This is a genomic window from Nostoc sp. (genome assembly GCF_036917315.1).
Classification (GTDB): Bacteria; Cyanobacteriota; Cyanobacteriia; order Cyanobacteriales; family Nostocaceae; genus Nostoc.
Map to the genome: position 1 here is coordinate 1 of NZ_JBALDR010000059.1, position 115,343 is coordinate 115,343.

Consider the following 115,343-nt stretch of genomic DNA (forward strand, 5'->3'; position numbering starts at 1 on the left):
AAATCATTCGCACTTTCACCGGACACCGCGACAACAAAGGACTTGACCCTTATTTTGAAATTGAAATGGACGAGCGCCGCGGCGCGATCGCAACTTTATGATCAGCAAGCTCCTATTCCTGCAAATCGAAATCTTCCTTGAGGCATTTGAGGCTGGGAAATATCACCATCCACTGTTTCTAGCTATGACTCTGGAGTGTTTAGCTAACCAGGCATGGGATGAAGTTGACCGACTCTACCCAAATTTGTGACAAAGTTTGTCGGGGCAGATAGGCTGGACTCGGTTAAATAACACCTAACCTCATTGGATAAAGCGATCGCACTTTCATCTCTGACCAAGCGCGATCGCTTTTCATTAGTCATTAGTCATTAGTCATTAGTCATTAGTCATTAGTCATTAGTCATTAGTCATTAGTCATTAGTTATTAGTTATTAGTTATTGGGTGCAGGGGAGCGGGGAGTGGTAATATTGCCGTGTTACACGGCAGTTGAGACTTATGGGACGAAATCGCACAACCTGGGAATCACGCAGCACTTGGAACGGCGGGAAAACCACATTAATCCGCGTGCCCATTGTGCTTAAGAGCGACATTTTAGCTTACGCTAGAGCCGTAGACTCTAAACTGATAAGCGATAAGTCTCGAATCATCCCCATGCTGAAAGGGGATTTTTTACAGGAATTCACCCTTGGGTTGATTGAGCGGTACATCGAATTCAAACGCCACAATTACCACCCTAACCAGAATTCTAGGAAGCTGGATACTAGCACCCGTGCATGGGATGAGCTACGGAAGTTTCAGAAGTTGGTGCAGGAGTCTCCCGAGCTGTTGCGGGACTAAAGCTCTTGCGGCATTTTTAACAAAACCACCTTTGGATTACTGTTTTGTCAACCAGCTTGTAGCTACCGTTTTTAAAAATTAGTACTTGCTGGTCACATATTGGGCATGGTGGACGATTCATTTTTCCAGCCTCGGATTAACTGTTTAATCTCAACTGGAAGCTTACCATCTGCTTTTCGTTAAAAATTTAAAATCGCAATTATTGGTTCTGGCTCATAGTCGTCCGGTGAGGTGCGATCGAGGTAGCACAGTCCGTCTTCTTCGTCGTAGTCTAAGGTTGGTTCTAGGGTTCGGTAAGGGCGGTAAGGGCAAGTTCTGCACCTCGGCTGATCGTTTTTTGGTGGATCACAGACATTGCCTTTCTTGTGTTTACATTTGGCCATTGTCTATCTGCCTCTCCATGATTTAATCAAACTCTCAATTTCCACCGGAGCTAATCCATCTGCGATCGCAATTTCCACATCTGCCTTTTTACGCTTGGCGATCGCACTATCCACACTACCCAGGTAAAGGCGGTTTTTCTTCCTGCCTACCATCCAGCAATAGCGGTAATACCAATATTTATTACCAGACCGCTCGACCCAGTACTTCTCTATCCAGTGGGTATCGTGTTGGGGCGCAAGTTTTTTGGTATCAGTTGCAACTTGCGCCCCAACAGTTTTATACGGATTGTCTGACTCTGAGATTTGCGCCCCAACACTATGACTGTCTTGGGGGGTGAGTTCATCCCAAGCCGGATCGTAAACAGGAGTCGGGAGTGAAGACTTAGTAAAAGCTTCTAAATCAAACAGCGTAGGTTGTTTCATAATCAAACTGGTTATTATGTCCGCTGCTTCCAAATGGAGGCAGTTTTTTTATTCGTCATCAAAGAAAGTTTCTAAATCAAATGCACAAACTGGATCGCCTGGTTTTGTCGCATGTGAAAGCTTCTTACATATTGCCCAGTGATTGCGGGTTGTCTCCCACCAACAACCACGTAAACAATCCCTAATAAAGCCTTCGGGGTTCTCTACCTTGTCGAAACCTCCGCGAATTTCAAATAAGATTAAAGCGATTTTTACTTGCCATGTTGGGCGTTCTAATACTTCGGTTACATTGTCGTCAAAATGTATACCAGACTCCGAGAGTATCTCTTGATTAATAGAAGAATTGGAATGCTGCTGCTGTATATTACCCGTCACAGCAGATTGCTCATTTGAAGGGTCTGAAGTGTAACTTAAATTATGGTTTTGTAAGTTTTTTTCTCGCTTCTTTCTCGGTGGCTTCAACCATTCGAGGGGTCGCACAAGTAACTTAAATATCTTCCAAGAGTACTGTTTAATGACTTGGATAACTCTGTGTTCTACAAGAGTATCGAATATCTGTTTGAGGTAATTGTGTGAGTATCCTTTACCTCTTGCTTTGGCTACTGTGGCGTTGAATTCTGATAAATCTGGCTCGACTTCTTCAGCTATTACACCCTGCCTCATTAGCCATTGCCAAAGTGATTTAGCAGCCGGGCAAATATGGTGTTGATAACAAAATGCTTCGTGTTCTTCCGTCCAAGGAAGTGCATTTTTTAATGAATTTTCTGGCATAATACTATTAGTTTGATATCAGAAAGCCACCACCGACCTTGTAAATCTGGGTGGCTTTTTGGTTTTTTTAAACAATCGGCGATCGCACCGCACTTTCATCAGGAACGTGATCGTAATTCAAAAGCACCAGGCAGTTGGATAAGCACAGGGCTTTTGAAATTTCAGGGATTAGACTTCGGTGTTTTCTATCCGATCTGGTGGGCCAAACTCATCGGGCAAGTCTTCGATCTTGTCTATGCTCAGTTCCTTGCAAAGCTTTTTAAACTGCATAACTGTCAACCTGGCTTCTGTCCTTCCCGATATCCAGCGCTGGTAGGTTGCCCTTGGGATACCACAGCGCATAGCTAATTCGTCTTGATTTAAATGCGTGCGTTCAAGTCTTAGAGTCTCCAAGGGGGAATCACTCTCCTGCTTCCTTTGTTTGCTTCTGTGCTTCATTCTATTTGGCTATAGCTCATTATGAGGCACTCACTTGACACATGCAAGTAGATGCCTCAATATGAGACTTAGGTGGACAACAAGGAACTAGCCACGCTCTAGTGGTTGGCATCTGGATTATGGCTAGATCCTTTTTAATCGTCTCATTGTGGGATGTCACCATGTCTGACGCTCCCCCACGCCTCACCGTTCGCGTGGCAAACATGGAGCAAGCACCCGCCCATTGCCTTAGTGCCCCGGCGCGGAAACACCCTAAAACTGACTAAAAACCCAAGATTAACGGAGGTAAACCCCAAACAAAAACGCTCAAACCCAGTGATAACAAGCCTTTTACAAAAATGACTGCGGCGCGATCGCAGTAGTTAAACACCTGTCAACACAGCTTTAAGTGCCACTTAAGACCTATTTAAGTGCAACTTAAGCGTGACTATGCAGGGATTTAAGACCCACCATCACCCTAGTATGCAAGGACTATGGAAACACTAGAAGCCGCTAGTAATGGCACTAAAGCAGCACCAAAGACCGACGATAAACCAAAAAAAGATAAACAAAAGCGACACTTGCCATCTTTACCAAGTGCCGCCTCTGCCGCAGACATGAACCCAGTAACTTTTTCTGGGTTATCAGACAAAACTGCTGTGGAATGGAGTTCTTTAAGAAATTACGAGATGTTTAGCCTCAGTGCTGATGGCTCCTTTCCCATGATGAAAGTCAGCCGCTCCAAAGCGGTGAGACTTGCCGACCGTCAAGTGATGATGGTCGGCTCTGGACGCTGCTATCGCGTCTCACTGTCTAACCACTGAACTGATACCAAACAAGCTCTAGTCACGACCTAGAACTTATTCCCATCTTGCTTAACCAAAACTTACCATGAACAACCAACCACTAACACCCAAAGAACAAAAAGTAGTTGACGAATTTGAAAAAGCCCGCCCTGGTCTGGGTGCGATCGCAGAAAAAAACATCCGCAATAACGACAAAACCGGCTGGGCTGAAATCATTGCCGATACTCCAGAATCCGAGTTAGTAGCCCGTGAGGGTTCATCATCTAATTCCTTCATGTACCGGAGGATCGGCGGATGAAAACACTCTCTGAATTAATAACTGAAGCCTCATTACTATTGACCCAAATCAGCGACCATCCAGACTACCGAGACCTGGTAGATGAGGGATACAGTGCAGACCTAAATATTGCCGATGCTTGTACAGCGGTGGTGTACCTTTCTTGGGTAGTCGATCCGTTGGCAACAGTTCGTGAAATTCCTGAAGTAGAGGTGAGCCATGAATCAAGAGCGTAGTCCGTGGTTAGATGCTGCGATCGCAATTAACGAAGCACTCAAGTTAGAGCCGCCAGAGGTACAAGAATCTATTCGCCGCATGGATCGCAAAACCTACCTCGAAACTTGGAAGGCAATTCGAGAAAGGGAGCAGGGGACAGAATCGGAGGATAACAAGTGAGCAGTAACTACAATTCCTGGGAAGACCTGGTAACAAAAATAACACAAGAAGTCAAACAAGAATCGCCAGAAGTACAGAAAGCTTTTCAACGCATCTTTGACAAATGCTCGTTGGAAGTTTTGCAGAAATTAGCAGCCGAGGCTAAGGAATGAACCAAGTTTTTATTCTCATTCTCACCACTTCAGCGCTGATAATCGGCATCATTGCACTGTGCAAACAGCAAAGCCAGCAACCTTTTTACTTGAAAATAGAGGTGCAGTATGGGAAATGATCTAATAGATATCAAAGTTGCGGCCCCTCCCAGAAGTGCCAATGCCCACACCTGGGTAGAGATGCACTTGCCCAATGCCAAAACGTTAATGCGTTATTGTGCCTGGGGTCTGGGTCGTGTAGTCTTTTCCCTTGGGCTTTTCAGCCTTTACGGTGTCACAGCTGCATTGAAGTTGGGTATTACCATCTGTCAAGCAACAGAAAACGCCGTCAAAAAACTGCTGAAAGTCTACGATGCCTTGCCCTACGCCGGGGTTCCCATGTCCCAAGTCATTGAAGCGTCAGCTGTTCCGGTCGATGAACCACTAGAAATCATCACCGATATCATCGCCGCGATTGAGGGCAAGCAAGTCATGGTAATTGGTGAGATGGGCACTGGTAAATCAACGCTAGCCCAATATCTCGCCTATACCGTGGGCGGTCGCGTTCGCGTTTACGAGTGCGAGGGCACACCTACCGACTGGCAAGGGCTTGAGGTGATTGGTAAAGGCGAAAATTGGGCCGCCATTGAACGCGGCATGGCTGAGGATCTGGAGGATTTAACTAACCAGTTGCAAACCAGAACCGAACGCGGTGATGGTGCTTTGGATGGTACAGAACGAGTCATGATCGCTGAAGAGTACCCCGAACTAGTTTCCAAGGTGTCCAGTTCGGGTGAATGGCTGGAACGCCACGCTAGAAGGGGACGCAAAGGACGACGGTTCACAGTTTTACTCTCGCAGTATGACCGTGTAGCCGCCTGGGGACTGGAGGGTAAGAGCGATTTAGCCGATGCTTTCTTCCGTATTCGCTTGGGTAAAAAGGCTCTAGCCCACGCCAAATCCTTGAAAAATGAGCAGCTTATTAACTGGTTAAAAGCTGACCAGAGTCACTGCTTGCTCGACGATCAGCCCTTAAAACTCCCGCCATACAGGGAGATGAAGTCTGTTATAGGTCGCAGTGGTTCAACCATAGTACAACCCTACTATGACAATGCGATTAACCCCAAAAAACTGCCTGAAAATGCCCTCAAACCCGCTCCAGAAGCGGATTTAGAGGAAAATTGTTCGGATAACGACCGCGTACTTTGGCGGTTAATTCAACGCCTGGGAGGTGAAAAAAGTGATAGTGCGATCGTGACCGAGGTCTTGGGCTTCACTGGCAGACGCTATGGGGAGGGAGCAGCGCTGTTGGAGCGGTTAAGGAAGCAGTTCGGGGGCTAATTCAAAAGCGATCGCGCTTTGTGGAAGGAGTGCGATCGCTAATGAAAATTCATCAACAAGCGTAAAAAATATCACACAATCATGAGCAAAAGCATAGATTTCATTACTTATCACGATTTAGATAGAGAACAAAAGCATGGTTTCTCTTCTAAAGATATTCCACCCAACGAACGAACTTTAATAGTTAAAGAGCAAGTTATTCCTGGTGCATTTGGCTATCCAGATATGTATATACGGCACATGAGACTGAGATATAAAAATCAGGACTACCCCATAATTTGTATGACTGATTATGAACTTGATGAAGTTAAAAGATTAGAAATTCTTGCGGGTGCTGTGAAGTTCTTAGGAGAGTCAGGAGTTTAATGGTTGGATTTGATGGTGATACTGAAGGGCTGAAAATTATCCTGGAACGAATTGCAAGTAATGATGATTTAGGAAAGTTAACCCATAAAGAGGTAAAAGTTTATGCAAGGTGTATGCTGGCAATTTTTGAAGCTCTGAATATAGCTACAAAGTTAAGATCAGAAATTAAACTTTTACTCTTTATGCTTTCTGCGACTGGCATTAATCATTACCATCGCTCTTTTATAGCTTCGAGGATATTGATTTTACTCGAACGCAACGCCGAATTCAAAAGTCAAGAAATTTCAAACGAGCATTTTTAAAATGACTAAAACTTCAAATTGATGAACATGAAACTAAATAAACATTCCATTCGACAAAGGCGGGAGTTCATAAAAGACATAATTCTTGATGCCAAGCCCAACTCAGGGACGACACTTGTTTATCACTATGAATACGAGGTAATTCTCCTGAATAAAGCTTTTACTAATAGTTTAAAGAAAAAAGCTGCGGCAAAAAACTTCACATTAGAATTCGCTGTGTACGCCGCCCGATGAGCCGGTTGACTCGCCGGCGAAACGCGATCGTGTCGATCGCGTCGCGGACTGGAGTCCAACCCAGACGTACAGCACATACACACAGCAGCTTAGGGCTTTTTTATGGAATCAAGCTGTAATGGCTTTCCGATATTCATAAGCTCGGCTGCTGTGAGTGCGCTGTTTTATCTCCCTATGTCGCCGCAGTTCGCGCTGCGGCATTGCCTTGAGAGTGAACTAGGCTCAAAGTGGCCTTCGGGTGATTCGCAGGCATGGCATCAGGGAACAAGACGAAACCACCCAGGGGAGAACTGAATGATTAGAATTTTGGGGCTTGATGTTAGCAAGTCCTCAGTTTCGGCTTGTCTGCTTACAAATAAGCCCGAAGATCCACGTCAATTTTATTATGAATGTTCGTTTTTTAAGTTGAGCGCTGATGCAAAGGGAATTCAAAATTTACTCGCGCTCAACGCGGACATTGCACTACTAGAACCAACTGGCAACAATTACAGCAAGCTTTGGGGCACTCACTTAGCCCGTGCTGGGGTAGAAGTTCGGTTGGTGGGACACAAGGAATTGCGAAATTATCGAGCAAATCACTTGGCACTCCCAGATAAAGATGATGATGCCGATGCCCTAGCGCTGGCTTGCTACTACTTCGACTACGAAAAAGACCCGCGGCGATTTGTGCAAATTCGCGATCGCACTATTGTCAGAATCCGCGAACTGGTGCTGAGACTCGCTCACTTAAATCGCGTTCAATCTCCGATCGTGAATCGCATTCGTCAGGATTTGGCGTGGCAGTTTCCAGAAGTTGCACTAGTAAAGTCCCGGCGGGGTGAATCTGGTGAACCCCCTTTATTGTGGGGTTGGCTTGCAGGAATTCGGAAAAGTACCCGCTACGACCGCCTTTACTCTCAATCCGTCGGATTGGGTATCACCGACACTGTTCGAGAACACGCAAAACGGATCTGTGACCTCCAGCGTGAGGAACACGTCATCGAGGCAGAATTACAAAACCTGCTTGCTGACTCTCGCTTTGAGAATTACCGTACAGTTTTTAAAAAGTTTGGCTTTGGCGATCGCCTAACTGCGATCGTTCTCTCCCAGATTTACCCGATTGAGGGATTTTTGGATGCAGATGGTAAACCAGAGGTGAGGATACGCCAGGGGCGAAACTCTAAAAAGCCTACCAAACGCCACCTTTCACTGAGAAGATTTCAAAAAGCCTTGGGCGCTGCTCCTTCGCTTGAAGCATCGGGCGATAGCCGTAAAGCCAAAGTAGTTGGCGGATCTGATTTATGTCGCAAGTCTCTCTGGCAGTGGGTATTCACTCGCATTGAGCCAAAGCGATCGCGCCTCAAAAATGATATTGGTAAAATCTTGGGTGAACAGTTAGACGCTGAAAAATTGGCAGGTCGTCCGGTGAAGCTAGTAAGAAATCGGATTGCAGCCAAAGGAGCAAGGTTACTGTTTAGAGAATTAGTTAAAAGCTTGAAGTGACAAAACTTAATGGAAGTTATTTTAATTCGTAGTGATGGTGAGCGCAAAACAATTAAAATCCCAGAACTACCAGACTACCCAGAAGTATTAATCAGTGCTGGCAGAGCTTTTAAAAAGCATCCCCGAACTGACGAATATAACGAGGTGTTTGTCTGGGTAATTCCTTTGGCTGAAAGCTGGGATTTTTTGAAGTGACAAAATGGAGATTATGCCTAATCAGTACTATTACAAATTAGAAGGACAAACCCCAGTTCCTGTTGAGTCCTTCATGGAGTGGTCTTTGTGGATAATGTCAGCTAGCACCACGGTTATGATCAATGAACTTAAAGACTCTATTGTTTCAACTAGGTTTGTGGGCATAGACTTAAACCCTGGCAGCAGCAACTCGCTTTTTCAACCGATGATATTTGAAACTTTGGTCATGGGTGGGGCAATGAATGGAAAAAGGAACTTTTACCCCACCTGGGATGAAGCAATACAGGGGCATCTGAAAATATGCACTCAAGTTTTTAAGCTTTCAAATGACTAGAGTGAATATCGAGGTGAGACTAATTCGTAATTTGTAATTTATGATATCCACAACAAGGCTTGATACAAAATGTTTCCAGCCCTTTACTCTCCCCATTTCCTATTTCAACTTGGAGGTTTAGCAAAAATCGTTAGTAAGACAGGCCCTAGTAAATAATGATGATTTAAACACAATAGCCCAGCAGAGGAGCCAAGAAGTTGACGTTGATTAGGGCTGTAGAGTCTAATTCCACGGGGAGAGACTGGCAATAATTGAGGTTCTGTCTCTTTTTGAGAAGTAATGTCAACCAAATAAAAGCGTCCACCAGGAGAAAGTACCCGTGCTATCTCACTAACTACCTGTTTAGGTTCCAAATAGTGCAAGAAGCTGATAGTACTGAAAACGGCATCAAATTGACCATCAGCAAAGGGAAGAGACTCAGCTTTGCCCTCAATATAAATTAAGCGTGGACGGTGGCAGTTGTTCTGTCTTGCTACCCGCAACATGTTAGCAGATAAATCCAATCCGGTAGCTCGCAAATCGGGAAACTGAGTAGCAAGGCGCTCAAGTAAGCGTCCAGTACCACAACCTATATCAAGTACATTTGCTGGCTCTGGTAAATCGACGTACTCCAGTAACCGTTGGTGAACAGCTCGATAAAACACTGAAGGAAAGAACCAATCGTAACTTGATGCCCATAGATCAAAAAGTAGCTTTTTGTTATTGAAAAAGTTATCAGTCATTAGTTTTCGCCGCTTTACGATATTTTCGCTTGCATAAATTATGTTAATGTGCTAAATAAAATCAGTAATTGCACTTAAAAATCTTTACTTATGTTAGCTTGATATTAAATTTATCAATAAATACGCAGACTAAATATAGCAATCCGATAGCGAAGCGGTAGCGAGTCAGACGCTCCTGCGTCGCTAACGCTGCGCTATCGAGCGTCTTTGATTTCTGAATCACTCATAGAGGTAAGGGACTCTTGACTGGGGACTGGGAAGAAGGAATAAAGGTGTACTGAGTTTTGTTCAAAAATCAAATATGAGTCCTATAGAAACATAAAGTACTGGCAGTAACCTGAAAAATTTTGCATCGTTAAGGGATTGAGCCGAAATGTTTGTCAAATAGTGCCAATTTGCTGAAAAGCTTGTCCTGTCTACATTTTTACCTTGAAAATCGAGCTTTCCTACTAGAGAAACGTTAGGGGGTTGGATTGTGGACGGGTTTTTCAATATGAACTGAAAAGTCAGAACAAATTATCGGTAACTGTAGTATTTAAATGTGTAGTTAACAGTACTCCTTCTATCTCTGTAGAGAACCAAATAAAAAGTAATAAGTGCATAAAACTACAAAACCGAACTGTATTTATTTATAGAGGTTCAAATACAAAAAACTTAATCTAGTTGGAAATTATCAAGGTGAAAAATTATGACAAGCTTTATGCAAGTTCACTTACACAAAGATCTACTACACCCAGTCCGCGAGTGGTTGGAAACAATAGAAATTCATAACTCCAAATTGGCTCATTTCCTATGCAAAGCTATTCCTGCTCAGTGTCCCTTTGAGCGAGACATCACGCTGTTTGGTCGAAAGCTATTTCATATTCCACCTATGTGTAAATTAAATCCTCTATACGAGGAAGTGGTTGGTTTGCGTTTTAGAGCGCTCTGTTATCTTGCCGATGAATGTGGTGAAGATATCACAGCTTATTGCTGATAGCCAGTTGGATTGTTCTTCGATCGAGCAGCGATCGGTAATTGCAGATTTACGGTTGTTACTTACTCAGGTTTATACTAAGCTAACGTACACCTAATTAGATGTTTGGCTATTAAGTAGCTGGCACTATTGTTGCTTCCCGTATCCTGCTGAAATTATTAAGATCATCATGACGCACATCTTACTGATTGAAGATGAGGTCAAACTGGCACGATTTATCGAATTGGAATTGAATTATGAAGGCTATCAAGTCAGTATTGCCTACGATGGATTAACTGCACTCACCGCAGCCAGGGAGTTGCATCTGGATTTAGTAATTTTAGACTGGATGTTGCCTGAGTTGTCGGGGTGGGAAATTTGCAGCCGCCTGCGGAGTATCGCTGAGAAAGTGCCGATAATCTTATTAACCGTCAAAGATGAAGTGAGCGATCGCATTGCAGGTTTAGACGCTGGTGCTGATGATTACCTCGTTAAACCCTTCAGCGTTGATGAATTATTAGCCAGAGTCGGCGCTCGCCTACGAAGAAGCAACCAAGCATACGCAGATGTTTTAGAATTTGAAGACCTGAGTTTAAATCGTCGCACGCGGGAAGTGTATCGAGATCGGCGGTTAATTGAGTTAACTGCTAAGGAATTTGATTTACTAGAATATTTGCTGGCCCATCCGCGACAGATAATTAGCTGCGATCGCATTTTAGAGGAAGTCTGGGGTTATGACTTCATGGGCGATACCAATATTATTGAACCCTACATTAACTACCTGCGCCTGAAACTTGAGGCCAATAACGAAAAAAGCCTCATTCAAACTGTGATCGGTGTTGGCTACACATTGCATGATTAAATTGGGTATTGGGGATTGGGGATTGGGGGGAGACAAGCAAAAGACTTTCCAATAATTCTTCCTTATTGCCTCAGTGCCTATTGCCCAAAAGCAAATTTTTCTAAAATATCAAATTTTGGCGTTTTTGGCAATCTCTACAAAAACTCATCCAACTCAGAGTTAATTATATTAGGATGCACAAAGCTGTAATCATCCAAAATCCAAAACTCAAAGTGGCATGACCTATCTAGAAACAGCAGCGCAGTTCTACCGCGAAGTTGCCCAAACCCCGCAAGTTGGACTTTGTTGTGTACAAAGTACGCCCCTGCAACTACCAGGATTGAAAATTCCTTTGCCAATGCAGGAAATGAATTATGGTTGTGGCACCACTGTTCACCCCACCGAACTAGGAAAGCAACCTACTGTGCTGTACGTCGGCGTTGGTGGCGGCTTAGAAGCGTTGCAATTCGCTTATTTTTCACGTTATGCAAGTGCTGTAATTGCCGTTGAACCGGTTGGCGCTATGCGGGAAGCAGCTGCACGTAATTTGGAAATTGCTGCTCAAGAAAACCCCTGGTTTAACACCAGCTTTGTCGAAATTCGCGAAGGTGATGCTTTTAACTTACCTGTTGCTGATGCTAGCGTTGATATCGTGGCACAGAATTGCCTTTTCAATATCTTTGAACCAGAAGATTTAACTCGTGCTTTAAAAGAAGCATATCGGGTGTTAAAACCAGGTGGACGCTTGCAGATGAGCGATCCAATTGCGACTCGTCCCATTCCAGCACATCTTCAAGAAGATGAGCGACTGAGAGCCATGTGTTTATCAGGCGCACTCACATATCAAGAGTATACTGAAAGGATTATAAATGCTGGTTTTGGTCAAGTTGAAATTCGTGCCCGTCGTCCTTATCGCCTACTAGATTCCCAGACTTATAATTTAGAGGAAAACCTACTTTTAGAAAGTCTGGATTCTGTGTCATTTAAAGTTGTAATTCCAGAGGATGGTGCTTGCATTTTCACTGGAAAAACGGCAATTTATGCTGGTTCTGAACCCTTCTTTGACGATTTGGCAGGTCATATACTTCAGCTAGGTATTCCAGCTGCGGTGTGTGATAAAACTGCTGCTAAACTTGCTGCTAGTAAGCCAGCAGAAATAATTGTTACCGATTCAACCTGGCACTATAGCGGTGGTGGCTGCTGTTAATTTCTTAACAAAGAATTCAGGACTCAGAATTCAGAATAATTCTGTACAACTGGGTAATAAATGCACAATTTGAAGATTTCACTAATTACATTTTTAATTCTGGATTCTGGATTCTGACTTCTTCTTTATAAACTCCAAAATGTTGTTAATTAGTCTATTTTTAGCTACGCTTTTTTTAGCATATTCAAATGGAGCAAATGATAATTTTAAAGGTGTAGCGACGCTGTTTGGTAGTCGAACTAGCAGTTATCAAACAGCAATTCTATGGGCAACTTTCACAACTTTTGCAGGTGCAATAACTGCGACTTTTTTAGCAGGATCATTAATTAAAAACTTCTCTGGAAAAGGACTATTACCTAATGCGATCGCTAATTCTCCAGAGTTTCATCTCGCAGTCGCGATCGCTACTGGATTGACTGTAATCATTGCTACCCTCATGGGGTTTCCCATTTCCACAACTCACAGTTTAACAGGTGCGCTGGTTGGTGCTGGATTAGTTGCGATCGGACTACAAGTTAATTTTGCAGCTTTGGGAACTTCCTTTGTTTTGCCTTTATTACTCAGTTCAATCGTTGCTATTCCCTTGGGAGCAGGAATTTACAGCTTATCTGGCTATATTAATTCAAAATTGCATCTACCAGTCAACCAAAAAATGATTGATGGTTGTCATTTTCTCAGCGCTGGAATTGTCAGTTTTGCTAGAGGATTAAATGATACTCCTAAGATTGTTTCACTCATCCTAATTATTGAATATTTCTCGATTCAGGGAGGAGCGATCGTGATAGCGATCGCAATGGCACTTGGCGGTTTACTCAACTCTCAGAAAGTTGCAATAACCATGAGTGAAAAGATTACCTCAATGAATCAGACTCAAGGCTTATCAGCAAATATAGTAACTGGAGTTCTGGTCATTGCAGCTACTCGGTTTGGGCTTCCAGTTTCTACCACTTACGTTTCAGTTGGTTCTATTTTTGGTGTAGGATTAATTAGCAAAAAATCTAAATCTAATACTCGTGTTTTTTATCAGATTCTACTATCGTGGATTTTAACTTTACCAACTGCTGCAATTATTAGTGCAATAACCTACAGATTATTGCAAGGTTAGAAAAAATAAATATATTTGTGTAATTTTTCAGGAGTAATAACTAATGCAAACTCAAACAAAAATTCTACTAGATACAGCAGTTACAGCTTTTAAGAACAAACTCAGTTCACCTTTGACAAAGAAAGGAATCACTGTTTTACAAATTAATCTAGGTAAGCGTTGTAATCTTGCTTGTACACACTGTCATGTCGAAGCCGGTCCAAAACGTACAGAAGAACTTTCTCCGGAAATTTGCGAACAATTGATTTCACTAATCCATAAATTTCCCGAAATTAAAATTGTGGATTTGACTGGTGGCGCACCCGAAATGAATTATGGATTTAAGCCACTGGTAGAAGCAGCAAAGGCAACTGGTAAACAAGTCATTGTCCGGTCTAATTTGGCGATTTATTTTGAAGATGGATTTGGTGATTTACCAGAATACTTTGCTAAACACCAAGTAAGAGTTGTAGCTTCCTTACCCTGTTACCTAGCAGATAATGTTGATAAAATGCGCGGTACTGGTGTTTTTGATAGTTCAGTCAAAGCTTTGCAGTGGCTTAACCAACTCGGCTATGGTAAAGACCAAAATTTAATCTTGGACTTGGTTTTTAATCCCCAGTTACCCACCGATGAAAACTTTTCTTTAGCTCCCGAACAGAGCAACCTAGAACGAGATTACAAAATGTTCTTACAAGAACATTTTAATATTGTATTTAACAACCTCTTCACCTTTACCAACTTACCAGTTGGTAGAACCAAAATGCATTTAGAACGGAGAAAACTGTACGCTAGCTATTTGCAGTTTTTAGAGTCGCATTTTAATCCCAGCACAGTTGAACATTTAATGTGTCGCGATGAACTTTCAATTGACTATTTGGGCAATGTATATGATTGTGACTTTAACCAAATGATGAATTTGCCTGCAAAAACTCGTAATGGTGAAACTTTGACAGTTGGTAAATTGTTAGAAGCTGGCAATTTAGACCCGATCGGTGAGGTACAAACTGCTGCTTATTGCTATGGTTGCACTGCTGGGTGTGGTTCTAGTTGTGGTGGCGCTTTGCTCTAAGAGCTAGAGCATTTACTTTTGTGGCCCGATATCTCTGAGGAAGAGTCAGCATTTGTACATTGCTTCGTAGTTCGATAATGCTGACTTGGGCTGTTGAACGCGCACAAACACTTAGTAAACGTTATCTACGTCTAGATTGCGATGATTTGCGTCCGCGCCTGAGAGCAGTATATGAAGGCTTTGGTTTCCGCGATCGCAGCCAGAGACAAATTGGTGCTTATTTTGTCTCTGGCTATGAATAAGCTGTTCCACATTTAACTTGCATATATTGGGCGGGCGAGACGCCCACCCCACAATAAATGTACAATTTCAGATTATGCAAACTAAATGTGGTTTAGCTTATCAATTACCTCCACAAGTTATCTAAATTGATATGTCTTTTATCGATGAAATTAATCCTGTCAATGCTTTGATTGTGGGAGCCAGCCAAGGTATTGGTTTGGGTTTTGTGAAAAATTTGCTACAAGATCGCAGAATAGTTAAAATTTATGCAACTTCTCGTCAACCCAAATCGGCCTTAGAGTTAATAGCTCTTGCAGACGAATATCCTGAGCGATTAATTTGTTTGGAGATGGATATTACTGACGAGTTACAGATTATTGAAGCTGTTCAAAAAATACATACTCAAGTTGACAAACTGCATTTGGTAGTCAACTGTGTAGGACTATTACATGAAGATACTTTGCAACCTGAAAAAAGCTTAAGACAGATCAATTCAGAAAATTTGCTACGCTACTTTCAGATAAATAGTATTGGTGCTGTCTTACTGGCTAAACATTTATTGCCTCTATTTCGTCATAAAGAACGCAGCGTGTTCGCCACTATTTCTGCTAAATTGGGCAGTATTAGCGATAATCAACTTGGTGGATGGTATGGCTATCGGGCTTCTAAAGCAGCACTCAATATGTTGATGCGAACTGCGGCAATTGAGTATAAAAGAAGTTGTCCGAAAGCATTAATAGTAACATTGCATCCTGGTACAACTGATACCCGCCTTTCTCGTCCTTTCCAGGGAAATGTACCTGCGGAAAAATTATTTTCAGTGGAACGTACTGTTACCCAATTATTGGCTGTCATCGAACAGCTTCAAGAAGGCGATAGTGGACACTTTTTCTCGTGGGATGGGAGCAGATTGCCTTGGTAACTGCGTTACGCTGGTGCTAATGAAACCTACGTTATTTGTAACCTCAGCCTATGAAGTTTTTTGTGCCAGCAGCCAAGGATGATATCAAAGCAGAGCAGGTTTATACTGCTCTTGCTCAGTCTCTTAAAGCACCAATAACCGAAAAGCGTATTTGGAAGTTACAGTGGCGCGATCGCGAAATTGATATGGAATGCGAGGTAGGGAAACCTTTACCATCCTCTTACCAAACAGGGAAAGAGCTAGTTCTGGCAATCTTTGAGTGTGAAAACCTTTATAAGATTTGTACTCTTACCCGTGGAGGAGTAAAAGGAGAACCTATTTTGGTTGAAAAAAACTCTCAATCCTCAGCAATATATTTTTCGGATAATACAAACAATTGACTCTACATTTGAAGGTGCGATCGCCTTTTTCTTAAAATTAAGGCTCCTATTTGATTTTTGAACAACTAAACTGCTTAGAAGCTTGTTATACAAAAACTTGCTTATCAGTAGAATTAGCAATATTCAAGTAGGATTCGTATAGGATAAAAGCATTAAACTAATTACCCTAAAAAATACATGAATGAAGATTTAAAAAAGAAGATAATTAAAGACTTAGAAAAATCTGGTTTTGGAGCAGAAATGCTTGTTATAAAGACATTTCATTCACTTGGATGGCAAGCAGAAGCAGTCCAAGGCTATTTTGACAAAGATGAAAATAAAAGTAGAGAAATTGATATTTATGCTTACTATTCAGCACATTTAGAAGTTAACAATAAGTTCTGTGTTTCAAATTTCTTCCATATATGTGCTGAAGTTAAAAAATCAGAACAGCCTTGGGTTGTTTTTCGTACTTATCCGGATCGGTATTTTCAATCTTGTGCTTGGAATAATCTAATTGATTGTATTAATCTTCCTACTGATGGATTCAACCTTGTTGAATATATTACAAAGCATTCTTTATTAGCTATTAAGGGCTGGGAAGGCTCAGGAATACACCAGGCCTTTAAAGATCCTAATACTCCTTCTCGCTGGTATCCAGCATTTATAACGGCATGTAAAGCTTGTGAAGACTATTATGAACGCAATAAATTGGATGGCAATAAAACGACTTCTAATATCTTAGAAGAACCAACTGAGTGGAATTTTTTTCAACCTCTTGTTATTTTAGATGGCATACTAGTTACGGCTGAACTAACTGATTCTGGAGAGATACATATTGAAGAAGTAGACTCCGCTCCTTTCCGATTTGAATACAAGACAAAAAACTATATAAGAGGAAATTACAGAGTTGATTTGGTTACAATATCAGGTCTTAAAAACTATATTAAAACCATTATGCATCGTCAAAATAATATAAACATTGGTATCAGAAATTATGCTCCCTATGCATTTAAAAAATAATCACGATGCAAGAAGATGCAAGAATTTTATCATCAAGAAATCGAGAGGCGATGTCTACGACGGGCTACGCTTACGCATTAGTTTATGATACAGTAATTAAGCCTCATGTACTGAAACCTAAGAACTAGGAAACTCTAACTCACCACTTCCCCTTCTTAACTGCGCTGTTTCAGGTGGTAGATGTCGCTCTAACCAATCTTCCAAATCAGCCATTACCTCTCGATAATTGAGGTCACGCTGAATTTCGTGATAAGCTTCTGGATACTCAATTCTCAGCTTATCTGTATACTTTACCCGTTGATAAAAGTTGTCGCTTCCCACAGGTAAAGCAACTCGGTCTGCACCACCGTGGAGAATCAATAATGGTAATTGCCAATCACCTGCGTGAGCATTAATCCAATCAACTGTTGCAAAGAATTCTGTAGCTAGACGGGCAGCAGCACGAGTATGTCGCATTGTATCCTGAGCGATCGCAGCTACAACCTGCGGATCTCGTGAAGCAGTACTGGTGTCAATGCCTGTATTCAGGGTGAAACGGGGCCACACCCGTGAGAGCATTTTTCCTAAAAGTACCCGAATCGGTGAAACCCCAACTTTCCCCAAGGTTGGCGCAAGAGCGATCGCACCCTGCAATAATGATGCTTGTTGGGGATAACGCAAAATGTAATCTAAGACAATCACCGCGCCTAAACTGTGACCCAAGAGAAAAACTGGACATCCAGGATTCTGAGTCTGAATTAACTGTAAAAAAGCTCCCAAGTCTTCACGAAACTCACTCCAAGCGTTGATATAGCCTTGCTGACCCGGTGAGCGTCCATGACCGCGCAAATCTAAGGCGTAGATAGCGTATTGCTTGGGTATCAAATGCTCAATTACATTACTGTAGCGATCGCTATGCGCTCCGAGTCCATGCACAATGGCTAATATTGCGCGGATTTTACCCTCTGGATGCCAGCTTTGGTAATACAGTTCAAGTCCTCCAACACCTGGAAATCTGCCTTCTTTACGAGAAGCTAGGCGATCGCTATGGTCAATCATCTGGTTAATTTTTTACGTATTTTCCCAACAAGCTACTAAAAAGTCAACATCTAATAGAGTAATTAGAGTTAATTGAGTTACCCTCATATAGTTAAAATATCCTGAAAATGATTCCACAACTTCTAACCGTGGGTTGGTTAATAATATGACCTCAAGAATTACGATTATTTTATGAATTCAAAGAGGGTGTTATCAAAAGTTATTCTAGGGAATCTGTTCGGCAAGACCTAGCTGATGGGGTAACTTCCAATTCAAAATCTAGCCATCAGCAGGAAGATAATACACAATTAGAAACTTTGCCACCCTTGAGTGCTGCCGCAATCAAGCGAGTAAAAGAGGGTGTAGCTGCGGCTAGCGATCGCGCTGTTCGCCAGATTATCGAAAAAACTCTCAATCGTCTCGAAGCCATTAGTCAAGGGCATTTTGAACCTAGAGCAAACTCAGGGCTGCGTCGCTTTGTAATGCGATCGCTCATCCATTCCTTTTTCAAAGTAAGGGTCGAACATCTCGAAAGGATACCTCAGAAACCTGCAATTCTAGCAGTTAACCATCTCCACCACATCGATCCTTTACTCCTCCTAGCTGAACTTCCCACCCAACCTTACTATTACATCCTGGGCGATGCTCGTACCCTCTATAACAAGTGGTGGAAGCGCTTCATCCTGGATTTTGCAGGAGGCGTGATTCCTTTGGAACGGGTGTGGAAAGAAGAAATTGCTGTCATAGAAGCGGCTAAAGCAAGAAGACAAGATTTAGTTGAGCTAGCCGCAGCAATTAAACAGACAGTAGCCACAGGGGAAGACATTCATACACTGCGACAAATAGACCGGATTATTCTGGCAATTTTGACTCGTGGGGATGGGATGATTCTCTTTCCTGAAGGAAGACTAGGAACTGCTGAAGCTCAATTGCATCTTCCCTTGAAGCGCGGGACTGTAATTTATGCCTTGCGGGCTGGTGTACCGATTATTCCAGTTGCGCTGATTGGAACTCACGATCTCTATTTGGGAAAAGAGCTAATAATTCGGCTAGGCGAACCGTTACACTTTCCCCAAAAAAGTAGACCAAAGCGCCAGGAAGTAGACATTGCTTTGGAAAAATTGCAAAATGCAATGCTGGCTTTGTTGCCAACCGATTACCCTGAACCAACCGGATTAAAGCTGTTACGTTATTTACTCAATCATATATTGTGGTAAGAAATTATTTTTCTAAAAAGTTTGTAACTTTGAAATTTGATGTTCCCTCCCAACAGTGGTTCAAAAATGCACTTACCTGGGCATCTGCTGAATCAGCCGATTCCCTAGATGCATTAAATTGCACTGCTGTCACAATATATTCAAAGATAATTACAAACTGCTTTTGGGGTGAAATTCTTTCGACTACAATTGTTTCACCTATCTTCGGGATTTGAGGCAGATTTACCACAAATGTCTCAATTTTCGGTTTATCTAATGGATTTTTGAAATTGAAGTATTTACAGTAAACAATAATTTTCACTTAGACAGCCACCAATAATAATTCAAAATTCAAAATTCAAAATTCAAAATTTAAGAGTATATGTAGAGTATGTTACGTTTTACTAACGCACCCTACGTTTATTCTAAAAATCTGAATTGGAAAATTGTGAATATTATAGTAAATTTTGAAAAAATATCTCTTAACTTATTTCCTTTGCCACAGCTGCCGCAACGACTGAAAAATCTTGACAAATCTCTCTTCTAGCCAGACCATAACATAATCAAGCCATTCCAAAAGTTGCTCTAAGGGGTGCTTTTCATAGCCAGTTAAAGTTGCTTTCGTTTCTATCCAGTCTGGCTGCGCCTCAACTTGACTGCTTTGGTGAAACTGCTGTTGCAAAATTTCTCCTTTACGACTCTCGCTTTTAGTTTGGGAAATACGGGTTTGAGTTTGTTTTACAAAGGCGACTTTTCCAGATGCTTTTTGACTTGAGACGAGATTACTACTTGGTTGTTTTCTTTGTACTAAACCAGATCCGAATTTAGGTTGTTTTACACTTAAATTCTTTTGTGGAAAATGCCTTATTGATAAACTTGGGGCTAAAGCAGGATTTTCCCCCCCAGAATGTGTAACTGGCTTTTCAGCAACGGTTTCGGTGTCACCAAATAAATCATTCCACGTTAGCCAAGGATCGTTTGTGAAATCCTGGTTCTCTCCCAGAGGGCTTTTGGATAAGGCTTTTCTAAAGCGTGACGAGAAGAGTTTACCTGGCAATCTCTCATTACTAATTGTTGTCTCAAGTGTTTTTCTATTACCAACACCAAAAAAGTAATTCAGCGCCGCCTCAATCAAAGCCTGAAAATTCTGTGAATGAGTTTCTAAACCATCAGCGTTAGGGGCAATTTCTCCTTTAGCAGCTAATTGCTCTTTGCCATAAAGAAATATGTTTAACTGAGTTTGGGCAACTTGGACAATTTCTTGGCTGCGTTCTTGCACTGGGACTAAAGCATTCGATTCCAACTTAGCAACGGCTATATCTAGAAATGCTAATAATCTATCTGTATTGAGTAAATCTTTTGGTATACCCTCAGCTAAAACTGGAATTTTAGCTGGATTTACGTCAGTGAGTTTTGCTAATAATCGGTCAATTTGTGGTAATAGCTGCGTTTCTTTTTTAGCTGTAATCAAACGCCAGGACTGCCAGTAATTAGCAACTTCGTTAATAATTCGGTCTTCTAATTTTGCCTGTTGTTCCGATGTTAAGATATCTAGAATTTCATTGTCGGCAGTAACAAGTACTAAATTTCGACTCATCAAATTTGTGGCAATTCCTCGCACTATTGGCAGACGCTGTTGAAGGGCATTGTCTAATTGTGAAGGGTTGAGACTGACAGCTTGATTAGCCGTAATATTTGATGATTGAGTAAGGTTAGAGTTATTTTCAACCAATTTCAGCCGAAAAACTCCCAATAAAGCCAAGGGATTAAAATGTGCAGATGCTTTCGTAGCAGTGGAGGCGGGTTCATCTGATGACAGGTAATTGACTGCCTCTAGTACATTTTGAATGGGACTATCAGCATTGGGTAGAGTTTCAGGCTGGAAATCGGTATCATTTGGTTGTAACTTTAATCTAGTTTGTGGTTCTTTAGTATGTAGCGTTTTCCCAGATGATTCAGATGACTGAAACAGTAGATACACTGGGTAAAGTAGTACCTCGACACCCCACTTAGTGGCGACTTGCAAATGCCGAAAGGTGTGTTCCCACTGTTGTGTCACCCGCCGAGATTGCTGGTGGACAAAGTTAAATAGTCTGCTTTGATAACGACCAGAGGAACCAGAAGACATAGTAGTAATTTTTTAGTTCAAGTCTTGTTAAGTTGTGAGACTCGCGCCAAACAATAAAAACGACCAACACCCCATCTTAGCGAATATATGACCCCGACTGTCTCTCAATCCCAGACCAAATTTATCTCACAAGCGATTGAGCAACTGCGCTCTTTTTGTCAAGTTAATCTTCAGTCTACGTGGCTGTATCAGGAATCTGACCTAGTTATTACTGATGTTGTAGCTGCTGATTTGTCTCATTGGCAACCTGTCCAGTTGAATGCTAAAGAACATATTGCTTGGACGGGTGGGAAAAAAGTGCTATGGCTAGTGCAAAGATTGGTGGTTCCCCAAGATTTACACGGTTATTCCTTAGCTGGGTTATCTTTGCGGCTGGCGCTGGTTTGGTGGGCGGATTCTGCTGAGATTTATGTAAATGGCGAGTTAGTGCTGGAGGGTGATTTATTTGATTGTTCGCCGAGAGTGCTTCTCAGTCAGGGGGTGACGCCAGGGGAAGAATTCACTGTGGCTTTGCGGTTAGTGAGTCCGGGACATTGTGATGGTGCTTTAGTGCGATCGCTCCTAGTTTATGAGTCTTATGTTGATAATAATCCCGATCCGGGTTTTGTGGCTGATGAGTTAGCTGTGGTGCAACTTTATTTGGAAAAATTTGCGCCGGAGAGGTTGGATGTTTTGGCGGCGATGGTGGGGGAGGTTACGAACCGCCAAGGCGCGAAGGACGCGAAGGAAGAAAAGGGAGAGTTAGTAAAGTCGTTTTTGTCTCTACGCCAAAATTTAATTCAATCCGACATCTTAGCCCCCTTTTTGAAGGGGGGTTGGGGGGATCAAAAATCTAAAATTTTCTTGTTGGGTCATGCTCACTTAGATTTAGCATGGTTATGGCCTGTGAGTGAAACTTGGAATGCGGCGCAAAATACTTTTGAGTCGGTTCTGAAGTTGCAAGCAGATTTTCCTGAGTTAATTTTCTGTCATTCAAGTCCCGCACTTTATGCTTGGATTGAAGAACATCGCCCGGATTTGTTTAGGGCAATTCAAGCACAGGTAGCCGCGGGACGTTGGGAAGTTGTCGGCGGAATGTGGGTGGAACCAGAACTCAACCTAATTGCTGGTGAATCAATAGTCCGTCAGTTATTGTATGGTCAGCGCTATATCCAGGAGAAATTTGGCAAGTTTTCAACTGTAGAATGGGTTCCAGATTCTTTTGGTTTCTGTGCAACTTTACCGCAGTTTTTCGCTAATGCCGGAATTGAGTATTTTGTGACGCAGAAGTTGCGGTGGAATGATACTACTAAATTTGATTATGGGGCTTTTTGGTGGCGATCGCCTGATGGCAGTGAAGTCTTTAGTTTGATGTCTGCACTCATCGGTGAAGCTATAGACCCAGTTAAAATGGCAACTTATGCTCTTGAGTGGCAAACTCAAACTGGTTTATCAGAATCCCTCTGGCTTCCCGGTGTCGGCGACCACGGCGGCGGCCCCACCCGTGATATGTTAGAAACCGCCCAACGCTGGCAAAAGTCTCCTTTCTTCCCAGACTTAGAATTTACGACGGCTGAAAAGTATTTACAGCAAATCAGTAAAGGAGGCAGGAGGCAGGAGACGGGAGGTAGTAGTGATGATTCTCTGTCATTCCCTACTTGGAATGATGAACTATACTTAGAATTTCATCGCGGTTGTTACACTACCCACGGAGATCAAAAACGTTGGAATCGTCGTTGTGAAAATTTATTATATCAAGCTGAACTATTTGCTACTTTGGCAACCGTAAGCTGTGGTTTGACATATCCGAAAGCAGAAATCGAAGCAGCTTGGAAGCAGGTGTTATTTCAACAGTTTCACGATATTTTACCTGGCTCTTCAATTACCCAAGTTTACACAGATGCGTTGCCCCAATGGCAGCAAGTGGAAGAAGTGGGAACGAAAATATTACAGGAATCACTTTTAGCGATCGCATCTCACATTACCCTATCAGAACCACCAAAACCCGATAGTCTGCCTATTTTTGTTTTCAATTCTCTCAATTGGCAACGTTCTGAGGTAATCTCTGTAGCCTTACCCACACCACCAACAACTACCCAGGAATGGCAGATTTACGATGTTTCTGGAAACCAGCTTGTCTCCCAATTATCTGAACCATCAACTATACTATTTCTCGCCACCGAAATTCCACCTGTCGGCTACCGCATATTTTGGCTTTCCCCTTCACTCTCCACTACAGACGAGATTAATCGCGTCTCTCCCTCATCTCCCGCACTCTTCCCAGACTGGATTTTAGAAAATGAATTCTTGCGAGTTCTTATAGATCCTGACACCGGAGATTTATCAAGTGTTTTTGACAAAACTTATCAGCGAGAAGTTTTGAGTGGGGCGGGGAATCAACTGCAAGCTTTTAAAGACAGTGGGCAATATTGGGATGCTTGGAATATAGACCCCAATTATGCTCAACATCCTTTACCTTCAACAAATCTTCAATCTATTCAATGGTTAGAACAAGGCCCGGTGCAAAGTCGTGTGCGCGTGGTGCGTCAGTTGGGTGAATCGGAATTTTGCCAAGACTATATTCTGCAAGCTGGTTCATCTCTGCTGAACATTGCTACAACTGTCAATTGGCAAGAAAATCATGTATTAGTGAAAGCTGCTTTTCCTCTAAATATTGAAGCCGACTTTGCTACTTATGAAATTCCCTGTGGCGCGATTCGCCGCCCAACTAAACCGCAAACCCCCGCAGAACAAGCAAAATGGGAAGTTCCTGCTTTGCGTTGGGCTGATTTAACAGCAGAAGACACACACACAGATACCGCAATCCCAAATCGTTATGGTGTAAGTTTGCTCAATGATTGTAAATACGGTTATGACAGCAAACCAAATCAACTCCGCCTAACACTGCTACGCAGTTCTAATTGGCCAGACTCAAAAGCTGACCGAGGTTTTCACGAGTTCAAATATACTTTGTATCCTCATACTGATAGCTGGGAATCAGCCCATACAGTACGGCGTGGCTATGAATTGAATATACCGTTGCAAGTGATATTCAATTGGTCGCTGGCTCAACCCTCTGCTACTGGCACTATTGAAGGAGTAAGTTTCCTAGATTTATCAGCTGAAAATTTAATTTTGATGGCCTTGAAGCCATCTGAAGACGATCCACAGCAGTTAATTCTGCGATGTTATGAATCTCACGGAAAAACAGCCGAGTTATCTTTGCAAAGTGATTTAGGGTTAAATCTCGAAAATACAGTAGATTTATTAGAGCGCTCTGACAGTACTGAATTTTCATCTCAGCAACAAATCTTGATGATACAACCTTGGAAAATCGCCAATTTCAAGGTGATACCAGCGATTAATCCCAGGCTGGAGTGAGCCACTATAGTTAATGGTTAGTGATTAATAGAACAACTACTAACCATTAGACATCTGGTGAAATTAAATATGTGCTATTCAAAACCCTTGTAGAGATTTAACAGCACTGCATCTCTACATTCTTTTTCACCAGATATCCTATTAACAATTGGCCTATTTGTATCACCATTCCTCAATAGACATCTTTAAAAACTAATTATCTGCCTTATCCGAAATCCTTAGTAGGCAAAATTCATGTAGCTGGAGGCTTCCCATAGCACTTTCTGGAAGCAAGCTACGCGCAGCCTTTCGGTTAAGAGAAGGGTATTATGCCTACGTAGTTTTCACTGCTATCTCTAATAGCGTCGGCGGATAATCTGGTATCGTCCGTAGGGCTGCCGTCGTTCTATAATCTGGCGTTCTCCAAAACGCTGCCGTCGTTGGATTCTCTCGTATCGTCCGTAAGGCTGCTGCCGTCGTTGGATTCTCTGGTATCGTCCGTAGGGCTGCCGTCGTCGGATTATCTGCCGTCGTCTGTTCTGGTATCTTCTTGACCACCGTTGAGCAATCAAAAGCTCTCCGGTTTTATTTCCAACCAGGTTGGCATCTGGCGCAACGCTCTGTTCATTCAGAACATTACTTACAGAAGAAATATCTTTCGCTTCAGCTAATGAGGGCGGAGACACAAAGGCAAATAGCAACACTGCTATTGAGGATAGTTTCCTGAAACCTTTCATGTTTTTGCTTCTCTAAACTTTCGGTAATAACTTTATTAAAACACTTTAAAGTCTGAAAATTAGCGATCGCGCATTTTTTTAAACTTAATTTAGTATGAAATTCAATATTGTAATTTCACCCTTTTGTATAATTGCAATTTTTATAAGTTTGTGTATATAAATAGTTAGTATTTAACAGGATGTATTTTTTTTACCACATAGATAAAGTATACAGTTATTAACTAAACAAGCTATATTTTTTATTGTTAGATGGGTTCAAAAGCCTTGCTGGTTAAGGAAAATATCCTCCCAAATTTTAATTTAGAAAAGCTTTAGATCGGACTTATCTCCATTCCACAAGATGTATCAAAACTGTATCAAATACAAACGATAACTGCTAAATATTCTTAGCGGAAGCTGTAAATAATAATCTCTCACTGGATTTGTAGCTTCAGGCAACTATCTTGTTAAGTGCTGCGTTTTCCTATCTTCATGCCTCACTTCTCTACAAGAGGCTGCACTTCTCTACGAGACGCTGCGCGTAGCTTGCTTCCCCGGAGGGGTACGACTACGCTCTGTTACCACTTGCTTTCTGCCTCCTGTCTGATTGTTGAGCGTAGTCGAAACACCGCCTTACACATCCTTTAAGGATATCTTCTGCTACCTCCACCCACTACACCAATTTTGTGGCGATAGGAGAGTTCAGCGCCGAACCAACCAGAAGCACTGGTTAGCGTACCGACAACAAGCGAGATTAACAGTCCCCAAGGTACGATTCGGGATTCAGCATCACCCAAGCGTAGGAGAAAGTTAACGAGTGATAAAACTAGTATAGAAACGTTAAGTATCAAATGCGTCCAACCGGCGGTGCGCTTGCGGACTCGTTCAATTTTCACAAAGTCGCTCAGACCGATCGCAGATGCAAGGATGCCTCCAGCTAATCCAAGTCCGATTAACCATAGCGAAGCCCTAGCCCAAAAGAAATCGCCAGTTAACCAATAACCAATGTCACTTCCCAAGGCAGCAGCTAAAAATGCTATGGGAAAGATCACGCTCAAGGGGTGTAGGGGATGTCCGGCGATCGCAACTGTACTGGGTACACCAGTATCACGATACTCACTATCGTTACTTTCAATAACTGGTGGAATATTTGGAAAAGGTGTTGAACCTGTTTGCGTTGTTTCTGTAGTTTCCATTATTAGTATCCTGAATTTATGAACGTTACATTTTTAAGCTGAAGGAATTTTTTCCACATAAGCTTCAGCCTGTAGGATTAGTTTGCCTACTTCTACTTTTAGTTGGTTGACTTGCAGACTCATGCCATCTAAATCAAAGTTACTTAGATTCAAAATTTCGCTAGTTTGATCTATCAAAGCTTTTGTCAACTCTGGCGATATTTCCTCACTTTCGCCATACTCGACATTTTCCAAAGCAACACTTTTTCCATTACTGCTAATTCTGGGGACTGCCGAAAAAGCAACTTGTTGATTTTCACCAGTTTCTACTAATTTTATGCTGGCATTTAGTGCTACTTTTTCATCACCCGGTAATTGAAAATCTACATTTTGAGGTTCAATAGTCCTCAGTTGTCCGTTAATATGTATTTTTTGACTTTGCAGTTGCGATCGCACATATTCGGAGTTGAAAGCACGATTGATATCAGCTTCGGTTAACACAACCTGTGCATTAGCTTCAGTCGGTTTAGTTAGTTCGATTTTACCAAAAGCCACACTTAGAGGATTAATGGCAACATTAGTCATTTGCATTTCCAATTCCTCCATACGGAGGTCTTTTTGCATAACTAAACCTTCACCTTCAATCGTGACTTCATCCACCTCTCCCTGAACCAGTTTCAGCGGGTCTGTCTTGATGTCTACATCTAAATTTTCTACTTCATCTAATTGACTAGATAATCCTATTTCTGCCGCTTTATTGAGCGCTTGCTCTCCCAATCCAGGATTGTCTGGCATTATCTAAATTAACTCCTAGTTTAAAGCACATCCTTGAGTAAATTTAATAAACTAACAGCAGAGTTTTATCTATCTGGCGATGGAATATAGATTTAAATGTTGTCTATCTAATTTCAAATTTCAAATTTCAATTTTCCCTTTGTACCCTTTTTATCCTTTATTACCTCTGCACTTGGAGCGATTTGTTATAAAATTGACACAAACCCAATATTTCGGTTGAGTTATTCTGACTGCTGGAACTTTTTTATACAATGCTCTCAGAACGTTTTACCGCAGCCCTTACCTACGCCACCCAACTACACGCTAACCAAGTTCGTAAAGGTTCTGGCGTCCCTTATGTTTCCCACTTATTAGGTGTCGCCAGTATTGCTTTAGAATACGGGGCAAATGAAGATGAAGCGATCGCAGCCCTCTTACACGATGCGATCGAAGATCAAGGTGGCGCTGCAACACGAGAAGAAATTCGTCGTCGCTTTGGTGACAATGTAACGGCAATTGTAGATGGTTGTACTGACGCTGATACAACTCCAAAACCCCCTTGGCGACAGCGCAAGGAGGCATACATTGCTCATATTGCTACTGCTTCTCCATCAGTTCTGCTGGTGTCATCAGCGGATAAACTTTACAATGCCCAGTCTATTCTCAAAGATTATCGCATTTTGGGCGAATCACTTTGGGAACGTTTTCATGGGCGTAAAGAAGGTACTCTTTGGTATTATCGGGCGCTTGTAGAGGCTTTTAAAAAGACTGAAACCACTGTAATAATTGACGAATTAGAACGGGTGATTTTACAAATTGAGGTGTTAGCATCTAAATAAAAATTATATTTACCCAAAAGTAGATAAAAGATTTATAAATACTAGAGAAATAGCTTTTTTACAGACACGCTATAGTTATGTCTCTCACGAATAAATTTTGGCTTTTAGATTCTCTCTCTAGATAAAAAATCTTTCTCTCGATAGATAGGTGTACTGACATTATTATGGCTGCTATGTTACCAATATGACGATAGTAAGACAAAACACCCTAAATCCAACTGTAAATCCTTCAGTAAGTCCTCCAGAAAACTTGGCAGAAAAGTATATGGAAGCAGAGCGTATGCGTGATGTTCTGCTTTTACTGCAAAACTTGATTAACAGTGAAGAAGCCACTGTCAAATTAATTCTGGATTGTCTTTATGATGTTGGTTCAGTCAATTTGATTAATCAAAAGCTTCGCCTGAAACCTTTAAACAGGGTGATGAAATTAATTGCCCGAATGTCTAAACCAGTTTTTAAAACCTTAGCTTTAAATTGGTTTAAAAAGAACTGTCCCCAACTGATTACTAATTGGCTACACACGCAAGTCTCTTTTGAAAATCCCCAAAAGACACCCGAACAAGTAGCTATTGAAGTTGTACAACTGGAACCATATTCCATACCACAGACAGAAAATCTGAGCCAAGAGATTAAAAATCTGCGCTCTCAGGTAAGATGGCTAGCTGGAATTTCAATAATTGCGATCGCTGTTTTAGTCGTAAAAGCCACTTGGTTAACCTGAAACCTATGAATGATGAATTATGAATATTATGTCTCTGCCAAAACCGCTCTTGGAGGATATAGAAATACACTTGCTCTTGGAGGGTGTGTATCAGTACTACGGTTATGACTTTCGCAATTATGCTCTTTCATCACTCAAGCGCCGTATTCAGGGCTTCATGCAATTAGAAGGTGTAGCAAATATTTCTGCATTGCAAGAGCGTTTACTCCACAATCGTCCCTATTTAGAAAGATTTTTGCTTGCTCTGACGGTGAATGTAACATCAATGTTTCGCGATCCCAGCTTTTATAACACCTTCAGAAATCAGGTTATTCCCTTCTTACAAACCTATCCATTTATTCGCATCTGGCACGCTGGATGTTCAACTGGTGAAGAAGTCTATTCAATGGCAATTTTATTGCAAGAAGAAGGACTTTATCACCGTTGCCGCATATATGCCACTGATACGAACGAGAAGGTATTACAAAATGCCAAAAGTGGGATTTTCTCGCTGAAAATGATGCAGGAATATACTCACCTTTATCTGAAAGCAGGCGGCAAAAAATCTTTCTCAGAATATTATACAGCAGCTTATGACAATGCCATTTTCCGCTCATCCTTAAGAGAAAATGTTGTTTTTGCCCAGCATAATTTAGCAACTGATAGTTCTTTTAATGAGTTTAATGTGATTCTTTGTCGTAATGTCCTCATATATTTTAATCAGGTACTTCAAAAACGCGTACACGAACTTTTTTATAATAGCCTTTGCACCTTTGGTATCTTAGGTTTAGGAAGACAAGAATCTATCCGGTTCACCTCTTATGAGCAGCACTATGAAGAGTTAATCAAGGGTGAGAAAATATATAGGAAAATAGCAGGTGGATGAAGAGAATTCTTTGAGTAGGGAATTGAATTATGAATTATCCTAAAATAAAGAATGCCCCATAAGCTAATGCCTAATTCTCCAAAAATTTATGAATAAAATTGCGCTCGTTGTCAAAAGACAGTCTGTCAAACATTTTTTATTGTGTTCAGAAGATAGATTTAGCGATCGCTTAAGGTAAATTACACATTAAAGTATTAAAGGAGATTGTCGATGCAACTTCTCGAATGTCCTCCTGTTGCAGTCATTGCTGGAGAAAATGCGGTTCATGTTTCTCAACTACCTTCTATATGGCAAGACATTGCTAGAGGAACCACGAGTGTCGGACTTTCCCAACCCCAAAGCTATGTTGAAATGGCGCAGTTGTTTTTGTATAAATTAGAACGTGGTGATGTTGACTTATTTAGCGATCGCCCCCAACTAGCTCACCTAATACCGTCATTTTCTCAGTTATTTGCACAACTGGCATGGGAAACCTTAGAGTTTTTTGGACAAGACTTTCTCAAACACAGCTATCCGAACTTTGCAGAAATTCTCCGTGATGTGGAGTCCAAAGGAATCGATTACGCTGATGAAATAAAAGTGGCTCGCATCGGCATAGATTTATTCAATGAATTTGGTTATGAACTACCTGCTAGCTTTTATCACGTGCATTTAGCCCCAATTTACCGCGATCATGTTTTTGAAGAACGTGCTTTGCGATTCGACCAGCGCGATATTGAGCATAAACGTGCTTGGGATGCCATACTCCATGCAGGTAAGGTATTTGCTATTCAAATGAAGGTGCAAAGTATTGCTTCTAAATATGGTTTTACTTATCAGCATGGCTGCGGTTGCAACTCTCATCTATCTTCCATTGATGTATCTCGTGGGGCGTTTGAATATGAATTGAGTCCCGACAAGCGTCAGCGATGGATTCGCAGTTTCATCTGGACTGCTTGGTATGAGTACGCCTTCTTTGCGATCGTACCTAATACGAGTTATTTGGTTTAACGACTCGCACCCGAATGGCACTAAGAAAAGGGAAAATCGTTGAGGCAACAAGGGTGCAGTGTTTCGACTACGCTCAACAACCGGAGCAAAGGAGCAGGGGGGAAAGAAGAAATTTTAGGCATTGCGTTCGGATATTTAGAAATTCCCCTCTGCATAAGAGCACCCCTGCCCCTCTGCCATCCTTACGCCGCTTACCCTTCAGCTTAACTTAGTGCCATTCGACTCGCACCCCACTTATGCAAAAGTTACTTTTGCAAGATGTCTATTTACTTGCTACCACAATCATTCGGCGGCTATCAAGCGCGAACGATTCACCATCATAACCATAGCCCTCTACTTCGCTGAAGCCTGTTTGCAGGAGCCAATCGCGGATTTCGGGAAAGGTAAAATTGCGAACAAAATATTGACCGCGCCGCACTTGTCCATCACGAATGATAATCCGCTCGGTATAGGTACGATTGGTAAGCGCATCGTAGCGCGTGCGTGCAAGCATATAATTCCCCTCACGCTCAGTAACTAACTCAGGCGTAAATTCTTGCAAGACGCGGCTAAAATTATAAATATCAATTAGTAATTTGCCACCTACTTTTAGAGCGCGATACGCTTCGGTTAAGACCGATCTATTTTCATCGTCATCGAAATAACCGAAGGCTGTGAAGCAGTTGATTATGTAGTTAAAGCGATCGCTAAAGGGTAGAGAACGCATATCGCCTTGAAGGTACTCTATCTTAATACCCTTGCTAGCCGCATCTTGTTTTGCTTTTTCTAAGAAGAAAGCTGTTGCATCAAGTCCAGTCACATCATAGCCACGAGCCGCTAGCTGATTAGCAATCCGTCCATGACCACAAGCTAAGTCTAAAATATTCATCCCTGATTGTAAATCTAGCAATCGGCAAATGAGGTCAACTTCGTGTTGAGTACGTTCTGGTGTCAACAACGTTTCATAAAAGTAAAGATAATCTTCCTCAAAGACGCTGTTACGATCAAATGTATTTACAAGCATTTTTAATCTGATTTATTAAGTTAATTTTCAATATGGATGGGATGATACTTTTGACTTGATTTATTGAAGTTGCAAGCATTATTTGTCAACCCATCTACAGAAGTATTTACGGACAACTATTTACTGCAACAAAGTGTCCATTGTTATAGAAGATTTTACTATATATTGCAGCAATTATGGTTGACTTGATTTTTGATTTTGGAAAACCAGTCATAGTCTTAGCTTAGGTATTTTTGGAGAAGTCTAAAGAATATGACGAAATTAACTGTTGTTCTTTGGTTACGTCAGCTAGTTTTTGGTTTAAGCTTAAGCTGTCTACTTTTACTTTCAGGTTGTATTACAGATAGTTCTACTGGTGGTAACACACTTACGGTTGCTACAGAACCTACATTTCCGCCTTTCGAGTTTCAATCTGTCAGTGGTGAGTTGCAAGGCTTTGACATCGATTTGATGAATGCGATCGCCCAATCAGCTGGCTTGAAAGTTAAGTATCAAAATATGCCTTTTGCTGGGATGATTCCAGCATTGCAAGCGCAAACTGTAGATGCCGCAGTTGCAGCAATGACGATTACTGCCGAACGGGCGAAGACAATTTCTTTCTCGCGTCCTTACTTCAAATCAGGGCTAGCGATCGTCACCCGCACAGATAATCAAAGCATTATCAATTTCGATAATCTTAAAAATAAAACCATTGGCGTGCAAATTGGGACAACTGGCGCACAGAAAGCTAAAAGTATTCCTGGATCTGAAATTCGCACTTTTAATGATTCACCTTTAACCCTTCAAGCATTAATCAATGGTAATGTCGATGCCGTTCTTAACGATCGGGTTGTAATCTTATATGGCATAAAGAGCGGCAACCTTAACGGACTCAAAGTGGTCAGCAGTCTGCTAACAGAAGAATTTTATGGCATTCCTACACCTAAAGGATCGCCCAACTTGCAAGCGATTAACCAAGGTCTAGAAACGGTACTGAAAAATGGTATTTACGCCAAAATCTACCAAAAATGGTTTGGTATCCAACCGCCACAACTACCAGAAAAATCACCCATCGAAAACCAGGCTACCGAAACAGGCGTATCCCAACTATTTACCTCACTAAGCATTATCTTTAAGTCCCTACCCACCTTGTTAAGTGGGGCTTTAGTTACACTTGAACTCACAGCAATCTCAATCTTGCTGGGTACGATCGGGGGTACACTGATTGGAATTCTTCGCCTTTTGCCTACTCCGCCTTTACCCTGGATTGCTAGGGCGTATGTAGACTTTTTCCGGGGAACGCCGTTGCTGGTGCAGATTTTTATGATTTACTTTGGGTTGCCTGCTTTAGCCCAAACTTTTGGTTTCACCTTCACTTTAAATCGTTTAGCAGCAGCGGTAATTGCATTGAGTCTCAATAGTGCTGCCTACATTGCTGAAGTTGTCCGGGCAGGCATTCAATCAATTGAGCCTGGGCAAGCAGAAGCCTCTCAATCACTGGGTTTAAGCTCGGTGCAAACGATGCGCTATGTAATCTTTCCTCAAGCCCTGCGGCAGATGTTGCCACCTCTGGGCAATGAGTTCATTAGCTTGCTCAAAGACACGAGCTTAGTCGCTATCATCGGGTTTGAAGAGTTGTTCCGCAAAGGACAGCTGATTGTAGCTGACAACTATCGTTCATTTGAGATTTACGCCACTGTCGCCTTAGTTTATTTATTCCTGACGCTGCTTTCTTCCCAAGCGTTTAGTCACTTTGAGCGATCGCTCAATCCCATTAAGAAAAATAGCAAGTGATCGGGAATCTTACAGCAGAATCCAGAATTCTGCTGTAAAACACACTTTATACCTGGGTAAGAGATTTAGCTGGTGTACCTTACCAAAGAATTGGGTCTAAAGCCCCGTGCTTCACGCAATGCTTTAAAGTAATGAGTAATGAGTAAGGAGTAATGAGTAAGGAGTAATGAGTAATGAGTAAGGAGTAATGAGTGGATGAAAAATGGGTATTTACTCATTACTTATTACTTATTACTCCTTACTCCTTCTTCCCCGCGCCTTTAGGTCGGTGAGGATGTCAACAACTTAAAATCTGCTGTATTTGTGGCTGCTCAGGGATCGAAAAATGAGGTAAGTTTTAAGAAATCGGTTCAAAAACCATTTGAGGACTTAACACTTCATCTTGTAATTGTCCAACACCTAAAAAGCGAGTCTCTTCTTGATAAACTCGCACTATCCCAGTAACATCAGAATTTAGAGAAACTCGCTGACCTTGACACCATTTTTGAGCAAATGTTGCTGGTAAAGTCACAGACGACAAATGTTGTAAGGCGGCATCAGGGGCAAGAGGTTGAAATGTCCCGCCTTGCAATTTAGTTTCTAAGTCGGTGAAAGTGAGACTATCTGTTAAATCGAAACCACTGCTTTGGGTACGGATCAAAGCCGCCAGAGTGCCACCAGTTTCTAAGATTGCACCTAAGTCACGAGCGATCGCTCTAATATATGTACCAGATCCACAGGCGATCGCCACATCCAATTCAGGAAAATCTCCTTCTCTCCAATCCAAAATTTCTATCTGAAAAATTTCCACTGTCCGCACTGGAACTTCCACCATTTTCCCTTGGCGGGCTAAGTCGTAGAGACGTTTCCCATCCACTTGAATTGCACTATAATTCGGTGGGATTTGCTCAATCTTGCCTTCAAATTGTGCCAGTGCAGTTTTCACTTCTGCCAAACTCAATCCAGCACAAGCTTGAGAACTAATAATTTCACCTTCTAAATCATCGGTTGTAGTCTGCACGCCCAGACGAATCGTAGCCTTATAAGCTTTGTTTTCTGGCAGATATTGCAATAATCTTGTGGCTTTACCAAGTGCGATCGGTAAAACGCCTGTTGCTGCTGGATCTAAGGTTCCCGCATGTCCTACACGTTTGAGGCGCAACAATTTTCGCACCCGCGCTACGCAGTCGTGGGAAGTCCAGTCAAATGGTTTGTTTAAGTTGAGAAAACCTTGAAATAACACAAAATCAATACTAACAGCTTCTAAACTCTATTAAATACTTATTTAATGCTCCCAGCATTAATATTTAGCAATCAAAGTTTATTTAAGCATTATTTTATCAGTATCAAGACATTCTCTAAGCACTTTACCGAATAATATCCAAAAAGTGCAGATAACATCGAGTATTTTCCGCAAATATCACGATGTCATTTATAACTTTCAAGATATAAAACTGTAATACTCAAGAAATATCCTAGAAAACTTCATAAAAGTTTTTATTGTCAATCCAAGATTTTACCTATAGCGCTTTTAGCCAAACAACTATCAATAGTTTTTACTAACATAAATAAAATGAAAAAATCAATCTTCACTACTACATTGTTTTTTTGCTCTATGTTGATTGTGAGTTGTAGCAACTCAGGCAATAGTGCTTCTCAACAGAATAAAGTTAATCCAGAAAATACTGCAACAGCTACGCAAGTGAATTCTGAATCTATTTCTGTAAATCAAGTAAAACTAGATAATAGCAAAAAAACTATTAAGTCAGCATCAACTGAAAAAACATCTCCTAAAAACAATCAATCCAAGGAAATTAAAAACGATAATCCAATTTCTGGTACTATCAAAGACATGCAAAACGGAGACTTAAAATGCTACGTTACTGTTGTCGATGAAAATGGCAAAGTATATGAAGGTGTCGGTGCAGTCTTTGAGGTTTGCGAACCAGAGAAATACGTCAACAAAAAAGTAAAAATGTCTTATTCTCTAGAGAACGTCAGTGATTGCCAAAGTTCTGAGCCTTGTGGGAAAACAATCAAAGAATGGTTGATTAGCAAGATAGAAATTCAAGAGCAATAATTACACTATGCTTTTTAAAATTATCTAAATCAAGTGGATGATGGGGATAGTTGACCAGTTGGACATATCTTCGGTAAGCTAACTGTAACTTTAGTTCCTTGCCCCACTTCACTCGACAAAGTAATATTGCCACTATGTAACTCGACACAAGCTTTAGCGATCGCTAGCCCTAAGCCTGTACCAGGAATTGTATCAACGTTACTTCCACGACTGAAGGATTGAAACAAATTTTCCCGATCTGCCATCGGGATACCAATTCCACAGTCTTTAATGTAAAAAATTTCTTCTGATTCTTTGCCAATCAGGTGGAATTCTACACTACCTCCATCTGGAGAGTACTTAATCGCATTGGATATTAAGTTAATAAAAATTTGCTGCAAAAGCCCGCGATCGCCCCAAAATCCATGATTATTACCAGTAATTTTAAAAATCAATTCGTGGCGATCGCCTACTGTTTCTCGCTCTTGTTCTAAAAGGTCAGAAAAAAATTGTAGTAAATCGACTGAGATTGGTTGAAACTTGGGTTTTTCCAGTTCCAATTGGTTAACCAGAAGCATATTATCCACGAGTTTGGACATATATCTGGCTTTCTGTTCAATGATTCCCAAAAACCTGTGTTGTTTGGACTCATCTAGTTGCTGGCTATGTTTTACCAAAGTTGATGCCGCAGCCAGAATTGAAGTTAGCGGCGTTCGATACTCATGGGAAACCGTTGTAATTATTTGGGATTTAAATACATTGAGTTGCTTTTCTTTGGCAAGAGCTGCTTGAGTTTGGGCTAACAATTCCGCTTGTTGAATAGCGATCGCTAATTGCACTGAAACTTCATTGAGCATTTCTGCATCATCAGTTTGCCAGTGTCGCTCCCCAGAATTATGGTGAGCAATCAATAAACCCCAAAGCTTGGGGGTTGGGTTCCCATTGTTGCTCAGATTAATCGGAACTACCAGATTTGCCTTAGTATTAAATTGCTCTTTTAAGCTGACACAATTACACAAGCCAAGCTCATATATATAAGGGATTGCGGATTGGGAATTGGGCACAAGAGGTAGAGGGGCACAAGGGGGGAGGGGCACAGGAGAAAAACCTACTGCAACTTCCTCCCTGCTCCTCTGCTCCTCTGCTCCCCGGTCACTGAGCGTAGCCGAAGTGCTGCTCCCCTGCTCCCCAATCCCAGCCCTGACGCGATCGCACAATACAGTGCGGTATGACTCAACTGATGAGGCGACTATTTTACCATCTGTATCTGGGGCAAACTGATAGACTATCACGCGATCGCACTTCAGAAGTTGCTGAACTTCGGCTACAGCCGTATTCAAAATTTGCTCTAGATTAAGAGACTGGCGAATTCGTAAAGCAGTTGTGGCAATTAGGCGTTGTCTCTCCTGAGTTTTGAGCAGTTGAGCTTGCAAGCACGACTGCTTAATGGCGTTGCGGACTGCTAGTTGCAGCACATCCTGTGTAAGATTGTGCTTGACTAAGTAATCCAAAGCACCCCGTTTCATTACCTGTACAGCTATTTCTTCATCACCGCGCCCTGTCAACATAATCACGGGGACAGAAGTCTTAAATATCTCCTGCTGGATGCGATCGAAAAGTTCTAACCCGCTCATATCAGGTAGGCAAAAATCCAGCAAAATGACATCGCAGCGTACTTTTTGGCACAAAGCAAGTCCTTCTTCTGCACAGTCTGCCTCCAAAATCTGGTAGGACTGGTGCGGATCTTTCAAAAGATATCGACGATAGATTTTCCGATCTGCCGCACAATCATCGATGATAAGTAGCGTCCATGTGTCCAACATAAGCTTATGAGGATCGGGGAGCCATCATACTAGATCCCTTTTATCCAGATTGTGTTTTCTTGCATAATTCTAAAAATAATATAAAATAAGTGTAAATAAAATTTAAATTCTTTAGTAATCCTAAAGAAACACTAAATAGTCAAAAACAGGAAAATCGGCAAAAGGAATCTAACGAGACAACATAGACACAGTGACTCAAAGAGGATAATGTCTGTGTGTCCTTTGAGCCGTCTCCTTTATTATCGTTTTTCCCCTACTGTTAGATCGACAAAAAATAAATAAATTAATCCAACACAGGCGGCGTATTGGCTTCAAGCCAGTAGTCTACAAATGCCTGGATCGTCTTTTTTAGTTCCTGAGCATCCATCGGTTTTACCAGATATCCATTTGCGCCCTTTTGGTAGCACAATTCAATATCCTTGGGGTTAGATGATGTGGTAAAAACAACGATGGGAATTCCCTTGAAACTCTTGTCTTGCTTGAGCCGATCTAAAATGTCACGCCCATCAATACCTGGCAAATTGAGATCGAGCAAGATTACAGAGGGTCGTAATGCTACTTTTGAGTTAGGTAGGTCTTCGCCTTTAGCGTAGGCATCGTTCCCCAGTTGATAGAGAAACTCTAAAACCTCATCCCCATTAGTACAACGGTGTATAGGATTCTGGACTGACATACGTCGCATCAGACGTTGCAGCATCCGAAAATCTTCATTGCTGTCCTCAACAACGAGCAGCGGTTCATGAAGTTTTTTTGTCATTCGCGATCTTAAAAGAGCTTAACAAAAATATATATTTAGTCATTATCTTAAACTATTCCAGCGTAAAATAAAAAATTGAGCCAACGCCTACAGTAGATTTCACCCAAATTTTACCGTTATGAAGCTCAACAATCTTCTTAACAATAGCTAGTCCAGCACCGGCTCCTCCACCGTATTTTTCCTGGGAATGGAGCCGCTTAAATAATCTAAAGATAATTTCTAGGTGATGCTGTGGAATTCCAATACCGTTATCTCGGATATAAAATATTGGGCATTGGGCATTGGGTACAAGAGGCAGAGGGGCGGAGGGGCAGAGGGGCAGAGGGGAAACTACTGTAACTTCTCCCCTGCTCCTTTGCTCCCCTACTCCCCTGCTCCCCTGCTCCCCTGCTCCCCTGCTCCCCTGCCCCTCTGCCTCTCCTTGAGAAAAGTAGCCAATCTCAACCCATTGCTCCGCCTTATCGTTATATTTGAACGCATTACCAAGCAGATTGCTGAAGACTTCATTAACCAGCACTCGATCGCACAAAACTGTTGGTAAAGGCCGAGGAATGCGAATATCCACAAGCCCAGAGTCTTGGCGACTAGCACGAAAAACATCAATTACTTGGTTGAGCAATTCGTTGAGGTCAGTTGCTTGCAGGCGCAGTTGGGCTTGTCCTAACTGCGAGAGCCGCAAGAGAGCATTAATCAGAGTTTCCATGCGTACAGACAAGGCCACTACTGTTTGCAAGCACTCAATGCCGTCATCATCTAATACTTGGGCATAGTCTTCTAACAGCACTGTCGAGAAGTTATAAATGCCCCGCAAAGGTTCCTTGAGGTCATGGGAAGCGGCGTAGGCAAAGGATGCTAGTTCTTGGTTGCTGCGCTCTAACTCCAGGTTGATTTTAGCTAATTCATCCGCTTTCGAGAGTACAATACCAACGATCGCATTATTCAAAGCGATCGCACTGTCAAGTTCGCAAGGTTTCCAAGGTAGAGAAGTTAATCTAACCGTTTCTTGCCATTGTTCAAAGGATTTTCGGGGAGACAGGGTATAGCTACCGTCTGCCTGTGCTTGCATGGATTCCTGTGGATTTCCTGCCCAGTGTACCGTTTGGATAACTTCCGGGCGAAACCAAAGGATGTAATAGCGCCGGACTTTAGAAATCCGCAGTAGCAACAAGCCACTAGCAGTATCTTTAAATATCAGCGCCTCTTGGTAAACCTTCGGCAGAGAATCAGTAGAAAACAGGTTGTCACTAACTTGGGTATCTGCCCATTCAATGAGTGCCCGAACTTCATCAATATTCGGTGTTGCTCCCACAAGGGTAATTTCATTATCCAGACAAACCGCCGCTCCTGAAGCACTAACAAGATCGAGCAAGCGGATTTCCGGTTTGATTAGGGCATCGATAAAATTGTCTGCTTGGGAAATAGATTCTAGAAACTCAGACTGTAGCGATTTGAGTTTTACTTTATAATCCCATTCCGAGTGACTAATTTTGTGCGCTAATTCTGAAGATGCAATTTGTCCCAAAAATTCGCACATCTTACGGACTTCGTAAGAAATATACTTTGGTGTTTGATGGTGACAGGATATTAATCCCCAAAGCTTCTGCTCTTGAATAATTGAAATCACCAAAAGAGCCTTCACTCCCATATTTTGATGATATTCAGTACAACACCAATCAAAACTCCGTAGCAGACAATAGCTTAAGTCAAGATCCTGATGTGTTGTCGGATTTTCCGTTGGAACTAGTTTGACAGGTTCGGCAGTCAAATCGGGAAGAAATCGGAGAAAGCAGCGCGTGTATAACTCCCTAGCTTGCGCTGGAATATCTGTAGCGGGATAGTGGAGTCCTAAATAAGGTGATAAATCTTCCCGTTTAACTTCTGCAACAACAGAACCCGCTTGTGACTCGTCAAATTGATAGACCATCACCCGATCGAAACCGATGATTTTTTGGACTTCTTCAGCCACTAAATGCAAAAATTCTCCCAGATTCGATGTCCTTTGCATTTTAGCGATCGCTTCAGTCGCAAAACTATGAAAGTTTAAGAAACTCACCTCAAATTCCGAGTCAGTTGGTTCTAGCTCCAGAATTACAGCTTCTTCTGTACGATGAGCAATAGCATCAAAGTATATTTCCCCATACAAAGTATTTATTAACACTTTAAACGCATTAGCGCTGCCAACCTTTTTTACTAAGCACTGCTTGACAATTTCCACTGGCTGAGGTTCAAGTAAATAGCTCAAAGGTTGACCGAGCAAATCTTCTGGAGTTTTGCACAAATACACTTGGGTATTGTTGCTAACTTGTAGTATCTCTAGCTGAGTACTGAGTGCTATGAGAATACCATGAGGTTGAATGGAGCCAGGTATGTGAATAGGTTTGCGATCGTGGTTAGTCAGGGCAGTAGCTTGGGCTGTAGTATATTCCGGCTGGCTCATAACTGAACTTATGTAAAGCTAGTTTTTAAAATAGCGTAATTAAATGTCATATTTCTTTAAAGTATATGTCCTGAAGTATGAATGCGATCGTATATATCTGTGCTGGTTACGGTTTTTACACTAACTCAGGTAAGTGCAAATAATTAGAGGATGGTCTAATAACATGGCAAGGCTTCCGTAGCAAAAATTGAACTTCTGATTTTATAAAGACGCAAATAAATTTTACAGACGTAATTAATTACGTCTGTACAAATCAAATAAAAATCATTACATGCAGCAATGCAACACCAATATCCAACATCCAAAATCCGAAGCTGACTATGGTGTTGGGAACTTTTTTTTTACGAGTTTGGCTCCTTTAATATCCAGCAATTGTACCAATTCGGTTGTATTCAATGACTTGACGAGACTCAAACCAAGAGACTTACTAGAAATACTTTGAGTGTAAGCAGCGTTCAGATATGGTGTGTATTGCGGCTTGTCTGCAATGTATGTTTGGAAGAAAGATAAACTCAAAACATTCATGTAACGACGCGCTTGAGAAGCATCACCAATCATATCGGCAGGTAATGCTACTTGTTGATTTGCAGGGTTTGCATTGCCAATAGTAGAAAAATGGGTGCCACCAACAAGCATGACGAGATACTTTTGAGAATTCGCTAACCAGGAGAAAGGTAAAATTTGCTCGGATAAAGCTGGTGCAACTGTATCATCACTGCTGCTGACAATCATCACTGGAGTTTTAATTTGACTTAAACCAGCTTTGCCGAAAATCGAACTAGTAATGGGATTAACTGCGATCGCAGCTTTTACTCTCTCATCCCGCAGGTTATAATCTTTGCCAGACTTGCTAATGCTCAATTCTAAAGCGCGACACTGGAGCAGTAAAGACATATTCCAGGTATTTTGGAGTGCTGCTGGTTGACAGTCTTGTTTTAGCTGCTCGAAGTTAATTTTAGCGCCTGCCAGGGCTAAGGCTGTGTAGCCTCCCAAAGATTGACCAAATACTCCGACTTGTTGCAGATTTAGGCGACCTTTAAACCGTGAATCAGATTGATTATCTTTTTGCAATTGATTCAGTATATATGTTACATCCAAAGGTCGGTCTTGAAATTCGCTTGGTTCTGCTACTTCAATGGCGCGTCCATTTAGCAGAGAACGCAATTGTTTCGCATCACTACCAGGGTGATTGGGAACAACGACGGCAAATCCGTAAGAAGCTAGATGAGTGGCTAAATATTGAAAGTTACTGCTGTCTAAACCCAAGCCGTGAGAAATGACAATTATCGGTGCAGTCTTCTGGACATTGGGAATGTAAACATCAGTCAATAAAAGCCGATTGCGGGTTGAGTCGAAAAACTTCAGGATGTATTTTTGCGACTTAAATTTTCCCGGAACCTTTAAATCGGGCAATTGCGAGAAATTTGGTTGAGAAATGCTCTCAGCTTCTATTTTAGACTTTTCGGAAACAGCTGCGATCGCCTGATGGGTTTGGTTAACAAGTTTCTCCAATTCCGTAGCTATTTCCAAAGTCTCGGCGACATCAAGGCGAATGCTGCTGGTGGGATATTTACGCAACACATTCAAAAGTGTCAAACCTCCCGATTCCCCAGAAGCTGAAATTAGCGCCGAACGCAAAGCACCAAATCCTGGTTCTGGTTGAGAAGATTTATTTATAATCACTTGCGCCAATCGATGCAGTAAAAATTCTCCTTGCGGTGTGTAGAGAAGTTGCGAAACTACTACTGGACTAACTTTCACACGATTAAGCAAAATCCGCCGCAATTCTTGAAGCTGTTCTAAAGGCAGATATCGCTGATAGGCTGCTAAGTCTTCGTTAATTACACCTGTTTTGGCGTAGTTCTCTAAAGTTGTGACTGAAATTGAAAGCTCCAAAGCTGAATAAGATGCATAAATCCGCTCTGCTGCCAAAACAGAATTACTAATTCCAAATGTTGGCAGCACCATTGAAAGAACCAGCAATAAAGAATTTTTTCTGAGGGTGCTGGCCCAATTACCAAACAAACTATTCATCGCTCAACTATTTCGGTGGTCTGGTTTTATCGGGTGTTGGCTTTGGTAGTTATTCGGGCGCCCTGCTTAGTTTCTTTAAAGTTATTAGCCTCAATTTTATCAAAACAGAATTTAGGAGTCAGGAGTTATAATTCACGATGAATTATGTATGACTTGCGAATGTAGCTGGCTGAAAATAATGGGTATAAATGGGTTTAAAATTTCCACTCAATCTTAGATTTAGCAGTCAAATAAAGTAGTGATTCCCAATGCCCTAGTAATTTATTCTGACTCCTAAATTCTGATTTTTGAATTCTTTTGCAAGGATATTTCGGCTATAAAGTCAACAATCAAATCCTACAAAGTCACGCAGATGGGTAAAGTATCCGACTGACTTCAGTAGTTTGCCTTCACTATTAAATCATAACAAATAAAAAATAGTCTGCCTCAGTATTTATGTTGTAGCTTTGAATATTGCACAAATTCACTAGCTGAAAAATCCAGTAAAAATCCGGAAAAATATGGCGATTAATCAGCTTTTACCAAGTGCGATCGCCACTGAACCTGTAACTACTAAAGTCGCTCCAAATATTGCTATGAGGGTGAAGTGTTCTGGTGGTGTCCAAGCAGGTGCAATAACTGATACAACTGCGACTGCTATTAATGTCACAATGGGAGCTAAAGCTATTACTGCACTTACTCGTGATGCTTCCCAATGTTGTAATGATTCAGAAAAAGCACCGTAAGCGATTAAGGTATTCAAGGCACAAAAAATCAACATTCCTAAATGAAAAGTATCAAGTATAAAAAGTGATTTAATTTTGGCTAGAGGAGTGAATAATAAAGCACAGCCTCCATAAATGACCAACATGATGCTGGTGGAAGATAAAGATTGTAATAACTGCTTTTGTGCCAAAGCATAAATAGCCCAAGCTGTTGCTCCTAGCGCAATTAAAACACTGCCTAGTATATATGTGCCATGTGCTGTAATTAAATTCGTTAGTTGTTCGCGAAAAAATAAAACATAACCACAAATCATCACACTAACGCCAATCCATTGGGACAGGCGATAACGTTCTTTAAAAATTACTAACCCTCCAAAACCTAATAAAAGGCTAGATAATTGAATGAGAACTTCAGCGTTAGCAGGTGATGTTAATGCTAAACCTTGGATAAATGAAAAGTAATTAATCCCTAAAAATATTGTCGCGATCGCTAATAATTTTCCAGAAGCAGAACGCAGTTGTTCTAATTTTGGTAATTTGCCGCGTATCCCTAAATACACAGCAAGCAATATAAATGATACTAAAAAACGAAACCAAATTATGGTATAGACATCAAGTACTTGTAGAGTTACTGCAAGAGCAATAGGTAAAATTCCCCACAAAAACACTGTCAATAGCGATAACGCTAGCCCTAAGCGCCACCGACCAGAACTTTGATGTAGTAACATTAAAATATCCAAAAAGTAAAACTGATAAGTAAGTTATATCTAATTAAATATTTAAACATTTTATCAAACTCTTATCGAAAAAATATATTAATAGTTTAGCTAATGCAAATTCAATATAAAATAATCAATTTATCCAACTCAATTTATAATTCGCAGCCCGAAAAGGGTGTTTTTTTGTGTTCATGTAAAATTCGTAATTTGCGTGTTCATTTTACATGAATATTAATTTTCAAACTTCCTCGGAAATGTATACTTTATCTCGGTGTTACTTTATAATACAACTATGGGGATTATACCCATAATCAGCTTAGTAATCTTTACGACTGCCTTATCTAGTTACTTACTGCTGACCTCAAGAGGTCGATTTTTGCTCAAATCTTTGGTGACAAAAATAAAGCGGCAAGAGTGGAGATTCAGATATGGCAAGTCTAACTACTTGAGATCGAGATTTTCAAGGACTATAACAATTGCTGCCATTATTCTGGTAGCAGTAATAGCTGGAAATACTGTATCAGCAGGGGTTACAGGCCCATCCCCAATTTCGCTCAAGAGTGTATCGGTTCCAGAACCTGACAATCTTGGAGACTTCGTAAAAGACAAAACGGCTGCAATCAAATTAGGAAAGACTCTTTTTTGGGATATGCAGGTTGGGAGCGATGGAAAGACCTCCTGTGCTAGTTGTCATTTCCATGCTGGAGCTGACAATAGATCCAAAAATCAGATTGCTCCTGGGCTTTTGCGGGTCAATGCCGATGGTACAGAGAATCCAGATTCAGTTTTCAATGTCGGCGGACTACCAAACTATCAGCTCAAACCAGGAGATTTTCCCTTCCACAAGCTGTCAAACCCAAACGATCCTACGACTGTTGTATCTGACCGTAACGATGTCAGTTCTTCTCAGGGGATTTTCAATACGAAGTTTGTGGATGTCACACCTGGGAATGCAGAAGACAAAGTTACAACCGAGCCAGATCCGGTGTTTAACGTAGGAGGTATAAATGTGCGGCGCGTTGAGCCGCGTAACACGCCAACTGTGATAAATGCCGCATTCAACTTCCGCAACTTTTGGGATGGCAGGGCACAAGACATCTTTAATGGGGTGAATCCCTTCGGTTTAAGAGATCCTAACGCCGCTGTCGTCAAGGCTATAAACCCAATTAGGGTAGAATTTGTGAAAGTCAGCCTCAAGAACTCGTCTTTGGCATCTCAAGCTGTCGGGCCGCCACTCAGTTCCTTTGAGTCATCCGCAGATGGTCGCACTTTTCAAGAAATTGGTGATAAGTTCGGGGGTAATAAGTTCGGGCGAATTGACATAACACCTCTCAGCGTTGGTAAGGGTAAAAAGCTCCCCCGAAAACTTGCGAAAAAGTTATTACCTCTAAGACCGCTAGGTAAACAGATTGTGCATCCACAAGACAGCGTTTTAGGTAAAGATAGTAGATCGCCTAAACCTGGACTTAAAGATAGAACATACGAGCAGATGATTCAAGAGGCTTTCAAGCCGGAGTGGTGGAATTCTAATCGACTTATCCAAGTTGACTCTGAGGGTAAACGGACTATTGTCAAAAGGCCCGATCGCTCTTTGACGACTAATGAGTACACATTGCTAGAGTACAACTTCTCGCTATTCTTTGGGCTGGCAGTTCAGTTGTACGAATCTACACTCATTTCCTATGATACGCCCTACGATCGCTACTTGGAAGGAAACACCAGCGCCCTAACCGCGCAGCAGCAACGAGGGAAAGGACTGTTTGAAGGCAAAGGACTGTGTATTGGTTGCCACACTGGAGTAGAATTAACAGCGGCTTCAGTCATCAACGTGGCTAAAGAGGGACGAATCAAACGTGCGCCGTTCCCTCCAAACTCCCCTGAAGACACTGGTTTCTTCAATATCGGTGTTAGACCGCCCACAGACGACCCCGGTTTGGGTGGTTATGACGGTTTGCAAAGTAACGGTCAACGTAATCCGCTTTCAGAAGCACGATTGGCTCAGTTGGGTAAATTTAAGGATCTCTTGGGCGAAAACCCCCCAACCCTTACTCCACCGTTGAATTCCAGTGAACCTGTGTTTGCAAACGGAGCTTTCAAAGCACCTGGACTTCGCAATGTAGAACTAACTGCTCCCTACTTTCACAATGGAGGTCAGGGAACTCTAGAGCAAGTGATTGATTTTTACAATCGTGGTGGTGATTATGGGGTACTTCCGCCGCTAAATCTTTCACCAGTAGAAAAACAGGAATTGGTTGCCTTTTTAAAAGGACTGACTGATGACCGAGTTCGGTTTGATAAAGCGCCCTTTGACCATCCACAATTGTTTATCCCTAATGGACATGTGGGTAACACTAATTACGTTGTCAATGACGGCACTGGTAAAGCTACAGATGACACAGTGGAAATTCCTGCTGTTGGTAGGAGTGGTAATAGTGGTACACCAAATTTCCTGAGTTAATCTCATTTCACGACGAAATACCTGAATACAGATAGATATGTAGGGGCGTACAGAGGTACGTCCCTATTTTTGCGATTTGGTGCAATTGCGAAGTTCGTAGTGAGGGCTTTAGCCCTCAAGCCAAGGACTAAAGTCCTTACTACGAACTTATTTACCTTACTCAGTGCTGAGTAGTGAGTGCCTTGGCTTAGAGTGAATTACTCAGCACTCAGCACTTTTCAAAGTTGATGTGGTGGACTAGTATCGCTTGACTAACGAGTGGGTAGGCGTAGCCCGCCGGAGGCATCGTCAACTATCGGTTGTATATTACTAACTTTGGTATTGTCTAGGTAATTATAGACTCTTCTGGAAACTTCACGGACAAAATCCCCAGCTTTAGGATCGTAGTTTGGTCTTTGCACCAAAACACCTGCTAAATAGCTTTTGCCGTTGGGCATTTGAATAATACCGGCATCACCGATGATAAATCTCAATGTACCAGTTTTGTGGGCAATGGTCGCTCCTTGGCCGATACCGGCTGGTAGTAAACTATTGGTTTTGACATGGCGCATAATGCCTAAAACTCGATCGCGGCTACTTGGGGATAACAAACGATTATTAGAAACTAACGCCGCCAATCTGACTAAATCTTTGGAACTAGTTGTATTTGTGCCGCCAATGTCTGGAAGTAGATTCCGAAGTGCTGTATTTTGCAATCCCCAGCTACGAAAACGTTGACTAACTTTTGTAGCACCACCCAAGCGATCGAGAACTAAATTTGTGGCGGTATTATCGCTGATTGTCATCATCAAGGTAGCAGTTTCCAGGACACTAAATTTAGTGCCGATGGGTTTGTATTGCATAATTCCAGATTCGCCAACCTTTAAATCGCGCCGCATCACTAATTTATCGGTGAGTTTAATTCTACCTGCGTCTATTTCTTGGAAAAGAGCCACTAATAAGGGAAATTTGATTGTACTGGCAGCAGCAAATCTTTTTTCGCCATTAATATCTATATAGTTTCCTGTATCTAAATCTAAGAAAAATATTCCTGGATTTAATGATTTATAACTTGCTAACAAAGTGCGAATTTGAGAAGTAATACCAGCCATCTCTTGTCCAAGATTCACAACTCCGGCAAATGTCGATGCATCTGTGGATCGGATGGCAATATCTTCTCGATTTTCTCCAACAATGGGATTACTTTGGCGGTTAAATGAATTGAATTTGAAACTCCAATGAGAACGAGAATCTCCTTTAACTGATATATTTTGGGAAGTTACATCATAACCAGGAGCTAACTCGACGACAAAACGAGTGGTTTGAGGGTCTGGTTTGCCGAGGCGAATTTCTTTCACCGCCTTACCAAAACTTCGTTTGACAGTATCGGAATTAAAATTAGTTCCGGGTAAGTCAATCACCAATCGATTAGGATTATCTAATAAAAAGGCTTTTGGTTCTATTCCCGAAGTGGTAGTTAAGTCTAATTGGTTTTGGCTAGAATCATAGTACCAAGACTGTAATTGTGAGGCTTTAGCTTGTCCTGCAACTAGAACCAAACTGCTTAAACCAATCGCCAGTAGATGTGATTTCATGTTGTGAATGTGGGTGTGCAAGTTAGGAGAAACTAATCAGGTTTACTTAGATTGTTTTCTGATGACTGTGCTGAACTTCCGGAGAAAAAGTCATAAATCCCGTTGAGTTATTTCGTGAGATGATGTTTGGGATTAGATAAGCACGATAAATCATCATTACTTATTAAAAGTAAATCGCTGACAGTTTGATTTGTGGTGTGAGTTGACAACAACAGAAATTGTTAATCTAGCGGAAGGACGAGCGAAGGATTAATTATGTTTCCAACTTATGTTTATAGAGAGAGAAAATAAAATTTATTCACTAAAACCCTAATACATATAGATTTCGCGTCGGGGCACGGCATTGCCTATAGGTGTCAACTTAACGTGAAAGCCAGCTTAGAACCAGCTTTTAGATATTGTCTCGTTCCCAGTTGGAGGCTGGGAATGTCCTCCTAGAGGCTCCGCCTCCTTTGCCTACGGTGTACACACAAGTCTCTTGACCTGCACCTTTAATGCATCGACCTACATCTTTAATGCATCGACCTGCACCTTTAATGCATTGACTTGTATCTTTAATGCATCGACTTGCACCTTTAATGCATTGACCTGTATCTTTAATGCATCGACCTGCATCTTTAATGCATCGACCTGCACCTTTAATGCATTAAGGCATCATGTAAAAATAACTTGAACAATTTACCGAATAGTTAGATCATCAGAATGTAACCAAATTAAAGGCTTAGGTATTGGGGCTACGGTGTACACACAAGTCTGAAATAGCTGATTAACCAAGGTTTTACCCCACCCTAACCCTCCCCTTAGAAAGCAGGGCTGTTTCATTCCCTAAAAGACTCTGATTTACAAGCGTTTCAAGCAAAAAAGTCAGGTGACTAAAAAATCTGATTGGGCAATAAAATCGCGATCGCACTTAAATTTACTCGTTGAGGTGGTAGCTTTTCTTTTCCCCAATCAAGCAAATTTCTGACTCATACTCTTGACAAAATCTTTAAGAGATCGAATGAAACAGCCCTGCCCTTAGAAAGGGGAGGGAACTAGATTTATTGTTTCCCCCCTTGACAAGGGGGGATTAAGGGGGGTAATTCGACTTGTGTATACACCGTAGCCAACAAGCGAGAGAGATAGACTTGAACTTTAGTTCAACTCGCATAGAGGTTCGTTGACATCTCACATTAAAAAAAATCAGCCACCCAAGGAGAACTACCCGCAAATATTTGCGTTGCTGCTGAAATAGCTGTTTCTGTTCCATGCAGTTTTCCAGCTATTTGCAAATGGTAGGGAGAGAACAAACTTGTATATAGTGGTGCTAGTTCTCGGATATCTAACTGCAACTCACCTTTTCCACCTTTTGTAACTTCACCGCGTCCATTGGCAACAGAAAGAATGAATTTACCATTGTTTGCATCTAACAAATTATCTTGAATTTCTAAGTGCAGTTCAGTTTCAATTCCCGATGGATAACCCCGCATCTCCAGCGCCTTGACTACATCTACTACCCGCAGCATCCAACGCATCGTATTCTTAAGCTTGGCAGTTTGCTCTGGTAGCAGCAATGTCAAAGAATCAATTGCAGAACTCCTCCATCGCACGCGTTCAATTTGGGAGCGATGACTGGCAAGAAAAGACCAAAATGTTTGTGCAGCCGCAACTGTGAGAATTACCCAATCCTTAATTCGCAGGATTGCGCCATCCTCTGTTGAATGTTGACTAAAGAGGATGTAGCCTTCGGGTTTCTCTTTTGTACCGATAAAATATGCGTAAAATGTTTCCTTCTTATCTGGTTGGATTAAGCGCTCCCAGATTGCGGGATGTCGGTCTAAATATCCATGCGTTAGTCTTGCCTGCTGCTGATATAGTTGATGAAAGACTTGATGATTGATATTCACTATTGGTTGCAAAGGTAGGGGTTGCTCTCGCACTTGAATACTTTTAGTAGCAATTTCCCAATTACACCAGCTACCCCCTTGCTCATACCCGACTTTTCGATACAAACTTTGCACAGCGGGATAAAGAGCAGAGAGCGGTATACCTCTAGCATAAAGTTCTTTGAGCGTCTGCTGCATGAGAGCGATCGCACCTCCCGAACCGCGATACTCTGGAGCAATACCCACTACGGCAATTCCTGTCATTGGTACACGCACACCACCCCACCACTGGCCCATATCCAGAGTTGCCAATCCACCAATTAATTGCTCTGACTGACGAATAATGCGAAAATTTTCTACACCAATCAGGTTGATGTAAGCTTCCTCGCCACCAAGTGTGCTGATAAAACACTGCTCAAAGATACTCCCAAGCTGCTGAATATCCTGTGGATCGGCAAGAGTGCTGTATTCAAATTGAGCCGTCATCTCTCATACCATTAGTAGGACAAAAACACAATCACACTACAGCAGATGTTGCCCTAATACTTGAGCAATTTCATCGCTATAAAGCCCCGGAATAGCCTCAATTATACTACTGCACGTTTGGTTTTAAATGTTGGAACACCTATACCGTTTCTTTGCGAAGCTGCATATATTTATCTCCCGCTACGCCTTCCCTCCAAAGCATCTTCATGGAGAATTGATATTACACTTGTAAAAATTTTTAATGAGTTACTTCAGGAGTGTTTATTCTATTTTTAGGGCAGTTGCTCTTAACAAACCACTTACAAAAAATATGTTAACAAGTTGGATTTACCTTATATTAGCAATCCTTTTTGAAGTTTCAGGCACAACTTGCATGAAATTATCAGAGGGATTTACTAAAATAGTTCCTTCAGTATTAATATTTGTCTTCTATGGACTTTGTTTTACTTTTTTGACCTTTGCTCTCAAGAAACTTGAAGTAAGTGTCGCCTATGCTGTCTGGGCTGGATTAGGAACTATTCTAGTAGCTCTTATTGGGATTATTTGGTTTCGGGAATCTGCCACATTCATCAAACTTGTGTCGATCTCCTTAATCATCATTGGGGTAATTGGGATCAATGCAAGTCAATGAAGGAGGCAGGGGGGCAGGGGGGCAGGAGGCAGGGGAGCTGGGGAGCAGAGGAGCAGAGGAACTGGGGAACTGGGGAACTGGGGGGCAGGGGAGAGGGTTTGCAGATTTTATACAGGTTAGTATTGGCTGCTTTAGCTAAACATTACTTAGGTAGCGGTGAACGAATTGAATGGCGATCGAACCTTCTCCGACACCAGATGCCACCCGCTTAATTGAGCCGTAGCGGACATCTCCGGCTGCGAAGATTCCGGGAATGTTGGTTTCTAATAAGAAAGGAGAGCGTTCTAATGACCAACCACGAAGAGATTTGCCGTTATGTATCAAGTCTGGCCCGGTGATGATAAACCCCTGAGCATCGCGTTGAATAACGCCATCGAGCCAATCCGTTTTGGGGCTAGCACCGATGAAAATAAATAGCGATCGCGCTGACACGGTTTCGGTTTGTCCAGTGTTGGCATGGGCGATCGCAATTGCTTCTAAATGTTCTTCTCCCTTTACTTCCACGACGCTGCAACCCGTGCAAACTTTGATATTTTCAGTCGCGGCAATTTGGTCAATCAAATATTGAGACATACTTGATGCTAGTGACTCACCCCGCACTAACATAATCACTTTGCTGGCATACTTAGAAAAGTGCATTGCTGCCTGTCCAGCAGAGTTTGCCCCGCCAACCAAGTAAACCTCTTCGTTGGTGCAGGCGATCGCCTCAGTCATGGCAGCACCATAATAAATTCCTGCTCCTGTGAGCTTCTCGGCTCCTGGAACCTTTAGCCAACGGTAGGAAACGCCGGTTGCAACTAAAAGTGCATGGCAACTAATCTCGCTACCATCTGCTAATTGCAGAACCCGATAAGGATCTTCCAGCCGAACCCCAGTTACTACTTGAGGAGTGAGAATTTCTACCCCAAATCTCCGCGCCTGAGTGACTCCCCGCCTTGCCAAATCGCTGCCACTCAAGCCAACAGGAAACCCCAAATAGTTCTCAATCCGCGAACTCGTACCAGCTTGTCCTCCTGGCGCTTCACGCTCAATTAAGACAGTACTCAATCCCTCAGAAGCACCATAGACTGCGGCTGCCAGTCCGGCAGGCCCAGCACCCACGATCGCTAAGTCATAAAATGGACGCTCTGCCTGAGTTTGCAGTCCAATTTTGGCGGCAATCTCTAAATTAGATGGTTGAATTAATCGGGAACCATCAGGAAACAGCACCAAGGGTAATTGTTGTCTACAATCAGCTTGGGCGTATTCCACCAATTTTTCTGCATCCGGCTCCAGTTCAACATCTAACCATTTAAATGGAACCTGGTTACGTGCTAGGAAGTCTTTCACCTGATGTGAAAAAGGCGACCAGCGATTACCAATGACTCGAATGCCTTCAAAGCGTGGGCGGAATCCAGCTAGCCAGTCATCTAGCAAATCATTTAAAACCGGATATAATCTCTCTTCTGGTGGATTCCAAGGCTTGAGTAAGTAATAATCAAGTTTGGCACTATTAATCGATTTAATCGCAGCATCCGTATCTGCATAAGCCGTCAACAAGGCACGTTTGGCATCGGGAAAGATGCTTTTTGCTCGTTCCAAGAACTCTACGCCTCCCATTTGGGGCATACGTTGATCCACTAGAAATAGAGCAACTGATTCATTCCGCAATTTTAGTTGCTGCACCACATCCAGAGCCGCGATCCCGGAATCTGCCCGGACAATGCGGAAGCGATCGCCATACTGATGCCGCAAGTCTCGTGACACCGCTTGCAATACTTCTGGATCGTCATCGACGGTTAAAATTGCTGGTTTCGCCATAACTACTGTTACTTAACAATTGCAGTGTCTAGCCGTTATCTTCAAAAATTTGTCGTTAAAATATCTACTGTTTAACCAGTTGCTTTAAACGAAAGTATGCCTCTTCTGGTGTCAGCGGTTCCGATTGAGTTTCATTGGGTATATAAAATACCCAGGTATCAGGAAAGTAATGCACTACAAAGCTGGGAATCAAACCCAAGCTTACTGCTTGTTTGCCGAGTTTTTCAGCTTGTTCTTCTAAACTCAGTTGGTCGTGAAATGTGTGTTCAACCATACTTTTGCATCTCCCTGTACTTTATTTGACCCTGGAAAAAGGTTCAAAACCAGTATTGCACGAATCACCTTTAGGTGATTTATCATGTTCCAGAATCAGCTTGAGAATATTTTGGTAGTAGACCTAGAATAATTTCAAATATGCTTTCGTAGAGAATCATAAAACTATTTGGGTCATTCAGGGTAATTGAAATTGGATTGAATCAGGCAACAGGGCATTTTTTACGAAATTATAAGTAAGTATGCGATCGCTCCAGCTTATGCTTATATGGGTATAGTGGCGGACAAAGTACAAGGGAGCCATAAAGGAATGATGATTGCGTCACCGATAGCGAACGCGAGTGCGTCTTGTAGAGAAGCGTTAGCGAGTCATCGGTGACGCTAGCTCCCAAAGGAGTTAAAACCCGGATTTCTCTACGCATAGTGTAGGCTTCAGGGGAAGAGGAGTGTGGGGAGTGTGGGGAGTATGGGGGGTAAGACTTCTTCTCCATCCTCCCACACCTCCCACACCTCCCACACCCTTTGGATTTCTCTCTTGTGAGAAATCCAGGAAAAGGACGGATGATTTATGCTGTCTCTCTGATTTGCCTCTAACTGTTACCTTTTGGCACAAGTAACAGCAATGCAAGTCTCGCATCGCACCAACTTTAGAAAGAAAAGCTCAATTTCCACAAAATCGCAATGCTTATTTAAACCCCAATGGGAACAAATCTCTCTAACAGGCTAATTGTTGGCTGTAATGACTGGGCTTCAACAAATAGCGCAGTTTGCTCCCCAAAAGCAGTCCAATTTTGGTGATTGGATAAAGGCTCAGAAGCAACAATAACTTGGTTTGGCTGCTTGAGTTGATCGCAAGACCAATAAAGAGTAGGTGCTTGTGTGCGATAAGCATAGCGAATTGCTGCAACTGCTTGACCATCACTGACAATTACATTGGCACTAAAGCTGGTGTCGTGTTCTGATGCCAACTTAGTCAATTTTTGAAGTGTGGCATTTAATGCTGACAACAGAGTGCTGTCTGGAGACGACTGCCATATTTCCACTAGTAGGGCGAAGATGTGTTCAGAGTCAGTCGTGCCTTTAATCAGGCGGTAAGTGGAATCAGAGAGGCTCTCACGTATTGGTCTACAAAGAGTTTGTTGAAAGTTTGATATCTCGCCATTATGCACAAACAAAAGTTTCCCACTACGAAATGGCTGACAATTGCTAATGTCAAGCGATTCACCTGTTCCAGCTAATCGAACATAGCCTACAGTACAACTGGATTGTACATACTTGCTCAACTCTTCCAAATTTGGCTCGTTCCACAGCGGGATAGTATTTCGGTAAATAAAGGGTTTACCTACTTCGTCGTACCAGCCTACACCTACTCCGTCTCCACAAACTACTCCTGATTTTAATTCCAAAGGACTGTAACTTTGTTTGTAGAGCGAATGCTCTTGTTTATACAGCAACTCATCTAAGAGGATGGCGTTACCAAGATAGCCAATTAATCTACACATAAAAAAACGATGTTGCTGAAAGAGTAAGAAAAATCAGTCACAAGTCCCGATAGAAATCGAAGCTTTTAACTGGGCAATTATTGCAAATCATTACTAATTTAACAACTATTGTTTATCTTGTGTATGTTTGATCTGTGACTTTAGTCATGGTTTTGTTGTCTTGCTAAAAATATAGAACAGAAGCTAAAGTAATATTTATTCTTTACCTTTGTTTGAGCTTGATTTGTGAATTATCCGTTCGCATTCAAAGGATTTTAGAGAACTATGCCAATTCAAAAACACATTAATCTTAATCAAGGATGTTTCCTTAATTCCGCCAATAAACAGATAGTTGTCAATTTAGCTAGTGAAGATATTTTAAATTTAATCGCGCAAGAATTAAAAACTCGTTACTCTCCAGAAACTCAAAAAGACCTACTTGAGGAGAGTTCAAAATTATTACCTACTTTTGTATTTCAAGAATTATTACAACGCCAACAGCAGGTAGTAGATATTAACCCAGATAGTTTAATTGTCGTTAGCTGTCAGATAGCAGAGGCAGAAGTCGATGATTTGGGATTTGATTTAAATGTCGAAGTATATTTTGTAGTTGGAGATACAAAAGGTCAAAACCATTTTCGGGCTAATCAAATAGTCCTTTGGTCGAATATATGGGGTGATGAAGAACAGCCTTTTGATTTAGAAGATGAACTAGGCGAACAATTCTGGACAAGTTATCAAATTCAGTTGCTTTTTGACGAAAAAGAGCAACAAACAATTGAGCTGGAACTATCACAAATAGATGATTATGCCGCGAGGTTAGAATTTTCTCCATCACTAAAAAGCTTTTCACCATCCATAGTTCCCTTTACGGATAATGACTGCTAAAAATTATTATCTGCACATACGGTGAATGTAAATTAATCATTTATATTCACTGAGGATTTTATTTTTTAGAAATTCTCTTTTAAAAAGATAAAGTCTTCAATCCCTCCTACATCCTCATTGTGGTTCGATAATTGAACCCATAAACAAAATGTTTCCCGTCTGATTATCCCGAATAGCACAGAAGAAGGGACGATCGGCAATCATTCGGAATGGTTCTGGTTCTTCTCTCGAAGATGTTGCTACTATTCCCACTGAAGTCGCCGCAGCCGCTTCGGTGCCTTCTTCGTTCACTTCGACAAAAGTTTTATGCTTAACTTCGCTAATGGCAAAATTTTTACCCATGCCAGAAAAATTGGCTTTGTTGCTGAAAGCCTCCCCCATACCTAAAGTTTTTAAAGCATCATTGAGTGTAATCTCGTAATCTGTTTTGAAGCGGGGTAGGCGAATAAACCCTTTTTGATTGTTGAACTGAGTCATCCATTTTTCCCAGTTCTCAACATTCAAGTTTTGATAGAATGCTTTGAGGTTAGAGTTTTGTTTGGGTAGGAAGATATAAAAACTGACCTTACCATCTTTACCATAAGGTAAACTAACTGCCTGAAAATTTTCGCTTTCATAGTATCTATAATCACCCTGCTGTGACATCATTGGGTGTTGTTTCCGCCTGCCAGATGTGATGTAAAAAGGATATGGAGCAGTTTCTTTCTTGTCAAACTCATTACTCCAATTACCTTTAAAATATATGGCATTAATCAGAAATAATACCTGATCTGGTTCAATTTTTTCAACTATTTTAGTTATTTTGCCGTTAGTATTTTCTTTTACCCAGTTATTGATAATATTAGATGCGGCGGCATCTTGAAAGTTTAAATTGCTGACTTTGGCCTGATAGAAGTCCTGGGTTCTTTTGAGAAAGTCGGGTGCAAAGCTAACATTTTGATTTGCCCAAAGTGAGTTAGCAATTTTCAATTGCACTTTCGTATCCGAATTGTCTAAAAGCTGTTTTAATACCGCCGCATAAGAAGAGTTGATTTCTGGTAGATTCATCCCCTGTAATTCTAGGGTTTTTGCCATTGCTTGTTGAGTCGAACCGCTAGCACCGTTGTAAGTCATAGCAAGAGCGATCGCAACACTCGAAGGTGAGATAAAAATATTCTTCTCACCCCGATCGTTTTTCAGAACTTCTGAAAATAGTTTGAAGCCAAACTTATTGCTAGACTCAACTATTTTTGTATCAGTGTTGGCTGTTTTTTTTTGCAATGGAGTTTCTGGCTGAGGTAAACTAGATTGGGCAAGGGCACTTTTATTACTATCGACTTGAGAACACCCTAATACACTGAATAAAACGACACTTGCAGCTGCCAGAGCATAACGTCTGCCTAGACTAACACCGTAACGTCTTTGCAGGAAATTTTCTTTTGCATCACTCAATTTATGGCGATTCATTCTGCTACCTCACTTGCCAAAGATTCCCGACTTGTGCTCAGATTTGACGCAGATACTGTGTCAATGATTAACTATTGCATTTACTCCAATAGAAAAATGGGACTGTTACAGTTTTCGTAACAGCAAATTAGTAGCTCAGAGTAATTAAACACAACTTGTGGAGTTGCTAACTCCTTATTGAGACGGCTATACAGACGAATTATAAAAAATTTTGATTTCTAAGAATTTTTATCTTTACGTATAAACGTATTGTAAGCTACGTAATCATAAAATAACCACTTCTGTGAGGTTTTTATAGATCGAATAAGGTTTCTCAGTGGCAGGAAATCTCGTTCCCATACGGAGCATGAGAACGAGAAAAATACTCTAATTTTACACAGATATTTGTGCTAACTTATTTCAATTAATAGGTACACTCCACCAAGCTAAACTGTAGGGTTGAGTCGCTTCATTGAGCTTTTGACGAAACTGGACGCGGATTTTGTAATTGCCGGTAGCAGTAACGGGGCAGAAAATATGTTCTACACTATCAATTTGGCTGATTGAAGAGCAAACAGCACCAGCTTCAGAATTTTGAGCATCAGCTTTTACTAAGTATAGGTCGAGATTATTTAAGCCGCGATCGCGAAAATTTTCGCCTACGTCATATTGCTGGTTTTTATTTTTATCGTTGAGTTCTACCAATCGATCCCAACTCAGGGTGACAGCAACAAAACTTCCCTGCTTTAACGGTTTTGCTAATATATAGTCAACAGATGCTCCAACATCAACTGTGCGATAATCCCAACCAATAGCCGGCACCGCAGCGGATGCTTGCCATTGACCAGCACTAAATTGCTGATAAGCGCGAAATACATTTAAATGACCCGCTCCCATTTGAGCATCTAAAGGAATCTTTGGATCTTTATAAGCATCAGAATCTAGCCAGTTTTGATTTTGTTTATCAATTAGCGTCCGAGTCATTCCCAACTTTAAGCCATCGCCGCTATCTAGAAGTTTGTCTGCTGAATTCAGCAATACAGCTTTCATCACTTGATGACGCCGAGAATCAATGCTCCAGTGGGGTTGTTTTGTCCGCATCTGTCGGTCTGCAAGTTCCTGCAACAGAGCAACGGTAGCCGTAACTTGAGGCGCGGCAAAACTAGTACCTGTAACCTTGTTCAATTTGCCATCAGGATTGAGCAAAGGAATATTATTACCAGGAGCAACTAAACTGATAGCGCGACGCCCATCAAGGTCAAATTCCCTTCCAGCTAGTCTTTGATTCACCCCTTGGTTAACACCTGCCAGATTAGCCACGTCTACTTTGTTAAAAACTCCCCCTCGGCGGGATGAAAAAGCCACGTTTATTCCGTTAAAATTATCTGTAGGAATAGGAATACCACCTTTGCCCTGGTTGCCAGCGATCGCATACAAAACATCATGAGCGCGACTAGACCAGTCAACACATAAAGTTAGTAAAGCATTACCGTCTAAAGTAGCTTCCGGTCGAGGATCGCGGCTCAGAGGTTCCCCAAAGCTAAAGTTAATCGCACGGACATCGCCACCATTTTGGAGCGCTATGTGCTGTGCCGATAAGCACTCCTCTGGCTGACCCATGTTTTTAGTGGAACCCACTGCTGATGAATACAATCGCGCTCCCGGCGCAACTCCTGGCAAAGCTTTGTCTTGACTCACCATCACACCAGCGACATTGTAGGCGTGGGGGTCAACACCATTATTAGACTTAGCTGGGCCATTGCGTAAGAAAACCGCTGCTAAAGATATGGCACGATTTTTAGACACCGCCTTATCCCACCCAAACATTCCCGGCCGACCAATTTCCACTTGACCAATAGCAATCTTACGACCGATTAAATTATAAGGAGCTTGGTGTAGCTTCAAAGCATCAATACCGTTAGTTCCCAAAGCAGATTCTAAAACTGAAGCAATTACCGGCGCACTCAGACAAGAAGCAGTTAATCCCCAAAATATCCAGGTTAGTTTTTTAGTCATTTGTTATTTGTCATTAGTCATTAGTCATTAGTGATTGGTCAAGAGTTAGGAGCTAGGAGCTAGGAATTCGGAGTTATTATTCTCCCTCTGCTCTTTACTCCTGCAAAAAAACCGGGATCAAAATTATGAGTCTTGTTCAATGTTTTGTTACAATGCGTACAGACGAGGACGCTTAAAAATCCACTAGCCATGACCCAAAACCTATCTCAAAAGCCCATTGTAATTTCTCCATCTATCCTATCAGCCGATTTTAGTCGCCTGGGTGACGAAATTCGTGCCGTAGATGCAGCTGGAGCGGATTGGATTCATGTTGATGTCATGGACGGTCGTTTTGTACCTAATATTACGATAGGTCCTCTGATTGTGGAGGCGATTCGTCCGATTACAACCAAGCCTCTGGATGTCCATTTGATGATTGTGGAGCCAGAAAAGTATGTAGAGGGATTTGCTAAGGCGGGTGCTGATATTATCTCCGTACACTGCGAGCATAACGCTTCCCCACACCTACACCGCACCTTGGGGCAAATAAAAGAGCTTGGTAAGAAAGCTGGTGTTGTACTTAATCCTGGTACCCCTCTAGAGCTAATTGAATATGTTCTAGATTTGTGCGATTTAGTACTAATTATGAGCGTCAACCCTGGTTTTGGTGGTCAAAGCTTTATCCCTGGTGTATTACCCAAAATCCGCAAGCTGCGCCAAATGTGTGATGAACGCGGTCTTGACCCCTGGATTGAAGTGGATGGGGGACTGAAGGCAAATAATACTTGGCAAGTTTTGGAAGCGGGAGCCAATGCGATCGTCGCCGGTTCAGCTGTGTTTAACGCAAAAGATTATGCTGAGGCTATTACAGCAATTCGCAATAGCAAGAGTCCTACTCCAGAATTAGCCAAGGTCTAATTCATTTTTGAATTAATCAATCATTAAACATGGAAGTGAAAAAGAATGTAGAGACGTAGCCGTGCTACGTCTCTACAAGGATTCTAGATTAATTTCACCCGATGTTTAGTATTTACAAAAAATAAGGTGGGCAAATTGCCTACCTTATTTATTTTTATATATAGATAAAAAACTGGAAGCTATTCAAGTTTTGAACCTTCCAGTAGTTGCTACATAAATTGAAAGTTTAGAAACCAAAGATAATCCAGGTTGGGAGGACTAGGATTACAATAGTCGAAAGAGAAGCGTATGAGCTACTAGTTCTACCAGCCAAGGACAACAATTTCACCGTAACTTTTCTATTTCCGTTCCTAGAATTGATGTTAAGCGTTTGCTTTATTAACTAAAGCAACATCAACCACAGGATAGAAAGTTTTATTAGCATTACTCGCACTGTCTGCAGTCAGTGAAAGCTGTGTAAAATTTGGATTGGGGGAATCCACCTCGCCAAATTCTCTTTGCTCAGACTTCCTCAGAAAAAGAACCACCAGTAGTAACAGTTGGATTATTGGTCTTGGTCTAGGAGTTATTTACTCCATGAAATACTGACTACTTTGGTAATCAGTTTGATTTATTTCATAGTTAGAACTAATCGTTGATTTTATTTTTTAAATTAACTTGCTTGCCAAATCACCTCTATTTTGGTTTAGGTTGTAGTTGTTATTAGTTTACCAATATCATTAGTATATATTTGCCATTTTGGCAGATTTTTGCAAAATATTATCAAATTCATGACTGCTATAGAAAACCTGTCATGCTATAAATTTCCAATTAGCATAACAGGCTTTCAGATAATCAATCAACTTTAGACCAGAATCTATTGATTCCAAATACTTTTTAATTGAATCCACAGGATTTCAAGGAAATGTCTTGAACATTTTCTGGTTTTAATGGCGATTTGCTTGATTGATGTTCGTTAATTTGCTGTGTCAATCTCTGGTCTAAACTACCAGCACGGATTTCTGCTTTTTGCTTTCTAACTACTTCTAGATAAGCTACGTCTTTAATTTTGCTGAAGCAGCTTGATGAAACATTATTATCAGACTGGGAATTATGAGTGTGTTTCAGCATTTTTAGATTTTCACTTTGCTGTTGTTTTGTCCTATCGGCTTGAGAGTTCTCTTTGAGCAATCGATTGTAGGTGCGATATGGAATGTAATGCAGAGGATTATAACCACCAAATCGCAGCATTAAAACACATGCCCAGGAATACTTTCCAGCAAGAATTGCTTCAACTACTTTGTCAAATTGTTGAGCTTTCACTGTCTTATCTAAGTTACTACTAATACCAGCAAGGTCTTGATTCATCATAGTGTTTAGTTATTTTGGGTGAAGTAAACTATTTTCTTCTCTGCGATTGTTGATGTTTCAATTGAGGTGTACAAACTGCACTAGCCTTTTTGCAAATCTTGAATTGCTTGTGGCAAATTATCAGCAGTGGAGCGGTGTTTGATGTTTACAAGGGATAAAAATCCATAAGTAAATAAATTTTCTTGGTTCACACGCTTATATTTCTTACTACTGTTGGATTAGGCAATTTCCGGGAAGTTTGCATATTTTTTTAGACTAAGAGAGAAAATATATTTGTCTTTGAGCGTCAACAACACCATTCCTATTTATACTATTTTTTGTCGTTGCTGTCATCTACTAATCTAGTGTATTTATAGGTCAAATTTACTGAATATATTCCTATACTTACTTGTGTATTGTGCAGCTTTTAGTTTTGTCCTCTTTTGCTAATTCTTGAGGGGGTCTTACCCCTCACCCGATATCATTTTAAAACCTTTATTATTGTCGAGTAACTAAAAAACAATACCATTAAATAGAATGTAAAACAACTTGTAAAAATATTAGCCGATAGCGAATAAAACCTTTCATAGCAATAAGATTGAGCTTATTTTCCAATAAGTTCGGTTAGACAATGATACTTATTAGACTTGTCTTTATTGGTTTGCAAAGACTACAGCTTTAGCGTATCTAAATATAATCGCTGTCAACTATTTCATAACGAGTAGTCAGTCATTATAAAATAGACCAGTTGTCAAAGAAAATTACTGGTTAGGGATAATATAAATAGATAGTTATAACAAGCATTAATTGAGTCAACAAAAAGATCCGCAAATGGATAAATTGACTCAACAAGTGTCGCAGTCTAAGTCTGTACAATATTAGAGAATTTAAGAATAGATATAAAGCTAATTAACACAGAATATTCTTAAGTTGATTTAGCAAAAAGTTCTATATGATATGAATATTTAACAGATTTATAGAATTGAGATTACAAATGTAGTGGCAATTGAGCTAAATGGTGGTATCAATATGCGATCGCCTTTATCTCTCCAGACAACTAGGCAATGAATTATTTGACAATGAGCTATCCAAGGGTTATAATATGAGTCCAACTTACTAGACGCGGAAGAAACTGATAGCGCTTCACTTCCTGAAGTTTGGACTGCTTCTACTAAAGGCTGGTGAAATGCACCTGTAAAATTTACTGGCGTTAAGTTACGCAAATTGTAAGGGTTTAAGCGTATGCAGCAGTGTTGGCTAAATCACTGCCAAACACGCAGCGCCACAATTTGATTAACTTTGCTGTTGAGTAAAGGAATAGGCACGTCATAACCTAGTTTTTGATTGTGAACGTAGTCTGGGAAGCATTAGCAATATTTATAGCTAAAGCTAGTAATATTTGCATTTTTTGAAACAGTAGTCTTAAATTCTCAATGCTTCAACTCTTACCATTACTGAAATTTTCCTTCGCTTCCGGAAATACTCGGAAAATAAAATCGCAAACCTAAAGTCTGCTTTCTCAAATGAAGACAGGTTAAATTTGCTAGGGACGCACATCTGTCATAGGTGTCAACTTAAGGTAGAAGTTATTTAAGAGTAAAGGTTCTAAGGGTTGCTTGCCCTCATCCCCTAACCCCTTCTCCCATATTGGGAGAAGGGGAACTGGAGAATTCGCTTCCTTCTGCTAGTTTTGAGAGAGGCGCTGGGGGTAAAACTTATACATTCAGAAGATTTCAGCTTAAGTTGACACCCATGACAGCTACATGTGTTGCATCAAAACGAGAACCGCTTTGATAGTCAATCAATTAATAACTAAGTAAATCCCCCAAATTGCCATTGGCCGCAGGTAAGTGCTAGCACGGAAAGTACCAGTTGCGGTGATAGCTTCTGGCGTGCGAAATTGCAGACCATTTTCATAAATTTGCTGCACCACAGCTTGCGTCAACCTCAAGGCTTCATCTTTCATTCCCATCTGCACGAGAAAAGCCGCCAGCCCAAAGTTTATCCCCGTCCAAACTTCTAAGGGATGAGTAGCTTTGGGATTTTCTGGTGAACCATCACGACGAACACCATTAGCAGCACCAAACTCACCATTACAGAATTTCAAAAAGCAAGCGTCATAAACTGTTTTTAGGGCAGATAGGGCGCGATCGCTCGGTACAATATCAGGTAAGTCCAGCAGATGGGCGTAGAATTGTCCGCATAATTGATCTGCCATTACCACATCGGAACCACTTTTACTATCCAGTCGGTAATATTCCCCATTCCAAAGTTTTTCTTGGTAAATAGGAAGAGATTGTTGTAACCAAGTTTCATAAGTGGATTTTTGAACCGCCAAGACGCCAATATCGCCAAGGTTGTGAGTTAATAAAATATCGCTGATTGCGATCGCAGCTTCTAACGCCGCTAACCACAACCCCCCACAATAGGCGCTGACACCTTGTAATCGCCAATCATCAAAGGTTTGATCGGGTGCGCCAGAATTTTCAGGAATCCCATCGCCGTCGAGGTCAAAAGTTTTCAGGTAGTCGAGGGTTTGAACGATCGCATTCCAGCAATCTGCCAGGAATTCCACATCGTCAGCACCCGTGAGCAAAAAATCACGGTATACTTGCAAAACAAAATCACTACCTAAATCTTTCCATAAATTACAGTCTTGATAGCTGGTGTAGTTGGTTTTCTCCCAAACGTGTTCGTTCGGTGCGCCTAAATCGTGGGGTGTTGCACCTGCAACTTTGCGAACTGCAATCGGGCTTTCGGCCTTAATTGTCATGTAATAGCCAATTATTCGTGGTGTATCGTCACCTTTAGGAATCGCCCGTGCAAATGCCCGAATCACCGATTTTTCTAGTTCTGGAAACAGCATCAGCAGGGCAAAAGAGCCATACAACCGCACATCTAGACTTTCATACCAACGGTAATCTAGGCACTCCAGCACCGCAAACTGACCGATGGGGTCAAGTTCTGATGCTGCACTCCAGAGAGTACCGCCGCTAGTGAGGTCATAAAGCTCATTAAATAGAGCCATTTTAAACCAGTTGGGTAAATCTTCCCGGTCGAGAATGGGTTTTTGCCAACTTTGAATTTGCGATCGCCAGGTTTGGTATTCTTGTAACGCAGTCGATGCGATCGCCCAAGCGTTGTTTCCATTTTTACCAAAAAAGTCTGTATATCTGCGGTAATAATTAACCCCAGCCGCAAATTCTGTGATGGGCAAATCCCAAGCGACGACAAAGGGAATTTCGAGAGTTTCGCCTGGTTGGAGAGTGAAACGGATTGCGATCGCAGCCCCGATTTGTGTATTCTCTGTTGCTGGAGTAGTATCAACATAATTGGGCAAAGAGCCATCTTGGGCAAAGCTTTGCCATACCTCATCACCCGTACCTTCAGGATTCCAGCGGCTATGATGAAATACTTCCACTTGGGGATGTTTCAGCGTCGCAATACACCAAGTTCCGTCACCTTCTTGCAAAGGTTCATTACTACCAACCCGACCTAAAACACAGCCAAACTGTTGTGTATTTTCAACTATCTGGTTGTAGTTTCCTTGACTTTCGCCCCAGCGCGGTTGGTATTCGTAAACCGGACTACCATCATCGCGTACCTGCACTTCGGGAGATTTGAGAGCATTTGTAAACCAGCCCACTACATTTTGCCAAGTCAGCATAATGCTGAGAGTAATCGGTGCATCTGTGGGATTATGAGCATTCCAGACGAATATTGCCACAGGGTAGCTAGTTTCTTGGTAATTACCTGCCCAGATTGGGGAAAATTGCTCACAAGTCAACTGTGCTTGAAATATATTTTTATATACAAACCAGCTACGTGGATATAGCGCGTGATAATCGCCCGTTCCCTCTGTGTCGGGAGATGTCGGATACCATTGCCACGCTTTGAGAGTGCCATCATCGGGCGCTTGGGTAGATAAAGCGTAGGCTTGGGAAGATGTGCTATTGGATTCAAACACACTGAACTGACAAGCCGGAATGTTTTTGAAGGTATGTTCACCACCGTCGATGTGCCACAGGTTAAAGTCTCCCCGTGAAGAACGGCCGATGCAACCTGCACCAAAGCCGCCTAAAGGCATACCATGCCAAGGGCCATCATCAATATTACTTGCATAGCGGACTGTATAAGGTTTATCCCAACCTAAGCCGATGGACCGGCTCCAAGTGCAAGAGGGAATTTTTAGAGAGAGTTGATTTGTCATCGCCTAATGTTACAGCGTGCAGTTACGTCAATGAAGACTAGCGCGATGTGAGATTTTTCTCAAGGTAGTAGCACGGTAATGCCCGTTGGTGTCAATTTAAGCTGAAATTTTCTAACTGGTCGTAGCCCACCCTTAGAGGATGTTTGAAAAGTCCTGTTGTTGGTAGCAAAAAGTTTTAGATCCCCCTAAATCCCCCTTAAAAAGGGGGACTTTAAGAAGTTTTCCCCCCTTTTTAAGGGGGGCTAGGGGGGATCAAGATGTGCTGAAAATCACAGCTAACCACTTTTCAAACAACCTCTTAGACATTGCTCACGTAATTACTACTGAACTACAAAGTATAGAGCTTATCCCAGTCACTAAGACTTTAATATTGTGCTTCTACTGCGTGTTACTCAACTGCTACTTGAACTTTAAATCTAGAGTTTTTAACTCTAGTGGGTAAATAACTCGTTAATTTGGGTATTTTAAAGCACAGAGGTAATTTTCTCAATAGTTTTAACAAAACAAGATGATACAATACGCCCTTGTGGTTGAAATTGCTCAGAATGACAACAGTTTCGGCAGCCTGACTAAACCTATTGATGATGCAGAAGCTTTGGCCAGCACAGAAAAATTTTTGCTGGTGGTAGATGAATTTGAGAAAGTATTTACAGTTTGTATAGATAAGGAAGAACGGCAGAGATTTATTGAACTACTAACTGGGGTAGTAGAAATTCATGATTCGCGGTTAGCAGTTGTAATTACTATGCGAGGTGATTTTCTTCAATCCTGTTTAGATAATCCTTCTCTGACTCACCTGATTCAAACCCCAGTAGTTGTTATACCGCCTTTAACTGGAGTTGATTTCAAGGAGACGATCGCCAAACCTGCCCAGCTTCAGGTTCATAGTGTTGAAGAAGCAGGAGCATTAAAAATTCTCCAAAATCTTCAACAAGAACCAGGGAGTTTGCCATTGTTAGAGTTTGCCTTAACTAAACTCTGGGAGAAACGCGAGCAAAAGAAACATCAACTCACCCAAGAAGAGTATGAGAACTTGGGAGGATTAACTGCGGTGTTAAATCTCCATGCAGAAAATGTTTATCACTACCAAGATTATGAGAAAGAATATCCAACTCAAGAACGCAGTCAGCAAGAAAAAGAATGGATGAAGCAGATTTTTCTGCGGTTAGTGCGAATAGGAGAGGGAGAAAAGGATACCCGACAGCGCCAAGCAAAAGCCACATTATTAAATGTTGCAGGTGATGATGCCAATCAACGGCAACAACTTAGTGAGTTGCTAGATGGTGAAGCAGGATTGCTTAAGGGACGCTTATTAGTTTCTGAGAAAGATGAAAAAGGAGAAGTCTGGATTAATTTAGCCCATGAAGCTTTAATTGAAAGTTGGCAGCAGTTTGCCCAGTGGCGACAACAAGACCGAGACTTGCGACCGTTAAACGAAACATTAGAAAATACGCGACGGGAATGGTTGAACGAAAGGCCGGATGACAAATATTTAATCCAAAAGGGATTGCTGGCCCAAGTGAGGGATAGCTGGCAACAATTGCAGCCCGATTTGCAATCACCCCAACAAGATGAAGATTTTTACCAGCGCAGCGATGCCGATGACAAAGACCGGATTGCCGAGATGGAAAGGGCGCTTACTGAATCCCAGTTGCGAGAAAAAGCGGCTAGAGTAGACGATTTATTGCCCTTACAACCCCTAGATAGTCTAGTTTTGGCAATTCAAGCTATGGGGGAGAATCAAGAAAAACTACCCCAGCAGATTCTTGCATCAGTTCAAAACAGTTTAAATCGGGTGGTGAATAAAGCAAGAGTCTCGATTCCCTTCTGCGGTCATGAGGGGAATGTCTCTTCTGTCGCTATTAGCGCTGATGGGCAGACGATTGTTAGTAGTGGTACTGACGGCACTGTACGGTTGTGGAATTACCAAGGTCTTCCCTTAGCTGAACCTTTGCGCGATCGTGAGGGTAATGTCTCTTCTGTCGCCATCAGTGCTGATGGGCAAACGATTGTCAGTTGCGGTGCTGATGGTACGGTGCGGTTGTGGAATTACCAAGGTCTTTCCTTAGCTGAACCTTTGCGCGGTCATCAGGGTAATGTTAATTCTGTCGCCATCAGTGCTGATGGGCAGATGATTGTCAGTGGCGGTGCTGATGGCACAGTGAGGTTGTGGAATTACCAAGGTCTTTCCTTAGCTGAACCTTTGCGCGGTCATCGGGGTAATGTATCTTCTGTCACCATCAGCGCTGATGGTCAGACAATTGTCAGTGGTGGTGCTGATGGCACGGTGCGGTTGTGGAACCGCCAAGGTCTTCCCTTAGCTAAACCATTGCGTGGACATAAAAATGATGTCTCTTCTGTCGCCATCAGTGCTGATGGGCAGACGATTGTCAGTGGTGGTGCTGACGGTATGGTGCGGTTGTGGAATTCCCAAGGTCTTCTCTTGGCTGAACCTTTGTATGGTCATGAGAGTAATGTGAGGTCTGTCGCCATCAGCGCCAATGGACAGAATATTGTCAGTGGCGGTGCTGATGGTACGGTGCGGCTGTGGAATCGCCAAGGTCTTTCCTTGGCTGAACCTTTGCGCGGTCATCAGGGTAATGTCAATTCTGTCGCCATCAGTGCCGATGGGCAGACGATTGTCAGTGGCAGTGATGGCGGCACTGTGCGGTTATGGAATCGCCAAGGTCTTCCCTTAACTGAACCTTTGCGCGGTCACGAAGGCAATGTTAGGTCTGTTGCTATCAGTACCAATGGACAGACGATTGTTAGTGGTAGTACTGACGGAACAGTACGGTTTTGGAACCACCAAGGTCTTCCTTCCGCAAAACCTTTGCGCGGTCATAAGGGTTGGGTCTATTCTGTTGCTATCAGTACCAATGGTCAGACGATTGTCAGTGGCGGTACTGACGGTATGGTGCGGTTGTGGAACCACCAAGGTTTTCCTTCCACAAAACCTTTGCGCGGTCATAAGGGTTGGGTCTATTCTGTCGCCATTAGCGCCGATGGGCAGACGATTGTCAGTGGTGGTAGTGACGGCACGGTGCGTTTGTGGAATCTGCAAGGTCTTCCTTTAGCTGAACCTTTGCGCGGTCATCAGGGTTATGTCAATTCTGTCGCCATCAGTGCCGATGGGCAGACGATTGTTAGTGGCGGTGATGACGGTACTGTGCGGTTGTGGAATCGTCAAGGTCTTGCCTTAGCTGAACCTTTGCGCGGTCATCAGGGTTTTGTCAATTCTGTTGCCATTAGCGCCGATGGGCAGACGATTGTTAGTGGCGGTGGTGATGGCACTGTGCGTTTGTGGAATTACCAAGGTCTTGCTTTAGCTGAACCTTTGCGCGGTCATAAAGGTTGGGTCTATTCTGTCGCCATTAGCACCGATAGGCAGACGATTGTTAGCGGCGGTGATGACGGCACTGTGCGGTTGTGGAACCTGCAAGGTCTTCCCTTGGCTGAACCTTTACGCGGTCATCAGGGTTGGGTTTATTCTGTCGCCATTAGCACCGATGGGCAGACGATTGTTAGTGGCGGTGAAGATGGTACTGTACGGTTGTGGCGCGGTGACTGGCGTGCATGGTTGCAAGTTTGTTGTGACAGGTTACGTTACCATCCCGTCTTCACCAATCCGCAAACAGAGGAAGCAAAAGCCGCCTGCGAAACCTGCCAAAAATATGTTTGGAGTAAAGTAAGCGGTTAAAAACAAGGCATTGCTGTGCCTCTAAGAAGGTTTGTACTCGACTTAATTGCAAACGGCTACAAAGGCAGTAAGTAAAGAAAGGGGAACACAAAAAAGAGACTTATTATCTTCTCCATTTAGGCTCAGAACTCCAGTTTTCTCCTTTAGAACTTGGAAGTTCATGCTCAAAACTCGGAACTTTATGTTCACAACTGCAACAGCCGAGATCCAAGGGTAAATTATGGTGAGTGAAAAGTTTAGGCGTAACCCGCACTTTGACAAAGCTCACCTTTTGACCTTGGAATTTTTATTGGTGTTATTTAAATTTAACTGGTATATGTGGGCACTCTAAAATTAAGCAACATACTGGAGACTAATTTCTATGTCCACAACCTCAATTAGTGCAACACTAGCGCAATCAGATAGAGATGCTGTGTTGCAAGCGATCGCTACAATTAAAGAGAAACTACCATTTTTGATTGATTTAAGTAACGAGGAGCGGAAAGCTTTACCCAAGATGGGAGATAAAAGCCGCGCCTTTGTCAGTAAAGCATTGGAGGTAGCGACACAGAACCCAGAGTTTTTGCCGCGATCGTTTGACCTCGATGAGATGCGGAAAGACGTACAATTATTTGAAGCTTTGTATCCGGTACTGCTGTCTTTGTCGCAATTACAAGAGTTGCTAGATGATACATCTACAGCAGTGGGTAGTGAAGCTTATGCAGCCGCGTTGCAGGTGTATAACTATGCCAAAGCTAGCGGACAAGGCGCTGGTTTAGATGGAGTAGTTGAGGAAATGGGGCAAAGGTTCGCCCGTAAATCTCGCAAATCCAAGCCTCAAGCCGCAGCGTTGTAGAAAATAGCTCGACAATTGCACTTCTTAGGTGCAATGTTGAAGCTCAGAACTCGGATGTTGGAGTAAATTGCTCGGCGTTCCGAGTTCTGAACTCGAAGCTTCAACCTCAGAACATGGAAGTTCGAGATAAGAACACGAAACTTGAAGCTATGAACAGCAACGTCCGAGATCCAAAGGCGATCGCTTACCCTTTGAACTCGAAACTTCGTGCTTTGAACAGCAACGTCCGAGATCCAAGAGTGAATCATAGTGAGTTTAGGGCGTAGAGTTATGGTTTTTTCTGCGCCAAGTTATACTTAACCTCAATCTCAAAGTTACTCTCAGCCGAACCCTCAGTTAAAAAGGGAATCCCAGTTTTACCACCCAGCTTGATGCCAAATTTAACTGTTACCTCTTCAGCGTCAGGTAAATTCTTGAATGCCCCAACCGCTAACTTGGCATAATCACGAACTTTGTTTTGAAATTCTTTCATATTAACCGTAGGTAAACCATCACGGTATCCTGGTTCCTCTTCTTCTGGAACCTCCTCGGCTGTGTTTGATTCCACATATATTTCGTACTCTCGATCATCTTCTTTGACAATCAGGCGTTGCACTTGTGACATTAGTAGCCTCAGTTAATGTTTGAGTTGTTACTCTTGTAATATTATGTAAAAACTGATGCCTGATTAGATGCTATGCCTCGATATGCCCTGGTGATTGGCATTGCTAAGTATGACAATTTGACAAACTTACCAAAAGCTGTCAACGATGCAGAAAAAATAGCACACCTTCTGCGTGAACGTGGTCGGTTTGATGTTCAGCCGTTACCGGGTAAGCTAATCGAGAGTGAAAATCGCTGGCAAGTCACACTGGATAAAAAGTTAACTGGTAAAGAACTCGGTCAAACACTGAGAACGTTTCTACTGGAGAAGGACAAAGGTAGTGAGGCACTGATTTATTTTGCTGGACATGGCTTTGAAGCACTCAGCCTCACAGGTGAATCGAAAGGCTTTTTGGCAACTTCGGATTGTAATAAGGTAGATGGACAGAATGCGATCGCCTTTGATGATCTCTACACTTTAATTGCTAAATCTCAACTCAGCAGCTTAGTAGTACTGCTGGATTGCTGCTATGCGGGGTCTTTTCTAGAGAAGAGTTTTATCAAGTCTGGTTTCTCCGTTTTCAACAGCAAACAAAACTACTGCCTAATTACTGCCTGTCGTGACTTTGAAAGAGCGCGTGAAGATGCAGAAGGCGGGATTTTCACCAAAGCAATTCTCAAAGGACTTGCTGAGAATAAAGCTGATGAAGCTACCGGGGAAATTAATGTCAATGACTTGATCGGCTTCATTTCACGAGAACTCAAGCAGAGTGGACAAGAACCTATTTACATGGGCGGTGGTAGGTCAATTCCCTTGGTTTCGTATCCACCCAAGAAATTAGTAGTTATTACACAAGTACTTGACGAATGTCCCTATCGGGGCTTAGAAGCTTTTGACAAGCAACACGCAAAATTCTTTTTTGGTCGTCAAAAAGTAGTTAACCATATTCAACAGAAACTCGACTTGGCTAAATTTGTCCCCATCATTGGCGCTTCCGGGAGTGGCAAATCTTCAGTAGTGCGGGCGGGTTTGATTCCACAATTAGATGATAGTGAGTGGCAAGTCTTAGAACCAATTAAACCCGGATTTGAACCTTTAATTAAGTTGCGTGGAGCTTTTCAACAATTTTTTCCAGGGGCTAGAAGAGAGAAGCAACTGAAAGATTTAATTGACAATGAGCAGAATAATTTATCTGCAATTCTCGAAAATTTCCCTAGTTCAGTAAAACTTTTATTGGTAGTGGATCAGTTTGAGGAAGTATTTACTGGCGGTGCTAGTCAGCAAGAAAAGCAGAGATTTATTGACTTACTGACTCAGGTAGTAGAGATTACCGATTCGCGGTTAGCAGTTGTGATTACCATGCGAGCGGATTTTCTCGAACCCTGTTTGCAATATCCCTCCCTGACTCAGCTAATTCAAACCCAGGCTGTTTATATGCCACCTTTAACCGGAGTTGATTTAAAGGAGACGATCGCCGAACCAGCCAAACTTCAAGGTCATAGTGTTGAAGAACGGCTAGTACTGAAGATTTTTGAAGATGTGAAACAAGAACCAGGGTTTTTGCCTCTGTTGGAGTTTGCTTTAACCAAACTCTGGGACAAACGCGATCGCAACAAACATCAACTTACCCTAGAAGAATATGAAAAGTTGGGAGAATTAACAGGGGCGTTGAATCTCCATGCAGAAAATGTTTATCTTTACCAAAATTATGAGGAGGAATCCCCAACCCAAGAACGCACTCAGCAGGAAAAAGAATGGATTGAGCGAATTTTTCTGCGCTTAGTGCGAACGGGAGAGGCGGAAAAAGACACCCGACAGCGCCAACCAAAAGCCACACTATTAAATATTGCAGGTGATGACGCCAATCAGCAGCAACAACTTAGTGAGTTACTAGATGGGGAAGCGGGATTAGTTAAGGGACGCTTGTTAGTTACAGGGAAAGATGAAAAAGGAGAAGCCTGGATTGATTTAGCCCATGAAGCTTTAATTGAAGGTTGGCAGCAGTTTGCTTGGTGGCGACAACAAGACCGAGATTTGCGGCGGTTGAGCGATCAGTTAGAAGATACGCGGCGAGAATGGGTGAACAAAAGGCAGGATGACAAATATTTAATGCAAGGGGGACTGCTGGCGGAAGTGAGGGATACCTGGCAACAATTGCAGCCTCATTTACAATCACCCCAAGAAGATGAGGATTTTTACCAGCGCAGCGATGCCGATGAAAAAGACCGCATTGCCAAACTGGAAAGGGCACTCACTGAATCACAATTGCGACAGAAAGCTACGAGGGTAGAGAATTTATTGACAGTCCAACCCCTAGAAAGTCTAGTTTTGGCAATTCAAGCTATGGGTGAGAATCTGGAGAAACTACCCCAGCAGATTCTCGGACCAGTTCAGAACAGTTTGATTCGGGTGATGAATAAAGTAATAGTCTTCATTCCTTTCCGTATTCATGAGTATTATGTCAATTCTGTTGCCGTTAGCGGCGATGGGCAGACGATTGTCAGTGGCGGTCGTGACGGTACCGTGCGGTTGTGGAACCGTCAAGGTCTTCCCTTAGCTGAACCATTGCGTGGCCATGAGGGTGTTGTCCATTCTGTCGCTATCAGCGGCGATGGGCAGACGATTGTCAGTGGCGGTGATGGCATGTTGTGGTTATGGTTCAGCCAAGGAAAGACCTTGGCTGAACCATTGCGTGGTCATGAGGGTGTTGTCAATTCTGTCGCCATCAGCGCCGATGGGCAGACGATTGTCAGTGGCGGTGATGACGGCACAGTGCGGTTGTGGAACCGTCAAGGTCTTCCCTTAACTGAACCATTCCATGATTTTTTTAAGAATGATATCACTTCTGTTGCCGTTAGCGGCGATGGGCAGACGATTGTCAGTGGCTGTCGTAACGGCATGATGCGGTTGTGGAACTGCCAAGGTCTTCCCTTAACTGAATCATTCGGTGGTCATAAGGGTTGGGTCTGTTCTGTTGCCATCAGCGGCGATGGGCAGACGATTGTCAGTGGCGGTGAATACGGCATCGTGCGATTGTGGAACCGCCAAGGTCTTCCCTTGGCTAAACCATTCCGTGGTCATGAGGATTATGTCAATTCTGTTGCCGTTAGCGGCGATGGGGAGACGATTGTCAGTGGCGGTCGTGACGGCATGATGCGGTTGTGGAACCGCCAAGGTCTTCGCTTAACAGAACCATTCCGTGGTCATGAGTATTATGTCAATTCTGTTGCCGTTAGCGGCGATGGGCAGACAGTTGTCAGTGGTGGTCGTGACGGCACGGTGCGGTTGTGGAACTTCCAAGGTCTTCGCTTAACTGAACCATTCCGTGGTCATGAGGATTATGTCAATTCTGTGACCATTAGCCAAGATGGGCAGACAATTGTCAGTGGTGGTCGTGACGGTACGGTGCGATTGTGGAACCGCCAAGGTCTTCCCTTAGCTGAACCATTCCGTGGTCATGAGGATTATGTCAATTCTGTTGCCGTTAGCGGCGATGGGCAGACAATTGTCAGTGGTGGTCGTGACGGCACGGTGCGGTTGTGGAACTTCCAAGGTCTTCCCTTAACTGAACCATTCCGTGGTCATAAAGATTATGTTAATTCTGTGACCATTAGCCAAGATGGGCAGACGATTGTCAGTGGCGGTTTTGACTGTACGGTGCAGTTGTGGAACCTCCAAGGTCTTCCCTTAGCTGAACCATTCCGTGGTCATGAGGGTGCTGTCTGGTCTGTCGCCATTAGCCAAGATGGGCAGACCATTGTCAGTGGCAGTACTGACGGCACGGTGCGGTTGTGGAATTTCCAAGGTCTTCTCTTAGCTGAACCATTCCGTGGTCATGAGGGTACTGTCTCTTCTGTTGCCATTAGCCAAGATGGGCAGACGATTGTCAGTAGCGGTACTGACGGCACGGTGCGGTTGTGGAACTTCCAAGGTCTTCCCTTAGCTGAACCATTCCGTGGTCATGAGGGTACTGTCTCTTCTGTCGCCATTAGCCAAGATGGGCAGACCATTGTCAGTGGTGGTACTGACGGCATGGTGCGGTTGTGGAATTTCCAAGGTCTTTTCTTAGCTGAACCATTCCGTGGTCATGGGGGTGCTGTCTGGTCTGTCGCCATTAGCCAAGATGGGCAGACCATTGTCAGTGGTGGTGGTGACGGCACTGTGCGGTTGTGGCGGGGTGGTTGGCGTGCATGGTTGCAAGTCTGTTGCAACAGGTTGCGTTACCATCCCATCTTCACCAATCCGCAAACTGAGGAAGCAAAAGCCGCTTGCGAAGTTTGCCGTAAATATGTTTGGAGTAAAGTAAGCGGGTAAAAACACGGCATTGCCGTGCCTCTAAGAAAGTCTGTACTCGATTCAATTGCAAACGGCTATCAAAGCAGTAAGTGTCGGTTTGCGCTGGTAGGAACTTGCTGCTTACCTGCACCTACGAATACACGAACACGCCCTCGCCTTCCTGGATTTGCAATATATTTATGCATTGGTAGGGGGGGTAAAGATGACTGAACGGCAGAGATGTTAGAGAGTATGCAAACTCATGGAGAAAACGTCTCATATCATGTCTGGCTAATTAGTTATAATGCTTTTTTAGGCAGTATTCAGGATTTTTATTCATACTTGTTATTTCTAACGGTACAAGACAAATAACTAGAAATGGTGCAATTTAAAAGTAGTGTAAATATGGTCAATTATGGACGCTGCCAAACGCCTTGCAACTCTAAATCGCATCCGCAAACTCAGCCGTCTGATGGATACATCAATACGTATCCCTTTGACAGGTTTTCGCATTGGAATAGACCCAATCATTGGTCTAGTTCCAGGTGCTGGTGATTTAATCAGTACAGCGTTTTCAGCTTACATTATATTTTTAGCGACTCGGTTTGGTATCCCGCGTCAAGACTTAGCCAAAATGATTTTTAATGTAGGTTTGGAAACAGTCGTTGGTACTGTGCCTTTAGTGGGTGATTTGTTTGATGCTTTCTATAAGTCCAACATTCGGAATTTGGCAATTTTGGAGCAACATTTGACAGTAGTTGAACCAGAACTAAAAAAAGTGTCTGATGAACTTTACTCTCAAAAATTCCGCCAAATTTAAGCAGGAAAAGAGCGTAGTTTACGGTTGCAGGCATTACCATTGCACATTTACTATGTATTTTCTAGTACATTACTAGCCAGTTGTGGTGAAGCGATGACCGAGCGCTGTGGGTGGTCTGTTGAGTTCTTCTACAGCGTTGGGTCAACAACTGGCGATTTGCGTCTGTTCTGTTGATATCTCATTTAAACGGCAATTCAAAAACAAGTTATGCCAAATTGCCAGAATCTTTGAGCGTGATATCGTCACTTAAACTTTTTCTTAAAGGAGAAGTGGAAAGAATTGATGGGCGAACCTATCGGTTAAATTCAGCCTTGGTGTAATTGAAAATATTGTAGAGTATAGAATTGTCCTAAGTATTGCCCTACGCAACTCCCCCTATGACTACCGCACCCTTAAGCTGGGAAGAACTAGAAACCCTCACGGACTATCAAATAGATACCGTTAATGGTCTCACCAATGCTAGAGCCAGGTTGCGCTTGTTTGGTCAGCCGGAATCTGATGTGCGGGTAACGCTGTACCGCGATAACCACGCTTGGTGTCCTTACTGTCAAAAAGTTTGGTTATGGCTAGAGGAAAAACAGATCCCCTACCGCATCGAAAAAGTGACAATGTTCTGCTATGGGGAGAAAGAAAGTTGGTACAAACGTAAGGTACCATCAGGAATGCTCCCCGCGATCGCGCTAGATGGACGGATTATTAAGGAAAGCGATGACATTTTGATCGCTTTGGAAAAGGTATTTGCTCCATTGAACCAAGGGATGGAAGACCGCACGGTGCTGACTCTACGTCAATTAGAACGACTTTTATTTAGAGCTTGGTGCGCTTGGCTATGCTCTAGAACCGATTCCTCTCAACAAGAACAACGCAACCGAGAACAATTTATCGGAGTGGTGGCTAGGGTAGAGGAAGCTCTGAGTAGCACCCCAAGCCCTTACTTTCTAGATAGCTTCGGCATCGTCGATGTCATTTTTACGCCATATCTCGAACGGATGAATGCGAGCCTTTACTACTACAAGGGCTACTCACTGCGGGAGGAAAACCCTCGCTTGAGTGCATGGTTTGCGGCAATGGAAAGCCGACCGACCTACTGCGGTACGCAGAGCGACTTTCACACCCACGCACATGATTTGCCGCCCCAAATGGGGGGCTGTTGGGAAAACGGCGAAACCCAGATGTTTCTCAATAAAGCGCGGGTGGATAACGGCCCCTGGTTCGGGCTACCAGATGTTACTTATCCAGAACCGGAAAACTCCCGGATGGAAGCTCTTAAACGAACAATCGATCACCGGATCAATATTATCCGAGTCAACCCCTTAGATGATAAATTGTTCGATCGAGCGCTACGTTGTGCTTTAACACACATGATGACAGGAGAAGACTGTGTACCTCCATCGGGATCTGATGTCGCTCTCCGATATTTGCGCGATCGCATTAATGTACCACGAGATATGTCTATCTACGCAGCCAAGCGATTGAGGGAATCCCTGGAGAAAACCGCAGCCCTTGCAGGTGATGGGCAGCCAGTCCCCATTCCCACTAAGCATCGACGAGATCAAGACCCGTCTAACTTTGCCATCAAGTAGGATTTCAGATATTTATGCCTAAGCAAATGGCGGCAACCATGTAGCGAAATCTAGTCTAATAACTCAGTATAATTACGAGCAGCTTCAAGAGAACAAGCCCAAACTGTATTTTAGAAATAGCAAGTGCTACTGTTGAACACACAGCCTTTTTTACATCTAGGCTAAGTCCTCGCTTGCGGCTACCAATAACTGTGATTTGATAGCGAGAAAATATTCTATTTGCTAATATTTAAAAATGCCACAGTGCTTGACCAATTAACCGATTGGTTGAGTAAGTAACGAATAAACAAATTTTTAATAGTCTGTATTTCCTCAGTTGTCAAATTTGCAGCCAGACGATCGGCAAAACTTGGTCGATTAAGATTAGAAGTAAATAAACGCTTGATAAAATTATCAGAGATGTGCATCGGTGTCAAATACTGTTCAAGAACCACTTGTACGTAGTGTCCATTTGAAGCAAAAGCCTGACGCAAATCGTCAGCGTCCCAGTTAAGCATGGGGTCAGAGGCATCTGTATAAATAGCTTCTTCTGCTAAAACTAATCGCTCATACAATTGGGCATCGAGATTTTGGCTGGGCAGTAAGCGGTAAAATCTTTGGGTATGACGAGGTACTGTCTCAGCTAAAATAAGCTTGACTGAGTGCGGGATCAATTGACCTAAAACTTGAGCAGCAAGTCCCTTATCTGATTCCGAGGCTAGTATATTGCGCCCGATAATAGAGTCAAACTGTACATTTGGGGCAAGAGATGCCAGCATAGCAGGTATCTGTGCAGCAGATGCAGTAAAAACTATTGGTCGCATTGTTTCAGGAAGTGCCGCAGCTTGTTCAATTAAAGCATTGGCATCAGAGCGATCGCGAACACAGGCATAAACCCCACCTTCAGGAACTTGCCGGATTGCTTCCCAAGTAAGTAAACCAGTAGCGGCATTTAAATCCAATACTAAATGATGACGTTGTAATTGAGCGAAAGTGAAAATGCGATCGCGCACAGATGCTAATTGTGTACTTACCTGAGAAAGTGTACGTTGCAACCAACGCTCATCTGCTCGGTCAAAAGTTCCAAAAGTCATGACTTCCACTGGTGCAACACCAATACCTTCTACTATTGCAGCAAGTTGAGCTTCTCGACGACGCGCCACTTGTGTTGCGATTTGGTGTTCATAACCTTGGGTTGATGGTTGGTAAAACAATTGACCTTGCAAGCTCTTGGGTAAATATTGCTGTTCTACCCAATGATCTCGATAAGCGTGAGGATAGAGATAACCCGCTCCATGCCCAAAACCTTTTTTATCCCGATTGGCATCTTTAAGATGAGTGGGAACTTCTGCAACATTTTCAATTTCTACTGCGGCTAAAGCATCAAAAAAACCCATAAGGCTGTTGGACTTGGGTGCAGTCGCTAAATAAAGTACTGCCTGCGCCAAATGATAACGTCCTTCCGGCATCCCCACGCGATCGAATGCTTCAGCACAGGCATTTGTAACGACAACTGCTTGTGGGTCAGCTAATCCGACATCTTCGCTGGCCAGAATTAACATCCGACGGAAAATGAAACGCGGGTCTTCACCTGCATAAACCATTTTAGCCAACCAGTAGAGTGCTGCATCTGGGTCAGAACCTCGTAAGCTCTTGATAAAAGCACTAATGGTATCAAAATGGGCATCCCCTTCTTTGTCGTATAAAACAGCACGCTGCTGAATTGATTCTTCTGCCACTGCTAGGGGAATATGAATAACACCTGTAGCATCAGGTGGTGTAGTCTCTACAGCTAGTTGCAAAGCATTCAATAATGAACGAGCATCACCGTTAGCAACATTAACTAAATGATCTAAAGCATCTGCGTCAATTTGTACTGTTAAGTTGCCATAACCGCGTTCAGAATCAGCTAGTGTTTGCTCAACAATTTTATATAAATCTTTATCAGTTAATTGCTGAAGTTGAAAAATCCGCGAACGGCTGACAAGTGCTTTATTGACTTCAAAAAAAGGATTTTCGGTGGTAGCACCAATGAGAATGATTGTACCATTCTCTACCCAAGGCAATAGAGCATCTTGCTGAGACTTATTAAAGCGATGAACTTCATCGACAAAAAGAATAGTTCGTTGATTATGGAACTTGCGCTGTTGTTGGGCTATTTCAATTGCCGCTCGAATTTCTTTAACTCCCGAAAGTACGGCATTGATAGCGATGAAGTGAGCGCGGGTGCTGTTGGCAATAACCCGCGCTAAAGTAGTCTTGCCAGTCCCTGGTGGCCCAGAAAAGATTAATGAAGACAGTTGATCCAAGCTAATAGCACGCCGCAGTAGCCTTCCTTGTCCGATAATATGATCTTGACCAACAAATTCATCAAGTGTTCTTGGACGCATCCGAGCCGCTAGGGGTGCTTCTTCTTCAGTTATTTTTGCAAGATGCTGGTCAAATAAATCCATTATTTAATTACTGCCAACTCTAATTTTTAAGAAAAATAAATTACTATCTGATTAATTCTGACAACATTTGCTCTAGAATCTCTTCGTCTAAGGAGTGCAGCATTGGTGGGCACCAAGAAATTCTTTGATCGCCCAAATCAAATCAATTGTCTTTTCTGAGAAATTCCTCATCGTAATGTCGCATACTCTATTGGCTGTCTCTTCTATCCACTGGGGTGTTATTCTTCAGGTTTTTGAGTATACATTCTATGCGTATCTGAGAGTTGCAAGGATTTTTCATCTAAAATCCCAAATTGGTATGATTTATTTTTCGGAAATCCCTGAGTATAATTCTGATACCAGAATTCAAAAGTCACAACTTTCGTCGTCAGGGTCTTAGACCCCTGTAATATCATGTCCGCCAAATTACCCATAATAAAAGAACCCCACCCCCAACCCCTCCCCGCCTGCGGGGAGGGGTTGGGGGTGGGGTTCTTCGGGTTTAATAAGTAATCAAGCGGACATAATATAATTTATCCACCAGTCGGACTCCAATACAAGCAAGAGAATTCTGGCGAAGGTCGCTGGAGTGCGATCGCAGCAATTAATGAATCGGTGTTAAGTGCATGACAACAAACTTTTATCAACCATGCGCTATCAGTTTGGCGGGCATCATAAAAAAGCTAATTCCTAAAGAGGTTAGTCATGGGAACTCCTGATTCAGACGCACTGGTATTTTTTGGGGCAACAGGTGACTTGGCCTACAAGAAAATCTTCCCCAGCCTTCAGGCAATGGTACGACGGGGCAATCTTAATGTCCCAGTGATTGGGGTTGCCGGACGACCTTGGACGACGGAGCAACTTAGAGAAAGGGCACGTGATAGCCTAGAACATCATGGTGGTATAGATCGAGACGCATTTGAGAAACTTTCTGGTCTACTCCAGTACGTTGCTGGTGACTACAACAAACCAGAAACTTACGAAAAATTACGTCAAGCCCTTGGTGATGCCACTCATCCCTTGTACTATTTGGCAATTCCACCGAGCTTGTTTGCACAAGTAGTATCAGGATTGGGCGAATCAGGGTGTGCTAAAAATGCGCGGGTGGTAATTGAAAAACCATTTGGACGGGATTTGAAATCAGCACGCGAGTTAAATCAAATTCTGGCATCAGTTTTTCCCGAATCAGCCATCTATCGCATCGACCATTACCTGGGCAAAGAACCACTGCTGAATTTACTCTATTTTCGGTTTGCCAACTCTTTTCTCGAACCCATCTGGAATCGCAACTATGTTGAAAGCATCCAGATTGTGATGGCAGAGGACTTTGGCATTCAAGGAAGGGGGCGTTTCTATGAGGAGACTGGTGCAATTCGAGATGTGGTGGAAAACCACATGCTGCAAGTATTGGCTTCAGTGTGCATGGATGCTCCCGCTAGTACTGCTACCGATTCCATTCGGGATGAAAAAGAGCGTATTCTCAAAGCTATACCTTCAGTACAACCCAATGAGATTATTCGCGGTCAATTTTCTGATTACCGCAACGAAGAAGGTGTTTCGCCTGACTCTCAAGTAGAAACATTTGTTGCCGTGCGGTTATTTATTAATACGTGGCGGTGGTCAGGAGTTCCCATCTACATCAGGGCTGGGAAGAAATTGCCTGTTAAAAGTACTGAGGTAATGGTCAAATTCAAGTGTCCACCTTTAGATGTGTTCCAGGAAGGAGGAAAAGAAAACGCTAATTATGTTCGTTTTTTACTAGATCCAGAGGTAATTGTGGGATTGGGCGCTCGCACTAAAATCCCTGGAGAAGATATGATCGGCTCTGCGGTTGAACTTCTGGCCTTTTATGGAGGTGGCGACGAGATGGAACCCTATGAACGTCTGTTAGCTGATGCTATGCGGGGCGATCCCACCTTGTTTGTACGGGAAGATACTGTAGAAGAGGAATGGCGGATTGTCCAGTCAATTCTCGATAACGTCACACCTGTTTATGAATATGAACCAAATACATGGGGGCCACCTGAGTCAGATCGACTGCTCTTACCAAAGGATCAGTGGTACAATCCCTTATCTAAAGAGTAGTATAGATTACTCTAAATCTGGGTAATATCAAGGGATTTGGCGAGATGCGACAATTTTAGTCATTTAAGAAGTATTTTTCGCGTACTTAGCAGGAGATGCCGTTTATTTATAAATCCTGTATTCAACCTCATCCAGAAGATCGCCACTCTTGTTAATCTGTTGAAACTCCCGAAAGACTTTACCCCCAAGACTTTCCGCAATTTTCCGGCTGGGGATATTTCTTTGATCAACAGGGTAGGAAAGATAATTGTATTCCACCTTTTTATCCACCCAGCCTTTTAGTGCATCAATTGCCTCTCTACCAAAACCATGACCATGAGCGGATTTCTTGAGCCAAATTCCTAACTCCGGTGTCTGAGTATCAATAGCGCCAACCTCGCAAATTCCTAAAAACTCTAAACCATCCTTCTTGAGAATTACTAACACTAGGTCAGTGTGATTTTCTCGTTGTAGAATCATCTCTCTAATTATCTTTTCGGTTTCACTGAGACTCTGGGCTGGTTTCGGATATATAAAGGTGGTAATTTCGCTTGTAAATTCTCGAAATACATCTTCTGTATGTTCCAACGAAATCGTTTGCAAAATCAGTCTTTTAGACTCTAAACTTACTTTTTCTAAATTCTCCATAAAACTGGCGCTGGCAACTACACAATCACTGATATAGAAACCAACCAAGGATACATACAACCCGGTCTATATCTACAATCTTGAGAGGACATCATCGATACGGGCACTGGCGATGATGCAATCTCTAGCTTTGTCAACAACGTACACACTGACATGAATTCATATAATAAAGAAAATCCCAAAAGTTCACAAGATTCCTATTACGTGGATCGGGACTTTTATCATGAATTAATTAAAAGACTTCCAGAGTGGGAAAATGAAGGAAAAGCAGTTAATCAATCAATTGAGTTAGAGTGCAAAGCATTACTGTTTCTGGAAGCACGGTTACTGGATGATGGGAAATTTGATGATTGGTTGGGGTTATTTACTAACAAATGCCTTTATTGGATTCCTACTATTCCAGGTGGTGGAGACCCTAGAAAAGAAGTATCCATCGCTTTCGATGACCACAGACGCTTAGAAGATAAGGTTTTTTGGTTGCAGTGTGGTTTTGCTTATGCTCAAACACCGCGATCGCGTACTAGCCGAATAATTAGTAATATTGAAATATTTTCGTGTGCAAAGGAAGAAGAAGTCAAAATTCGCTCCAACTTTCTCATTCACGAATTTCGTCAAGGACGGACGCAAACCTTTGCTGGTTGGTACTTACACAGGTTGCACCAGCAGTATGGCAAATGGAAAATAGCTCTCAAGCAGGTGAATTTAATTGATGCGGATCGAGGTCATGAAAACTTGAGTTTCTTACTTTGATTAGAGCGATTGTTAAGAATTGCGATGACGTACTTGCCCCTCGTAGGCGATCGCTAACTTGTGAGAAATCCGGGGTAGGGGCGCAAGACCTTGTGCCCTGACTACAGGTGTGGTTCAAATACATGAAAACTGCTGTAACAAAAAAATGTCTAATTTAGAGACGTATTAGCTTAAAGTTAGCAATATCATACAGGCCTATTTGTCAAATTTCTTTTGAGAAAAGCTAACCATGCTACATGGAAACAGCGAATTCAAACAAGACTATGACTGGGATTATCTAATTCAGCCAGAACGAGTCCACCGTTGTGTTTATACGGATGCGAGAATTTTCCAGGAGGAAATGATTCGGATTTTTGGCGGAACCTGGGTTTACCTTGCTCATGAAAGCGAAATACCCAACCCCAACGATTTTAAGACATCTAATCTGGGGCATCGTCCAATTATTATCCTGCGCGATCGCCAAGATAAAATTCGCGCTTTGTTCAATCGCTGTACCCATAGAGGAGCGACAGTTTGCCGTGAAACTCGTGGTTGTGCGAAAACTTTTACCTGTCCTTATCATGGCTGGACTTATAGCAACACAGGAAAACTCACAGGAGTTCCTTGGGCAAATGGTTACGCTGCTGACTTTCATCGCCCAGAATTTAACCTGGGACAAATTCCTTGGGTAGAAAGCTATCGTGGTTTCATCTTTGGGACTTTGAATTCTGAAGCACCAGATTTAATCACCTATCTCGGACGAGCCAAAGATTTATTGGATCAGTGGATTGACCGTTTTCCCAACGCTCAAATCACCGTACAAAGTAGCGCACACAAAATGATTTATCAAGGTAACTGGAAGTTTACCTATGATAATGCTGCTGATGGTTATCATGTCCCCTTTTCGCACCGTTCTCTGCTGGCTGTGGCCAATCGCTTAGAAACCGAAAAAGACATGCAATATTTTGCCCACAATCCTGATGAAGGGCCGATGTATGTGCAGTACCTTGGTCATGGGCACATGTTCATCGATCAGCGCCCCAGTTACGAAAAACGAGCTGGTGCTTTCTGGCAACAACAACGACCCCAGCCAGGACGAGAAGCTTATGAAGCAAAGATCCGAGAAAAGTGGGGCGATCGGGCAGATTATTGGTTAGATTTGTCCATTGGTTCGCAGATGAATTTAACTATTTTTCCCAATCTGGTAGTTTTTGGCAATCAAATCGAAGTGATTGAACCCCTAGCTGTCGATCGCACTCAACTGACAATATATGCTACCACCATCGCTGAAGTACCAGATGAAGTGAATGTTTTGCGGATGAGGACTCAGGAAGATTTTCCCAGTTTTGGCATTCCTGACGATACGATCAACTTTGCTGAATGTCAGCGGGGGTTAAGTATTCCAGAAATCGAGTGGGTGGCAATGAATCGCGGGTTTGGCATTAGCGATCGCCATCATGTTGATGTTGATGGTGTCATCACCGGGCCTGTGACAGATGAGTTAGCAATTCGCGGTTATCACCAAGAATGGAAACGTCTCATGAAGGCTGATTTCAAACTCACCGCACAAGCAGTTGAACATGATTAGGCAATCCAATGAAAAGACCTGGATTTATTGAGCGTCATCACCTGTGGACAGAAATCCAAAAAGAAACATCTAAAAAGATCGAGGCTGTTGTCAAAGAACGGGATTTATTGTTGATTCGTACCGCTTGGTCAGACCAGCATGGGATTGTTCGCAGCAAATCGCTCTTACCCCAGACATTTTTCAGCGCTTTAGAAAACGGTATGCAAATCAGCACAGGGACATTCCTGTTTGATACTGGTGGTGCAATAGTATTTAACCCGTTTGTGCCTGGCGGTAGTTTAGATATGCCTTTGATGACAGGTGCGCCAAATCTTGTGGCTGTTCCTGACCCTGATACCTTCAAAATTCTGCCTTGGGCAAAACGTACTGGCTTTATCCTCTGTGACGAGTACTTTCAAAATGGTCAGGCAATGCCCTTTTCCAGTCGCGGTATTTTGCGCCAATCATTGGTAGAGTTACATCAAAGAGGGTTGGAGCATATTGTCGGTTTAGAAGTTGAGTGGTATCTGGCAAAGTTGGAAGATCCGATGTTAGCGATCGCTAATGTTGGTACTTCTGGAAAACCTGGTGAACCTGCCAAAGTTAGCGCTGTAGAGCATAGTTTCCAATATCTTTTAGAATCCCATAATCCAGAAATTCACGACTTACTGCGCGTTTTAGCAGAAAACTTAGTTGAAATGGGATTGCCTTTAAGGAGTGTAGAAAACGAAGGAGGTGTCGGTCAATTTGAATTTACCTTTGACCCGATTCCGGCATTACAAGCTGCGGATACAATGATGATATTCCGAATGGCGACTAAGCAAATCTGCCGTCAACAAGGTTACATAGCATCATTTATGTGTCGTCCAGGATTGCAAGGTTCTTCTTCCAATGGCTGGCATTTGCACCAATCCCTTGTAGACCGAACCACAGGCGAGAACGCTTTCATGTCTGCAAACTCCAAAACCCTAATGTCAGATTTAGGTAAACATTTCGTTGGTGGTCTTCTGAAACACGCCAATCCTGCTTCTGTGTTCACAACGCCGACAATTAACGGCTACAAAAGATTTAGGCCTTATTCTCTAGCTCCCGATCGTGCTGGATGGGGATTGGAGAATCGAGGGGCAATGATTAGATTACAAGGCGGTTTTGATGATCCCACCACCCATATTGAGAACCGAGTTGGAGAACCAGCAGCCAATCCTTATCTGTATATGGCATCGCAATTGATTTCTGGGCTAGATGGTGTAGATCGTAAACTTGACCCTGGCTCCCCAACAGAGTCACCTTACGCTACAGAAAGTCCCACTTTACCCAAAAGTTTGTCAGAGGCGATTTCATATTTGAGCCAAAGCGAACTTTTTTCTCAAAAAATGGGGCAGCAGTTCATCAACTTCATCATTAAGATGAAACAGAGTGAAATTAATCGCTTTTTGCAGTCCGTCGCGGATCGGCTGCCAGAAGACTATTTAAAGCAGGTGACTAGCTGGGAGCAAAGAGAATATTTTGAATTATTTTGAAGTGAATAATTCTTGGAAATGTCGCGCTTTTAAAGATCGCCCCGTACATACTTGCTTAAAAAAAATTATTATATTTTAACTTTATATAAGCATAATTGTACAAAAGTAAATATTTATAAAAGATAAATTAATACTTGTTTTGGTAAGTCAATACCTTCACCAATTTCCGAGGGTGAGTTGATGTATAAACTCTTATTTTGGCAAAGATATTGGTAAGTATTATGTCATATCATATAGGTACAGTATAAATTTAGATTCACTTGTTATAGGAGGAAGGTTGTGTTTGAAAACAAACCAGAAAAGTTGAATTCACAAGCAGTACCATTCTTTGCTCGATTCTTGGAAGGGCAAAGCCTTGAAGACCTTTCTGAGGAAGAATCAAAAGCGATTATCGGTGGATGCAATAATACCATAAACCCGAATAATGATGAAATTGTCCAAACTCAGAAGTATCCATCCGATCAAGAAGATGGCACTACAGTAACCCAGAATCCTGATAATGTCGAGTGGGCTGTTACTCTGAAGTTTCCTTCAGATGCTGATGACAGTTCGCCGTCTTCACCTTCATAGCTGCATACTTTTGACTACACCAGAGATGCGGTTTTAAAACTATTGTCAGTATAAAAATACAGTTAGCTTTGCCAACTTCATCTAGGGGTTGGCTTCTCATTAAAATTAAGTTCACTTTTTTAATATTTTGCTTTCTCAAGAGTTGACAATAGTGAAAATGCCAAAACTAATAAAAATATTTTATGCACCTCGCTCGTGATGTAGTTTTATTAATTACCCATAGTGGTGATTACTTTACAATAGATAGAGTTGCAGAAGCAGTATCAAAACTAGGCGCACAGCCATTTCGTCTTGATACTGATAAGTTTCCGAGCGCACTCCAACTCCAGGTTAATTTAAGTAACTCTGGTAGCAATCATACACTGCAATATAGCGATCGCTCCCTCAACACCGAGCAAGTGCAAGCAGTATGGATGCGGCGTATTTGGCAACCAGAGCAATTACCCGATCGACTAATCCGTTGTTTAGATGCCTTTATGGCTAAGTTTGGACTGATTTTTGGAGCATTTGATTTGATTAAAACCCCATCAGGAGAATATGTTTTTTTAGAAATTAATCCTACAGGAGAGTGGGGAATGCTGGAGAAAGATTTGGACTATCCAATTGCTCTAGCGATCGCATCTGCACTACTTTCAAAAAACCCGAAGTAAAATACTCTTACTTAAAAATTCCCAACCAACTGATAACCCCTATATTTATCTGTAGCGTACTTCATTCCCATATTTGTAAATGACTGTTCTAATCATTACTTACAGCCAAGATAACGAAAGTATTCCTCTAGTTATTCAGGCAATTGAAGCCCAAGGAAAGAAAGCATTTCGTTTTGACACAGACCGATTTCCCACAGAAATGCAGTTAGATATTTACTATGGTAGTACTAAGCGAGTGATTTTAAGTGTCGATGACCAGACATTAGATTTAAATGAAGTGTCAGCAGTTTGGTATCGGCGCATTGCAATTGGCTCAAAAATTCCTAACTCGATGGACAGGCAACTTAGACAAGCCTCACTGAAAGAATCTCGCGTCAGCATTGAGGGAATGATTGCTAGTATCAGGGGGTTTCATCTTGACCCTCTGCCAAATATTCGCCGAGCCGAAAATAAGCAACTGCAATTACAAATAGCAAGAGAGATCGGTCTAGATACGCCTCGCACTTTGACTACAAATAATCCAATAGCAGTAAAGCAATTTGCCCAAGAATGTCAGCAGGGAATGATTACCAAAATGCTCTCTTCCTTCGCTATTTATGATGAACGAGGGCGAGAAAAAGTTGTGTTTACAAATCCAATTTCATCCGAGGATCTAGACAACCTTGATGGCTTACGTTTCTGCCCAATGACATTTCAAGAGAAGATTCCCAAGGCATTGGAATTGCGGACAATTATTGTAGGTAAGCGTGTGCTAACGGCTGCGGTTGATTCTCAAGCTTTGGATAAGGCACGTTACGACTGGCGCAAACAGGGAATCGCCTTAGTCAACGCTTGGGAGTCATACACTTTGCCCGAAGATGTCGAAGAGAAATTGCTCAAACTCATGGCAGAATTTGGTTTAAACTATGGGGCGCTTGATATTATTTTGACTCCTGATGGTCGTCATGTATTCCTTGAAGTTAACCCAGTTGGCGAGTTCTTCTGGCTGGAACGCTGTCCTGGCTTACCGGTTTCCCAGGTGATCGCTAAGATTTTAAGTAATTCAGCTAATTGATTACGACTTCTCTTTAGCTGGCGTTGCAATACCGCGTTTAACTAGACCCGCTTCAAGTTCCTGAATGAATTTTAAGTCTTCCTCCGATAGAAGCTGGCTTTCGCTAGAAGAAAGATTTTTTTCCAGAAAAGCAAATGCTTGCCGGAATTGACGCGGATTTGCTTTAATTAGCGATTCAAAGTGACAGGGAATAATCTGCTGAAAATCCCAACTTGCAACTGTATCAGCCCATTTGAGGACTTGGCTTGGTGCTTGAGGAAGAATCAGGATTTGCAAAATCGGTGCGACAAATGGTCGCCCCTGACCTCGTAGAGCGTCGAATGCCTGCTTCCAGTTTTCTTGCCAGCGAAAAGGAAATAAACCAAAGTACGTTTTTAGCGATCGCTGTGGTGCTTTGAGAGCATCACGAAACATCTGTCCGATTGAAGCAACTTCTAAGGCACTTGGACGGAAGTAAAGCGCAAACAGTGAAATGCGTTGCCATCCCTTGCGGCGGTTGTCTTCATTGTCCTCGATCGTCTCCCAGGCATTGTCTCTGGCATGAAACAGTAAGGGATAAGGATCTAATTGGAGGATTTCTGGTGGGTCAGATGGAACAGAAAGGATAGAATCAGTTACAAGCAGAGTGCGCGATCGCTTGTGAAACACTGCAACTTCTGCAAAAGATCCTCGTCCCAAGTCGATGTCCAATATTGCATAGTCAAACTCCAGAGCGAAGGGAGCAAGGCTTGAGTCCTCTGGGAGTTCTTGAGTTCGTTTTTGGGGAAAGCCTAGCCAACTAAGCGGCAGATTGAACGGAAAACTCCACTGATGCGGGGCAACAAAGACTTGTGCTTGAGGAAAGCGACGAGCAAAGGGGCCAACGAAGACTTTATGCTCCAGACCAGAACTGGTTGGCAGTAAGATGTACTTAACTTCACCGTGCTTTGCTACCAACTCATTAACCAAGCGGACACACTCAGTTGTTGGAGCAACGGGTGCATATACCAGAAGTCCTCCGGCAGAGAGCTTGACGATAGTCATGCGAATCGGCACGATGGTGTAGAGAATGCCGTGAAGCTGATCGAATGTCCAGATAGTGTCCTGAACTATTTCCTGACGAAGTGTCCGCCGCCTGCCGTAGGGGTAGAGTGGGACAGCAGCCCAGAATGGCCATGACCAATCCTTTGGGTTGTTCAAAGGAGACATCCCTCGATCTCGTAGTTCAACTCTCGACTGAGATCCTTGTGAGTTCATCGTCGTTCCATTGTCCTGGCGCGCGCCAGTTATGAGAGTGCTGTAGTGGCTACTAAGATTGATATAGCACGCTTGTTGAGCATTTTGAAGTATTTCGTGACCGTTAGGCTAAATTATCGTTCAAATCACAGATACCCAATTAGACAATTAGGGGCTTCAATGTAATTTTTCAATGTTGTTAAAGGGTGACATGAGTTGTCCCAACACTGACGACGGCAATTGTTCGCTCTCTTGCAGCCCAAACCGCCAGTCGCAACGGTTTCCATACGGCTTCTCAAAGGTTCCAAATAGGATATCCCAAAATGGAAAAAAATCTGCCAGATTGGCATTATATCGACAGTGAACCGTGTGATGCCACCCATGAAAATTGGGGGTAACGATTAGGTAAGCAAACCACGGAAACTTCTCATTTAGACGCGGAAAGTTCAAATTTGAGTGAGCAAGGTAGATATCAAAGATTAAACTACACCCTAGGGTTAATACATAAGCCTCTTTTGTGATGCCGATAAGATATGCAATCCCTAAATAGCAAATGGTATTTCCTATCCTATGGTTAGGGTGCGCTCTTTGAGAGGAAATAACATTGAATTTGGAGATTCCGTGATGGATCTTGTGAAAACGCCAAAGAAATATAAAAGAATGGTCTAATCGATGAAACCAATATCTTTGGAAGTCTATCAATACTAAAAATACTACCACTTGAAGCCAAAGCGGAACCCCTATAGTGACAAGTCCCCAGTTTCCTGTTCCTAACGGAAAATCTCTGAGTAAATGCCCGAACGCGAGTGCTACAACAACTATTGTTGAGAGGTCAGCACAAGCATTAATGCCCAATGTTTCTAATATTTCTTTTGTAGACCAATTGTACCAACTCTGAGACCACGGTGCTTCTATCAATAAAATGAGAAGCATTATGCACGGCATCAGCCAGTTATACAAAATTACTGTTCTTCCAAAGAACAATGCAATTCCTACTATCGCCAAACACAAATAAACTCGCTTCCACTTTGGGGCAACCCAGCCCGCAAATAAGGCTAAACCAAGTAATGCACAGTCCAAGAAAATATTAGTTATAGTTTCGATAGATAAGCTGAACATTAATATTTACTCTTATTTTTGTGGTTGCACGATGAATTTGCCTTAGCTGCTTTCGTGAAATTTTATGAAGCTTGAGTCTTTTGAGCAGGAACAATATCTTCTGTCGCTAGTTTCAAGGTTCTAGGGATCTGAATTCCCTGCACTGCAACTCTAGTCACCATGAATAAAGACATCGCCAACCACAATAGATGGACACTCTGTAACTTCCAAGCCAGGGCTGCTGTCGGAATAAACCCTAACCCAGTTGCAATAAAAGCCGCATTTCGGAGTATTAATGCTTCTGCCAAACCAAAGAAATAAGCCTCAATTGAGACGACGAAGGCATACAGCGCCAGTACGCTCATTAGCCAGGGAATGTAGCGATCGCTCTGGGTGGTTATTTCCGTATGATTTGTGAGTAGCCCAAATACCGTCTGAGGAAACAGGATGCAGACAAGGGACATGGTAATTGCAAACATCAGAGTCACGCCTACAGAAACGCCAAGTAGTGGCACTATCCGCCTCTGCTCGTTTGTGCCATGAAAGTTGCCTGTCAAAGTTTCTGTTGCATAAGACAAGCCATTGAGTATTTGAATTCCTAGCGTCATCAACTCAAGCAGCAAGACATTTTCCGCAAAGGCGATTCTTCCCATCCCAGCAAACATATTGGTAAAAGCCCAAAAGGTAAACCCAACTGCCAGTGTCCGCACAAAAAGCTCCCGACTCAAGGCAAAAGTCTCATTCCAGGCAGATTTGTCCCAAAGCTGAGGCGCGACGGCACGGATCTCTTGCCACTGGATTTCACTCTTGGCCCAAATTAGTCCAAACACCATCATGAGAAATTGGCTCAAAGCTTGTGCCAAGCCTGCTCCCACACTGTCCCAACCCGCTCGCAAAATCATCTGGTAACTTAAGACGATGTTAAGGACGTTACCAAAAGCCGACAAGACCAACACTTTCTGGCTCTGTTCGCGCCCCATCAACCAGCCGAACAGCACCATATTCACCAGAACCGCAGGTACACCCCAAATCCGCATGTTGAAGTAGTCCACTCCAGCCGCTTTCACCTCTGGAGCATTGTTCAAGACAATAAACCCCAACTCTCGCAGTGGGTATTGTAGGAGCAAAACAGCAAATCCCAAGCTGAGGGCAATTAAAACATTCCGTAAGCCTAGCAGTAGTACTTCCTCGCGATCGTTCCTTCCAGTCGCCTGGGCAGTTGTGCCAGTCACAGAGAGACGCAAAAAATTGAATGTTCGATAGAAGTAATTAAACAGAACTGTCCCCAGTGCAACGCCAGCTAAATGACGAATGTCTTGCAAGTGTCCTAAAAAGGAAACACTAACCATTCCAGACAACGGCACCATTAAATTCGAGAGCATATTCGCGATCGCTAATCTGAAATAGCGAGGAATCCATCGGTCTTGCAAGTCCTTATTATCTAACATTTGGAATTAGTTAGCTGATGCGATTGGATATTTAGCTAATTCGTAATTTGTTATTTTCGGTGAAACACCACACTAAATTGTAAAATTGGTGATTTTGAATTAGTTGTAAATAAATCTCTTACTACTTTGATCGCGAATTACGTTAGCGAGGTAGGAACGTTATTACAACTTACGAATTATTTTAACCCCTGTCAAACTCGTTCTTCTATTTGCGTATAATCATAATACCCAAAGATTGCTTCCGGGTGACGATAATGTTTAAACTCTATCAAGTTATAGAAAGGATCTTCTAAAAAAAAGGTGTCATGCTCTATAAAAGAATCAGCAAAACGGAGTTCAGGTTTTTGTCTAAAAGTGAGCTTTTGTTGCTCTGCCCTTGAAAGTACTTCTTCCCAATCACTTTTTAAGCTAAAGACAATTCCGCAATGTCTGGGGTATATAGGTTGAGGTACAAGGGTTTCTTTAGTCAAGAAAGCAACAAATTGATGTCCGTGGAGATTAAGAATTAAAAGTTGACGGTTTTCTCGACCAGGAATACAACCCAAACCATCGACATAGTATGTTTTTGCCAGAGCAAGGTCTGTCACAGGAAAGGTAAGATGAAATAAAGTTTTGTTCATTGCTAAAGACTACTTTCAAAAATTTCAGGTAAAGTAATTAATCGCTTGTTTTAAACTCCTAATAGTATGCTGAAGTAGCCAACAAGATTAGAGGTGTAAATGCATTACTGATATTAATACCGCAGGCAATAATTATGCTAAACAAGTAACTATTTTCTGATTATCTTATACAGAGTGCATATTAATTAGTATTTTTCCATCTTTTCTGGAACGCGAAGACTCGAAAACATTTAAGATGTCTCTCAAGGGGAAAGATGAAGTTATAAGTTTTTCAATTCCACAAAGTTTTCCTTTGTGAATCATGGTGATTACGTTATTAAATATGCCATACCCAGAATGTCCGCGAGAACCTACTATTGTATGTGCCCCACTTACAAGACTATTCAAATCTATAAATGCTTCTGACTCTGCCCTACCTAAATAAATAATTTTTCCTCTTTTGGCAATATTTATTTCCATCATTGGGATGGTATATTTAGCTGCTCCTGCGGCTTCAACTTGGATATCGGCTCCCCAACCTCCTGTAATTTCTTGAACCATTTCCGAAAAATCATTTTTGGAGGCTATATTGTAAGCGTAATCAGCTCCCATTGATTTAGCAATATTGAGTCTTTCTTCAATAGAATCAACTGCTATTACTATTGCTGCACCTGCTGCTTTAAGTAACATCACAGCACCTAGTCCAATTGCTCCTACACCATAGACTATGGCAAATGCACCAGGTAAGAAACCATTTCCCGATATAAAGATACCGTTATAAGCACAACCGATAGGTTCTATTAAAGTACCTATTTTACAAACCTCTTCAAAGGAATATCTTTCTTGTAAGTGATTAAGTTTCCAACAATATTTTGCTTTAAGAGTTATATATTCAGCGAAGCCACCATCTACTGTTAATCCCAACAGTTCTACATTTTCACACTGATTCGGCATTCCTGTGCGGCAAGGAGTACAGTGTCCACACCATAAAATGCTTTCTGTAGTTATAATATCACCCTGGCAAAATCCTTTAACTTCTTGACCAACTTCGACTATTTCACCTGAAAGCTCATGTCCTAAAACAATGGGTAACTTGGTAGGGCCAGAAAATAGAATATACCCTTCTTTATCTGTCTCATAAACGTGAATATCTGACCCACAGACACCGCAATATTTAACCCTTACTAGAAGCTCATCATGCCTAAGAACAGGGAAGCTTTTATCAACAATCTTAAATTGTGGATCTTTCCAAGCAAGGCTCCCTATAACACCTGAATTTTTGTTAAGGTTTTGCTTCTTGGGTGTCCATGTAGCTTCAGCTAGTAACGCTTTCATTAAATAATTTCCAATTACTTGTAATGAATGATTTTTCACAGAGGGATTTCTCACCCCACTCCCGCGATGCCTGCAAGCGGATTGTCTTAGTAAAACACTCGAGCAGAATACTATGGCAGTAGTTTGTGAAGTGGCAAGATATATGTGTTGATTGTGACAAATTGCTATGTGAAATTCCTGAAGTATGATTTGAATATGCATATACTCTAAGTTTTTCAATGAAAATACAAGGACAGTTAAGACAGTTAAGACAGTTAAACAAAAAGTTATTAAATCTTTACAAGAAACTGTTGATCGATCGCCGTTTCAACTACTGGCATATTGCAATACTCGTTCTCACTCCCAATGCCAAGCCATCTTTTGGTTATGGGATTCATTTTTGTTTGGGCGCTATGCTTGCTCGTAAGGAAATGCAGATCGCATATCAGCGTTTGCTGCTACGGTTGAAGGATATTCGCTTGGCACAAGAAGGATACCAATATTTACCGAACTTACTCATGAACCACCAGTTCGGTAATAAATACTACTAAAATTTCGATAGGAGGTAAAAACAATGCTACGAACCATTGAAGGAATTTATAAAAACGGCAAAATCGAACTAGCTGAACAACCACAAGGTATTACTGAAAGCAAAGTCTTTGTTACTTTCTTAGAAACAAAACCCATGACTTGGCCAGAAACTATTATGCAATATCAAGGTGTTGTAGAAAGTATTATTTTTGAGTCCTACCGAGACGAACTGCTACCACCTAACGAAATCGAGTTTTAATGGTTATTTACTCGATACCTGCGTCATTAGTGATTTTGTCAAGGGAGAAAAAAATACTCTCAAGTTATTAAAGTCTACTACTCCCACAGATATTTTTATTTCCTCCTTAACAGTAATGGAGGTTAAGTATGGATTAGCAATCAATCCTCAATGTGCCTTAAAAATCCAATTATTGATTGAAGCATTGTTAGGTTAGATTACAATTTTACCTTTTAGTGTGGAAGAAGCAGAACGAACTGCCAAAATTAGAAGTATTTTGAAAACAGCGGGTACTCCTATCGGTTCTTATGATGTATCGATCGCAGCAACATGTAATATCTAATGTTCGAGAATTTCAAAGAGTAAACGGCTTGCAAATAGAGAATTGGCGTTCTTCTTAAATTACATATTCAATGTATCGGAAATGGGGCTTTAGGCTATTAATCGGATTTTTCGGGCTGTGGCTACTTCTGGATCTGGGTTCCCGTCTGGGAGCAGAAATTTTTTGGTTTCGGGAAGTCGGCTATCTCCAAGTATTTTTGTTAAGGCTGCTGACTCGTGGTATTTTGTGGGTAGTCGTGGCTGGAATAACTGCTGCCTATCTATTGCTAAACCTGGCTTTAGCACAACGGCTAAAATATCCCCAATCTGTAAAGATTGAGTCAGCAGAACTCAACAGTGAATTAACAAATTTTCTCAGTCCTAATTATCTAAGACGCAACGAAACCCGGATACTTGCGCCACAAAGCTTTCAAGCATTAAAATTGCCCTGGTTATTACCCTTAACTCTGATATTGAGCTTGTTGATTGGGTTAATGCTGGCTCACTATGGTCAAATTGCTCTTTTCTACTGGCATTCTCCAGTCAATCAGGCTATTCTACCCATTCCCGCCCTATTTCGACCGGAGACAATCTGGCAACTTTTGAGGCAGATTGTCTCTCAAGTCTGGTATCTCGGTTTAATTGGCGGAGTAGCGATCGCAATTTTAATCTATCCGCAATTTTTACTTACTGCGATCGCAATTCTCTCCAGTCCCATTTTTGCCTTCATCATATTCCGACACTGGCCAAAGGTGCTGCAATATTTGCACCCTACCCTTTTCAACAGCACTGAGCCTTTATTTGATCGAGATATTAGCTTTTACGTATTTTCCTTACCCTTTTGGGAACTGCTAGAACTCTGGCTGATGGGATTATGTTTGTATGGCTTTGTCGCCGTTTCTCTCACTTATCTCTTATCGGCGGATAGTTTGAGTCAGGGAATTTTCCCTGGTTTCTCGCCCCAGCAGCAGCGTCATTTATTCGGTATGGGTGGCTTGTTGATGCTGGTAGTAGCTTTTAGTTATTGGTTGAGTCGCTATGAACTGGTGTATTCTACCCGTGGAGTAAGTTATGGTGCCAGCTATACTGATGTGACAGCCCAGTTGCCAGCTTACACCGTCTTGTGCATCGTGGCAGTAGCGATCGCCTTTTATCTCCTTTGGCGAACGTTGATCTGGAAACCGAAATCTCGGTATCGTCGCTTTGTCTTTTACGGGTTAGGAGTTTATCTAGTATTAGTTGTAGCTGCTGATGTTGTTTTACCTACTGTGGTGCAATATTTAATTGTCCAACCTAATGAGTTGCAACGAGAGCAACCCTACATTCAGCGGACAATTGCCTTAACTCGTCAAGCATTCGATTTAGAGGCGATCGATGTTAGAATCTTCAACCCGCAAGGAACACTGACTGAAGCTGATATTCAAAAGAACGACTCGACAATTCGCAATATTCGCCTATGGGATCAGCGACCACTGTTAGAAACTAACCGTCAGCTGCAACAAATTCGACCGTATTATCGGTTTCCCGATGCCGATATCGATCGATATACTCTGAAAACAGATGCAACTTCACGCCGACCCTCTCAAAAGCTACCAGAACCTAAGCAGGAAGCAGTTGAATCAACAGAACGGCGGCAGGTACTGATTGCCGCACGAGAATTAGACTACACTGGCGTACCACAGGAAGCTCAAACATGGGTTAACCGCCATTTAATTTATACCCACGGTTTTGGGTTTACTGTTAGCCCAGTTAATACAGTTGGGGCGGGTGGTCTACCAGAATATTTTGTCAAAGATATTAGTGGTGATAGTAGCGCTCTGACAACTTCCAGTAAAGCCATTCGTGAAAGTATTCCGATTGGGCAACCACGAATTTATTACGGTGAAATCGCCAATGCCTATGTAATGACTGGCACAAGAGTTAGAGAGTTAGACTATCCTAGCGGTAGTGACAACGTTTACAACTCTTACGATGGTCTGGGTGGTGTTGAAATTGGTTCAGGATGGCGACGCTGGCTATTTGCCACGTATTTGAAAGATTGGCAGATGGTGCTGACGCGAGACTTTTTGCCAGAGACAAGGGTGCTACTGCGGCGAAATGTCAAGGAAAGAATTCAAGCGATCGCGCCTTTTCTAAAATTTGACAGCGACCCCTATTTAGTTGCTGCTGGTGCTGCTAATCAAGATTTCCCCAGTAATCCCAGTTATCTCTACTGGATTGTTGATGCCTACACGACGAGCGATCGCTATCCCTACTCAGACACTGGTAGCGATGGTATCAACTACATTCGTAACTCGATCAAGGTAGTGATTGATGCTTACAACGGCAGCGTTAATTTTTATATTGCCGATCGGAGCGACCCGATTATTGCCACTTGGTCAGCGATATTTCCCAATATGTTCAAACCGCTCAGTACAATGCCAGTCAATCTCCGCAGTCATACCCGATATCCGGTGGACTTTTTCAAAATTCAATCTGAGCGGTTGATGACCTACCACATGACCGACCCCCAAGTATTTTACAACCGGGAAGACCAGTGGCAGATTCCTAATGAAATTTATGGCAGTGAACCCCGTCCGGTAGAGCCGTATTATTTGATTACTAGTTTACCCACCGTAGACTTTGAAGAATTTCTGCTGTTTTTACCCTATACTCCCAGACAGCGGACTAATTTAATCGCTTGGTTAGCGGCGCGATCGGATGGCAAAAACTACGGTAGGCTGGTGCTATATGTCTTTCCTAAAGAACGCCTGATTTACGGAACAGAGCAAATCGAGGCGCGGATTAACCAAGACCCAGTAATTTCTCAGCAAATTTCCTTATGGAATCGCCAGGGTTCGAGAGCGATTCAAGGCAATCTACTAGTAATTCCCATTGAGCAATCGCTGCTGTATGTCGAGCCAATCTATCTAGAAGCCACACAGAATAGTCTGCCAACCTTGGTACGAGTAGTAGTTGCCTACGAAAACCGGATTGTCATGGCACAAACCTTAGAACAAGCATTGCAGGGAATCTTTAAACCAGAAGTTACACCAGCGCCGGCGATTATCCGTCCCTTTGAAGAAGCAGTCCCACCAGGTTAAGCGATTTTAAAACTAAAAAGTTAGATAAGTATCAACATAAAATGAGTTAAAAAAAGCGCTTTTTTTTAACTCTATGTTCCCTATTTTATTTCAGTTTTTTCATCTGAAAATTTTCCTTTCAAAATTGCAGTGACTTTTTTACATACCCCCATACTCCTTTTCCCAAGCTGCACATAAGATTCAAATTACCGTGTAATAACCTGATAATCAAGGGGTAATACAAAACATCCTACTTTTCCTACTTTTCCTACCTTTTTATCTATAATCTTTTCCTATACATGGGCAATTTCCAATCAGATATGAAGATGAATATTAAAATTAACTGATGAAATATTTCTTATGGGATATTGATAACACACTAAAAATTTATTCACCACTGATGAGCTAGAAAATTTATTATGTCTTTTTTAGATTGGAAAAGTCGATTTTTCAGTAAGTTTAATCGCCGAGATTTCAGGACTAGCCAGTTAAGTTCGCTGATTATATCTAGCATATTTTTATTTTTAGGAACTACTGGTGGTGTCGTGCAAGTTAAAACAGCACAGAAGTCAGGGTTCACACTACAACTTTTACATACTTCCGACCAAGAAGCAGGTGTCCCAGCGCTGAAAGATGCACCGAACTTTTCGGCGGTGTTGAATGCACTGAAAAATCAGGATGTTAATCGTGATGGCAAACCCGATTATCCTAATACCTTAATCCTTTCATCTGGAGATGCTTATATTCCCAGTCCTTTCTTATTTGCCAGTGACACAGCTTTTGGTGGTCAGGGACGAGGAGATATTTTAATTTTAAATGCTCTTGGGTTTGATGCGATCGCCTTTGGCAATCATGAATTTGATTTAGGTACGGATGTTGTTGCCGACTTACTCCGTGCTAAAGAAGATTACCCAGGTACAAAATTTCCCTATCTCAGCGCGAATCTAGACTTCACCACTGATAAACATTTGGCAAAATTAGTTACTGCTGATGGACAAGAGGCAAGTAAAATTCCCAATAAAATTGCCCGTAGCACCATAATTACCGTCAACGGTGAAAAAATTGCTGTAGTTGGGGCGACAACTCCCACACTGCGGACTATTTCTTCTCCCGGTGGTGTGACTGTGTTGCCTAAAAAATTTAATAACCGCGATGCCGCAGATATCGCTGCTTTGGCTGCTGAAATTCAAACTTCTGTTGATACGCTGCTGACAAAAAACCCAGAGATTAATAAAGTAATTCTATTGACACACATGCAGCAAATTGCCATTGAGCAAAAGCTAGCACAATTACTTAAGGGAGTAGATATTATTGTTGCTGGCGGTTCCAATACCTTACTAGCCGACAAAACAGACCGTCTGCGCGTGGGTGATAAATCTGCTGGAGCTTATCCAATTATCAAAAAAGCCGCAGATGGAAATCCGATAGCGGTAGTTAATACCGATGGAAACTATCGCTATGTTGGTCGTCTAGTAGTTAACTTTGATGCCAAGGGAGTGATTATTCCTAAAAGTATTGACCCTAAAATCAGCGGTGCTTATGCCACTGATTCCCAAGGGGTAGTAGCTGTAGGTGGGAAACCCGATGCCAAAATTGTTGCCATTACAGAAGCACTCAAAAAAGTGATTATTGCCCAAGATGGTCAGATTTTTGGGAAAACCAATGTTTTCCTCAACGGCTGGCGGGGTGATGTCCGCACCCAAGAAACCAATTTCGGGAATTTGACAGCTGAAGCTAATTTAGCGATCGCTAAACGATACGATCCTAAAACTGTTATTTCTATTAAAAATGGTGGTGGTATCCGTGAAAATATTGGTATATATACCTTTCCCCCAGGTTCGACTCGCTCACAGGATGTTATCAAACTGCCACCCCAAGCAAATCCTGTAGCAGGTAAGAAAGAAAAGGAAATTTCCCAACTTGATATCGCCAATGCTTTACGGTTCAACAATGGTTTGACTTTAGTTACTTTGAATGCTAAGGAACTAATAGCAGTAATTGAACACAGTGTAGCAGCGATCGCACCCGGTGCTACCCCTGGCAGTTTTCCCCAAGTAGCGGGATTAGCCTTTAGCTTTGACCCAGATTTGCCAGCAGGTAAGCGTGTTAAATCCCTGGCTATCAAAGATGGAAAAGGCAAAATTATTGATGTAGTGGTGAAAAATGCAGAGTTAGTGGGTGACTCTAATCGCATCTTCCGCGCTGTCACCTTAAACTTCCTAGCAAATGGTGGTGATGGTTATCCTTTTCCCAAAACTGAACGGGTTGATTTGACATCAAAAAATGCTAAACGTACAGGTTCAGCCACATTTGCTGCTGATGGTTCTGAACAAGATGCATTAGCAGAATATCTGGCTGCTAACTTTAAGCAGATTCCATTTGCTCAGGAAGATGTACCACCTACCGAAGATACTCGCATTCAAAATCTGAAGCTGCGTAAAGATGTGGTATTTTGAATCAATGGTCAGAATTCCAGTAATTGATTTCACTAATTTTACTAAGGGCAACGCAATAACTCGGCAAGCTGTCATCAAACAAATCTATGAAGCTTGTCATGAAATTGGCTTCATGTACTTGCAAAATTCGGGAATATCAAAAGACCTGATTGAGGAAGTATTCACTCACAGCAAATCTTTTTTCAATTTACCTTTAGAAGTTAAGCAAAAGCAAGCTTGGAGTGATGAATTTAGTAATATGGGTTACGTTGGGATTGAGAGAGAACGTCTTGACCCCAATCAACCAGGCGACTTAAAAGAGGCATTTAATGTCAACAAAGAAGCGGTAGGGATAAATGTTTCTCTTGTCACCTTTTATGATAATTGTACAGAACTTGCTAATACGATATTACAAGCTTATGCATTGGCGTTGGAATTGCCAGAAGATTTTTTTACTATAAGACATAATCAACAAAATCATACCTTACGGCTATTACACTATCCGCCATTGCAGACACCACCGAAACCCGGACAGGTGCGTGCTGGCGAGCATTCCGATTATGGCAGTATTACCTTACTTTTCCAAGATGACATTGGCGGGTTAGAAGTACAGACAGTATCTGGAGAGTGGATTGTCGCGCCTGCAATTCCTGATACTGTAATAGTCAATACTGGCGATTTAATGCAACGGTGGACAAATCATCGATTTTGCTCAACTAAGCATCGAGTGATGATTCCCACTGATAAAAGAGTGAACCAGTCGCGGTATTCTATGGCTTTTTTCTGTCATCCTAATGATGATACAGAAATTGCTTGTTTGGAGAGTTGCCAGAAAGAACAATCGCCTATCTATCCCCCTATCCTGGCGGGAGAATATCTTTTACAACGTTTACAAGCAACATATTAGATGAAAACCTACGACTGGATTGTGGTTGGTGGCGGAATTACAGGTGCTGCACTCGCTTATGAACTGGCTAAAAGTGGGTTTTCTGTACTTTTGTTGGAGCAACATAGCAGACCGCAGAATGCAACTCGCTATAGTTATGGTGGGCTTGCCTATTGGTCTGGTACTACACCACTAACTCGGTTATTGTGCGAAGAAGCGATCGCACGTTACCATATCTTATCTCAAGAGTTAGACGCTGATATCCAATTTCGGGAATTAGATTTATTACTGACTATTTCTGCCCATAGCGACCCAGAAACAACTGCGGCATCATATAATGATTGTGCCATTCCACCCCATTTACTCAGTATTCAAGAAGCTTGTGAGTTGGAACCGCAGCTAAATCGAGAGGCAATATCTGGTGCTTTAACTGTCAAACACGGTCATATTCACCCAGAAAAAACAGCACAAGCTTACATCCAAGCTTTTGAGCGGGCTGGGGGTGAAATGCAGATTACCCAAGTATTGCAAGTATTGCAAGATGGGGTACAAACCACCACTGCAACTTTCCACAGCGCTAACGTTGTCGTTTGTGCGGGTGGACTCAGCCGCCAACTTCTCAAATCTGCTGGTGTTTCCATCAAGCTGTATTTCACCCACGCAGAAATCATTGAAACCCCAGCCGTTGATATCAGCTTACGCACCTTAGTTATGCCAGCGAATCAGCAACGGTTTCAACTAGAAGCTGAATCTACTCAAGTTGATGAATTATGGGATGAACTTGGTAATGATTTAGTACCAGCGATTTTAGATGTGGGTGCAATTCAGTTTCAAGATGGTAGTATTCGCATTGGGCAGATTAGCCGTGCGATCGCAGATCCTCATGCCGAGGTAAACTCAGATGTAAGCGAAAAATGGTTGCGAAAAGGTGTTGGTCAAATTTTACCAGCATTGGAGCATTTACCAGGGACTTGGTATCAGTGCTTAGTGGCATTTAGTAGCAATCAACTTCCCTTAATTGGTGCTATCCCAGGATTTGAAAGCGTTCATGTTTTCTCTGGATTTAGTAATCCCCTAGTACTTATACCACCTTTGGCAAAGCGCTTTGCTAATTTTGCAACTGGCCAGGAAGATGAAATTATTACACAAATGCTAATCTAAAAGCCCCGCAGTGAAAAACCCAAATATTACTGATGCTGGCAAATTAAGCGCTGCACTGATTTTAATTCAATCTCAAACTTGGTTAATTGACAATAGTGCATCTTGTCTGTCTAAATAAACAATTAGAGTTCGCCTAATTTTCAGTAGAGGAACAGCAGCAATGTCTTCCATTGAGGACAACAAAATCATTGCTCAAAGATGGATGGAACTTATTAGCGAGCATAAAATCGAAGAAATTTGCGAGATAACCGCCCCGAATTGGAAAATGCACGGCGGTTTACCGGGACTTCCCCTTGGCCCTGAAGGGGTACGCAAACTCTTTGGTTCATTTGGCCCTATCCAGCAGAAATGGACAATTGAAGACGTAATCGCTGAAGGTGACAAAGTTGTTGTGCGTGCGACTAATACCTGCATCCAGGAGAGTTTTCTTGGCATACCAAGTCGCGGCCGTCAACAGACTTTCACTGCTACATTCATTCATTATATTGCCGACGGCAAGATAATTGAAACTTGGCGAAACGCTGACGACCTTGGACGGGTTCTTCAGCTTGGGGCACGGATTGAACCAGGAATATCTGAATAATAGCAGTAGTTGATTAAAACTATTGTTGTCTTAACCAGCTATCTGTTCAGCACATACCAGACTTTTGAAAAGAGATAAGTAGGTAGACATAATTAAATATAAAATAAACTCGTAGTTTGTAGTGAGCGATTTATCGCTCAGAGCAAGAATTATTAAGATTAAAGTCCTGACTACAAACTTTAAATTTATTTATGCCTAGATACTTAGCAGTTTTTAACTGTCTAGAATCAAAGACGTTGGTGGAAGAGAAAGTTTTTACTCTTCCATAACGTATTGCATAGATATGAGAATCTTTATAAAGTTAATAAAGCTTAATCTTAAAAAGTTTGTTTTTTATTACAAAAACAAACTTTTTTGTATAAGGCGTCACTTTTTACTAGTAAACTATCGCACTAATATCACACTTTAAAGATTGATATTGTCAGCTTTCTATAAGTTGGCTGATTCATCAAGAGGAAAATTCATAAAAAGATGAGAAGACAATTTAACCGACGCAAGTTTATAATTTACGGTTCTTTAACTTTTGGAAGCAGCTTTTTTTTGAAGGCTTGCGCGAATAATTCTCCAACTGCTACAGAGAGTCCAGCCGCGACTCCTACGGCTTCACCAGCGGCGGCGACTGCTGGTGACACTATCAAAGTAGGTATTTTGCACTCTCTGAGTGGTACGATGTCTATCAGTGAAAAAAGCGTTGTTGATGCTGAAAAGTTAGCAATCAAAGAAATTAACGCTGCTGGTGGTGTTTTAGGTAAACAAATTGAAGCAATTACCGAAGATGGCGCTTCTAACTGGGATACTTTTAGAGAAAAGGCAACTAAGTTAATCGATCAAGATAAAGTTGCTGTAGTTTTTGGTTGTTGGACTTCTGCTAGTCGCAAAAACGTTAAGCCAGTATTCGAGAGCAAAAACCACATGCTCTGGTATCCTGTGCAATACGAAGGTCAAGAGTGTTCTAAAAATATTTTTTACACTGGCGCTGCACCAAATCAACAAATTGAACCATCTGTTGATTGGCTGTTAAAAAATAAGGGCAAAGAATTCTTCTTAGTTGGCTCTGACTACGTTTTTCCCCGGACAGCTAATACCATCATTAAAGCTCAACTAGAAGCTTTAGGCGGAAAAACAGTTGGTGAGGATTATTTACCTCTCGGTAACACAGAAGTTACACCAATTATCACTAAAATCAAGCAAAATTTGCCCAATGGTGGCGTGATTTACAACACCTTAAATGGTGATAGCAACGTTGCTTTCTTCAAACAATTGAAAGGGGCTGGATTGACACCAGATAAATATCCCTCCATGTCTGTAAGTATTGCCGAAGAAGAAGTGAAAGCAATTGGTGTAGAGTATCTCAAAGGTCATTATGCAGCTTGGAACTATTTCCAAACAGTAGACACACCTGCTAATAAGAAGTTTGTAGCAGCTTTCAAAAAAGAATACGGTGAAAATCGGGTGACAAATGACCCAATGGAAGCAGCATACATTGCAGTTTATTTGTGGAAACAAGCAGTCCAAAAAGCTGGTAGTACAGATATAGCTAAGGTAAGCGCTGCGGCTTACGGTCAAACTCTAGATGCACCTGAAGGTAAAGTGACAATGGATGCCAATCATCACATATCCAAAATTGTGCGGATTGGTCAAGTTAGGCAAGATGGTTTATTTGATATTGTCTATGCTACTCCGACAGCAGTTGAACCAGTTCCTTGGAATCAATTTGTGAAAGAAACTAAGGGATTTGCTTGTGATTGGAGTGACCCTGCTAAGGGTGGTAAGTACAAGAAAGTTTAATTCATTAGTCATTTGTCATTAGTCATTTGTCATCGGTTAATAGTTACAAGCAACAAAGGACAAAGGACAAAGGACTGATGACTAAAAAAGCTGATAGCTGTTGTGGAGAAATAAGTGTTAGCAGGATTCTTAGAAGCTGTATTTAATGGTATTAGTATTGGCGCTGTATTATTGATTGCCGCGTTGGGACTAGCCATTATATTTGGATTGATGGGCGTCATCAATATGGCGCATGGTGAATTGATGATGTTCGGCGCTTATACAACTTATGTTGTGCAAAATGTCTGCAAACAATTGGGTGGCGTGTGGTTTGAAGTTTATATATTTTTGGCTTTGATTATTGCTTTTATCTTCACGGCAGGTGTGGGATTAATTTTAGAAAAAGGTGTAATTCGTTATCTCTATGGACGCCCATTAGAAACTTTACTAGCAACTTGGGGAGTAAGTTTAATTTTTCAGCAGTTTGTTCGCAGTGTGAATTGGGTATTGATAATTGGTCTAGGCTTATTTTCTCTGCTGTTTTTTGGAGGTTTATGGATTTTAAATTCTCGCACTGATTTGGGAAGGGTTCGTAACTGGATTGTGGCGGTGATATTTTTATTATCGCTGGGGGTGACAATCACAACGGGCAATTTATTGAGTCAAACTTATCAGTTAGCAGTAACTCAACCTTGGTTTGGCGCTCAAAATGTGGATGTTACAGCACCGACTTGGTTACAAGCGGGGATATCTTTAGGTGGTGTGCAATTGCCCTTTGCCAGATTATTTATTATTGCTTTAACAATAATCTGTGTGGCGGGAATTTATTTATTTTTACAACGTTCTAGCTGGGGTTTAAGAATTCGGGCGGTGACGCAAAACCGGAGTATGAGTGCTTGTTTGGGTATCCCAACTCAAAAGGTGGATGCGATTACTTTTGCACTGGGTTCGGGTTTAGCTGGTGTGGCGGGATGTGCGATTAGTTTACTCGGTTCTGTGGGGCCAAATACAGGACAAAACTATATTATTGATACTTTTATGGTGGTTGTGGTTGGAGGTGTGGGCAATTTGGCTGGGACGATTGTGGCGGCGTTGGGTATTGGTACGGCTAATTTTTTAATTGGTTCTGGGACTTTGGCTTTGTTGTTGACTCCTGTTAAACCTTTGGCTGATTTGTTTACTTTTTTTGCGACGACGAGTATGGCGAAGGTGATGGTGTTTGCGCTGATTATTGTGTTTTTACAGTGGAAGCCTGGGGGGATTTTTCCGCAAAAGGGACGTACTGTTGATGTTTAAACGAACCGCCAAGACGCCAAGGACGCAGAGAATGAGAAAGAAGGGGGGAAGGTTAATTTTAATTGAGGTGGGGGTGACGATCGCGATCGCACTCTTCCTTATAATTGTTATGCCAGTGGTGCTGTCGGAGTTTCGTCTAAATTTGTTGGGACGATTTTTGTCACTGGCGATCGCAGCTTTGGGTATCGATTTGATTTGGGGGTATACTGGTTTATTGAGTTTGGGACATGGTATTTTCTTTGGTTTGGGTGGATATGCGATCGCAATGTACCTAAAACTGCAAGTCCCTACTGGAGAATTGCCTGATTTCATGGGGCTTTATGGGGTTACAGAACTTCCCGCATTTTGGCAACCTTTTTATTCGTTTCCTTTGACAATAGCTTTGGTGGTATTAATTCCAGGGTTATTGGCGGGATTGTTAGGATATTTGGTTTTCCGAAATCGCCTCAAGGGAGTTTATTTTTCTATCTTGACTCAAGCCGGAACTATTGTATTTTTCAACTTCTTCAATGGTCAGCAACAATTTTTCAATGGTACGAATGGACTGATAGATTTTACAACTTTGTTTGGGGCAACGGTCAGCGATGCCAAAACACAGTTTATTTTCTACACGCTGACGGTAATATTTCTCGCAATCACCTACGGAATTTGTCGCTGGTTGACAACTGGACGCTTTGGGAGGTTGTTGATAGCAATTCGTGATGATGAAAGTCGGGTAAGATTTTCTGGCTATGACCCTACAGATTTTAAGGTGTTGGTGTTTGCAGTTTCCGGTGCGATCGCAGGTATAGCAGGAGCATTTTACACTATTCAAAGTGGTTCAGTATCACCCAGAGCAATGGATATTGCCTTTTCGATTGAAATGGTGATTTGGGTAGCAGTAGGCGGACGCGCTACTTTAATTGGCGCGATTGTCGGAACTTTGTTAGTCAATTATGCCCGCACTTTTTTAAGCGAACAATTTGCCGAAATCTGGCTATTTTTCCAAGGCGCACTATTTTTGATAGTCGTCACAGTCCTTCCCGACGGCATCGTGGGATGGTTGCGTAGTCAGAATATTTCCTTTTTCAACCGTCGTCAAGAAATTGCTACATATCCCACCTTGGAAGAAGACCCGGAAGTGCAACATGAACGCGAAAATATTGGAAACTGAAAACGTAACTGTTAGTTTTGACGGTTTTAAGGCTTTAAACCAGCTTAATTTTAGTATGGATGTGGGTGAATTACGGGTAGTAATTGGCCCCAATGGTGCGGGAAAGACAACGTTTCTGGATGTGATTACGGGGAAAGTTCAACCAACCGTGGGGCGAGTTTTATTCAAAGGAAGAAATCTGCGTTCTTTACCTGAATATAAAATTGCCCGATTGGGAATTGGGCGCAAGTTTCAAACACCCCGAATTTACCTGAACTTAACGCCCCGTGAAAATTTAGAAATTACTAGTAACAAGAAGAAAAATGTCTTTTCTACTTTGTTTGAACGTTCTGAGGCTGTTGAAAAGAATAATATTAAAGGATTATTAGAAACCATCGGTTTAACTCCAAAAGCCGATATCAGAGCGGCTTTACTTTCTCACGGAGAAAAGCAACGTTTAGAAATTGGGATGTTAGTAGCACAGTCTCCAGATTTATTACTTGTTGATGAACCGGTTGCGGGTTTAACAGATGAAGAAACATACAACATCGGCGAATTACTTTTAGCACTAGCGCAGAGTCATTCAATTTTAGTCATTGAACATGATATGGAATTCGTGCGTCAAATTGCCAAGAAAGTAACGGTGTTACATGAAGGTTCGGTGTTGTGCGAAGGTAATTTTGAAGAAGTGCAAAATGACTCTCGTGTGATTGAAGTATATCTGGGAAAACAGGAAGAATGAAAAACAAAACTGACGCAAAAATAAGCTTTTCAATCAGTGGATAGAATTTGTCAAAGCCAGTTACCAACTAAAACATAAGGCGCCCAGTAACCAGGACGACTGTAATTGGGATAATCTTTTAACAACTTTACTTGGGCACGACGCAAGGCTTCAGCCTTTGTCACCTCATTTTTAACTAACTCACGATAAAATTCACCAATTAAGATCGCAGTAGATTTATCACTGATATGCCATAGTGAAGCCAAGGTACTACGGGCACCGGCTTTCACGGATGCTCCTGCTAGCCCTAGCGTGGCGCGATTGTCACCAGTAGCGGTTTGGCAAGCACTTAACACCAGCATTTCCAAGGCTTCTGAGCGAGTTTGATCTCGACGGCGCAGTAGGCTATCAAATTGCGTAACGTTAATCGGCCCATCATCTGCAAGTATAAAAGTATTCTCAACGCTGGAGCTAAATTGACCGTGAGTTGCCAGATGTAACACATTAAATGGTACAGTATTTACCTTACTCTCTAAGTTTTTGCTGTTGAAGTCTCGATCTAGTAACTGGGTGGTAGAGGCGATCGCTTGGGAAATAGAGTCGAATTCTGCTTTAATTTCTGGTAAGGGTGGAAATTGCTGTTGAAAGCCTTGTGGTGGTTGCACTAACCCGGCAGCTAGTACATTGAGTTTTGTTTGTGTCAAGGGTTTGAGTGCGAGTAACTGGAGTCCTAAGCTGAGGGCTACAGCGTATTTTTCTACCAGATATTGCTGACCGTCATACAATATGGACATTGGCACATTTCGCAATATCCCATCCAGTACAAATACAAGGGTTTTGACTCCACTATCTTTTAAATCTGACTCAATTTCCTTGATTAACCACCCATAGACTTCCTGTGATAACGCTTGCACTTCCTCAGTCCGATCGGGTTCTAATAGATACTCTCTGAGTTTTTTTATAGTACCTTCTACCTCATTCTGGGACTTATTTACTGTATAATTACGCAGTGGTTGTTTAGGAATTTTAACAATCACTTGCAGTTGATCGGGCAGAATAATTGGATAAACGATCGCGGCTGTGGGATTATCTTTATCTACCACTGTGTCAAGCAAAACAGTTTTGGCATTAATGCAAGCTTCCCGGAAAAAGTCGTCTAATTCTGCTAGTTGCAGTGCTTCAATCCTCTGTCTAGCTTTGTCAAGGATTGGTTCGCTCGGATGAGTTTGCTGAAACTGCAACAATAATTCTACGGACTCTCGATATACAGGTTCTACACTTTCTTTAAAGGAAAACTGGACATCTCGATTCACAACTACTAAGTCACTACGGAGAGTCTGCAACTCACCGATCGCAGTATCATAGCTGGCAATAGCGCCCTCAATCTCTTTTTGCTGTTTTAACAAGCGTCCTAACTGCCAATGCCAACGATAAGCGATATCTGGGGCATTGATTGTTTGGGCTATGTTCAGTGCCTGTTGGGTGAGGTTCTGGGCTATTGACCATTGTTTAGTTTGCTCGTATACACTGCCTAGAGTCCCAAGGGCAAAGCTCTCGGCTCGTTTATCTGCCAAATCTTCAGCTTGTTGCAGGGCCCTTGCGCAGATTTGAGCGATCGCTTCGGGTGTAGTCTTGAATTTCATCAAGCTTTGAGCTAGATTAATCTGCGCATAAATAGTTGTCACGGAAGCAGGTAGTTGTGTCAGTTGAGTTTGAATTTGCGACAATAATGTCTGCACGGCGGCTGTTTGTCCCGCGTTCACTAGCAAGTTCAACTGATTAACTTGAGCCTGAACTTTGCTAATCGGGTTAGGAGCGATCGCAGCAGCTTGCTGATAAAACTGTATTGCACCCTTAAAATCTTGCTGTACTTGTGCCGTGTTGCCTAAACTGAATAAAGCCGCGCTCACATCCTGGGGAGAATCCAATTTTTGGGCAATTGACAAACTTTGCTGTAATACCTGACGAGATTGATTTAAATCTCCGGCTAATTGCAGAGCATTGCCAAAAGACCGTAATTCTACTGCTTTACTGACTGAATTAGGTTTTGATTGTAACTCTTGCTGCAATTGAGTCAAGATTGTCAAACCCCGACGGTAAAATCCCAAAACTTGCCATGCTTGAGCTTGATTGATGCGATCGCGGATAATGCCATTGCGATCGCCTAATTGCTTATAGCTGGCTTCCGCACGTTGCCAGGTGTTAAGTGCCTGTTCAGCTTGTCCCAAGTCTAGCTGAATACTACCTTGAATATCTAGAATTGGAGCCAAAACCTGAAGATTTTCGGCAGGAGAGGATTTTTCGAGCAACTTCAAGCTATCCGTAATTGCCTGTTGCGCTGGTGGCAAATTACCGAGTTTTTGATATGCCAACGCCAAATTACTTAATGCCACAGCTTGCTGCAATTCATTGCCTTGGCTGCCAAAACTTTTAACTGCTTGTTGCAAAACTCTCACCGCTTCTGCAAATTTTCCTGCCTCATACAGCACTTTACCCTGTTGCAGCAAGTCTTGTGTTTGTGCGGGAGGATTTTTGATTGACACTCCAAGAGTTACGATATTTTGTGTCTCTATAGTTGCAGCAACAGGAAAAGCAGTAACGCACAAAAAAGCTGTCACCACAACCAAGAGCATGAAAACAGGTAACTTATGGATTTTAAAGGGATGAATCAACCATATATTGCATCCGTTACATATCCGTTGCCACTGATTATTTTTATAACTTTTCAGTTTCATCGTAATTCCTCCCCCGATTGGAGTAACGAATCATTGACTACAGGACATAGCAGAAGGAATAGAAGAACTTTGTGCATATTGAGCCACAAGAATAACATCACCGTTACCATCGACAATCCATCCTTGAGCCTCCACAATCGGATCGGTAGATTTGGTCATAGATGCGGTAGATGATTTATCCGCGATCGCTGTTGCTTGTGCGGGCAAATCTACCCAACCAGTAATCACTGCTCGTCCTTGCAACGGTTCATTAGGACTTTGGGGTAATCCCCCGCGTCCTGTAGCGATAAAACGACTGGCATTTTGTCCTCTTCTGGGAGTGCAACCTTGGGCAATTTGTTGGGATGCATCCACGAGGTTGGAAGGTAGTTGAGTTAATCCGCGACTGGGGTCAGTATCTGGACTGTTGATAGTTACTTGCCCACTCAGTCCCAATTCCGAACTCGCTGTAATGTCACTGTTTTCGGTTGGGCGTTTTTGCGGCAGAATACCGAAAATACCGTTAGTTGTAATGTCAACTCTACCACCAGTTCCAGTGAAGGCGTTAGCGCTGATATCGCTATTTTCTTTGGGAACGGCGACAATGAAAGGACTATTAATAGTGATGTTACCGCCATCGCCACCAAATTCGCTACTGCCGGCAGTGGTAGAAATTTGACTATGATTGCGTAGTAATAATAAGTCTTGCAACTTCAGGGTAATATTACCACCATTCCCCGCTCTGGTTATGGCGGCGATCGCTCCTTGGTTATCCAAGCTCAAAGAACGAGCTTGGATGTCAAGGTCGCCTGCCGTCCCCGTTCCGGTACTACTGACAGTGACTTCACCTCCATCCCGGACACTCATCTGCCCAGTTTCAATCTTTAAACTTCCCCCACTACCAGTACCTTCTGGCGTCACCGCAGCGCTGATTTGGCTGTTAAAGTTACCATTTGGTGATTTCCCAACGACTTCGACAGATTTCGACGCATAAATTCGCAATTTACCTGCATTGCCCACTCCAGCAGTGCCAACCGATATTATTGCACCACCTCTCACACTCAAGCGATCGCTTTCGATTGTTAAATCGCCACCGTTGCCTCTGGGTGGAATAACTGTTTCGTCTGCGTCTAGTTCAATACCTGCATTGATCCCTGTAGCATAGAAGTTATCAACAGGTGTATCAAATACCTCTACTTCAGAAGCCCGAATTGTGAGATTACCAGCGTCGCCTTGACCAAAAGTAGCGACTTGCACTTTGCCTCCATGACTGACACTCAAGCGTTTTGTCTCAATAGTCAAGTTGCCACCGCGACCCTCACCTCTAGGGTTTACCTGAGCGAATAAGCCAGCAGGATTTTCCAGATTAGATGTAAATGATTTGATTTTTCCACTGATTTCTACTGACTCGGCAGCGTGAATAGTCAAATTTCCCGCAAACCCTTTGCGGTAAACACTGCTTCCCACTTGACTATCAATGATATTCATCGTGACAGTTTCAATGTTTATATTGCCAGCATTCCCTTGTCCAAAAGTACTGGCAGATAGTTGTCCTTCTCGGACAATCAACTGATTGGTATTAATTGCCAAATCGCCTGCTGTTCCTGTACTCGATGTTTGAGTCACCAAGCTGCTGGGAAAGGGAAAAAGACTATTACTATTAGTAGCAAATCCTATCAGTTTAACTGATTGGGAGGCATTTACCGTCAAACTTCCTCCAGCCCCACTACCGTTAGTTCGAGCTGAAATTGCTGCTCCATCTTGGATTAACAACTGATTGCTGTTAATCGTAATCTTTCCTGCGGGCCCTGTGCCATAGGCGTTAGAACTTATTTTGCTAGGATACCATCTATTAGGAAACTGGGGAAGAATAGCAGTACCGACTAGCTGCACTGATTCGGCATTTACGGTTATACTCCCTCCAACTCCTTTACCTTCGTTATCGGTTATGATTCCGGCTCCATTTTGGATGAGTAACTGTCTAGTGTTAATCGTGATGTCCCCGGCGTTTCCCACTCCATTAGATGCAGCAAATATACCAGTACCTAAATTGGGATTATCTGGAATACCGATTAGTTGCACTGATTCTGAGGCATTCACGGTCAAATTTCCTGCCACACCTGCATTCGTTGTACTAGATGAAATCTTTCCTCCTGATAAGATTTGTAACTGTCTGGTGTTAATTGTCAGGCTTCCTGCATCTCCTGTCCCAGAACTTTCAGTAAATAAACCACTACGAATTCCAGTAGGTGATTCTCCAACGACTTGCACTGATTCGGAAGCATTTACACTCAATCCTTTTCCAGGTAATGCTCCTAAAGTGCTGGCTTCAATCTGGGAACCTCCATTGACTGTAACTCCTTTACCCCACACCTGAATAGCGCCGCCACCTTCGCCACTGGTACTAACCAAAGCTTGATTACTGAGCGAGATATCGGCTTTAGCTACACTATCAGGAACAATCAAACTCAAATTATTACCATCCACATTCAGTCCGACTGTCCCCTCACCTGCAATTCCTGCCAATTCCACTCGCCCACCCGGAGCATTCAATTTACCTTCGTTGATGGCAATTTCTCCACCCACTAATAGTAAACTCTGACCATCTGGTACTCGTAGACCAAAGATATTATCTCCTGCTGGTGCAATTGACCTATTTTCAATTCTGCCAGTCTGAAGTTGATTGAATAGCAAAGCGGAAGGATTAACTGTTAGTAATGGGGAAGGAGTCTGAGGATTAGTTGCACTAAATTCCAACCCATTGCCAAACACAAAAGAATTCGCCGTACTCCCTACAAAGGAACCCGCTACATCCAGCCGTGCATTGTTTCCAAATAAAATGCCATTGGGATTGATCAAAAACAAATTTGCACCACCATCTACCCCCAATGTGCCGAGAATATTGGAGATATTACTTCCCGTCACCCGTGTGAGAATATTGGAGATTCCCGTGGGATTGGCAAAATAAACACGTTGGGATTCTCCGACATTGAATTCCTGGAAACTATGGAACAGGTTTGCACCGCGAGTTGCTCCACCATCAATGCGGTCAGCCGGAAGTCCTTTAATATTGACATTGGGAGCGATCGTTGAAGAGTTATTATCCAATGTTCCATCAGGCGTAATCTGGGCTAAGGCGTGATTTTCAGAACAAAATATGCCGTGAGCAAGCACTCCAATAATCCCAAAAACTTCTAATAAATCTGAGTGCCAATTCCTATCTTTACAGGTTGTCATATCAGAACCAGCCTCGCTTGTTCATTTCCTACCTGTGAATATGCAATTTTCTTACGCCACAGCTTTGAGCCACATCTTCAAGGGTTTTCAGCTAGCCGTCCCAATCAATTTTTCTACAATTAATTTCATCAGATATTGTAACTAGATCGGAGTAAACTTTTTAAAACTTAAAATTAGGTAATGCATCTGATTGTTTTGATCGCTCTTGGGTTTCATCGTAATTCCTCCCCCAACTTTTGGAGTAACGAATTATTGACTACAAGAAATAGCAGAGGGAATAAAAGAACTTTGCACAGATTGAGCCACAAGCATAATATTACCATTAGCATCGACAATCCATCCTTGAGCCTCCACAATGCGATCGGTAGATTTGGTCATAGATGCAATAGATGATTTATCCGCGATCGCTGTTGCTTGTGCGGGCAAATCTACCCAACCAGTAATCACTGCTCGTCCTCGCAACGGTTCATTAGGGCTTTGGGGTAATCCACCGCGTCCGGTGGCGATAAAGCTACTGGCGTTTTTTCCTCTTCTAGGAGTGCAACCTTGGGCAATTTGTTGGGATGCATCTATGAGGTTAGAGGGTAATTGAATTAAGCCGCGACTGGGGTCAGTATCTGGACTGTTGATAGTTACCTGACCGTTTAAAGTAGGACTTGTCTGGGAAATTGCCGTGATGCTACTTGGAAGCTTTTGAAGGTCGAGTTCAGTTAGGTCGTTAGTTCCCAAAAGGCGCACTAAGTCTTCTCGACTCAGCACTGTCATACCAAAAATACCAGTAGTGTTGATTGTGACTTTGCCACCAGAGCCTTTGAAGGCATTGGCGGTGATGTTGCTATTTTCGTTGGGAACGGCGACGAGGAAAGGAGTGTTAATCGTAATGTTGCCACCATTGCCACCAGCCTGGGCAATGCCTGCGGTGGTTGAAATCAGACTTTCACGGCGCAGCAGGAAGATATCTTTTGCTGATACGACAATATCTCCTCCGTCACCAGATGTAGTTAAAGATGCGATACCACCTCCATCGAGACGGATAGAGTCTGCCTCGACTTTTACGTTGCCTGCCTTTCCTTCTCCTGATGAACTGGCACT

The 115,343-nt window shown here is 42.2% G+C and carries 99 protein-coding genes (1 of these 99 running past the window's edge); 59 read left to right on the forward strand and 40 right to left on the reverse strand.

The genetic code is table 11. The annotated features are described in order from the left end of the window. Window positions 1-203: 203 nt before the first annotated feature. Complete coding sequence (locus V7K84_RS27645; protein WP_334842854.1) at window positions 204-362, reverse strand: hypothetical protein; 159 nt, start codon at window positions 360-362, stop codon at window positions 204-206. 134 nt (window positions 363-496) lie between these two features. Between V7K84_RS27645 and V7K84_RS27650 the strand changes: the two genes are divergently transcribed. Continuing rightward, on the forward strand, window positions 497-838 hold the full coding sequence (locus tag V7K84_RS27650; RefSeq protein WP_334842856.1) for a hypothetical protein: 342 nt from the start codon (window positions 497-499) through the stop codon (window positions 836-838). Window positions 839-1,017: 179 nt separating this feature from the next. Here the strand turns inward: V7K84_RS27650 and V7K84_RS27655 are convergent, their stop codons facing one another. The 4 genes from V7K84_RS27655 to V7K84_RS27670 all read right to left on the reverse strand — a co-directional run bounded on the left by V7K84_RS27655 (window position 1,018) and on the right by V7K84_RS27670 (window position 2,853). After that, entirely contained in the window at window positions 1,018-1,221 is a 204-nt protein-coding gene (locus V7K84_RS27655; RefSeq protein WP_334842858.1) for a hypothetical protein, read from the reverse strand. Between the two features lie 3 nt (window positions 1,222-1,224). Then, window positions 1,225-1,644, reverse strand: a complete 420-nt coding sequence (locus V7K84_RS27660; RefSeq protein WP_334842860.1) for a DUF4102 domain-containing protein — start codon at window positions 1,642-1,644, stop codon at window positions 1,225-1,227. A gap of 48 nt (window positions 1,645-1,692) precedes the next feature. Then, on the reverse strand, window positions 1,693-2,415 hold the full coding sequence (locus V7K84_RS27665; RefSeq protein ID WP_334842862.1) for a hypothetical protein: 723 nt from the start codon (window positions 2,413-2,415) through the stop codon (window positions 1,693-1,695). Window positions 2,416-2,583: 168 nt separating this feature from the next. Continuing rightward, the gene (locus V7K84_RS27670) at window positions 2,584-2,853 is read right to left on the reverse strand and encodes a helix-turn-helix transcriptional regulator (protein WP_334842864.1); all 270 of its coding nucleotides are present in this window, start codon (window positions 2,851-2,853) and stop codon (window positions 2,584-2,586) included. A gap of 119 nt (window positions 2,854-2,972) precedes the next feature. On the opposite strand from V7K84_RS27670, the gene V7K84_RS27675 reads away from it, so the two are divergent. The 13 genes from V7K84_RS27675 (at window position 2,973) to V7K84_RS27735 (ending at window position 8,696) form a co-directional block, all read left to right on the forward strand. Next, complete coding sequence (locus tag V7K84_RS27675) at window positions 2,973-3,119, forward strand: hypothetical protein (RefSeq protein ID WP_334842865.1); 147 nt, start codon at window positions 2,973-2,975, stop codon at window positions 3,117-3,119. Between the two features lie 207 nt (window positions 3,120-3,326). Next, window positions 3,327-3,656 carry a hypothetical protein gene (locus V7K84_RS27680; protein ID WP_334842866.1) on the forward strand — a complete coding sequence of 110 codons (330 nt, stop codon included), beginning with the start codon at window positions 3,327-3,329 and terminating at the stop codon, window positions 3,654-3,656. Window positions 3,657-3,723: 67 nt separating this feature from the next. After that, window positions 3,724-3,936 carry a hypothetical protein gene (locus V7K84_RS27685; RefSeq protein ID WP_334842867.1) on the forward strand — a complete coding sequence of 71 codons (213 nt, stop codon included), beginning with the start codon at window positions 3,724-3,726 and terminating at the stop codon, window positions 3,934-3,936. Then, window positions 3,933-4,151 (forward strand): hypothetical protein, encoded by a 219-nt coding sequence (locus tag V7K84_RS27690; RefSeq protein ID WP_334842869.1) that lies wholly within the window; start codon window positions 3,933-3,935, stop codon window positions 4,149-4,151. The genes V7K84_RS27685 and V7K84_RS27690 overlap by 4 nt, the downstream gene beginning before the upstream one ends. Further along, window positions 4,135-4,311: a hypothetical protein gene (locus tag V7K84_RS27695; RefSeq protein WP_334842870.1), complete on the forward strand. Its 177-nt coding sequence runs from the start codon at window positions 4,135-4,137 to the stop codon at window positions 4,309-4,311. Before V7K84_RS27690 ends, V7K84_RS27695 begins: the two co-directional genes overlap by 17 nt. Continuing rightward, window positions 4,308-4,463 (forward strand): hypothetical protein, encoded by a 156-nt coding sequence (locus V7K84_RS27700; protein WP_334842871.1) that lies wholly within the window; start codon window positions 4,308-4,310, stop codon window positions 4,461-4,463. The genes V7K84_RS27695 and V7K84_RS27700 overlap by 4 nt, the downstream gene beginning before the upstream one ends. Further along, a complete protein-coding gene (locus V7K84_RS27705) occupies window positions 4,460-4,582 on the forward strand; it encodes a hypothetical protein (protein WP_334842872.1) in 123 nt (40 codons plus the stop codon). The genes V7K84_RS27700 and V7K84_RS27705 overlap by 4 nt, the downstream gene beginning before the upstream one ends. Further along, a complete protein-coding gene (locus tag V7K84_RS27710) occupies window positions 4,572-5,783 on the forward strand; it encodes a hypothetical protein (protein ID WP_334842874.1) in 1,212 nt (403 codons plus the stop codon). The genes V7K84_RS27705 and V7K84_RS27710 overlap by 11 nt, the downstream gene beginning before the upstream one ends. A gap of 81 nt (window positions 5,784-5,864) precedes the next feature. Then, window positions 5,865-6,149 (forward strand): hypothetical protein, encoded by a 285-nt coding sequence (locus V7K84_RS27715; protein WP_334842875.1) that lies wholly within the window; start codon window positions 5,865-5,867, stop codon window positions 6,147-6,149. Next, window positions 6,149-6,451 carry a hypothetical protein gene (locus V7K84_RS27720; protein WP_334842876.1) on the forward strand — a complete coding sequence of 101 codons (303 nt, stop codon included), beginning with the start codon at window positions 6,149-6,151 and terminating at the stop codon, window positions 6,449-6,451. The genes V7K84_RS27715 and V7K84_RS27720 overlap by 1 nt, the downstream gene beginning before the upstream one ends. A gap of 528 nt (window positions 6,452-6,979) precedes the next feature. Next, window positions 6,980-8,167: an IS110 family transposase gene (locus V7K84_RS27725; RefSeq protein ID WP_334842878.1), complete on the forward strand. Its 1,188-nt coding sequence runs from the start codon at window positions 6,980-6,982 to the stop codon at window positions 8,165-8,167. A 9-nt stretch (window positions 8,168-8,176) separates the two neighbouring features. Continuing rightward, window positions 8,177-8,362, forward strand: a complete 186-nt coding sequence (locus V7K84_RS27730) for a hypothetical protein (protein WP_334842880.1) — start codon at window positions 8,177-8,179, stop codon at window positions 8,360-8,362. Window positions 8,363-8,366: 4 nt separating this feature from the next. Continuing rightward, window positions 8,367-8,696, forward strand: coding sequence for a hypothetical protein (locus tag V7K84_RS27735; protein ID WP_334842881.1), 330 nt, complete (start codon window positions 8,367-8,369; stop codon window positions 8,694-8,696). A 104-nt stretch (window positions 8,697-8,800) separates the two neighbouring features. Here V7K84_RS27735 and V7K84_RS27740 read toward each other — a convergent pair whose 3' ends face one another. Beyond that, the gene (locus tag V7K84_RS27740) at window positions 8,801-9,418 is read right to left on the reverse strand and encodes a class I SAM-dependent methyltransferase (RefSeq protein ID WP_334842882.1); all 618 of its coding nucleotides are present in this window, start codon (window positions 9,416-9,418) and stop codon (window positions 8,801-8,803) included. Between the two features lie 688 nt (window positions 9,419-10,106). On the opposite strand from V7K84_RS27740, the gene V7K84_RS27745 reads away from it, so the two are divergent. The 9 genes from V7K84_RS27745 (at window position 10,107) to V7K84_RS27785 (ending at window position 17,103) form a co-directional block, all read left to right on the forward strand. Beyond that, window positions 10,107-10,394 carry a Mo-dependent nitrogenase C-terminal domain-containing protein gene (locus V7K84_RS27745; RefSeq protein ID WP_334842883.1) on the forward strand — a complete coding sequence of 96 codons (288 nt, stop codon included), beginning with the start codon at window positions 10,107-10,109 and terminating at the stop codon, window positions 10,392-10,394. Window positions 10,395-10,563: 169 nt separating this feature from the next. Beyond that, window positions 10,564-11,235: a response regulator transcription factor gene (locus V7K84_RS27750; protein WP_334842884.1), complete on the forward strand. Its 672-nt coding sequence runs from the start codon at window positions 10,564-10,566 to the stop codon at window positions 11,233-11,235. Between the two features lie 217 nt (window positions 11,236-11,452). Continuing rightward, complete coding sequence (arsM, locus tag V7K84_RS27755; protein WP_334842886.1) at window positions 11,453-12,421, forward strand: arsenosugar biosynthesis arsenite methyltransferase ArsM; 969 nt, start codon at window positions 11,453-11,455, stop codon at window positions 12,419-12,421. 139 nt (window positions 12,422-12,560) lie between these two features. Further along, the gene (locus tag V7K84_RS27760; protein WP_334842887.1) at window positions 12,561-13,526 is read left to right on the forward strand and encodes an inorganic phosphate transporter; all 966 of its coding nucleotides are present in this window, start codon (window positions 12,561-12,563) and stop codon (window positions 13,524-13,526) included. A gap of 43 nt (window positions 13,527-13,569) precedes the next feature. Further along, window positions 13,570-14,577 (forward strand): arsenosugar biosynthesis radical SAM (seleno)protein ArsS, encoded by a 1,008-nt coding sequence (gene arsS / locus V7K84_RS27765; protein ID WP_334842889.1) that lies wholly within the window; start codon window positions 13,570-13,572, stop codon window positions 14,575-14,577. Between the two features lie 77 nt (window positions 14,578-14,654). Continuing rightward, a complete protein-coding gene (locus V7K84_RS27770; protein ID WP_334842891.1) occupies window positions 14,655-14,819 on the forward strand; it encodes a hypothetical protein in 165 nt (54 codons plus the stop codon). A 131-nt stretch (window positions 14,820-14,950) separates the two neighbouring features. Then, window positions 14,951-15,721: an SDR family NAD(P)-dependent oxidoreductase gene (locus V7K84_RS27775; protein WP_334842892.1), complete on the forward strand. Its 771-nt coding sequence runs from the start codon at window positions 14,951-14,953 to the stop codon at window positions 15,719-15,721. Between the two features lie 50 nt (window positions 15,722-15,771). Next, entirely contained in the window at window positions 15,772-16,101 is a 330-nt protein-coding gene (locus V7K84_RS27780; RefSeq protein WP_334842893.1) for a hypothetical protein, read from the forward strand. A 177-nt stretch (window positions 16,102-16,278) separates the two neighbouring features. Then, window positions 16,279-17,103 carry a hypothetical protein gene (locus tag V7K84_RS27785; protein ID WP_334842895.1) on the forward strand — a complete coding sequence of 275 codons (825 nt, stop codon included), beginning with the start codon at window positions 16,279-16,281 and terminating at the stop codon, window positions 17,101-17,103. 117 nt (window positions 17,104-17,220) lie between these two features. Here the strand turns inward: V7K84_RS27785 and V7K84_RS27790 are convergent, their stop codons facing one another. Beyond that, on the reverse strand, window positions 17,221-18,141 hold the full coding sequence (locus tag V7K84_RS27790) for an alpha/beta hydrolase (RefSeq protein WP_334842896.1): 921 nt from the start codon (window positions 18,139-18,141) through the stop codon (window positions 17,221-17,223). Between the two features lie 305 nt (window positions 18,142-18,446). Between V7K84_RS27790 and V7K84_RS27795 the strand changes: the two genes are divergently transcribed. After that, window positions 18,447-19,337 (forward strand): lysophospholipid acyltransferase family protein, encoded by an 891-nt coding sequence (locus V7K84_RS27795; protein WP_334843037.1) that lies wholly within the window; start codon window positions 18,447-18,449, stop codon window positions 19,335-19,337. Window positions 19,338-19,341: 4 nt separating this feature from the next. Here the strand turns inward: V7K84_RS27795 and V7K84_RS27800 are convergent, their stop codons facing one another. Continuing rightward, entirely contained in the window at window positions 19,342-19,638 is a 297-nt protein-coding gene (locus V7K84_RS27800) for a hypothetical protein (RefSeq protein WP_322713521.1), read from the reverse strand. A gap of 165 nt (window positions 19,639-19,803) precedes the next feature. Then, window positions 19,804-21,444, reverse strand: a complete 1,641-nt coding sequence (locus V7K84_RS27805) for a hypothetical protein (RefSeq protein WP_334842899.1) — start codon at window positions 21,442-21,444, stop codon at window positions 19,804-19,806. 87 nt (window positions 21,445-21,531) lie between these two features. Between V7K84_RS27805 and V7K84_RS27810 the strand changes: the two genes are divergently transcribed. Then, window positions 21,532-24,804, forward strand: a complete 3,273-nt coding sequence (locus V7K84_RS27810) for an alpha-mannosidase (protein ID WP_334842902.1) — start codon at window positions 21,532-21,534, stop codon at window positions 24,802-24,804. Window positions 24,805-25,139: 335 nt separating this feature from the next. On the opposite strand, the gene V7K84_RS27815 is transcribed toward V7K84_RS27810, so the two are convergent. The 3 genes from V7K84_RS27815 to V7K84_RS27825 form a co-directional block, all read right to left on the reverse strand. Next, complete coding sequence (locus tag V7K84_RS27815) at window positions 25,140-25,520, reverse strand: hypothetical protein (protein WP_334842905.1); 381 nt, start codon at window positions 25,518-25,520, stop codon at window positions 25,140-25,142. A gap of 623 nt (window positions 25,521-26,143) precedes the next feature. Further along, window positions 26,144-26,695 carry a DUF2231 domain-containing protein gene (locus tag V7K84_RS27820; RefSeq protein ID WP_322695090.1) on the reverse strand — a complete coding sequence of 184 codons (552 nt, stop codon included), beginning with the start codon at window positions 26,693-26,695 and terminating at the stop codon, window positions 26,144-26,146. Window positions 26,696-26,728: 33 nt separating this feature from the next. Continuing rightward, complete coding sequence (locus V7K84_RS27825) at window positions 26,729-27,469, reverse strand: LmeA family phospholipid-binding protein (RefSeq protein ID WP_334842912.1); 741 nt, start codon at window positions 27,467-27,469, stop codon at window positions 26,729-26,731. 251 nt (window positions 27,470-27,720) lie between these two features. Between V7K84_RS27825 and V7K84_RS27830 the strand changes: the two genes are divergently transcribed. From V7K84_RS27830 to V7K84_RS27845, 4 genes are all read left to right on the forward strand, one after another. Next, entirely contained in the window at window positions 27,721-28,287 is a 567-nt protein-coding gene (locus tag V7K84_RS27830; RefSeq protein WP_334842915.1) for an HD domain-containing protein, read from the forward strand. A 184-nt stretch (window positions 28,288-28,471) separates the two neighbouring features. Then, window positions 28,472-29,008, forward strand: a complete 537-nt coding sequence (locus V7K84_RS27835; RefSeq protein ID WP_334842918.1) for a hypothetical protein — start codon at window positions 28,472-28,474, stop codon at window positions 29,006-29,008. Between the two features lie 28 nt (window positions 29,009-29,036). Beyond that, a complete protein-coding gene (locus V7K84_RS27840; protein ID WP_334843039.1) occupies window positions 29,037-29,873 on the forward strand; it encodes a CheR family methyltransferase in 837 nt (278 codons plus the stop codon). 210 nt (window positions 29,874-30,083) lie between these two features. Then, a complete protein-coding gene (locus V7K84_RS27845; protein ID WP_094349255.1) occupies window positions 30,084-30,863 on the forward strand; it encodes a hypothetical protein in 780 nt (259 codons plus the stop codon). 262 nt (window positions 30,864-31,125) lie between these two features. Here the strand turns inward: V7K84_RS27845 and V7K84_RS27850 are convergent, their stop codons facing one another. Then, entirely contained in the window at window positions 31,126-31,866 is a 741-nt protein-coding gene (locus V7K84_RS27850; RefSeq protein ID WP_334842921.1) for a class I SAM-dependent methyltransferase, read from the reverse strand. A gap of 252 nt (window positions 31,867-32,118) precedes the next feature. Here V7K84_RS27850 and V7K84_RS27855 point away from each other — a divergent pair, with 252 nt between their 5' ends. Next, complete coding sequence (locus tag V7K84_RS27855; RefSeq protein WP_334842923.1) at window positions 32,119-33,639, forward strand: ABC transporter permease subunit; 1,521 nt, start codon at window positions 32,119-32,121, stop codon at window positions 33,637-33,639. 337 nt (window positions 33,640-33,976) lie between these two features. Here the strand turns inward: V7K84_RS27855 and truB are convergent, their stop codons facing one another. Then, the gene (gene truB / locus V7K84_RS27860; RefSeq protein ID WP_334842926.1) at window positions 33,977-34,861 is read right to left on the reverse strand and encodes a tRNA pseudouridine(55) synthase TruB; all 885 of its coding nucleotides are present in this window, start codon (window positions 34,859-34,861) and stop codon (window positions 33,977-33,979) included. A gap of 330 nt (window positions 34,862-35,191) precedes the next feature. Between truB and V7K84_RS27865 the strand changes: the two genes are divergently transcribed. Next, window positions 35,192-35,698: a hypothetical protein gene (locus tag V7K84_RS27865; protein WP_334842928.1), complete on the forward strand. Its 507-nt coding sequence runs from the start codon at window positions 35,192-35,194 to the stop codon at window positions 35,696-35,698. Window positions 35,699-35,727: 29 nt separating this feature from the next. Here the strand turns inward: V7K84_RS27865 and V7K84_RS27870 are convergent, their stop codons facing one another. The 5 genes from V7K84_RS27870 to V7K84_RS27890 form a co-directional block, all read right to left on the reverse strand. After that, window positions 35,728-37,500 (reverse strand): hybrid sensor histidine kinase/response regulator, encoded by a 1,773-nt coding sequence (locus V7K84_RS27870; RefSeq protein ID WP_334842930.1) that lies wholly within the window; start codon window positions 37,498-37,500, stop codon window positions 35,728-35,730. Window positions 37,501-37,783: 283 nt separating this feature from the next. Further along, window positions 37,784-38,257 carry a response regulator gene (locus V7K84_RS27875; RefSeq protein ID WP_334842932.1) on the reverse strand — a complete coding sequence of 158 codons (474 nt, stop codon included), beginning with the start codon at window positions 38,255-38,257 and terminating at the stop codon, window positions 37,784-37,786. A 52-nt stretch (window positions 38,258-38,309) separates the two neighbouring features. Next, the gene (locus tag V7K84_RS27880) at window positions 38,310-40,694 is read right to left on the reverse strand and encodes an ATP-binding protein (RefSeq protein ID WP_334842934.1); all 2,385 of its coding nucleotides are present in this window, start codon (window positions 40,692-40,694) and stop codon (window positions 38,310-38,312) included. A 318-nt stretch (window positions 40,695-41,012) separates the two neighbouring features. Further along, on the reverse strand, window positions 41,013-42,728 hold the full coding sequence (locus tag V7K84_RS27885; protein ID WP_334842936.1) for an alpha/beta hydrolase: 1,716 nt from the start codon (window positions 42,726-42,728) through the stop codon (window positions 41,013-41,015). A 511-nt stretch (window positions 42,729-43,239) separates the two neighbouring features. Further along, entirely contained in the window at window positions 43,240-44,160 is a 921-nt protein-coding gene (locus tag V7K84_RS27890; RefSeq protein WP_334842939.1) for a DMT family transporter, read from the reverse strand. A gap of 283 nt (window positions 44,161-44,443) precedes the next feature. Between V7K84_RS27890 and V7K84_RS27895 the strand changes: the two genes are divergently transcribed. Beyond that, the gene (locus tag V7K84_RS27895) at window positions 44,444-46,609 is read left to right on the forward strand and encodes a cytochrome-c peroxidase (RefSeq protein ID WP_334842942.1); all 2,166 of its coding nucleotides are present in this window, start codon (window positions 44,444-44,446) and stop codon (window positions 46,607-46,609) included. 251 nt (window positions 46,610-46,860) lie between these two features. Here V7K84_RS27895 and V7K84_RS27900 read toward each other — a convergent pair whose 3' ends face one another. Further along, window positions 46,861-48,183, reverse strand: a complete 1,323-nt coding sequence (locus tag V7K84_RS27900; RefSeq protein ID WP_334842945.1) for a serine hydrolase — start codon at window positions 48,181-48,183, stop codon at window positions 46,861-46,863. Window positions 48,184-49,355: 1,172 nt separating this feature from the next. Then, window positions 49,356-50,534 carry a GNAT family N-acetyltransferase gene (locus tag V7K84_RS27905; protein WP_334842948.1) on the reverse strand — a complete coding sequence of 393 codons (1,179 nt, stop codon included), beginning with the start codon at window positions 50,532-50,534 and terminating at the stop codon, window positions 49,356-49,358. A gap of 310 nt (window positions 50,535-50,844) precedes the next feature. On the opposite strand from V7K84_RS27905, the gene V7K84_RS27910 reads away from it, so the two are divergent. Beyond that, entirely contained in the window at window positions 50,845-51,165 is a 321-nt protein-coding gene (locus V7K84_RS27910; RefSeq protein ID WP_334842950.1) for a DMT family transporter, read from the forward strand. A gap of 135 nt (window positions 51,166-51,300) precedes the next feature. Here the strand turns inward: V7K84_RS27910 and V7K84_RS27915 are convergent, their stop codons facing one another. The 4 genes from V7K84_RS27915 to egtC form a co-directional block, all read right to left on the reverse strand. Then, window positions 51,301-52,965 carry an FAD-dependent oxidoreductase gene (locus tag V7K84_RS27915; RefSeq protein WP_334842953.1) on the reverse strand — a complete coding sequence of 555 codons (1,665 nt, stop codon included), beginning with the start codon at window positions 52,963-52,965 and terminating at the stop codon, window positions 51,301-51,303. A gap of 64 nt (window positions 52,966-53,029) precedes the next feature. Beyond that, on the reverse strand, window positions 53,030-53,239 hold the full coding sequence (locus V7K84_RS27920) for a hypothetical protein (protein ID WP_334842956.1): 210 nt from the start codon (window positions 53,237-53,239) through the stop codon (window positions 53,030-53,032). A gap of 229 nt (window positions 53,240-53,468) precedes the next feature. After that, on the reverse strand, window positions 53,469-53,660 hold the full coding sequence (locus V7K84_RS27925; RefSeq protein ID WP_334842957.1) for a hypothetical protein: 192 nt from the start codon (window positions 53,658-53,660) through the stop codon (window positions 53,469-53,471). 267 nt (window positions 53,661-53,927) lie between these two features. After that, complete coding sequence (gene egtC / locus V7K84_RS27930; protein WP_334842958.1) at window positions 53,928-54,740, reverse strand: ergothioneine biosynthesis protein EgtC; 813 nt, start codon at window positions 54,738-54,740, stop codon at window positions 53,928-53,930. Window positions 54,741-55,004: 264 nt separating this feature from the next. On the opposite strand from egtC, the gene V7K84_RS27935 reads away from it, so the two are divergent. Beyond that, window positions 55,005-55,607: a hypothetical protein gene (locus V7K84_RS27935; RefSeq protein WP_334842961.1), complete on the forward strand. Its 603-nt coding sequence runs from the start codon at window positions 55,005-55,007 to the stop codon at window positions 55,605-55,607. A 114-nt stretch (window positions 55,608-55,721) separates the two neighbouring features. Here the strand turns inward: V7K84_RS27935 and V7K84_RS27940 are convergent, their stop codons facing one another. Both V7K84_RS27940 and V7K84_RS27945 read right to left on the reverse strand, forming a co-directional pair. Then, the gene (locus tag V7K84_RS27940) at window positions 55,722-57,053 is read right to left on the reverse strand and encodes a serpin family protein (RefSeq protein WP_334842962.1); all 1,332 of its coding nucleotides are present in this window, start codon (window positions 57,051-57,053) and stop codon (window positions 55,722-55,724) included. A 399-nt stretch (window positions 57,054-57,452) separates the two neighbouring features. Further along, a complete protein-coding gene (locus V7K84_RS27945) occupies window positions 57,453-59,048 on the reverse strand; it encodes a S8 family serine peptidase (protein WP_334842963.1) in 1,596 nt (531 codons plus the stop codon). Window positions 59,049-59,237: 189 nt separating this feature from the next. Here V7K84_RS27945 and rpe point away from each other — a divergent pair, with 189 nt between their 5' ends. Further along, window positions 59,238-59,945: a ribulose-phosphate 3-epimerase gene (gene rpe, locus V7K84_RS27950; RefSeq protein WP_094349276.1), complete on the forward strand. Its 708-nt coding sequence runs from the start codon at window positions 59,238-59,240 to the stop codon at window positions 59,943-59,945. Between the two features lie 876 nt (window positions 59,946-60,821). Here the strand turns inward: rpe and V7K84_RS27955 are convergent. After that, the gene (locus V7K84_RS27955; RefSeq protein WP_334843040.1) at window positions 60,822-61,292 is read right to left on the reverse strand and encodes a HetP family heterocyst commitment protein; all 471 of its coding nucleotides are present in this window, start codon (window positions 61,290-61,292) and stop codon (window positions 60,822-60,824) included. 1,783 nt (window positions 61,293-63,075) lie between these two features. Next, the gene (locus V7K84_RS27960; protein ID WP_334842965.1) at window positions 63,076-65,484 is read right to left on the reverse strand and encodes a GH116 family glycosyl hydrolase; all 2,409 of its coding nucleotides are present in this window, start codon (window positions 65,482-65,484) and stop codon (window positions 63,076-63,078) included. 508 nt (window positions 65,485-65,992) lie between these two features. Here V7K84_RS27960 and V7K84_RS27965 point away from each other — a divergent pair. Then, window positions 65,993-69,184, forward strand: coding sequence for a WD40 repeat domain-containing protein (locus V7K84_RS27965; protein WP_334842966.1), 3,192 nt, complete (start codon window positions 65,993-65,995; stop codon window positions 69,182-69,184). 361 nt (window positions 69,185-69,545) lie between these two features. Beyond that, window positions 69,546-70,019 (forward strand): hypothetical protein, encoded by a 474-nt coding sequence (locus V7K84_RS27970; RefSeq protein ID WP_334842967.1) that lies wholly within the window; start codon window positions 69,546-69,548, stop codon window positions 70,017-70,019. A gap of 268 nt (window positions 70,020-70,287) precedes the next feature. Here the strand turns inward: V7K84_RS27970 and V7K84_RS27975 are convergent, their stop codons facing one another. Then, on the reverse strand, window positions 70,288-70,623 hold the full coding sequence (locus V7K84_RS27975; RefSeq protein ID WP_334842968.1) for a CU044_2847 family protein: 336 nt from the start codon (window positions 70,621-70,623) through the stop codon (window positions 70,288-70,290). Window positions 70,624-70,695: 72 nt separating this feature from the next. On the opposite strand from V7K84_RS27975, the gene V7K84_RS27980 reads away from it, so the two are divergent. The 3 genes from V7K84_RS27980 (at window position 70,696) to V7K84_RS27990 (ending at window position 77,280) form a co-directional block, all read left to right on the forward strand. Then, a complete protein-coding gene (locus tag V7K84_RS27980; RefSeq protein WP_334842969.1) occupies window positions 70,696-74,916 on the forward strand; it encodes an nSTAND1 domain-containing NTPase in 4,221 nt (1,406 codons plus the stop codon). A gap of 376 nt (window positions 74,917-75,292) precedes the next feature. After that, window positions 75,293-75,697, forward strand: a complete 405-nt coding sequence (locus V7K84_RS27985; RefSeq protein WP_094349284.1) for a DUF4112 domain-containing protein — start codon at window positions 75,293-75,295, stop codon at window positions 75,695-75,697. Between the two features lie 377 nt (window positions 75,698-76,074). Then, a complete protein-coding gene (locus V7K84_RS27990) occupies window positions 76,075-77,280 on the forward strand; it encodes a glutathione S-transferase family protein (RefSeq protein WP_334842970.1) in 1,206 nt (401 codons plus the stop codon). A 215-nt stretch (window positions 77,281-77,495) separates the two neighbouring features. Here V7K84_RS27990 and V7K84_RS27995 read toward each other — a convergent pair whose 3' ends face one another. Further along, entirely contained in the window at window positions 77,496-79,712 is a 2,217-nt protein-coding gene (locus tag V7K84_RS27995) for an AAA family ATPase (RefSeq protein WP_334842971.1), read from the reverse strand. Window positions 79,713-80,396: 684 nt separating this feature from the next. Between V7K84_RS27995 and zwf the strand changes: the two genes are divergently transcribed. Beyond that, the gene (gene zwf, locus V7K84_RS28000) at window positions 80,397-81,776 is read left to right on the forward strand and encodes a glucose-6-phosphate dehydrogenase (protein WP_334842973.1); all 1,380 of its coding nucleotides are present in this window, start codon (window positions 80,397-80,399) and stop codon (window positions 81,774-81,776) included. 102 nt (window positions 81,777-81,878) lie between these two features. Here the strand turns inward: zwf and V7K84_RS28005 are convergent, their stop codons facing one another. Then, window positions 81,879-82,403, reverse strand: a complete 525-nt coding sequence (locus tag V7K84_RS28005; protein WP_334842976.1) for a GNAT family N-acetyltransferase — start codon at window positions 82,401-82,403, stop codon at window positions 81,879-81,881. 153 nt (window positions 82,404-82,556) lie between these two features. Here V7K84_RS28005 and V7K84_RS28010 point away from each other — a divergent pair, with 153 nt between their 5' ends. The 6 genes from V7K84_RS28010 to V7K84_RS28035 all read left to right on the forward strand — a co-directional run bounded on the left by V7K84_RS28010 (window position 82,557) and on the right by V7K84_RS28035 (window position 88,493). Beyond that, window positions 82,557-83,153 carry an aromatic-ring-hydroxylating dioxygenase subunit beta gene (locus tag V7K84_RS28010; protein WP_099100402.1) on the forward strand — a complete coding sequence of 199 codons (597 nt, stop codon included), beginning with the start codon at window positions 82,557-82,559 and terminating at the stop codon, window positions 83,151-83,153. A gap of 229 nt (window positions 83,154-83,382) precedes the next feature. Further along, the gene (locus V7K84_RS28015; RefSeq protein WP_334842980.1) at window positions 83,383-84,720 is read left to right on the forward strand and encodes an aromatic ring-hydroxylating oxygenase subunit alpha; all 1,338 of its coding nucleotides are present in this window, start codon (window positions 83,383-83,385) and stop codon (window positions 84,718-84,720) included. Between the two features lie 8 nt (window positions 84,721-84,728). Then, window positions 84,729-86,219, forward strand: a complete 1,491-nt coding sequence (locus V7K84_RS28020) for a glutamine synthetase family protein (protein WP_334842983.1) — start codon at window positions 84,729-84,731, stop codon at window positions 86,217-86,219. Window positions 86,220-86,498: 279 nt separating this feature from the next. Next, the gene (locus tag V7K84_RS28025; protein WP_334842985.1) at window positions 86,499-86,789 is read left to right on the forward strand and encodes a microviridin/marinostatin family tricyclic proteinase inhibitor; all 291 of its coding nucleotides are present in this window, start codon (window positions 86,499-86,501) and stop codon (window positions 86,787-86,789) included. A gap of 182 nt (window positions 86,790-86,971) precedes the next feature. Continuing rightward, a complete protein-coding gene (locus V7K84_RS28030; RefSeq protein ID WP_334842988.1) occupies window positions 86,972-87,439 on the forward strand; it encodes an MvdC/MvdD family ATP grasp protein in 468 nt (155 codons plus the stop codon). 79 nt (window positions 87,440-87,518) lie between these two features. Further along, window positions 87,519-88,493, forward strand: a complete 975-nt coding sequence (locus tag V7K84_RS28035) for an MvdD family ATP-grasp ribosomal peptide maturase (RefSeq protein ID WP_334842990.1) — start codon at window positions 87,519-87,521, stop codon at window positions 88,491-88,493. On the opposite strand, the gene V7K84_RS28040 is transcribed toward V7K84_RS28035, so the two are convergent. From V7K84_RS28040 to iolM, 5 genes are all read right to left on the reverse strand, one after another. Beyond that, window positions 88,494-89,729, reverse strand: coding sequence for a DUF4336 domain-containing protein (locus V7K84_RS28040; protein ID WP_334842992.1), 1,236 nt, complete (start codon window positions 89,727-89,729; stop codon window positions 88,494-88,496). A gap of 156 nt (window positions 89,730-89,885) precedes the next feature. Then, window positions 89,886-90,827, reverse strand: a complete 942-nt coding sequence (locus tag V7K84_RS28045; RefSeq protein WP_334842995.1) for a sterol desaturase family protein — start codon at window positions 90,825-90,827, stop codon at window positions 89,886-89,888. A gap of 62 nt (window positions 90,828-90,889) precedes the next feature. Next, window positions 90,890-92,254, reverse strand: coding sequence for a guanitoxin biosynthesis MATE family efflux transporter GntT (gntT, locus tag V7K84_RS28050; protein ID WP_334842997.1), 1,365 nt, complete (start codon window positions 92,252-92,254; stop codon window positions 90,890-90,892). Between the two features lie 191 nt (window positions 92,255-92,445). Beyond that, the gene (locus V7K84_RS28055; RefSeq protein WP_334843000.1) at window positions 92,446-92,874 is read right to left on the reverse strand and encodes a VOC family protein; all 429 of its coding nucleotides are present in this window, start codon (window positions 92,872-92,874) and stop codon (window positions 92,446-92,448) included. A 165-nt stretch (window positions 92,875-93,039) separates the two neighbouring features. After that, window positions 93,040-94,227 (reverse strand): scyllo-inosose 3-dehydrogenase, encoded by a 1,188-nt coding sequence (gene iolM, locus V7K84_RS28060; RefSeq protein ID WP_334843002.1) that lies wholly within the window; start codon window positions 94,225-94,227, stop codon window positions 93,040-93,042. A gap of 179 nt (window positions 94,228-94,406) precedes the next feature. Here iolM and V7K84_RS28065 point away from each other — a divergent pair, with 179 nt between their 5' ends. The 12 genes from V7K84_RS28065 (at window position 94,407) to urtD (ending at window position 108,321) form a co-directional block, all read left to right on the forward strand. Beyond that, complete coding sequence (locus V7K84_RS28065; protein ID WP_334843005.1) at window positions 94,407-94,718, forward strand: hypothetical protein; 312 nt, start codon at window positions 94,407-94,409, stop codon at window positions 94,716-94,718. 23 nt (window positions 94,719-94,741) lie between these two features. After that, the gene (locus tag V7K84_RS28070; RefSeq protein ID WP_334843008.1) at window positions 94,742-94,957 is read left to right on the forward strand and encodes a hypothetical protein; all 216 of its coding nucleotides are present in this window, start codon (window positions 94,742-94,744) and stop codon (window positions 94,955-94,957) included. Beyond that, the gene (locus V7K84_RS28075) at window positions 94,908-95,153 is read left to right on the forward strand and encodes a PIN domain-containing protein (RefSeq protein WP_334843010.1); all 246 of its coding nucleotides are present in this window, start codon (window positions 94,908-94,910) and stop codon (window positions 95,151-95,153) included. The genes V7K84_RS28070 and V7K84_RS28075 overlap by 50 nt, the downstream gene beginning before the upstream one ends. Window positions 95,154-95,349: 196 nt before the next feature. After that, entirely contained in the window at window positions 95,350-98,340 is a 2,991-nt protein-coding gene (locus V7K84_RS28080; protein WP_334843013.1) for a UPF0182 family protein, read from the forward strand. A 398-nt stretch (window positions 98,341-98,738) separates the two neighbouring features. Then, a complete protein-coding gene (locus tag V7K84_RS28085) occupies window positions 98,739-100,775 on the forward strand; it encodes a bifunctional metallophosphatase/5'-nucleotidase (RefSeq protein ID WP_334843016.1) in 2,037 nt (678 codons plus the stop codon). Window positions 100,776-100,779: 4 nt separating this feature from the next. Then, a complete protein-coding gene (locus V7K84_RS28090; RefSeq protein ID WP_334843018.1) occupies window positions 100,780-101,661 on the forward strand; it encodes an isopenicillin N synthase family dioxygenase in 882 nt (293 codons plus the stop codon). Continuing rightward, complete coding sequence (locus tag V7K84_RS28095) at window positions 101,662-102,801, forward strand: NAD(P)/FAD-dependent oxidoreductase (RefSeq protein WP_334843020.1); 1,140 nt, start codon at window positions 101,662-101,664, stop codon at window positions 102,799-102,801. A 160-nt stretch (window positions 102,802-102,961) separates the two neighbouring features. Next, window positions 102,962-103,384 carry an ester cyclase gene (locus V7K84_RS28100; protein WP_322668945.1) on the forward strand — a complete coding sequence of 141 codons (423 nt, stop codon included), beginning with the start codon at window positions 102,962-102,964 and terminating at the stop codon, window positions 103,382-103,384. A gap of 471 nt (window positions 103,385-103,855) precedes the next feature. After that, complete coding sequence (gene urtA, locus V7K84_RS28105; RefSeq protein ID WP_334843024.1) at window positions 103,856-105,172, forward strand: urea ABC transporter substrate-binding protein; 1,317 nt, start codon at window positions 103,856-103,858, stop codon at window positions 105,170-105,172. A gap of 114 nt (window positions 105,173-105,286) precedes the next feature. Further along, on the forward strand, window positions 105,287-106,447 hold the full coding sequence (urtB, locus tag V7K84_RS28110) for an urea ABC transporter permease subunit UrtB (RefSeq protein ID WP_094349303.1): 1,161 nt from the start codon (window positions 105,287-105,289) through the stop codon (window positions 106,445-106,447). Window positions 106,448-106,478: 31 nt separating this feature from the next. Further along, a complete protein-coding gene (gene urtC, locus V7K84_RS28115; protein WP_334843026.1) occupies window positions 106,479-107,600 on the forward strand; it encodes an urea ABC transporter permease subunit UrtC in 1,122 nt (373 codons plus the stop codon). Further along, the gene (urtD, locus tag V7K84_RS28120; RefSeq protein ID WP_334843027.1) at window positions 107,575-108,321 is read left to right on the forward strand and encodes an urea ABC transporter ATP-binding protein UrtD; all 747 of its coding nucleotides are present in this window, start codon (window positions 107,575-107,577) and stop codon (window positions 108,319-108,321) included. The genes urtC and urtD overlap by 26 nt, the downstream gene beginning before the upstream one ends. A 50-nt stretch (window positions 108,322-108,371) precedes the next feature. On the opposite strand, the gene V7K84_RS28125 is transcribed toward urtD, so the two are convergent. From V7K84_RS28125 to V7K84_RS28135, 3 genes are all read right to left on the reverse strand, one after another. After that, window positions 108,372-110,933, reverse strand: a complete 2,562-nt coding sequence (locus tag V7K84_RS28125) for a CHAT domain-containing protein (protein WP_334843043.1) — start codon at window positions 110,931-110,933, stop codon at window positions 108,372-108,374. A gap of 132 nt (window positions 110,934-111,065) precedes the next feature. After that, window positions 111,066-114,251 (reverse strand): S-layer family protein, encoded by a 3,186-nt coding sequence (locus V7K84_RS28130; RefSeq protein ID WP_334843029.1) that lies wholly within the window; start codon window positions 114,249-114,251, stop codon window positions 111,066-111,068. A gap of 249 nt (window positions 114,252-114,500) precedes the next feature. After that, on the reverse strand, window positions 114,501-115,343 hold the final stretch of the coding sequence (locus tag V7K84_RS28135) for an S-layer family protein (RefSeq protein ID WP_334843032.1). The gene runs 2,322 nt beyond the window's last position; 843 of the gene's 3,165 nt are visible here — the last part of the coding sequence; its start codon lies beyond the right edge, outside the window; the stop codon is at window positions 114,501-114,503.

What these genes read in the sequence shown, in the direction of transcription:
- V7K84_RS27645 (WP_334842854.1), bottom strand. Translation starts at nt 362, where the DNA reads ATGACTAATGAAAAGCGATCGCGCTTGGTCAGAGATGAAAGTGCGATC.
- V7K84_RS27650 (WP_334842856.1), top strand. Translation starts at nt 497, where the DNA reads ATGGGACGAAATCGCACAACCTGGGAATCACGCAGCACTTGGAACGGC.
- V7K84_RS27655 (WP_334842858.1), bottom strand. Translation starts at nt 1,221, where the DNA reads ATGGCCAAATGTAAACACAAGAAAGGCAATGTCTGTGATCCACCAAAA.
- V7K84_RS27660 (WP_334842860.1), bottom strand. Translation starts at nt 1,644, where the DNA reads ATGAAACAACCTACGCTGTTTGATTTAGAAGCTTTTACTAAGTCTTCA.
- V7K84_RS27665 (WP_334842862.1), bottom strand. Translation starts at nt 2,415, where the DNA reads ATGCCAGAAAATTCATTAAAAAATGCACTTCCTTGGACGGAAGAACAC.
- V7K84_RS27670 (WP_334842864.1), bottom strand. Translation starts at nt 2,853, where the DNA reads ATGAAGCACAGAAGCAAACAAAGGAAGCAGGAGAGTGATTCCCCCTTG.
- V7K84_RS27675 (WP_334842865.1), top strand. Translation starts at nt 2,973, where the DNA reads ATGGCTAGATCCTTTTTAATCGTCTCATTGTGGGATGTCACCATGTCT.
- V7K84_RS27680 (WP_334842866.1), top strand. Translation starts at nt 3,327, where the DNA reads ATGGAAACACTAGAAGCCGCTAGTAATGGCACTAAAGCAGCACCAAAG.
- V7K84_RS27685 (WP_334842867.1), top strand. Translation starts at nt 3,724, where the DNA reads ATGAACAACCAACCACTAACACCCAAAGAACAAAAAGTAGTTGACGAA.
- V7K84_RS27690 (WP_334842869.1), top strand. Translation starts at nt 3,933, where the DNA reads ATGAAAACACTCTCTGAATTAATAACTGAAGCCTCATTACTATTGACC.
- V7K84_RS27695 (WP_334842870.1), top strand. Translation starts at nt 4,135, where the DNA reads ATGAATCAAGAGCGTAGTCCGTGGTTAGATGCTGCGATCGCAATTAAC.
- V7K84_RS27705 (WP_334842872.1), top strand. Translation starts at nt 4,460, where the DNA reads ATGAACCAAGTTTTTATTCTCATTCTCACCACTTCAGCGCTGATAATC.
- V7K84_RS27710 (WP_334842874.1), top strand. Translation starts at nt 4,572, where the DNA reads ATGGGAAATGATCTAATAGATATCAAAGTTGCGGCCCCTCCCAGAAGT.
- V7K84_RS27715 (WP_334842875.1), top strand. Translation starts at nt 5,865, where the DNA reads ATGAGCAAAAGCATAGATTTCATTACTTATCACGATTTAGATAGAGAA.
- V7K84_RS27720 (WP_334842876.1), top strand. Translation starts at nt 6,149, where the DNA reads ATGGTTGGATTTGATGGTGATACTGAAGGGCTGAAAATTATCCTGGAA.
- V7K84_RS27725 (WP_334842878.1), top strand. Translation starts at nt 6,980, where the DNA reads ATGATTAGAATTTTGGGGCTTGATGTTAGCAAGTCCTCAGTTTCGGCT.
- V7K84_RS27730 (WP_334842880.1), top strand. Translation starts at nt 8,177, where the DNA reads ATGGAAGTTATTTTAATTCGTAGTGATGGTGAGCGCAAAACAATTAAA.
- V7K84_RS27735 (WP_334842881.1), top strand. Translation starts at nt 8,367, where the DNA reads ATGGAGATTATGCCTAATCAGTACTATTACAAATTAGAAGGACAAACC.
- V7K84_RS27740 (WP_334842882.1), bottom strand. Translation starts at nt 9,418, where the DNA reads ATGACTGATAACTTTTTCAATAACAAAAAGCTACTTTTTGATCTATGG.
- V7K84_RS27745 (WP_334842883.1), top strand. Translation starts at nt 10,107, where the DNA reads ATGACAAGCTTTATGCAAGTTCACTTACACAAAGATCTACTACACCCA.
- V7K84_RS27750 (WP_334842884.1), top strand. Translation starts at nt 10,564, where the DNA reads ATGACGCACATCTTACTGATTGAAGATGAGGTCAAACTGGCACGATTT.
- arsM (WP_334842886.1), top strand. Translation starts at nt 11,453, where the DNA reads ATGACCTATCTAGAAACAGCAGCGCAGTTCTACCGCGAAGTTGCCCAA.
- V7K84_RS27760 (WP_334842887.1), top strand. Translation starts at nt 12,561, where the DNA reads ATGTTGTTAATTAGTCTATTTTTAGCTACGCTTTTTTTAGCATATTCA.
- arsS (WP_334842889.1), top strand. Translation starts at nt 13,570, where the DNA reads ATGCAAACTCAAACAAAAATTCTACTAGATACAGCAGTTACAGCTTTT.
- V7K84_RS27770 (WP_334842891.1), top strand. Translation starts at nt 14,655, where the DNA reads ATGCTGACTTGGGCTGTTGAACGCGCACAAACACTTAGTAAACGTTAT.
- V7K84_RS27775 (WP_334842892.1), top strand. Translation starts at nt 14,951, where the DNA reads ATGTCTTTTATCGATGAAATTAATCCTGTCAATGCTTTGATTGTGGGA.
- V7K84_RS27780 (WP_334842893.1), top strand. Translation starts at nt 15,772, where the DNA reads ATGAAGTTTTTTGTGCCAGCAGCCAAGGATGATATCAAAGCAGAGCAG.
- V7K84_RS27785 (WP_334842895.1), top strand. Translation starts at nt 16,279, where the DNA reads ATGAATGAAGATTTAAAAAAGAAGATAATTAAAGACTTAGAAAAATCT.
- V7K84_RS27790 (WP_334842896.1), bottom strand. Translation starts at nt 18,141, where the DNA reads ATGATTGACCATAGCGATCGCCTAGCTTCTCGTAAAGAAGGCAGATTT.
- V7K84_RS27805 (WP_334842899.1), bottom strand. Translation starts at nt 21,444, where the DNA reads ATGTCTTCTGGTTCCTCTGGTCGTTATCAAAGCAGACTATTTAACTTT.
- V7K84_RS27810 (WP_334842902.1), top strand. Translation starts at nt 21,532, where the DNA reads ATGACCCCGACTGTCTCTCAATCCCAGACCAAATTTATCTCACAAGCG.
- V7K84_RS27815 (WP_334842905.1), bottom strand. Translation starts at nt 25,520, where the DNA reads ATGAAAGGTTTCAGGAAACTATCCTCAATAGCAGTGTTGCTATTTGCC.
- V7K84_RS27820 (WP_322695090.1), bottom strand. Translation starts at nt 26,695, where the DNA reads ATGGAAACTACAGAAACAACGCAAACAGGTTCAACACCTTTTCCAAAT.
- V7K84_RS27825 (WP_334842912.1), bottom strand. Translation starts at nt 27,469, where the DNA reads ATGCCAGACAATCCTGGATTGGGAGAGCAAGCGCTCAATAAAGCGGCA.
- V7K84_RS27830 (WP_334842915.1), top strand. Translation starts at nt 27,721, where the DNA reads ATGCTCTCAGAACGTTTTACCGCAGCCCTTACCTACGCCACCCAACTA.
- V7K84_RS27835 (WP_334842918.1), top strand. Translation starts at nt 28,472, where the DNA reads ATGACGATAGTAAGACAAAACACCCTAAATCCAACTGTAAATCCTTCA.
- V7K84_RS27840 (WP_334843039.1), top strand. Translation starts at nt 29,037, where the DNA reads ATGTCTCTGCCAAAACCGCTCTTGGAGGATATAGAAATACACTTGCTC.
- V7K84_RS27845 (WP_094349255.1), top strand. Translation starts at nt 30,084, where the DNA reads ATGCAACTTCTCGAATGTCCTCCTGTTGCAGTCATTGCTGGAGAAAAT.
- V7K84_RS27850 (WP_334842921.1), bottom strand. Translation starts at nt 31,866, where the DNA reads ATGCTTGTAAATACATTTGATCGTAACAGCGTCTTTGAGGAAGATTAT.
- V7K84_RS27855 (WP_334842923.1), top strand. Translation starts at nt 32,119, where the DNA reads ATGACGAAATTAACTGTTGTTCTTTGGTTACGTCAGCTAGTTTTTGGT.
- V7K84_RS27865 (WP_334842928.1), top strand. Translation starts at nt 35,192, where the DNA reads ATGAAAAAATCAATCTTCACTACTACATTGTTTTTTTGCTCTATGTTG.
- V7K84_RS27870 (WP_334842930.1), bottom strand. Translation starts at nt 37,500, where the DNA reads ATGTTGGACACATGGACGCTACTTATCATCGATGATTGTGCGGCAGAT.
- V7K84_RS27875 (WP_334842932.1), bottom strand. Translation starts at nt 38,257, where the DNA reads ATGACAAAAAAACTTCATGAACCGCTGCTCGTTGTTGAGGACAGCAAT.
- V7K84_RS27880 (WP_334842934.1), bottom strand. Translation starts at nt 40,694, where the DNA reads ATGAGCCAGCCGGAATATACTACAGCCCAAGCTACTGCCCTGACTAAC.
- V7K84_RS27885 (WP_334842936.1), bottom strand. Translation starts at nt 42,728, where the DNA reads ATGAATAGTTTGTTTGGTAATTGGGCCAGCACCCTCAGAAAAAATTCT.
- V7K84_RS27890 (WP_334842939.1), bottom strand. Translation starts at nt 44,160, where the DNA reads ATGTTACTACATCAAAGTTCTGGTCGGTGGCGCTTAGGGCTAGCGTTA.
- V7K84_RS27895 (WP_334842942.1), top strand. Translation starts at nt 44,444, where the DNA reads ATGGGGATTATACCCATAATCAGCTTAGTAATCTTTACGACTGCCTTA.
- V7K84_RS27900 (WP_334842945.1), bottom strand. Translation starts at nt 48,183, where the DNA reads ATGAAATCACATCTACTGGCGATTGGTTTAAGCAGTTTGGTTCTAGTT.
- V7K84_RS27905 (WP_334842948.1), bottom strand. Translation starts at nt 50,534, where the DNA reads ATGACGGCTCAATTTGAATACAGCACTCTTGCCGATCCACAGGATATT.
- V7K84_RS27910 (WP_334842950.1), top strand. Translation starts at nt 50,845, where the DNA reads ATGTTAACAAGTTGGATTTACCTTATATTAGCAATCCTTTTTGAAGTT.
- V7K84_RS27915 (WP_334842953.1), bottom strand. Translation starts at nt 52,965, where the DNA reads ATGGCGAAACCAGCAATTTTAACCGTCGATGACGATCCAGAAGTATTG.
- V7K84_RS27920 (WP_334842956.1), bottom strand. Translation starts at nt 53,239, where the DNA reads ATGGTTGAACACACATTTCACGACCAACTGAGTTTAGAAGAACAAGCT.
- V7K84_RS27925 (WP_334842957.1), bottom strand. Translation starts at nt 53,660, where the DNA reads ATGCGTAGAGAAATCCGGGTTTTAACTCCTTTGGGAGCTAGCGTCACC.
- egtC (WP_334842958.1), bottom strand. Translation starts at nt 54,740, where the DNA reads ATGTGTAGATTAATTGGCTATCTTGGTAACGCCATCCTCTTAGATGAG.
- V7K84_RS27935 (WP_334842961.1), top strand. Translation starts at nt 55,005, where the DNA reads ATGCCAATTCAAAAACACATTAATCTTAATCAAGGATGTTTCCTTAAT.
- V7K84_RS27940 (WP_334842962.1), bottom strand. Translation starts at nt 57,053, where the DNA reads ATGAATCGCCATAAATTGAGTGATGCAAAAGAAAATTTCCTGCAAAGA.
- V7K84_RS27945 (WP_334842963.1), bottom strand. Translation starts at nt 59,048, where the DNA reads ATGACTAAAAAACTAACCTGGATATTTTGGGGATTAACTGCTTCTTGT.
- rpe (WP_094349276.1), top strand. Translation starts at nt 59,238, where the DNA reads ATGACCCAAAACCTATCTCAAAAGCCCATTGTAATTTCTCCATCTATC.
- V7K84_RS27955 (WP_334843040.1), bottom strand. Translation starts at nt 61,292, where the DNA reads ATGAATCAAGACCTTGCTGGTATTAGTAGTAACTTAGATAAGACAGTG.
- V7K84_RS27960 (WP_334842965.1), bottom strand. Translation starts at nt 65,484, where the DNA reads ATGACAAATCAACTCTCTCTAAAAATTCCCTCTTGCACTTGGAGCCGG.
- V7K84_RS27965 (WP_334842966.1), top strand. Translation starts at nt 65,993, where the DNA reads ATGATACAATACGCCCTTGTGGTTGAAATTGCTCAGAATGACAACAGT.
- V7K84_RS27970 (WP_334842967.1), top strand. Translation starts at nt 69,546, where the DNA reads ATGTCCACAACCTCAATTAGTGCAACACTAGCGCAATCAGATAGAGAT.
- V7K84_RS27975 (WP_334842968.1), bottom strand. Translation starts at nt 70,623, where the DNA reads ATGTCACAAGTGCAACGCCTGATTGTCAAAGAAGATGATCGAGAGTAC.
- V7K84_RS27980 (WP_334842969.1), top strand. Translation starts at nt 70,696, where the DNA reads ATGCCTCGATATGCCCTGGTGATTGGCATTGCTAAGTATGACAATTTG.
- V7K84_RS27985 (WP_094349284.1), top strand. Translation starts at nt 75,293, where the DNA reads ATGGACGCTGCCAAACGCCTTGCAACTCTAAATCGCATCCGCAAACTC.
- V7K84_RS27990 (WP_334842970.1), top strand. Translation starts at nt 76,075, where the DNA reads ATGACTACCGCACCCTTAAGCTGGGAAGAACTAGAAACCCTCACGGAC.
- V7K84_RS27995 (WP_334842971.1), bottom strand. Translation starts at nt 79,712, where the DNA reads ATGGATTTATTTGACCAGCATCTTGCAAAAATAACTGAAGAAGAAGCA.
- zwf (WP_334842973.1), top strand. Translation starts at nt 80,397, where the DNA reads ATGGGAACTCCTGATTCAGACGCACTGGTATTTTTTGGGGCAACAGGT.
- V7K84_RS28005 (WP_334842976.1), bottom strand. Translation starts at nt 82,403, where the DNA reads ATGGAGAATTTAGAAAAAGTAAGTTTAGAGTCTAAAAGACTGATTTTG.
- V7K84_RS28010 (WP_099100402.1), top strand. Translation starts at nt 82,557, where the DNA reads ATGAATTCATATAATAAAGAAAATCCCAAAAGTTCACAAGATTCCTAT.
- V7K84_RS28015 (WP_334842980.1), top strand. Translation starts at nt 83,383, where the DNA reads ATGCTACATGGAAACAGCGAATTCAAACAAGACTATGACTGGGATTAT.
- V7K84_RS28020 (WP_334842983.1), top strand. Translation starts at nt 84,729, where the DNA reads ATGAAAAGACCTGGATTTATTGAGCGTCATCACCTGTGGACAGAAATC.
- V7K84_RS28030 (WP_334842988.1), top strand. Translation starts at nt 86,972, where the DNA reads ATGCACCTCGCTCGTGATGTAGTTTTATTAATTACCCATAGTGGTGAT.
- V7K84_RS28035 (WP_334842990.1), top strand. Translation starts at nt 87,519, where the DNA reads ATGACTGTTCTAATCATTACTTACAGCCAAGATAACGAAAGTATTCCT.
- V7K84_RS28040 (WP_334842992.1), bottom strand. Translation starts at nt 89,729, where the DNA reads ATGAACTCACAAGGATCTCAGTCGAGAGTTGAACTACGAGATCGAGGG.
- V7K84_RS28045 (WP_334842995.1), bottom strand. Translation starts at nt 90,827, where the DNA reads ATGTTCAGCTTATCTATCGAAACTATAACTAATATTTTCTTGGACTGT.
- gntT (WP_334842997.1), bottom strand. Translation starts at nt 92,254, where the DNA reads ATGTTAGATAATAAGGACTTGCAAGACCGATGGATTCCTCGCTATTTC.
- V7K84_RS28055 (WP_334843000.1), bottom strand. Translation starts at nt 92,874, where the DNA reads ATGAACAAAACTTTATTTCATCTTACCTTTCCTGTGACAGACCTTGCT.
- V7K84_RS28065 (WP_334843005.1), top strand. Translation starts at nt 94,407, where the DNA reads ATGAAAATACAAGGACAGTTAAGACAGTTAAGACAGTTAAACAAAAAG.
- V7K84_RS28070 (WP_334843008.1), top strand. Translation starts at nt 94,742, where the DNA reads ATGCTACGAACCATTGAAGGAATTTATAAAAACGGCAAAATCGAACTA.
- V7K84_RS28080 (WP_334843013.1), top strand. Translation starts at nt 95,350, where the DNA reads ATGTATCGGAAATGGGGCTTTAGGCTATTAATCGGATTTTTCGGGCTG.
- V7K84_RS28085 (WP_334843016.1), top strand. Translation starts at nt 98,739, where the DNA reads ATGTCTTTTTTAGATTGGAAAAGTCGATTTTTCAGTAAGTTTAATCGC.
- V7K84_RS28090 (WP_334843018.1), top strand. Translation starts at nt 100,780, where the DNA reads ATGGTCAGAATTCCAGTAATTGATTTCACTAATTTTACTAAGGGCAAC.
- V7K84_RS28095 (WP_334843020.1), top strand. Translation starts at nt 101,662, where the DNA reads ATGAAAACCTACGACTGGATTGTGGTTGGTGGCGGAATTACAGGTGCT.
- V7K84_RS28100 (WP_322668945.1), top strand. Translation starts at nt 102,962, where the DNA reads ATGTCTTCCATTGAGGACAACAAAATCATTGCTCAAAGATGGATGGAA.
- urtA (WP_334843024.1), top strand. Translation starts at nt 103,856, where the DNA reads ATGAGAAGACAATTTAACCGACGCAAGTTTATAATTTACGGTTCTTTA.
- urtC (WP_334843026.1), top strand. Translation starts at nt 106,479, where the DNA reads ATGAGAAAGAAGGGGGGAAGGTTAATTTTAATTGAGGTGGGGGTGACG.
- urtD (WP_334843027.1), top strand. Translation starts at nt 107,575, where the DNA reads ATGAACGCGAAAATATTGGAAACTGAAAACGTAACTGTTAGTTTTGAC.
- V7K84_RS28125 (WP_334843043.1), bottom strand. Translation starts at nt 110,933, where the DNA reads ATGCTCTTGGTTGTGGTGACAGCTTTTTTGTGCGTTACTGCTTTTCCT.
- V7K84_RS28130 (WP_334843029.1), bottom strand. Translation starts at nt 114,251, where the DNA reads ATGACAACCTGTAAAGATAGGAATTGGCACTCAGATTTATTAGAAGTT.